The organism is Polynucleobacter paludilacus, assembly GCF_018687595.1.
Lineage (GTDB): Bacteria > Pseudomonadota > Gammaproteobacteria > Burkholderiales > Burkholderiaceae > Polynucleobacter > Polynucleobacter paludilacus.
Window position 1 is genome coordinate 567,442 of sequence record NZ_CP061298.1, and the last position, 111,999, is coordinate 679,440.

General features: G+C 47.3%; 120 protein-coding genes, 1 other RNA gene and 1 pseudogene (1 of these 122 only partly in view). 84 read left to right on the forward strand and 38 right to left on the reverse strand.

Annotated elements, in window-relative coordinates:
• Window positions 1-679, reverse strand: the 5' portion of a protein-coding gene (ppsR, locus tag AOC06_RS03060) for a posphoenolpyruvate synthetase regulatory kinase/phosphorylase PpsR (protein WP_215381138.1). It extends 149 nt beyond the left edge of the window; only the first 679 of its 828 coding nucleotides appear in the window; its start codon is at window positions 677-679; its stop codon lies beyond the left edge, outside the window.
• Between the two features lie 107 nt (window positions 680-786).
• Here ppsR and ppsA point away from each other — a divergent pair, with 107 nt between their 5' ends.
• A complete protein-coding gene (gene ppsA, locus AOC06_RS03065; RefSeq protein WP_215381140.1) occupies window positions 787-3,183 on the forward strand; it encodes a phosphoenolpyruvate synthase in 2,397 nt (798 codons plus the stop codon).
• 30 nt (window positions 3,184-3,213) lie between these two features.
• Here the strand turns inward: ppsA and AOC06_RS03070 are convergent, their stop codons facing one another.
• The 5 genes from AOC06_RS03070 to smpB form a co-directional block, all read right to left on the reverse strand.
• Window positions 3,214-4,104 (reverse strand): proteasome-type protease, encoded by an 891-nt coding sequence (locus AOC06_RS03070; protein WP_215381142.1) that lies wholly within the window; start codon window positions 4,102-4,104, stop codon window positions 3,214-3,216.
• 36 nt (window positions 4,105-4,140) lie between these two features.
• Window positions 4,141-4,959 carry a transglutaminase family protein gene (locus tag AOC06_RS03075; RefSeq protein ID WP_215278989.1) on the reverse strand — a complete coding sequence of 273 codons (819 nt, stop codon included), beginning with the start codon at window positions 4,957-4,959 and terminating at the stop codon, window positions 4,141-4,143.
• Between the two features lie 8 nt (window positions 4,960-4,967).
• Window positions 4,968-5,948 (reverse strand): alpha-E domain-containing protein, encoded by a 981-nt coding sequence (locus tag AOC06_RS03080; protein WP_215381144.1) that lies wholly within the window; start codon window positions 5,946-5,948, stop codon window positions 4,968-4,970.
• 13 nt (window positions 5,949-5,961) lie between these two features.
• The gene (locus AOC06_RS03085) at window positions 5,962-7,374 is read right to left on the reverse strand and encodes a circularly permuted type 2 ATP-grasp protein (protein WP_215381145.1); all 1,413 of its coding nucleotides are present in this window, start codon (window positions 7,372-7,374) and stop codon (window positions 5,962-5,964) included.
• Window positions 7,375-7,485: 111 nt separating this feature from the next.
• The gene (gene smpB, locus AOC06_RS03090; protein WP_215306293.1) at window positions 7,486-7,938 is read right to left on the reverse strand and encodes an SsrA-binding protein SmpB; all 453 of its coding nucleotides are present in this window, start codon (window positions 7,936-7,938) and stop codon (window positions 7,486-7,488) included.
• A 24-nt stretch (window positions 7,939-7,962) separates the two neighbouring features.
• Between smpB and AOC06_RS03095 the strand changes: the two genes are divergently transcribed.
• From AOC06_RS03095 to AOC06_RS03145, 11 genes are read left to right on the forward strand one after another with little or no spacing between them, the layout of a single operon-like run.
• Window positions 7,963-8,394 (forward strand): type II toxin-antitoxin system RatA family toxin, encoded by a 432-nt coding sequence (locus AOC06_RS03095; protein ID WP_215381147.1) that lies wholly within the window; start codon window positions 7,963-7,965, stop codon window positions 8,392-8,394.
• The gene (locus tag AOC06_RS03100; protein WP_215381149.1) at window positions 8,387-8,725 is read left to right on the forward strand and encodes an RnfH family protein; all 339 of its coding nucleotides are present in this window, start codon (window positions 8,387-8,389) and stop codon (window positions 8,723-8,725) included. Before AOC06_RS03095 ends, AOC06_RS03100 begins: the two co-directional genes overlap by 8 nt.
• A gap of 26 nt (window positions 8,726-8,751) precedes the next feature.
• Window positions 8,752-10,218: an IMP dehydrogenase gene (gene guaB / locus AOC06_RS03105; RefSeq protein ID WP_215381151.1), complete on the forward strand. Its 1,467-nt coding sequence runs from the start codon at window positions 8,752-8,754 to the stop codon at window positions 10,216-10,218.
• Window positions 10,219-10,241: 23 nt separating this feature from the next.
• The gene (gene guaA / locus AOC06_RS03110) at window positions 10,242-11,849 is read left to right on the forward strand and encodes a glutamine-hydrolyzing GMP synthase (protein ID WP_215381153.1); all 1,608 of its coding nucleotides are present in this window, start codon (window positions 10,242-10,244) and stop codon (window positions 11,847-11,849) included.
• A 5-nt stretch (window positions 11,850-11,854) separates the two neighbouring features.
• On the forward strand, window positions 11,855-12,556 hold the full coding sequence (locus AOC06_RS03115) for a hypothetical protein (RefSeq protein ID WP_215381155.1): 702 nt from the start codon (window positions 11,855-11,857) through the stop codon (window positions 12,554-12,556).
• Window positions 12,532-13,257, forward strand: coding sequence for a hypothetical protein (locus AOC06_RS03120; protein ID WP_215381156.1), 726 nt, complete (start codon window positions 12,532-12,534; stop codon window positions 13,255-13,257). The genes AOC06_RS03115 and AOC06_RS03120 overlap by 25 nt, the downstream gene beginning before the upstream one ends.
• A gap of 20 nt (window positions 13,258-13,277) precedes the next feature.
• On the forward strand, window positions 13,278-13,931 hold the full coding sequence (gene queE / locus AOC06_RS03125) for a 7-carboxy-7-deazaguanine synthase (protein WP_215381158.1): 654 nt from the start codon (window positions 13,278-13,280) through the stop codon (window positions 13,929-13,931).
• A gap of 24 nt (window positions 13,932-13,955) precedes the next feature.
• The gene (gene queD, locus AOC06_RS03130; protein ID WP_215381161.1) at window positions 13,956-14,414 is read left to right on the forward strand and encodes a 6-carboxytetrahydropterin synthase QueD; all 459 of its coding nucleotides are present in this window, start codon (window positions 13,956-13,958) and stop codon (window positions 14,412-14,414) included.
• Entirely contained in the window at window positions 14,414-14,872 is a 459-nt protein-coding gene (gene tadA, locus AOC06_RS03135; RefSeq protein ID WP_215381163.1) for a tRNA adenosine(34) deaminase TadA, read from the forward strand. The genes queD and tadA overlap by 1 nt, the downstream gene beginning before the upstream one ends.
• Window positions 14,869-15,810 (forward strand): LD-carboxypeptidase, encoded by a 942-nt coding sequence (locus tag AOC06_RS03140; RefSeq protein ID WP_215381165.1) that lies wholly within the window; start codon window positions 14,869-14,871, stop codon window positions 15,808-15,810. Before tadA ends, AOC06_RS03140 begins: the two co-directional genes overlap by 4 nt.
• A gap of 23 nt (window positions 15,811-15,833) precedes the next feature.
• Entirely contained in the window at window positions 15,834-16,454 is a 621-nt protein-coding gene (locus tag AOC06_RS03145) for an SOUL family heme-binding protein (protein WP_255880017.1), read from the forward strand.
• Window positions 16,455-16,481: 27 nt separating this feature from the next.
• Here the strand turns inward: AOC06_RS03145 and AOC06_RS03150 are convergent, their stop codons facing one another.
• From AOC06_RS03150 to AOC06_RS03170, 5 genes are read right to left on the reverse strand one after another with little or no spacing between them, the layout of a single operon-like run.
• Window positions 16,482-17,357, reverse strand: coding sequence for a 23S rRNA (adenine(2030)-N(6))-methyltransferase RlmJ (locus AOC06_RS03150; RefSeq protein WP_215381167.1), 876 nt, complete (start codon window positions 17,355-17,357; stop codon window positions 16,482-16,484).
• A 3-nt stretch (window positions 17,358-17,360) separates the two neighbouring features.
• Complete coding sequence (locus AOC06_RS03155) at window positions 17,361-18,143, reverse strand: phosphatase PAP2 family protein (protein ID WP_215381168.1); 783 nt, start codon at window positions 18,141-18,143, stop codon at window positions 17,361-17,363.
• 4 nt (window positions 18,144-18,147) lie between these two features.
• Window positions 18,148-19,407, reverse strand: a complete 1,260-nt coding sequence (locus AOC06_RS03160; protein WP_215381170.1) for a glycosyltransferase family 9 protein — start codon at window positions 19,405-19,407, stop codon at window positions 18,148-18,150.
• A 9-nt stretch (window positions 19,408-19,416) separates the two neighbouring features.
• Entirely contained in the window at window positions 19,417-20,469 is a 1,053-nt protein-coding gene (locus AOC06_RS03165; protein ID WP_215381172.1) for a lysylphosphatidylglycerol synthase transmembrane domain-containing protein, read from the reverse strand.
• Window positions 20,470-20,517: 48 nt separating this feature from the next.
• Window positions 20,518-22,041 (reverse strand): glycosyltransferase family 39 protein, encoded by a 1,524-nt coding sequence (locus AOC06_RS03170; RefSeq protein WP_215381175.1) that lies wholly within the window; start codon window positions 22,039-22,041, stop codon window positions 20,518-20,520.
• A 70-nt stretch (window positions 22,042-22,111) separates the two neighbouring features.
• On the opposite strand from AOC06_RS03170, the gene AOC06_RS03175 reads away from it, so the two are divergent.
• Complete coding sequence (locus AOC06_RS03175; RefSeq protein WP_215381177.1) at window positions 22,112-22,891, forward strand: DUF3047 domain-containing protein; 780 nt, start codon at window positions 22,112-22,114, stop codon at window positions 22,889-22,891.
• A 68-nt stretch (window positions 22,892-22,959) separates the two neighbouring features.
• The gene (gene apbC, locus AOC06_RS03180) at window positions 22,960-24,048 is read left to right on the forward strand and encodes an iron-sulfur cluster carrier protein ApbC (RefSeq protein WP_215381179.1); all 1,089 of its coding nucleotides are present in this window, start codon (window positions 22,960-22,962) and stop codon (window positions 24,046-24,048) included.
• 10 nt (window positions 24,049-24,058) lie between these two features.
• On the opposite strand, the gene AOC06_RS03185 is transcribed toward apbC, so the two are convergent.
• On the reverse strand, window positions 24,059-24,769 hold the full coding sequence (locus tag AOC06_RS03185) for an ATP-binding cassette domain-containing protein (protein WP_215381181.1): 711 nt from the start codon (window positions 24,767-24,769) through the stop codon (window positions 24,059-24,061).
• Window positions 24,762-25,457, reverse strand: a complete 696-nt coding sequence (locus AOC06_RS03190; RefSeq protein ID WP_215381183.1) for an ABC transporter permease — start codon at window positions 25,455-25,457, stop codon at window positions 24,762-24,764. Before AOC06_RS03190 ends, AOC06_RS03185 begins: the two co-directional genes overlap by 8 nt.
• A 64-nt stretch (window positions 25,458-25,521) precedes the next feature.
• Between AOC06_RS03190 and AOC06_RS03195 the strand changes: the two genes are divergently transcribed.
• The 7 genes from AOC06_RS03195 (at window position 25,522) to AOC06_RS03225 (ending at window position 31,263) form a co-directional block, all read left to right on the forward strand.
• Window positions 25,522-25,725: a (2Fe-2S)-binding protein gene (locus AOC06_RS03195; RefSeq protein WP_215335458.1), complete on the forward strand. Its 204-nt coding sequence runs from the start codon at window positions 25,522-25,524 to the stop codon at window positions 25,723-25,725.
• Window positions 25,722-26,468, forward strand: coding sequence for an endonuclease/exonuclease/phosphatase family protein (locus AOC06_RS03200; RefSeq protein WP_255880021.1), 747 nt, complete (start codon window positions 25,722-25,724; stop codon window positions 26,466-26,468). Before AOC06_RS03195 ends, AOC06_RS03200 begins: the two co-directional genes overlap by 4 nt.
• Entirely contained in the window at window positions 26,465-27,943 is a 1,479-nt protein-coding gene (gene cls / locus AOC06_RS03205) for a cardiolipin synthase (RefSeq protein ID WP_215381186.1), read from the forward strand. Before AOC06_RS03200 ends, cls begins: the two co-directional genes overlap by 4 nt.
• On the forward strand, window positions 27,943-28,446 hold the full coding sequence (locus AOC06_RS03210) for a YqaA family protein (protein ID WP_215338067.1): 504 nt from the start codon (window positions 27,943-27,945) through the stop codon (window positions 28,444-28,446). The genes cls and AOC06_RS03210 overlap by 1 nt, the downstream gene beginning before the upstream one ends.
• 58 nt (window positions 28,447-28,504) lie before the next feature.
• Complete coding sequence (locus AOC06_RS03215; protein ID WP_215381189.1) at window positions 28,505-29,281, forward strand: 3-hydroxybutyrate dehydrogenase; 777 nt, start codon at window positions 28,505-28,507, stop codon at window positions 29,279-29,281.
• A gap of 141 nt (window positions 29,282-29,422) precedes the next feature.
• A complete protein-coding gene (locus AOC06_RS03220) occupies window positions 29,423-30,016 on the forward strand; it encodes a urate hydroxylase PuuD (RefSeq protein ID WP_215381191.1) in 594 nt (197 codons plus the stop codon).
• Between the two features lie 146 nt (window positions 30,017-30,162).
• Window positions 30,163-31,263: an alkene reductase gene (locus AOC06_RS03225; protein WP_215381193.1), complete on the forward strand. Its 1,101-nt coding sequence runs from the start codon at window positions 30,163-30,165 to the stop codon at window positions 31,261-31,263.
• Between the two features lie 41 nt (window positions 31,264-31,304).
• Here AOC06_RS03225 and AOC06_RS03230 read toward each other — a convergent pair whose 3' ends face one another.
• Genes AOC06_RS03230 through AOC06_RS03250 form a run of 5 tightly spaced genes read right to left on the reverse strand, consistent with a single transcriptional unit; the run spans window position 31,305 to window position 34,306 of the window.
• Window positions 31,305-31,487: a hypothetical protein gene (locus tag AOC06_RS03230; RefSeq protein WP_215335465.1), complete on the reverse strand. Its 183-nt coding sequence runs from the start codon at window positions 31,485-31,487 to the stop codon at window positions 31,305-31,307.
• The gene (locus AOC06_RS03235) at window positions 31,484-32,080 is read right to left on the reverse strand and encodes a cytochrome b (RefSeq protein ID WP_215381195.1); all 597 of its coding nucleotides are present in this window, start codon (window positions 32,078-32,080) and stop codon (window positions 31,484-31,486) included. The genes AOC06_RS03230 and AOC06_RS03235 overlap by 4 nt, the downstream gene beginning before the upstream one ends.
• A gap of 60 nt (window positions 32,081-32,140) precedes the next feature.
• Window positions 32,141-32,329 carry a hypothetical protein gene (locus AOC06_RS03240; protein WP_215381196.1) on the reverse strand — a complete coding sequence of 63 codons (189 nt, stop codon included), beginning with the start codon at window positions 32,327-32,329 and terminating at the stop codon, window positions 32,141-32,143.
• Between the two features lie 33 nt (window positions 32,330-32,362).
• Window positions 32,363-33,160, reverse strand: coding sequence for a bestrophin-like domain (locus AOC06_RS03245; RefSeq protein ID WP_215381198.1), 798 nt, complete (start codon window positions 33,158-33,160; stop codon window positions 32,363-32,365).
• A complete protein-coding gene (locus AOC06_RS03250) occupies window positions 33,161-34,306 on the reverse strand; it encodes an alpha-hydroxy acid oxidase (protein WP_215381200.1) in 1,146 nt (381 codons plus the stop codon). It abuts the gene before it with no gap.
• 100 nt (window positions 34,307-34,406) lie between these two features.
• Between AOC06_RS03250 and AOC06_RS03255 the strand changes: the two genes are divergently transcribed.
• The 3 genes from AOC06_RS03255 to AOC06_RS03265 all read left to right on the forward strand — a co-directional run bounded on the left by AOC06_RS03255 (window position 34,407) and on the right by AOC06_RS03265 (window position 36,983).
• Window positions 34,407-35,318, forward strand: coding sequence for a DMT family transporter (locus tag AOC06_RS03255; RefSeq protein WP_215381202.1), 912 nt, complete (start codon window positions 34,407-34,409; stop codon window positions 35,316-35,318).
• A gap of 94 nt (window positions 35,319-35,412) precedes the next feature.
• Complete coding sequence (locus AOC06_RS03260; RefSeq protein ID WP_215381205.1) at window positions 35,413-36,561, forward strand: aminotransferase class V-fold PLP-dependent enzyme; 1,149 nt, start codon at window positions 35,413-35,415, stop codon at window positions 36,559-36,561.
• A 158-nt stretch (window positions 36,562-36,719) separates the two neighbouring features.
• The gene (locus AOC06_RS03265; RefSeq protein ID WP_215381208.1) at window positions 36,720-36,983 is read left to right on the forward strand and encodes a hypothetical protein; all 264 of its coding nucleotides are present in this window, start codon (window positions 36,720-36,722) and stop codon (window positions 36,981-36,983) included.
• Here the strand turns inward: AOC06_RS03265 and AOC06_RS03270 are convergent.
• Window positions 36,977-37,867 carry an NAD(P)H-hydrate dehydratase gene (locus tag AOC06_RS03270; RefSeq protein WP_215381210.1) on the reverse strand — a complete coding sequence of 297 codons (891 nt, stop codon included), beginning with the start codon at window positions 37,865-37,867 and terminating at the stop codon, window positions 36,977-36,979. The genes AOC06_RS03265 and AOC06_RS03270 overlap by 7 nt on opposite strands.
• Before the next feature lie 92 nt (window positions 37,868-37,959).
• On the opposite strand from AOC06_RS03270, the gene AOC06_RS03275 reads away from it, so the two are divergent.
• The 3 genes from AOC06_RS03275 to AOC06_RS03285 are packed head-to-tail and all read left to right on the forward strand — an operon-like array spanning window position 37,960 to window position 40,570.
• Complete coding sequence (locus AOC06_RS03275; RefSeq protein ID WP_215381211.1) at window positions 37,960-38,817, forward strand: LOG family protein; 858 nt, start codon at window positions 37,960-37,962, stop codon at window positions 38,815-38,817.
• A 19-nt stretch (window positions 38,818-38,836) separates the two neighbouring features.
• Window positions 38,837-39,349, forward strand: a complete 513-nt coding sequence (locus AOC06_RS03280) for an ion channel (protein WP_215381212.1) — start codon at window positions 38,837-38,839, stop codon at window positions 39,347-39,349.
• Between the two features lie 3 nt (window positions 39,350-39,352).
• Window positions 39,353-40,570 (forward strand): BaiN/RdsA family NAD(P)/FAD-dependent oxidoreductase, encoded by a 1,218-nt coding sequence (locus AOC06_RS03285; RefSeq protein WP_215381214.1) that lies wholly within the window; start codon window positions 39,353-39,355, stop codon window positions 40,568-40,570.
• Here the strand turns inward: AOC06_RS03285 and AOC06_RS03290 are convergent.
• Entirely contained in the window at window positions 40,539-41,297 is a 759-nt protein-coding gene (locus tag AOC06_RS03290) for a TerC family protein (RefSeq protein WP_215381216.1), read from the reverse strand. The genes AOC06_RS03285 and AOC06_RS03290 overlap by 32 nt on opposite strands.
• Before the next feature lie 162 nt (window positions 41,298-41,459).
• Here AOC06_RS03290 and AOC06_RS03295 point away from each other — a divergent pair, with 162 nt between their 5' ends.
• A complete protein-coding gene (locus tag AOC06_RS03295) occupies window positions 41,460-42,008 on the forward strand; it encodes a phasin family protein (RefSeq protein ID WP_215381219.1) in 549 nt (182 codons plus the stop codon).
• Between the two features lie 42 nt (window positions 42,009-42,050).
• Here the strand turns inward: AOC06_RS03295 and AOC06_RS03300 are convergent, their stop codons facing one another.
• Both AOC06_RS03300 and AOC06_RS03305 read right to left on the reverse strand, forming a co-directional pair.
• A complete protein-coding gene (locus tag AOC06_RS03300) occupies window positions 42,051-42,275 on the reverse strand; it encodes a TIGR02450 family Trp-rich protein (protein ID WP_215381222.1) in 225 nt (74 codons plus the stop codon).
• 14 nt (window positions 42,276-42,289) lie between these two features.
• Window positions 42,290-42,592: a hypothetical protein gene (locus AOC06_RS03305; RefSeq protein ID WP_215381224.1), complete on the reverse strand. Its 303-nt coding sequence runs from the start codon at window positions 42,590-42,592 to the stop codon at window positions 42,290-42,292.
• Window positions 42,593-42,686: 94 nt separating this feature from the next.
• Here AOC06_RS03305 and AOC06_RS03310 point away from each other — a divergent pair, with 94 nt between their 5' ends.
• Window positions 42,687-43,736, forward strand: coding sequence for a fumarylacetoacetate hydrolase family protein (locus AOC06_RS03310; protein ID WP_215381230.1), 1,050 nt, complete (start codon window positions 42,687-42,689; stop codon window positions 43,734-43,736).
• A 170-nt stretch (window positions 43,737-43,906) separates the two neighbouring features.
• On the forward strand, window positions 43,907-44,095 hold the full coding sequence (locus AOC06_RS03315; RefSeq protein WP_112203691.1) for an Hc1-related histone H1-like protein: 189 nt from the start codon (window positions 43,907-43,909) through the stop codon (window positions 44,093-44,095).
• Window positions 44,096-44,140: 45 nt separating this feature from the next.
• Here the strand turns inward: AOC06_RS03315 and AOC06_RS03320 are convergent, their stop codons facing one another.
• The gene (locus AOC06_RS03320; protein ID WP_215272291.1) at window positions 44,141-44,587 is read right to left on the reverse strand and encodes a hotdog domain-containing protein; all 447 of its coding nucleotides are present in this window, start codon (window positions 44,585-44,587) and stop codon (window positions 44,141-44,143) included.
• Window positions 44,588-45,025, reverse strand: coding sequence for a GNAT family N-acetyltransferase (locus AOC06_RS03325; RefSeq protein WP_255880023.1), 438 nt, complete (start codon window positions 45,023-45,025; stop codon window positions 44,588-44,590).
• 152 nt (window positions 45,026-45,177) lie between these two features.
• Between AOC06_RS03325 and AOC06_RS03330 the strand changes: the two genes are divergently transcribed.
• Window positions 45,178-45,756, forward strand: a complete 579-nt coding sequence (locus AOC06_RS03330; RefSeq protein WP_255880024.1) for a hypothetical protein — start codon at window positions 45,178-45,180, stop codon at window positions 45,754-45,756.
• A 73-nt stretch (window positions 45,757-45,829) separates the two neighbouring features.
• Here AOC06_RS03330 and AOC06_RS03335 read toward each other — a convergent pair whose 3' ends face one another.
• Window positions 45,830-46,648: an ABC transporter substrate-binding protein gene (locus AOC06_RS03335; protein ID WP_215381232.1), complete on the reverse strand. Its 819-nt coding sequence runs from the start codon at window positions 46,646-46,648 to the stop codon at window positions 45,830-45,832.
• A 103-nt stretch (window positions 46,649-46,751) separates the two neighbouring features.
• Between AOC06_RS03335 and AOC06_RS03340 the strand changes: the two genes are divergently transcribed.
• Complete coding sequence (locus AOC06_RS03340) at window positions 46,752-48,389, forward strand: OFA family MFS transporter (RefSeq protein ID WP_215337058.1); 1,638 nt, start codon at window positions 46,752-46,754, stop codon at window positions 48,387-48,389.
• A gap of 59 nt (window positions 48,390-48,448) precedes the next feature.
• On the opposite strand, the gene AOC06_RS03345 is transcribed toward AOC06_RS03340, so the two are convergent.
• Window positions 48,449-49,072 carry an FMN-binding negative transcriptional regulator gene (locus AOC06_RS03345; RefSeq protein WP_215381234.1) on the reverse strand — a complete coding sequence of 208 codons (624 nt, stop codon included), beginning with the start codon at window positions 49,070-49,072 and terminating at the stop codon, window positions 48,449-48,451.
• 142 nt (window positions 49,073-49,214) lie between these two features.
• On the opposite strand from AOC06_RS03345, the gene AOC06_RS03350 reads away from it, so the two are divergent.
• The 10 genes from AOC06_RS03350 (at window position 49,215) to AOC06_RS03395 (ending at window position 56,472) form a co-directional block, all read left to right on the forward strand.
• Window positions 49,215-49,457 carry a FeoA family protein gene (locus tag AOC06_RS03350; protein ID WP_215272294.1) on the forward strand — a complete coding sequence of 81 codons (243 nt, stop codon included), beginning with the start codon at window positions 49,215-49,217 and terminating at the stop codon, window positions 49,455-49,457.
• The gene (gene feoB / locus AOC06_RS03355) at window positions 49,454-51,367 is read left to right on the forward strand and encodes a ferrous iron transporter B (RefSeq protein ID WP_215381235.1); all 1,914 of its coding nucleotides are present in this window, start codon (window positions 49,454-49,456) and stop codon (window positions 51,365-51,367) included. Before AOC06_RS03350 ends, feoB begins: the two co-directional genes overlap by 4 nt.
• 101 nt (window positions 51,368-51,468) lie before the next feature.
• Window positions 51,469-52,512 (forward strand): fumarylacetoacetate hydrolase family protein, encoded by a 1,044-nt coding sequence (locus tag AOC06_RS03360; protein ID WP_255880028.1) that lies wholly within the window; start codon window positions 51,469-51,471, stop codon window positions 52,510-52,512.
• Window positions 52,513-52,609: 97 nt separating this feature from the next.
• Complete coding sequence (locus AOC06_RS03365; protein WP_215381236.1) at window positions 52,610-53,395, forward strand: hypothetical protein; 786 nt, start codon at window positions 52,610-52,612, stop codon at window positions 53,393-53,395.
• A 2-nt stretch (window positions 53,396-53,397) separates the two neighbouring features.
• On the forward strand, window positions 53,398-53,670 hold the full coding sequence (locus AOC06_RS03370) for a SemiSWEET transporter (protein WP_215279018.1): 273 nt from the start codon (window positions 53,398-53,400) through the stop codon (window positions 53,668-53,670).
• A gap of 53 nt (window positions 53,671-53,723) precedes the next feature.
• Entirely contained in the window at window positions 53,724-53,882 is a 159-nt protein-coding gene (locus tag AOC06_RS03375) for a DUF5993 family protein (RefSeq protein ID WP_215272298.1), read from the forward strand.
• Window positions 53,879-54,442 carry a disulfide bond formation protein B gene (locus tag AOC06_RS03380; RefSeq protein ID WP_215279019.1) on the forward strand — a complete coding sequence of 188 codons (564 nt, stop codon included), beginning with the start codon at window positions 53,879-53,881 and terminating at the stop codon, window positions 54,440-54,442. The genes AOC06_RS03375 and AOC06_RS03380 overlap by 4 nt, the downstream gene beginning before the upstream one ends.
• Window positions 54,443-54,560: 118 nt before the next feature.
• Entirely contained in the window at window positions 54,561-55,433 is an 873-nt protein-coding gene (locus AOC06_RS03385) for a Bug family tripartite tricarboxylate transporter substrate binding protein (RefSeq protein WP_255880029.1), read from the forward strand.
• 136 nt (window positions 55,434-55,569) lie between these two features.
• Entirely contained in the window at window positions 55,570-56,004 is a 435-nt protein-coding gene (locus AOC06_RS03390) for a hypothetical protein (RefSeq protein WP_215381239.1), read from the forward strand.
• Window positions 56,005-56,043: 39 nt separating this feature from the next.
• A complete protein-coding gene (locus tag AOC06_RS03395; protein ID WP_215381241.1) occupies window positions 56,044-56,472 on the forward strand; it encodes a glycine zipper family protein in 429 nt (142 codons plus the stop codon).
• 20 nt (window positions 56,473-56,492) lie between these two features.
• Here the strand turns inward: AOC06_RS03395 and AOC06_RS03400 are convergent, their stop codons facing one another.
• From AOC06_RS03400 to trxA, 5 genes are all read right to left on the reverse strand, one after another.
• On the reverse strand, window positions 56,493-57,884 hold the full coding sequence (locus tag AOC06_RS03400) for an MATE family efflux transporter (RefSeq protein WP_215381243.1): 1,392 nt from the start codon (window positions 57,882-57,884) through the stop codon (window positions 56,493-56,495).
• Window positions 57,885-57,887: 3 nt separating this feature from the next.
• The gene (locus AOC06_RS03405; protein WP_215381246.1) at window positions 57,888-59,606 is read right to left on the reverse strand and encodes an ArnT family glycosyltransferase; all 1,719 of its coding nucleotides are present in this window, start codon (window positions 59,604-59,606) and stop codon (window positions 57,888-57,890) included.
• A gap of 98 nt (window positions 59,607-59,704) precedes the next feature.
• A complete protein-coding gene (locus AOC06_RS03410; protein WP_215352818.1) occupies window positions 59,705-60,064 on the reverse strand; it encodes a type B 50S ribosomal protein L31 in 360 nt (119 codons plus the stop codon).
• A gap of 155 nt (window positions 60,065-60,219) precedes the next feature.
• The gene (gene rho, locus AOC06_RS03415) at window positions 60,220-61,482 is read right to left on the reverse strand and encodes a transcription termination factor Rho (RefSeq protein WP_112294740.1); all 1,263 of its coding nucleotides are present in this window, start codon (window positions 61,480-61,482) and stop codon (window positions 60,220-60,222) included.
• A gap of 286 nt (window positions 61,483-61,768) precedes the next feature.
• Entirely contained in the window at window positions 61,769-62,095 is a 327-nt protein-coding gene (gene trxA, locus AOC06_RS03420; RefSeq protein WP_215275892.1) for a thioredoxin TrxA, read from the reverse strand.
• Window positions 62,096-62,215: 120 nt separating this feature from the next.
• On the opposite strand from trxA, the gene AOC06_RS03425 reads away from it, so the two are divergent.
• From AOC06_RS03425 to AOC06_RS03435, 3 genes are all read left to right on the forward strand, one after another.
• Window positions 62,216-65,185, forward strand: a complete 2,970-nt coding sequence (locus tag AOC06_RS03425; protein WP_215381248.1) for a PD-(D/E)XK nuclease family protein — start codon at window positions 62,216-62,218, stop codon at window positions 65,183-65,185.
• Window positions 65,179-68,742, forward strand: coding sequence for a UvrD-helicase domain-containing protein (locus AOC06_RS03430; protein WP_215381781.1), 3,564 nt, complete (start codon window positions 65,179-65,181; stop codon window positions 68,740-68,742). The genes AOC06_RS03425 and AOC06_RS03430 overlap by 7 nt, the downstream gene beginning before the upstream one ends.
• A 71-nt stretch (window positions 68,743-68,813) precedes the next feature.
• Entirely contained in the window at window positions 68,814-69,317 is a 504-nt protein-coding gene (locus tag AOC06_RS03435; protein WP_215343537.1) for a DUF1993 domain-containing protein, read from the forward strand.
• Between the two features lie 20 nt (window positions 69,318-69,337).
• On the opposite strand, the gene AOC06_RS03440 is transcribed toward AOC06_RS03435, so the two are convergent.
• The 4 genes from AOC06_RS03440 to AOC06_RS03455 all read right to left on the reverse strand — a co-directional run bounded on the left by AOC06_RS03440 (window position 69,338) and on the right by AOC06_RS03455 (window position 71,985).
• Window positions 69,338-70,294 (reverse strand): tripartite tricarboxylate transporter substrate binding protein, encoded by a 957-nt coding sequence (locus AOC06_RS03440; protein ID WP_215337359.1) that lies wholly within the window; start codon window positions 70,292-70,294, stop codon window positions 69,338-69,340.
• Entirely contained in the window at window positions 70,291-71,358 is a 1,068-nt protein-coding gene (locus AOC06_RS03445; RefSeq protein ID WP_215344735.1) for a tartrate dehydrogenase, read from the reverse strand. The genes AOC06_RS03440 and AOC06_RS03445 overlap by 4 nt, the downstream gene beginning before the upstream one ends.
• Before the next feature lie 95 nt (window positions 71,359-71,453).
• Entirely contained in the window at window positions 71,454-71,735 is a 282-nt protein-coding gene (locus AOC06_RS03450; protein ID WP_215292264.1) for a type II toxin-antitoxin system YafQ family toxin, read from the reverse strand.
• On the reverse strand, window positions 71,722-71,985 hold the full coding sequence (locus tag AOC06_RS03455; protein ID WP_112313890.1) for a type II toxin-antitoxin system RelB/DinJ family antitoxin: 264 nt from the start codon (window positions 71,983-71,985) through the stop codon (window positions 71,722-71,724). The genes AOC06_RS03450 and AOC06_RS03455 overlap by 14 nt, the downstream gene beginning before the upstream one ends.
• A gap of 114 nt (window positions 71,986-72,099) precedes the next feature.
• Between AOC06_RS03455 and AOC06_RS03460 the strand changes: the two genes are divergently transcribed.
• The 7 genes from AOC06_RS03460 to AOC06_RS03480 all read left to right on the forward strand — a co-directional run bounded on the left by AOC06_RS03460 (window position 72,100) and on the right by AOC06_RS03480 (window position 75,507).
• A complete protein-coding gene (locus AOC06_RS03460; protein WP_215337355.1) occupies window positions 72,100-72,585 on the forward strand; it encodes a LexA family protein in 486 nt (161 codons plus the stop codon).
• Window positions 72,582-73,871 carry a Y-family DNA polymerase gene (locus AOC06_RS03465; RefSeq protein ID WP_215381250.1) on the forward strand — a complete coding sequence of 430 codons (1,290 nt, stop codon included), beginning with the start codon at window positions 72,582-72,584 and terminating at the stop codon, window positions 73,869-73,871. Before AOC06_RS03460 ends, AOC06_RS03465 begins: the two co-directional genes overlap by 4 nt.
• 26 nt (window positions 73,872-73,897) lie before the next feature.
• A complete protein-coding gene (locus AOC06_RS08805) occupies window positions 73,898-74,032 on the forward strand; it encodes a hypothetical protein (protein WP_255880031.1) in 135 nt (44 codons plus the stop codon).
• 134 nt (window positions 74,033-74,166) lie between these two features.
• Window positions 74,167-74,619: a Smr/MutS family protein gene (locus AOC06_RS03470; RefSeq protein ID WP_112203748.1), complete on the forward strand. Its 453-nt coding sequence runs from the start codon at window positions 74,167-74,169 to the stop codon at window positions 74,617-74,619.
• Window positions 74,620-74,773: 154 nt separating this feature from the next.
• Window positions 74,774-74,905, forward strand: coding sequence for a hypothetical protein (locus AOC06_RS08810; protein WP_255880032.1), 132 nt, complete (start codon window positions 74,774-74,776; stop codon window positions 74,903-74,905).
• A gap of 112 nt (window positions 74,906-75,017) precedes the next feature.
• Window positions 75,018-75,236: a BrnT family toxin gene (locus AOC06_RS03475; protein ID WP_264080457.1), complete on the forward strand. Its 219-nt coding sequence runs from the start codon at window positions 75,018-75,020 to the stop codon at window positions 75,234-75,236.
• Window positions 75,196-75,507 carry a BrnA antitoxin family protein gene (locus tag AOC06_RS03480; RefSeq protein WP_215381251.1) on the forward strand — a complete coding sequence of 104 codons (312 nt, stop codon included), beginning with the start codon at window positions 75,196-75,198 and terminating at the stop codon, window positions 75,505-75,507. The genes AOC06_RS03475 and AOC06_RS03480 overlap by 41 nt, the downstream gene beginning before the upstream one ends.
• 16 nt (window positions 75,508-75,523) lie before the next feature.
• On the opposite strand, the gene ffs is transcribed toward AOC06_RS03480, so the two are convergent.
• An RNA gene (gene ffs / locus AOC06_RS03485) (signal recognition particle sRNA small type) lies at window positions 75,524-75,622 on the reverse strand.
• A gap of 32 nt (window positions 75,623-75,654) precedes the next feature.
• Here ffs and dnaX point away from each other — a divergent pair.
• From dnaX to rlmD, 12 genes and pseudogenes are all read left to right on the forward strand, one after another.
• Entirely contained in the window at window positions 75,655-77,286 is a 1,632-nt protein-coding gene (gene dnaX / locus AOC06_RS03490; RefSeq protein ID WP_215381252.1) for a DNA polymerase III subunit gamma/tau, read from the forward strand.
• A gap of 36 nt (window positions 77,287-77,322) precedes the next feature.
• Entirely contained in the window at window positions 77,323-77,643 is a 321-nt protein-coding gene (locus AOC06_RS03495; protein ID WP_215352831.1) for a YbaB/EbfC family nucleoid-associated protein, read from the forward strand.
• A 20-nt stretch (window positions 77,644-77,663) separates the two neighbouring features.
• On the forward strand, window positions 77,664-78,287 hold the full coding sequence (gene recR, locus AOC06_RS03500; RefSeq protein ID WP_215381253.1) for a recombination mediator RecR: 624 nt from the start codon (window positions 77,664-77,666) through the stop codon (window positions 78,285-78,287).
• Between the two features lie 173 nt (window positions 78,288-78,460).
• Window positions 78,461-79,864: a carbohydrate porin gene (locus tag AOC06_RS03505; RefSeq protein WP_215381254.1), complete on the forward strand. Its 1,404-nt coding sequence runs from the start codon at window positions 78,461-78,463 to the stop codon at window positions 79,862-79,864.
• A 155-nt stretch (window positions 79,865-80,019) separates the two neighbouring features.
• Window positions 80,020-81,471, forward strand: coding sequence for a TolC family protein (locus tag AOC06_RS03510; RefSeq protein ID WP_255880033.1), 1,452 nt, complete (start codon window positions 80,020-80,022; stop codon window positions 81,469-81,471).
• A 10-nt stretch (window positions 81,472-81,481) separates the two neighbouring features.
• A complete protein-coding gene (locus AOC06_RS03515; RefSeq protein ID WP_215381255.1) occupies window positions 81,482-82,750 on the forward strand; it encodes an efflux RND transporter periplasmic adaptor subunit in 1,269 nt (422 codons plus the stop codon).
• A gap of 9 nt (window positions 82,751-82,759) precedes the next feature.
• On the forward strand, window positions 82,760-85,822 hold the full coding sequence (locus AOC06_RS03520; protein ID WP_215381256.1) for an efflux RND transporter permease subunit: 3,063 nt from the start codon (window positions 82,760-82,762) through the stop codon (window positions 85,820-85,822).
• Window positions 85,823-85,876: 54 nt separating this feature from the next.
• Window positions 85,877-86,650, forward strand: a complete 774-nt coding sequence (gene surE, locus AOC06_RS03525) for a 5'/3'-nucleotidase SurE (RefSeq protein ID WP_215381257.1) — start codon at window positions 85,877-85,879, stop codon at window positions 86,648-86,650.
• Window positions 86,651-86,679: 29 nt separating this feature from the next.
• Window positions 86,680-87,303: pseudogene (locus tag AOC06_RS03530) on the forward strand (protein-L-isoaspartate(D-aspartate) O-methyltransferase); the annotation flags it as partial.
• 26 nt (window positions 87,304-87,329) lie between these two features.
• Entirely contained in the window at window positions 87,330-88,094 is a 765-nt protein-coding gene (locus AOC06_RS03535; RefSeq protein ID WP_255880034.1) for a peptidoglycan DD-metalloendopeptidase family protein, read from the forward strand.
• Between the two features lie 13 nt (window positions 88,095-88,107).
• On the forward strand, window positions 88,108-88,929 hold the full coding sequence (locus AOC06_RS03540; protein WP_215381265.1) for a 3'-5' exonuclease: 822 nt from the start codon (window positions 88,108-88,110) through the stop codon (window positions 88,927-88,929).
• Window positions 88,880-90,289 carry a 23S rRNA (uracil(1939)-C(5))-methyltransferase RlmD gene (rlmD, locus tag AOC06_RS03545; RefSeq protein ID WP_255880042.1) on the forward strand — a complete coding sequence of 470 codons (1,410 nt, stop codon included), beginning with the start codon at window positions 88,880-88,882 and terminating at the stop codon, window positions 90,287-90,289. Before AOC06_RS03540 ends, rlmD begins: the two co-directional genes overlap by 50 nt.
• Window positions 90,290-90,368: 79 nt before the next feature.
• On the opposite strand, the gene AOC06_RS03550 is transcribed toward rlmD, so the two are convergent.
• Window positions 90,369-91,070, reverse strand: a complete 702-nt coding sequence (locus AOC06_RS03550; protein ID WP_215381267.1) for a Bax inhibitor-1 family protein — start codon at window positions 91,068-91,070, stop codon at window positions 90,369-90,371.
• 268 nt (window positions 91,071-91,338) lie between these two features.
• Here AOC06_RS03550 and ndk point away from each other — a divergent pair, with 268 nt between their 5' ends.
• The 14 genes from ndk to AOC06_RS03620 all read left to right on the forward strand — a co-directional run bounded on the left by ndk (window position 91,339) and on the right by AOC06_RS03620 (window position 106,377).
• On the forward strand, window positions 91,339-91,764 hold the full coding sequence (ndk, locus tag AOC06_RS03555) for a nucleoside-diphosphate kinase (protein WP_215381269.1): 426 nt from the start codon (window positions 91,339-91,341) through the stop codon (window positions 91,762-91,764).
• Between the two features lie 77 nt (window positions 91,765-91,841).
• The gene (rlmN, locus tag AOC06_RS03560) at window positions 91,842-92,987 is read left to right on the forward strand and encodes a dual-specificity RNA methyltransferase RlmN (RefSeq protein ID WP_500797039.1); all 1,146 of its coding nucleotides are present in this window, start codon (window positions 91,842-91,844) and stop codon (window positions 92,985-92,987) included.
• Between the two features lie 2 nt (window positions 92,988-92,989).
• Window positions 92,990-94,261: a flavodoxin-dependent (E)-4-hydroxy-3-methylbut-2-enyl-diphosphate synthase gene (gene ispG / locus AOC06_RS03565; protein WP_215381273.1), complete on the forward strand. Its 1,272-nt coding sequence runs from the start codon at window positions 92,990-92,992 to the stop codon at window positions 94,259-94,261.
• Window positions 94,262-94,275: 14 nt separating this feature from the next.
• Window positions 94,276-95,592 (forward strand): histidine--tRNA ligase, encoded by a 1,317-nt coding sequence (gene hisS / locus AOC06_RS03570; protein ID WP_215381274.1) that lies wholly within the window; start codon window positions 94,276-94,278, stop codon window positions 95,590-95,592.
• A 59-nt stretch (window positions 95,593-95,651) separates the two neighbouring features.
• Window positions 95,652-96,311: a YfgM family protein gene (locus tag AOC06_RS03575; RefSeq protein WP_215381277.1), complete on the forward strand. Its 660-nt coding sequence runs from the start codon at window positions 95,652-95,654 to the stop codon at window positions 96,309-96,311.
• The gene (gene bamB, locus AOC06_RS03580) at window positions 96,308-97,462 is read left to right on the forward strand and encodes an outer membrane protein assembly factor BamB (RefSeq protein ID WP_255880043.1); all 1,155 of its coding nucleotides are present in this window, start codon (window positions 96,308-96,310) and stop codon (window positions 97,460-97,462) included. Before AOC06_RS03575 ends, bamB begins: the two co-directional genes overlap by 4 nt.
• Window positions 97,459-98,823 carry a ribosome biogenesis GTPase Der gene (gene der / locus AOC06_RS03585; RefSeq protein WP_215381280.1) on the forward strand — a complete coding sequence of 455 codons (1,365 nt, stop codon included), beginning with the start codon at window positions 97,459-97,461 and terminating at the stop codon, window positions 98,821-98,823. The genes bamB and der overlap by 4 nt, the downstream gene beginning before the upstream one ends.
• 136 nt (window positions 98,824-98,959) lie before the next feature.
• Window positions 98,960-99,202: an RNA chaperone Hfq gene (gene hfq / locus AOC06_RS03590; RefSeq protein WP_112203785.1), complete on the forward strand. Its 243-nt coding sequence runs from the start codon at window positions 98,960-98,962 to the stop codon at window positions 99,200-99,202.
• Window positions 99,203-99,272: 70 nt separating this feature from the next.
• Window positions 99,273-100,436: a GTPase HflX gene (gene hflX, locus AOC06_RS03595; protein WP_439650693.1), complete on the forward strand. Its 1,164-nt coding sequence runs from the start codon at window positions 99,273-99,275 to the stop codon at window positions 100,434-100,436.
• A complete protein-coding gene (locus AOC06_RS03600; RefSeq protein WP_215381282.1) occupies window positions 100,426-101,010 on the forward strand; it encodes a protease modulator HflK in 585 nt (194 codons plus the stop codon). The genes hflX and AOC06_RS03600 overlap by 11 nt, the downstream gene beginning before the upstream one ends.
• Before the next feature lie 39 nt (window positions 101,011-101,049).
• Entirely contained in the window at window positions 101,050-102,213 is a 1,164-nt protein-coding gene (locus tag AOC06_RS03605; RefSeq protein ID WP_215381284.1) for an ATP phosphoribosyltransferase regulatory subunit, read from the forward strand.
• A 33-nt stretch (window positions 102,214-102,246) separates the two neighbouring features.
• The gene (locus AOC06_RS03610; protein WP_215381286.1) at window positions 102,247-103,587 is read left to right on the forward strand and encodes an adenylosuccinate synthase; all 1,341 of its coding nucleotides are present in this window, start codon (window positions 102,247-102,249) and stop codon (window positions 103,585-103,587) included.
• A 60-nt stretch (window positions 103,588-103,647) separates the two neighbouring features.
• Window positions 103,648-105,861, forward strand: a complete 2,214-nt coding sequence (locus tag AOC06_RS03615) for a malate synthase G (RefSeq protein WP_215381288.1) — start codon at window positions 103,648-103,650, stop codon at window positions 105,859-105,861.
• A gap of 24 nt (window positions 105,862-105,885) precedes the next feature.
• On the forward strand, window positions 105,886-106,377 hold the full coding sequence (locus AOC06_RS03620) for a hypothetical protein (protein WP_215381291.1): 492 nt from the start codon (window positions 105,886-105,888) through the stop codon (window positions 106,375-106,377).
• Between the two features lie 4 nt (window positions 106,378-106,381).
• Here the strand turns inward: AOC06_RS03620 and AOC06_RS03625 are convergent, their stop codons facing one another.
• Complete coding sequence (locus tag AOC06_RS03625; RefSeq protein ID WP_215278445.1) at window positions 106,382-106,888, reverse strand: hypothetical protein; 507 nt, start codon at window positions 106,886-106,888, stop codon at window positions 106,382-106,384.
• A gap of 87 nt (window positions 106,889-106,975) precedes the next feature.
• Here AOC06_RS03625 and AOC06_RS03630 point away from each other — a divergent pair, with 87 nt between their 5' ends.
• The 6 genes from AOC06_RS03630 to AOC06_RS03655 all read left to right on the forward strand — a co-directional run bounded on the left by AOC06_RS03630 (window position 106,976) and on the right by AOC06_RS03655 (window position 111,997).
• A complete protein-coding gene (locus AOC06_RS03630; protein WP_255880048.1) occupies window positions 106,976-108,220 on the forward strand; it encodes an MFS transporter in 1,245 nt (414 codons plus the stop codon).
• A 28-nt stretch (window positions 108,221-108,248) separates the two neighbouring features.
• Window positions 108,249-108,935 carry a dienelactone hydrolase family protein gene (locus AOC06_RS03635; protein WP_215381293.1) on the forward strand — a complete coding sequence of 229 codons (687 nt, stop codon included), beginning with the start codon at window positions 108,249-108,251 and terminating at the stop codon, window positions 108,933-108,935.
• Window positions 108,936-108,950: 15 nt separating this feature from the next.
• Window positions 108,951-109,448, forward strand: a complete 498-nt coding sequence (locus AOC06_RS03640; RefSeq protein WP_215381296.1) for a hypothetical protein — start codon at window positions 108,951-108,953, stop codon at window positions 109,446-109,448.
• A gap of 83 nt (window positions 109,449-109,531) precedes the next feature.
• Window positions 109,532-110,350: a peptidylprolyl isomerase gene (locus AOC06_RS03645; protein WP_215381298.1), complete on the forward strand. Its 819-nt coding sequence runs from the start codon at window positions 109,532-109,534 to the stop codon at window positions 110,348-110,350.
• A gap of 38 nt (window positions 110,351-110,388) precedes the next feature.
• On the forward strand, window positions 110,389-110,748 hold the full coding sequence (locus AOC06_RS03650) for a DUF1622 domain-containing protein (RefSeq protein WP_215381301.1): 360 nt from the start codon (window positions 110,389-110,391) through the stop codon (window positions 110,746-110,748).
• A 412-nt stretch (window positions 110,749-111,160) separates the two neighbouring features.
• Window positions 111,161-111,997, forward strand: a complete 837-nt coding sequence (locus AOC06_RS03655) for a hypothetical protein (RefSeq protein WP_215381303.1) — start codon at window positions 111,161-111,163, stop codon at window positions 111,995-111,997.
• Window positions 111,998-111,999: the final 2 nt, after the last annotated feature.

The following is a 111,999-nucleotide window of genomic DNA, read 5'->3' on the forward strand; positions in this document are numbered from 1 at the left end:
GCTTGGCATAGTTGCTACCTGGACGCCGTTCATTGCGGATTTCTGAAAGACGCTCAGCATCAATCATGAGTCCAAAAATTTTCTGGCGATAAGGGAGCAAGTCCTTTGGTAATTGCCCTCGCTCAAAATCCTCTGGAATGAGGGGATAGTTTGCGGCTTTCAGGCCATATTGCATAGCCAAATAGAGACTGGTTGGGGTCTTGCCCACGCGAGAGATGCCGACCAAGATGACATCAGCCTCGGTGAGTTTGAGATTGGACTGTCCGTCATCGTGCGCTAATGAATAATTAATCGCCTCAATCCGGTTTTTATAAGCCGCTGTGTCCGCATTGTGGTGTAGTCGGTTCATGGCATGGGTGGACTTGATGCCTAAGGCTTGTTCAAGGGGCGCCACAAAGGTCTGAAACATATCCAAAATCAGGCCATTGGCTTTTCCGACAATTGCATTGAGCTCTGGGTTAACTAAGGTAGTAAAAACAATGGGTTGCACACCATACTTAGACGCCGCCTGATTAATGCTGCTAACCGCCTCATGGGCTTTTTCAATGTTATCCACAAAAGGGACGCGAACTTGTCTAAAAGTGGCCTCAAATTGAGCCAAAATCGATTGACTGAAGTTCTCGGCGGTAATGCCGGTACCGTCTGAAACAATGAAAACGATGCGGGATTCGGTGGACATGATTTTGGGTCTTTGGGTCGGTGTCAGCACTACAATAATACGTTAGTGAAGTATGCCGTACTTTATGCGGCCGCTCGACCAGTTTCCTTATCCTTAGAGAGTATTTTATGTCCAACCAACAGCATGAAAATAGCAGTTTGGCGCAAGCCTACGTTTTACCTTTTGAGCAACTCCGCATGACCGACGTTGAATCTGTCGGCGGTAAGAATGCCTCCTTAGGGGAAATGATTTCACAATTGGCAAGTACCGGGGTACGTGTACCCACCGGTTTTGCCACTACTGCATTGGCCTTTCGTGATTTCTTGCAGCATAACAATCTCACCGAGAGAATTCAGCAGCGTTTAGAGCATCTGAATATTGATGATGTTCGTGCTTTAGCTGAAGCGGGCGCAGAGATTCGTCACTGGATTGAGACTGCCCCTTTTCAGCCCCGTCTAGATGAAGAAATTCGGGTCGCCTTTAAGAAGCTTGATGAATCCGGGAAGGGCTCTTTTGCAGTCCGCTCTTCAGCGACTGCAGAGGATCTGCCAGATGCTTCATTTGCTGGTCAACAAGAAACTTTCTTGAACGTCGAAGGGATTGACGATGTTTTAAAGAAGATTCGTGAAGTCTTCGCTTCGCTTTATAACGATCGTGCGATTTCCTATCGGGTTCACAAGGGATTTGCCCATGCTGAAGTTGCTTTATCTGCTGGTATTCAGCGGATGGTGCGATCAGACTTAGGTGCGGCCGGCGTGATGTTTACCTTGGATACCGAATCGGGTTTTGAAGATGTGGTCTTCATTACTTCAAGTTATGGCTTGGGTGAGACCGTTGTTCAAGGCGCTGTAAACCCGGATGAGTTCTATGTCTTCAAGACCACACTGGCTAAAGATAAAAAAGCAATTATCCGTCGCTCATTAGGATCAAAGCTGATCCAGATGCAATTTGCTCCCGCCGGTTCAGCAGAAAAAGTAGTTACTGTCGATGTCTCTCCAGAGAAGCGCAATCGTTTTTCTTTGGAAGATTCCGATATCACCGAGTTGGCCAAGTATGCTGTCATCATTGAAAAACACTACGGTCGTCCAATGGATATCGAGTGGGGCAAAGATGGTCAAGATGGCCGAATATATATTCTGCAGGCTCGTCCTGAGACAGTGAAGAGCCAAGCTGCTGGCCAAGTAGAAATGCGTTACAAGCTCAAAGGTAGCTCAAAGGTGTTGGCTAAGGGCCGTGCGATCGGTCAAAAGATTGGTGCCGGTCCAGTCCGCATCATTCGTGATCCTAGTGAAATGGATCGTGTTCAGCCTGGCGATGTATTGGTTGCCGATATGACCGATCCCAATTGGGAGCCAGTCATGAAGCGCGCTTCTGCGATTGTGACCAATCGTGGCGGTCGTACTTGTCACGCCGCGATTATTGCGCGTGAGTTAGGTGTTCCCGCAGTGGTGGGTTGCGGCGATGCTACTGATCAACTCCAAGATGGCATGGTGGTGACGGTATCTTGTGCTGAAGGTGACGAGGGTCATATTTATGATGGTCTGATTGAAACTGAAGTAACTGAAGTTTCTCGTGGCGCTTTGCCTGAGATCCCAGTCAAGATCACGATGAATATCGGCAACCCCCAGCTGGCATTTGATTTCTGCCAAATCCCGAATGCGGGTGTCGGACTCGCGCGTCTTGAGTTCATTATTAATAACTACATTGGCGTTCATCCCCGCGCAGTCTTGGAATATCCTAATGTCGATCCTGACCTCAAGCGTGCAGTTGAAAGTGTGGCACGGGGTTATGCAAGTCCAAGAGCGTTCTATGAGGACAAACTTGTCGAGGGTGTAGCCACTATTGCTGCTGCTTTCTATCCCAAGCCTGTCATCGTGCGTTTGTCCGACTTCAAATCCAATGAGTACAAGAAGCTGATTGGCGGATCACGTTATGAGCCTGATGAAGAAAACCCAATGCTCGGTTTCCGAGGCGCCTCACGTTACGTCTCAGAAGATTTCGGTGAAGCATTTGCCTTAGAGTGCGCCGCCATGAAACGGGTCCGTGAAGATATGGGCTTGGATAACGTTGAGATCATGGTGCCATTCGTAAGAACGATCAAGCAAGCACAACGCGTGATTAGCATGATGGAGAAGTTTGGTCTCAAGCGCGGCGTCAATGGCTTGCGCCTCATCATGATGTGCGAGATTCCTTCCAATGCGATTTTGGCTGATGAGTTCCTCGAGTATTTCGATGGCTTCTCCATTGGTTCAAATGATATGACTCAGCTCACACTCGGTTTGGATCGAGATTCTGGCATGGAGTTATTGGCGATTGACTTTGATGAACGCGATCCTGCGGTTGAGTTCATGATTGCGCGCTCCATTGACGCCTGCCGTAAGCAAAACAAATACGTCGGTATTTGTGGTCAAGGACCTTCTGATCACCCAGACTTTGCTCGGTGGTTGGTTGCTAAAGGCATTACTTCTATTTCCCTCAATCCAGATAGCGTTGTAGCTACATGGGAGATGTTGGGCAAGCAGTAAGTCTTACCTTAGAGCCAACAGGCGACTATCTTAGGCTTTTGCCTTGGTGGTCGCCTTTTTTGCTACATTCTTCTTTACTGGCGGCTTTGACTTCTGGATTGGCTTGGCAGGTGACACACTTTTTTGTAGGCGCTTATGCACTGGCACCGGTCCCATTTTTTTGGTTGGGGCGGTAATGGATGGTCCACGACCTGAATTATTCCAGCTAGGCTCAACAATGGCATTAAAGGCGGCGCGAAGTTTTTCGCCCCAGAGCTTATGAATCATCTCGAAATAGGGATTGGCATCATCGATGGTTACAAGCTTGCTGGCCTTCAAGGCATTCTTTTCGTATACCAATAAATCCAGCGGTAGACCAACCGAGATATTACTTTTCAGGGTGGAGTCCATCGAGATGAGGGCGCACTTCGTCGCCAGATTCAGCGGGGTATCAAATGTAATCACGCGATCCAGAATGGGTTTGCCATACTTGGATTCACCAATTTGGAAGTAAGGTGTCTCAGGTGTTGCCTCGATGAAATTGCCTGCGGAGTAAACATTAAAAAGACGAGGACGCTCACCTTTAACTTGTCCACCAAAGATGAAGTTGCAATTAAATTCAATTCCAGCCTTTGTCAGGGCTTCGTTGTCCCTCTCATATACTTGTTTGACAGCCTCTCCAACTACCACAGCTGCGTCATGACAGCTTTGTGCATTCCATAAATTGATACCATCAAATAACTGGCCTTGGAGCAAAATTTCTTTTACTGCTTGGCTAATTGCGAGGTTACCTGCGCTCATCAATGCAAAAAAACGATTTTGGTCTTTTTGAAAGAGGGCCATTTTGCGAAAGGTGCCAATTTGATCGACACCAGCATTGGTTCTCGTATCAGACAAAAATACTAGACCATCTTTTAAACATAGCCCCACGCAATACGTCATAGCAAAATTCCTAAAATGATTTTTGAGGATTATCGCCTAAGATAGAGAGAGGGGCTCGTAGGTGATCTGCTGTATCGAAATACTGGCACTGAGCTCTTCTCCGCCACCACCAGAACGCACCCCTTTCACGGGGGCAGCAGAGTAATAGTCGCGCCCGATAGCTAAGCGGATATGCCTAGCATCAACTAAACAGGCATGCGTGATATCAACGCTTTGCCAGATGCCATGTTCGATATCACTACAAAAATCGATCCAGGCATGGCTGGCAAGATTAGGGGATTCCTCGGCAAAGAAATAGCCACTGACATAGCGGGCAGGAATGCCGGAAGCCCTACAAAGACCCAACATGACATGGGCGTGATCCTGACAAACTCCAGATTTCAAGGCAAAGGATTGGGCCGCAGTGGTAGCAAAATTGGTTTCACCAGGACGATATGCAATCGTATCTTGTACAGCACTCGCCAGTTTAAGAACTGCTTCAGTTGTATTTTTCTTTGGCAGATGCTTCTCGAAGAAAGACAGCATTTCGGGAGTGGGCTCTGTCAAATGGGTCTGCTGAAGCAAGTAGAAAGGGGATACGGCTTTTGGAGCATCAATGAATTCGTAGGCATCCTGGGTATAGATCTCACCCTCGGCCTCAATCATCATTGAGGTATAGGGACTTTCCTGGACAAAGATATTGCAGAGGTTGCCAAAAGCATCTAGTGAATTGCTCGCCTTAATTGGCGTACCAAGCTTCCAGCGCTCAATCTTCTGCCCCGCAGTTTGCGGAGGGGTCAGACGGAGTTCCTGAATGGAGTAGCGTACAGGTGTTTCGTAGCGATACTCAGTGCGATGGCGGATCTTTAAATGCATAGTTTTGTTTAATTCGAGGCCAATGGAATCAAGTATGCAGTACTGAACTCATCGGCAATATGGTTAATTTTTTCGAGGAAGGATTCAATAAACTCCTCCAGGCCTTGTGAAAACACCTCATCAATATCAGAATAATCCATGCTTGCCTTAAGCTTTCCAAGCAGCCGCTCAATTTCTTTGGATTGCTGATTTTTAACTTCAGAAATTAAGGGAATTAATTCATTGACGCAGCTGACTAGTGAGCGCGGCATTTGTTTATTGAAGATCAATAATTGAGCCACTTGTTTTGGCACTACTTGGTCAGAGTAAATCTGACGATAGATTTCAAAAGCGGAGACAGAGCGTAATAGAGCTGCCCAGTGGTAGAAATCAAAAAAGCTTCCATTATCTTCATTATCGTCACCCGCTTTTTGAGCCTTCAACTCTTTTAAGCTGACCTGATATTCATATTTTGTTTCTAGGATACGGGCGGTATTATCGGCACGCTCCAAGAGGGTGCCGATATTAATAAAGTAAAAGGCCTCATTTTTCAGCATCGTGCCATACATGACTCCACGAAAAAGGTGGCAGCGGTGCTTAACCCAATCGAGTAGACGACTCGGGTCTGCTTGGTCTCTGGCCTCAAGGATGTGTTGAAGCTCAAGCCAGGTCGTGTTTTGAGTTTCCCAAACCTCAGAGGTGATTTTTCCTCGGATCACTCGAGCATTCTCACGCGCAGCATACAGACAAGAAACGATGCTGGAGGGATTGCTGGTTTCATAAATCATGAAATCCAGCACATTCTCGCGATTAACGACATCGTATTTACTCAAGAAGTCTGTTTCTAATTTAGAAATCGTGAGTAACTTTTTCCAGCTCTGCTCTAAAAATTCTGCTGGTTGCGGAAGTAAAGAGGTTTGATGATTGACATCCAGCATACGGGCAGTATTTTCTGCACGCTCGGTGTAACGAGCCATCCAATATAGGCAATCGGCTGTGCGGCTTAACATGGATGACTCTCCCTCATTCTTCCAGGACCCAAGTATCTTTAGTGCCGCCACCTTGAGACGAGTTCACCACTAACGAACCTTCTTTTAATGCCACTCTCGTCAGGCCGCCTGGAACCATCTTGATGGTTTTTCCGGACAGAACAAAGGGCCTCAAATCAATATGGCGAGGTGCTACGCCTGACTCAACAAAGGTCGGGCAAGTTGAGAGAGCAAGCGTGGGCTGGGCAATATATTGATCCGGATTGGCCACTAGGTGAGCTTTAAATGCTTCAATCTCTGCTTTAGTAGACGCAGGCCCAACCAACATTCCATAACCGCCGGCACCATGCGTTAACTTCACCACCAACTTATCAAGGTTGGCTAAGGTGTAGGCCAGATCATCCGGTTTGCGACACTGAAAAGTTGGCACATTATTGAGGATTGGCTTTTCACCAAGATAGAACTCAATCATGTCGGGCACATACGGGTAGATGGATTTGTCATCTGCGATACCCGTGCCAATCGCATTAGCTAAAGTGACATTGCCAGCTCGATAGGCGGATAAGAGTCCAGCAACACCGAGCGTGGAATCTGAGCGGAACGATAGTGGGTCTAGGAAATCATCATCAACCCGACGATAGATCACATCGACTCGTTCTGGACCCTGGGTGGTGCGCATAAAGACCTGCTCGTTCTTCACAAATAAATCTTTACCTTCTACTAACTCAACACCCATTTGTTGAGCTAAGTAGCTGTGCTCAAAATAGGCTGAGTTATACATACCTGGGGTCAACACAACCACGTTGGGTTTTTTAACATCGTCAGGTTTCACTGATTTGAGGCACTCTAACAAGAGGTCGGGGTAATGTTCAACTGGAGCGACACGATATTTCTGGAACAGATCGGGAAAGAGGCGCATCATCATCTTGCGATCTTCGACCATGTATGAGACCCCCGACGGAACGCGCAAGTTGTCTTCTAAGACGTAGAACTCACCTTCACCTGCGCGCACAATATCGATCCCGGCAATTTGCGCATAGATATCTCTGGGGATATCCACATTACGCATTTCAGGGCGGTACTGCGCATTGTTGAAGATTTGTTCAGCAGGAATGATTCCGGCTTTGATGATTTCTTCATCGTGATAGACATCATAGATAAATCGATTGAGTGCCTTGACGCGTTGACGCAAACCTTTTTCTAATTGCTCCCATTCCTTAGCAGCAAAGATTCGAGGCACTTGATCAAACGGAATGGTTCTCTCAGAACCCAAGTCGTCGCCATAGACGGCGAAGGTGATGCCGACTCGACGGAAAATGAGGTCAGCCTCAGCTCGCTTGAGACCCATGAGGGTATCGCTTTGCTGTTTTAGCCAGCTATGGAATATCTGGTAGTGGGGCCGCGCTTTACCTGCAGCATCGAGCATCTCATCAAAAGGCAATTTCATAGTGACAAACTAACGCCTTCGAGATGACAACAATGTAAAGAGTGGAGCGGCTTGGTGCCTTAATGCACCAATATGGTGAAAATTGCTCTAATTCCCTAGTCTAAGCGATTTCTAGCCATTTAGGTCGCCCCGAGCAATACGACCCTTTTGGACTTCCCATTCACGCTCTTTGGTGGCTGCGCGCTTGTCATGCTGTTTCTTGCCCCTGGCTAATCCAATCTCGCATTTCACATTCCCTTTGGAGAAGTGCAGATTGATTGGCACTAAGGTGTAACCCTTTTGCTCGACTTTCCCTATGAGTTTGCGGATTTCAATGGCGTTGAGAAGTAACTTTCGAGTCCGGGTGTTATCGGGGACGATGTGAGTCGATGCTGAAAGGAGGGGGGCAATATGCGCACCAATCAGAAAAAGCTCCGCCTGGCGAATGACCACATACGCTTCTTTAATTTGGGCACGACCTGCACGAATAGCCTTGACTTCCCAGCCTTCCAGAACCAGACCTGCCTCAAACCGTTCCTCGATAAAATAATCGAAGAAGGCTTTTTTGTTATCGACGATACTCATATTTTTACCTTCTCACGATCGATTATGGCAGACGTCCACAAGACCGTTTTAATTGGCCAATCTGCTGAGCGCATGTATGGCTTAGTCACTGATGTTTCAAGCTACCCCGAGTTTTTGCCTTGGTGTGGCGGAGTGGAGATTTTTGAGCAAACCGACACTGTCTTGGATGCCAAAATCCATATTCAATTTAAAGGGATTTCCCAGTATTTCCACACCCGTAATACCAATCATCGCCCAGACTCCATTGATATGGTGTTTGTAGATGGTCCCTTCAAGCGTTTTTCTGGTCAATGGAAATTCATTTCCCTGCGGGAGGATGCCTGCAAGGTGGAATTCACCCTGGAGTGGGAATTTAAGAATGTTCTCCTAGACAAAGTCATTGGCCCTGTTTTTGGTTATATTGCTGGGACCTTTGTGGAATGTTTTGTGAAGCGCGCCGAGGATCTGGATGCTTGAAATCTGGATTTGTGATGCCCGAGGAGAGGCACCCAAGACCATCCTATTTCAATTGGTATTAGCCGCAAATGAAGTCGCTACTGTGGGCTTGGCCTTGCAAAAGGCAGGAATTGCTACTGGGCCCAATGACCCCGTTTTAAGCCGAAAGGGCTGTTTTGGGGTGTTTGGTAAGCGCAAGGATTGGGATAGCCCAATTTATGCGGGTGATCGCCTAGAGCTCTATTCCCCCTTGTTAATTGATCCCAAAACCGTCCGTCGAAAAAAGGCCAATCAGAACCAAGATGCCAAATTTAAGGCTGCAGCCGCTAGAAGAAAGGCAAGAAGGCTATAATCTGTTTTTGCGACTAGGGGTTTTGCATGCGACTCATTCAAAAAGCACTCACTTTTGACGATGTGCTCCTCGTGCCGGCTTATTCATCGGTACTCCCACGTGACGCCAGCTTGGCGACTCAACTTACACGAGACATCTCACTGAACACGCCTTTAGTATCCGCAGCAATGGATACGGTTACAGAAGGTCGATTGGCGATTGCTATGGCCAGCGAAGGCGGTATTGGCATTGTTCACAAAAATCTTAGTCCTATTGATCAGGCTCGCGAGGTGGCTAAAGTCAAACGCTATGAATCCGGTGTCTTACGTGATCCGATTACGATTGCGCCAACAGTGACCGTGCGCCAAGTAATGCAGCTATCTCGTGAGCATGGCTTTTCTGGTTTCCCAGTGCTTGAAGGCAAAACCGTGGTTGGCATTATCACTAACCGTGACCTCCGCTTCGAGGAAGATTTAGATGCTCCCGTTAAATCAAAGATGACTCCTCGCGAGCGCTTAATTACGGTCAAAGAAGGCGCTAGCTTAGAAGAAGCTAAACGCTTGATGAGTAAACATCGTTTAGAGCGCGTACTGGTTGTGAATGATGCTTTTGAGTTGCGCGGTTTGATTACCGTTAAAGATATTCTCAAAGCTACCGAACATCCTAATGCCTGCAAAGACAGTGAAGGTAAGTTGCGCGTTGGCGCCGCAGTGGGTGTCGGTCCTGATAACGATGAGCGAGTTGAGCTTTTGGTGCGTGCAGGCGTCGATGTGATCGTAGTAGATACCGCTCACGGTCATAGTCAAGGTGTACTCGATCGTGTGAAGTGGGTGAAGCAGCATTACCCTCAAGTCCAAGTGATTGGCGGCAATATAGCAACTGGTGATGCCGCTAAAGCATTGGCTGATCATGGTGCCGACGGCGTCAAGGTTGGTATTGGGCCTGGCTCCATTTGTACAACGCGCATCGTTGCCGGTGTTGGTGTTCCCCAAATTACGGCCATTGTGAATGTATCGAATGCCCTAAAAGGCACGGGCATTCCCCTGATTGCCGATGGTGGCATTCGTTACTCTGGTGATGTTTCTAAGGCATTAGCCGCTGGCGCGAATTCAGTGATGATGGGTGGTATGTTTGCGGGTACTGAAGAAGCGCCTGGCGAAGTATTCCTCTATCAAGGGCGCTCTTATAAGAGTTATCGTGGCATGGGCTCATTGGGCGCCATGACTGATGGTTCTGCAGACCGGTATTTCCAAGGTGACATTAGTGCAGCAAATGCTGACAAACTCGTTCCTGAGGGAATTGAAGGTCAAGTTCCATACAAGGGTAGCGTGCTCACGATCTTGCATCAACTTACTGGCGGTATACGTTCTTCCATGGGCTATCTGGGTTGCAAAACCATTGCAGAGCTACATGAGAAAGCCAACTTTGTGGAAATCACCAGTGCAGGAGTACGTGAGTCGCATGTCCATGATGTGAAGATCACGAAGGAAGCACCGAATTACCACATTGACTAAGACTTCATAAGGCTGTTTTCTCCGTGCACGACAAGATACTGATTCTCGACTTTGGTTCACAAGTTACCCAACTCATTGCTAGGCGTGTTCGTGACGGAAAAGTCTATTCTGAGATCCATCCTTACGATTGCGATCCTGAATTCATTCGCCGCTTCGTTCAAGAAGAGGGCTGTAAAGGCATCATCCTCTCGGGTGGTCCAAGCTCTGTAACTGAGCCAGGTAGTCCAAGAGCGCCAAAGATTGTTTTTGAATTAGGAATTCCTGTCCTGGGTATTTGCTATGGCATGCAAACCATGGCGACGCAATTGGGTGGCGCAGTAGCGTCCGCAGAGTCCTTAGGCAAAGCCCGTGAATTTGGTTACTCGGAAGTTCGAGCTCACGGCCATACCGCTTTACTGAATGGTATTCAAGACCTCTCGACGAGTGAAGGCCATGGCATTCTGAAAGTGTGGATGAGTCATGGTGATTCCGTTACCAGCTTGCCAAAGTCTTTCAAGCTCATGGCTTCTACAGATTCCTGCCCGATTGCCGGTATGGCGGATGAAGAGCGTCAGTTCTATGCCTTTCAGTTTCATCCCGAGGTTACTCATACGCTGCAAGGCGCCGCAATCATTAACCGCTTTGTGCATGAGATTTGTGGCTGCAAACCAGATTGGGTGATGGGTGATTACATCAGCGAAGCCGTTGAAAAAATCCAGAAACAAGTTGGTAAAGAAGAAGTCATTCTTGGTTTATCCGGCGGCGTAGACTCCAGTGTTGCTGCTGCTTTAATCCATAGAGCGATTGGCGACCAGTTGACTTGTGTATTTGTGGATCACGGTTTGCTTCGCCTCAACGAAGGCGATATGGTGATGGAGATGTTTGCCCGAAATCTGGGTGTTAAAGTCATACGGGTCGATGCAGCTCCAAAGTTTATGTCTGAGCTTGCTGGAGTAGCTGACCCAGAGGCGAAACGCAAAATCATTGGTAAAGAATTTGTGGAAATCTTCCAAAATGAATCAGCTAAAGTTAAGAACGCGAAGTGGTTGGCTCAGGGAACGATTTACCCAGACGTCATTGAGTCTGCAGGTAAGGGCAAGAAGGGCGCGCATACGATTAAGAGCCACCATAATGTGGGCGGTTTACCAGAAGATATGCATCTCAAATTATTAGAACCCTTACGAGAATTATTTAAGGATGAAGTGAGAGAGCTTGGTGTTGCACTTGGCTTACCCAGAGAGATGGTCTATCGCCATCCCTTCCCAGGTCCTGGCCTTGGTGTTCGTATCTTGGGCGAAGTGAAAGAAGAATTTGCCAAATTGTTACAACGTGCTGATGCGATCTTTATTGAAGAGTTGCGTAATACAGTGGATGAAGTTAGTGGCAAAAATTGGTATGACTTGACCAGTCAGGCTTTTGCTGTATTTCTCCCGGTAAAGTCTGTTGGCGTAATGGGTGATGGTAGAACCTATGAGTATGTTGTTGCCCTAAGAGCTGTACAAACCCAAGACTTTATGACTGCACATTGGGCTCACTTACCGCACGAACTCTTGGGTAAGGTTTCCAATCGCATCATTAATGAAGTGCGTGGCATCAATCGAGTCGTCTATGACATTAGCGGTAAACCACCAGCAACCATAGAGTGGGAATAAAGCATATGAATCTATTAAAGCGCATCTCTATCATCACTTTGGTTTTAGCTATTACTGCTTGTGGAGCTCCACTAGGTTACGAGATAGGCAGTTCAATATCTGCTCCAAACCCTTTACCAGCTGTGCGTGCACCTCAAGTTGGACAAGAGTGGGTTTACTCTAAAAAGAATGTTTTTAATGGCAAAGAGTTAGGCATTATTACTGAGCGGGTCTCTAGTGTTGGCGATCAAATCACGATCTCTAGAACAACTGCTGACGGTGGTCAATTGCCATCCGAGATTCAAGGCCCATGGGGAATGATTTCAACAGATCCTCATTGGTCCAGAGTCATTAGCTATAGCCCAGCCATTCCTTTATGGCCACAAAATCTTTCAGGCAATTGGAGTAAGCAAGTTAATACTAATTATCAAATTGCAGGTTACTCTGGCAACTTCTATAACTGGACTTTGTACATGAGCTCTAGTGGTTGGGAGCAGATTACCGTTCCAGCTGGTACATTCACTGCACTACGTTTCCAGAACCTCATTAATTTTGAAAATGCTGACCCGAATAAAGTCGATTGCATTCGTAAAGAAACTATTTGGTTTGCCCCACAAATCGGTCGCTGGGTAGCCCGCGAGTCTACAGGTTCTTGCAGAATTCAAGGGCAGATTAACAATGAGTCACTTGAGGACACTACCCAGTGGCAGCTCCAGAGTTACAAGTAAATCTGGGGCGTAGGGCATTGCTGCTCACTGCAGCAAGCCTTCCTGTGGCTTGTATTTCTTCGCTGCCTTTTCCGCAAGGGGTGACTGAGCCTCAGCCCTTTAACGTTCAGATGAGGCCTCCGCAGGTCGGTCAACAATGGGTTTATAACGTTAGGAATGTGTTTAACAGCTTACCTGTCGATACCATCACTGAAACTGTAGTTTCGGTTGGCAATCAGATTCGCATATCCCGAGTTGGGAACAAACTGGGCACCTTGCAAGATGAAATTCAGAGTCCTTGGGGATTTGTTTTGCAGGATCCTCATTGGAATCCACCCCAACAATTGCAGAGGGCAATCCCACTTTGGCCAGAGGAATTGAGGGCGGGATGGTCTGGCTCCTATCAAACACGCTATGAGGTGCTTGGCTATCCTGATAGCTCATATTACTGGGGCTTAAATATCGATGCTCAGACTTGGGAAAGTGTGCAAGCACCTGCTGGCGATTTTCTGACTCTGAAATACCATAGTAGCGCGCCTGCATTCCAAAGTAATGATTTTTCTCGTTTAGCTAACTGGCGGGATGAAGATGTGTGGTTGTCCCCCAAAATTGGACGCTGGGTCATCAGAAGAAGTTCGGGCCGTTATATCTTGGCTGGTATGAATATCGCAGGCGCTCTCTGGGAAGATTATCTCGAGAGCGAGCTTGTTTCTTGGAAATAAGCTCTTTTTAATAAAACAATATGTATACCGTTAAAGAACTTTTCCCAACCCTACAAGGTGAGGGCGCGCATACAGGCCGGGCTGCGATCTTTTGTCGCTTTACTGGATGTAATTTATGGAGTGGGCGCGAAGAAGATCGTGCCACATCCCAATGTCAATTTTGCGATACTGATTTTGTGGGTTTTGATGGTGATGGTGGCGGAAAGTTTGAGACTTCCGAGAGTCTTGCCCATGCAATTGAGCTCGCATGGCTCTCAACCAATGCTGGACCTCAGCAACGTTATGTTGTCTTTACCGGTGGCGAGCCTTTACTTCAGTTGGACAGAGATCTAATTGATGTGCTTCACCACAAAGGTTTTGAGGTGGCGATTGAGACGAACGGAACACTTAAAGTTCCTGCAGGTGTTGATTGGGTTTGTGTCAGCCCCAAAGCCGGAACCGATTTAGTGGTGTTGCAAGCAGATGAGATTAAGCTGGTCATTCCTCAGTTTGGGCATGAAAACTTAGAAAATCTACTCGCCCGCTTTGAGAAGATGGATTACCGCAACCGCTATCTGCAGCCGATGGATGGTCCTCAATTAAGAGAAAATACCCAATTGGCGATTCAGCTGTGTCAAAAACGCCCTTTATGGCGCCTGAGTGTGCAAACTCATAAGATAATTGGCATTCGGTAATTATTTCAAGAAAAGTATCTCCCCATGAAGCCAGCGCCTATTTCCATTACCCGTCGTCTAGAGTTTGATGCAGGTCATCGTATCCCGAATCATGACGGCCAGTGCAAACATCTTCATGGGCATCGCTATGCAATTGAGATTACATTGTCTGGTGAGATTGCTAATCATCCAGGTCAAGCTGATGACGGCATGGTCTTAGACTTCTCTGATATCAAGCGTTTGAGCAATCAGCATGTGGTTGAGCCATGGGATCATGCATTCTTAGTGGCCAAAGAAGATACAGGCCTAGTAGATTTTCTGAACACTCTACCTAATCACAAAACAGTGGTGATGGACCATGTCCCGACAGTTGAAAACTTAGCGCAAGCGGCTTTCAATATCATGTCGCCTTTATTTGATCAAGCCTTTGCTGGGCGCTTGCATCTGACGGCAATTCGGCTTTATGAGACCCCTAATTGTTGGGCAGACGTCCATCGCCCTTAATGATGTCCACCGAGCTTGATCACCAGTTCATGATGCAAGCTTTAGAGCAGGCTAAGTTGGCTGCTCAGGCTGGAGAAGTTCCGGTGGGGGCCGTCTTAGTCCATGATGGGGTGGTTATCTCTAAGGCATTTAATCGCCCAATCGGAACTCATGATCCTAGCGCCCATGCTGAAATACTGGCCCTCAGATCTGCCGCTGGAGCGCTGAAAAACTACCGTTTGCCTGGTAGCACTCTGTACGTAACCCTAGAGCCCTGTGCGATGTGTGCTGGAGCAATGCTCCATGCTAGAGTAGATAGAGTCGTTTATGGCGCGCGCGACCCAAAAACGGGCGCTGCTGGGAGTGTGGTGGATATTTTCTCAATCAATCAATTGAATCATCAAACCACCGTTGACGGCGGCATATTAGAGTCAGAGTGTGGGCAGGTGCTGAGGGATTTCTTTAGGGAGCGGCGTTGAAAAAAATTCATGTAATTGCTCCTTCTGGCGCAAATCCTGATCAAAAAAGTCCCCTTGGAGCTATTGAGTGGTTCAAGCGACAAGGTTTTGAGGTTCAGAATACCGATTGCATTGAGCGTAGGCATCAACGTTTTTCTGGAGTGGATGCAGAACGTTTAGCTGAAATCAATCAGATTAGTAAACTTTCAGGCGATCACTTAGTGCTAGCGATGCGCGGTGGATATGGTTTGCATCGTTTACTACCCGATATTGAATGGCAGCAAATTGCAAACGCCATTCAAAATGGACTTCAGGTATGTGGTCATAGCGACTTTACTGTCTTCCAGTTGGGTTTACTGGCAAAAACTGGCGCAGTCTCTTTGGCTGGCCCAATGCTGAACTATGATTTCGGCTCCAAAGAAGACCAGTTAGATGCTAATCCTGATGGCTTTATGTGGCAGCACTTTCAGGTGGCCATTCATGAGCGTGAATTGGATTGCACGGTAGAGGCGCAGCAAGCTTATCTTGGTAGATCTACCGCAGGAGAGCTGACTGGAACCCTCTGGGGTGGCAATTTAACGATTTTGTGTAGCCTGGTGGGAACTCCGTATTTCCCAGCGCAAAAGCAAATACAGAGTGGCATTCTGTTTCTGGAGGATGTGAATGAACATCCTTATCGAATCGAGCGCAATCTGATGCAATTGCTCGACGCGGGTATTTTGAGCTCGCAAAGCGCGATCTTAATGGGTGGATTTTCTGCGTATCGCCTTTTTGACCATGATCAGGGTTATGATCTCAATACGGTCTACGAACATCTGCGCAAGCGTCTGCCAGAAAATATTCCGCTCTTAACGGATTTACCGTTTGGACATCAAGCAAACAAAATTACTTTACCCGTTGGAGCCAGCGGTAAATTAAGTTACAAGCCCTCTGGCTTTATCTTGCGGTCCAAATGGTAAACGAGTCCAAAATGAGTCAAACCATGAAATTACTCCAAACCTGTTTAGTCGGCATGATTTTCTTCTCAGGAGTTGCTATGGCAATTGAAGAACCAAAATATACCGTGCTTGAGCAGTCAGGCTCTTTTGAGCTTCGAGCCTATGAGCCGAAGATCATCGCTGAAGTCAAAGTGAAGGGCGATATGAGTGAGGCTTCTAGCGCCGGTTTTAGGCTCATTGCAGCTTATATCTTTGGTAAGAATCAGTCCAAAGAAAAGATTGAGATGACCGCTCCGGTAACAGTGCTACCCCAAGCCGAATCCCCCACAATGAGTTCACCCGTTTTAATTAATGAGGGCACCAATGAATGGTTGGTAAGCTTTGTGATGCCAAGTTCTTTTGAACTCAATACTTTGCCAACTCCTGTTGATGAGCAGGTGCATCTCAAAAAGATCCCTGCAGAGAACAAGGCAGTGATCACTTTTTCCGGCTTTAATACTTATAGCAAGGTGGAGACCAAGACCAGTGAGCTCAAAGAATGGATGGCAAGCAAGCATCTGACACCCATAGGGCCAGCGCAATTTGCGCGTTACAACCCACCATGGACTCTGCCTTTCTTGCGCCGTAGTGAGATCATGTTTGACTATCGACCAGAGTCGAAGTGAATCTAGACTGATTTAAATGGCAGCGCTTTAGGCTTCAACGCTTTTTAAGACAAACTCAGCCCCTGAGTGATGACCCAAGACTTTAACAAGAGCGGGTAGCGCCTCCTTGAGCTTGCCTTCAAGGGTCCAGGGCGGGTTCAGAACAAACATCCCGCTGGCTTGCAGACGTCTCTCGCCCGGCGAGCTCTCGACTCTAAGCTCGGCTTGCAGCCAAGATCGTTTGTGGGCAGCAGCGATTTTCTGCAATCTATCCGGTAGCGCCGCTGATTCTCTTCTCGATAATATGGGATACCAAATGGCATAGCAGCCCGTAGCAAAGCGGCTTAGGGCTTCCTCAAGAGTAGATTCAAGATAGCGATAGTCTTGCTTATCTTCATAAGAGGGATCAATCAAGACCAGCCCACGCCGACTAGGAGGAGGCACCAAGCCTTTTAAGCGACTAAAACTATCTGCATGGTAAAGATCAATCTGCTTGTTTTGCGGCAGCTGTTGAACATTGTGTCGGAGCAAGTCAATCTCTTTAGGGTGAAGTTCAAACAGCTTTAAGCGATCTTGTGGCCGCAACATTTTTGCGATGATAAAAGGAGATCCAGGATAAAAAGCAAGCTCTTCGCTGGGATTTTCGGCAGTAATCGCTGCCATATATTCGCTAATACTGTCAGTGATTTCTGTCTGTTGATTATTGTGTAAATAGCGACTTAAGCGAAAGATGCCGCCCTCAGCCTCTTTGCTCACGGCAGCAAAGCCATCACTCAGGCTATAGATACCTGCCCCAGCATGAGTATCAATGATCGTTAAGGCGCCTTCTTTTTCTTGAAGATAGCGAATGAGCTGAATGAGCACAATGTGCTTCAGAATATCTGCATGACTCCCGGCATGAAAGGCGTGTCGATAGCTAAACATGGATTAGTGGCTGGATTTAGTATGCTGAGTTTGCACAAAGAGTGCTAGCGTGAGGGTAATCAGTAGGGCAGAGGCATATTGCAAAGGTTGATTTAAATCGGAATCCATCGTTTGTGTAAGCAATGGGTAGATCGTCAATAAACCGCAAAGTGCAACAAAGCGAGGCCACCACTTATCCAGAGCCAATTGATCATCAGGGATAAAGCTAGCCAGTAATGAACCCAGCATTCCGCACCATAGACCAATGGCTGCTGCTACAAATTCATCGCTTAACCAGTGGGCACCCACAGCGCTTCGCGATAAGCCAACCAGTCCGGCTAAAACAAATAAGCTAAGCAAGGACTTCTGCTTGTTCATACCCACTGCAAAATAAAGCCCGCTTGCTACAGCAAAAGCAGTTAAGGTATGACCTGAGGGCATGGAGTTGTAGAGCAATGCCTCGCCAATTTGATGAAAGTCTCCGCTAGTTAGAATGCTTGCGGGCCTAGGCAAATTCATGAGCGGTTTCAGAATCGCAATGACTATGCCGCCCAGTAGCGCAGAAAAGATTCCAGCACTGAGTAATCGCGGGGCCAACAAGAGCAAAGGAAAGGCAAGCGCAAATGTGCCCCAACCATTACCTAAAAAAGTGAGGCCAGTCCAAATACGGTCTGGAACATTCTGAGCGAGTTGATTAATGAATAAAAAACTGCTACTTTGCATTCCACCAAAGTAAATGAATAAACCCAAAGCTAATGGCAGAATGGGTACGCAATATTGCAATAAAGAAGGGCGTTGATATCCCATGAAATTAAGCTTGTTTGGCGAGATCAGCGCCCTGCAGTTGCAGCTCAACCTTCTCCATCACATGAGCAACGCTAATAGATTGCATGCAGACGTTATTTTGACAAGGGGTCTTGCGATGGTTGGCTGCACTGACGCAGGGTGAGCAAGCTAAGTTGGCTGTAATGGAGATAGAGTTTCCTAAGGAGCCATACAGGGCAGGGGTTTCAGGGCCAAACAAGACAATCGTTCTCAATGGTGTCACTGCAGAAAAGTGGCCTGGACCAGAATCGTTCGTTACCATCACATCCGATAGCGTATAGAGAGCAGGTAGCTCTGAGAAGCTAACTTGCCCTGCAAAGTTCAATGCATGCGCAACATTGGCAACAGAACGTACAGTCTCGACATAGGCGATTTCAGCTGGCGAACCAGTAATCAGAATCAAATCATGAGGATAGTGTTGAGCGATACGCTGAATTAGTTCGGAGAAACGTGCCTGAGCCCAGCGACGCTGTGGCAGCAAATCGCTCGCATTAGGATTAATCAGAATCAGTCGTTGTTTACCATGAATAAAAGGAATGCCAGCAACGCGTGCGAGCTTCTCAATTCGTTCAATGACTTGATATTTAACTTCAGGATCAATGACGGCCTGAGCAAGCTGTACTTCAGAATCGGCAATATGAATTTTGCTAAAAGGAACTTCAATTTCTTTAGCAAAAGCCGCATGGATCAAAGACAGAAAATTCTTAGTAATATGAATGTGCGGGTTGTAATGTACTTTGCGAGTCAACATTGTGCCGCGCCATAGGCCTTCGCCATGGAAGATGTGATAGCCGACTCGGCGCCGTGCACCACACAGGCCTGTTAATAGAGCAGTAAAACGGGAGAACAGTTCGAGGTCAATAACGGTATCGATTTTATGGCAGCGGGCGAGCCATAAAAAACGAAGAGTGTCTTTAATCAACCCACCGAGACTAGAGGAATCGATTGTAAAAATATTCTCCGGCTTGACGGTATTGAGTAAAGATAGGCTGGCGCGATTACTCTTGAAGATCAAGAAAAATAATTCTGCTCCACGAGCTTGCGCATTACGCATCGCTGGATCAACCAAAATAGCACTACCCATTTCTGATAATTCAATAAAGAGTAATTTTTTTGGAGCCTCGAGTTGAGGCGCGAAGATGCTTTTAATGCGATCCACTAATGCGATGATGGGGCTGACTATGGCGCATAAAGGAACTCCAACCCAATGGTCGATGGCACGCATGGTATTAACGCTGATACTCATAATGGGGCTCTAGAGAGAAGACTTTCGTTTTAATAGAATAAATGCACCAGGCAGCACACATAAAACTGTAAGTGCGCCATAGCTAATCGAGGCGAGTACGGTGATAGATGGGTTGACCGCCCAAAGGGTCAGAACGGAAGAGAGGGTAGCTTCTCTTAGCCCCCAACCAGAAATGCTGATGGGTAGCATTAGCAATAAGCTTAGTGCTGGCAAGCCGATCATCAAGCCGGCTAGCGGTGCTGAAGCGCCGTATGCTTTAAGACAAAAACCGAGCGCCAAGATGGTAAAGAAATGAATGCTCATGGCGACAAGCGCTTGCACAACATTGATGGGCCAAGAAAAAGCAAAATGGATACTAGGAAGGGCATCACCCATATTGAATTTCACGAGAAACTTTTGCAAAAGACTGCGCGATGGCGCCCAGGCCAAAATAGAAGCAACCAATAAGCCCGAGACGAGCATGATGGCCATCAGGCCATAGCCCAAGGCGGTCCCCCAGCTGGCTAGGGTTGCGCCACCCATCATTAAACCTAGAGCGCCCAGTAGATTGTTGCCAGCAAGACCTAAGAGTCTATCGACAAAGACCATCGCAAAGCTCAAGCGCAATTTGGGTTTAGCGTGTTGTAGGTCCACTGCATGGTGCAGCTCTTCATCTAAGACTTTCTGCTCAGTAAAGTGCCCTTGAGCATCTAGATGACTTGCTGTAATGGCTCTGTAGCTATCCCCGCCTAAGGTGCTAGGCAAGCCTTGATTGATGAGCCCACCTGCAAAATAGAGTGCAACATAATCTTTGAGGCTGGCCCGAAAGCCAGAGCGTCTCATTAAAAGACCCCAACGTAAACCGCCGGAAATAAACGCCAATACGATAGCTACACCAGCCGCTACAAACCATAAAGGCTGCATTTGAATCTCGGAATGAATCAAGGCATCCCAGTTAATTCCGCTAGTGGCCTTCCAAAGCAAGGCGACCGAAAGCAAAATTCGGATCGTAGGCCAGGCTTTCTTCAGCAGGGATTTCCACCCAGCAGGAGGATTGGGGGTGGCCACAGATTGAGGATTCATAGGCCTAAGGATAATGCTTTAGACAGCTTAACCCTTGAATTTAAAGAATTACTGCTCCAAACCCGTTTTCTGCCAATGAGTACATAGGCTAAATTCAAAACTGGATAAATTTTGGCCAAAACGCTCAATGGCAATCTGATCTAAGGGTGTGCATTCCCCAAAGGCAAATTGTTCGCCTGCCGGACCGCTGATGGGTTTATCCCTGGTTGGCTGATGAAATGACATGCCAGTCCAGTTCACTAATAGAACCGAGCTTCCCAGTGGGAGTTGCCCAAACCAAAGATCAAACTGATCTTGACGTTGATCGAGGATGAATACAGGTAGGGGATAGGCATACCAAGCAATGCGGCTACCTAAGGTCCAATTCTGAACGGCAATGCCTTGAACTTGATTAGCTCGCGCCAGCTCTGTTGCTTTTTGACCGGCTAATTTCCAGCCATAAAGGTCGGCAATCGGATTGCTCTTAATAGCAGTTGTATTCATACCGCCCGAGAGGACATAAGCAAAGCCTAGTAGACATAGTGTGATCTGCAATATCCATAGCAGCTTAATCCAAAAACGGTGCCGCATGGACCAGGTTTTTGCTAAACCAATACCGGCAAAAGGCGCCAGACAAAACCATGCAGGACTCGTCCAATGCGGTAAGCCCCCGCCACCAGAGAGTGCAGCAAAAATCCCAAAAGGAATGACAAAGAAGCCCAAGAGCGCCAGTATTGAGCGGCGACCAGTATGTAAACAATCTTTACAAAATAAAAAAGCCCCGATGATGATGAGGGGACCAAAGCAGAGCACCTGCAGACCCAAGAATGCGGCAACCCGGCGCCATGCCCAGGAAGATCCACCACCATGAGCGATTTGGTATCTGAAAGAAATCCAGTCATGGGTCCCGTTCCAATAGATCACTGGGCTGATAAGGAGTAGAGCAAGGACTAAAGCGAACCAAAATCCGCGCTGACCAATCCAAACTTTTCTGGGGTGAACGAGAAAGACGATCAATAGGGCTAATGCAGTGAAGCAGGCCGTGTATTTGCTAAGGCCTGCTAATCCCAAAAGGATGCCCAACGCAATCCAATCTCCAGTGCTGAAAGTGCCCTTTCGAATCCAGCGTAATGCCATCAACATAATGCCAACACTCAACGGGATTAATAAAGTATCGGGCAGTAAGCCAATCGCTAAAACATGGGGCAGTGGCGCAGCGATGATGCAGAGCACAGCCATCAAGCCGCAGGAATTGGCAGAGGGTAATGCGCTAGTGAGATAGCCAGCATTGCGACCTTGGATGAGGCGATGGAGTGCTTTGCTTACCAAGAAAACACCGTAGCAAGATAGTACCCACAACAATTCTGGCACCAAGCGGATGACTCCTTCATTCGAGCTCAGGCTAATTAAGGGCCACTGAATCCAGCCAACCAAAGGAGGGTGATCAAAATAGCTCAGCGCTAGGTGTCGCGCATACAGGGCGTAATGCGCTTCATCTACTGAAAATTCAACCGCAAATCCCAAGCCAAAATGAATTAGCGCAGCAATAAAGACGCTGATGATGACCCAGACAGTAGGGGGGTATTGACGCATGAAGTTCGATCCAGATTTAGCTTCATCGATTTTAGACTCACTCAGTGCAATTTTTGGGACAATTCATCTGATGTTGATCACTGCTACCTTCCGGACTGCATTTGCAATTGCCGCAGTGCTATTGATTCTGGCTTGCTCAACCGTAAATCAGGATTCCTCGGGCTCGGCTCCAGCGGAGGCTTTGCCGGTTCATGAGAGCTTACCTAAATTTTCTAATCAAGGTGGTGGTGGGATTGCAGAATCTGGCTGGAGCTTTTACCGAATCGCACCGTTTAAAAAGAATACGGTTTATCGCTTAGAGAAATATCAAGGTAAAACCGTTTTGAGTGCGAGTGCAAAAACAGCTGCATCGGGTTTGGTAGTCAAGCTTGTTCCAAGGTCAGCTCAAAACTTATGGCTGCGTTGGGAGTGGAAAGCGACCGGGACTATTCCTACAGCTGATAATGCTGATCAACAGAGTGACGACGCCCCATTGCGCATCATGGTGGCCTTTGATGGCAATAAATCAAAACTCTCTTTAAAAGAAAAAATGAACTTTGAGCTAGCTAACTTAATTAGTGGTCAAGAAATGCCCTATGCCACTCTGATGTATATTTGGTCAGGCAAGACTCCGCTCGACACCATACTTGATAATTCCCGTACTTCACGGATCAAGATGATCGTGGTGGATTCTGGGCAGGAGCATATTGGGGAATGGCGCTTGCATGAACGCGATTTATCGGCTGATTACCAAAAGGCTTACGGAGAGGCCCCAGGCAAAATCATTGGCGTAGCTTTACTAACGGATACAGACAATACCCACTCTGAAACCCGCGCCTACTATGGCGACATTGAGTTAATACGCAAATAGTGCGCAAGGATTAAGATATCCCCAACAAACTAGTTTGCTCACTCGAGCAAGACCCTCAGGAGAGTATTTTGGCAGTTACAGTAGAAAACGTTCAGACAGTATTAAGCAGCATCATGAATCCGGATACTCAAAGCGATTTAATGGCTTGTGCCTCCATTAAAAACCTGAGTGTCAGCGATAACAACATCCATGTTGATGTAGTGCTGGGTTATCCCGCTAAAAGTCAGTTTCAAACGATCAAGGATTCGGTAGTTTCGCAATTAAAAAAGATTGCGGACGTAAAAAACATTGAGGTAAATGTCAGTAGCGATATCGTTGCCCACACGGTTCAGCGCGGCGTCAAATTATTACCTGGCGTGAAAAATATCATTGCAGTCGCTAGCGGTAAAGGCGGTGTTGGGAAATCCACAACTGCAGTCAATTTGGCCTTAGCCCTTTCTGCCGAGGGTGCCAGCGTTGGAATTTTGGATGCAGACATCTATGGCCCAAGTCTACCCATGATGCTCGGCATTAGCGGGCGACCAGAAAGCAAAGCAGAAAATACTATCGAGCCCATGGAAGGTCACGGCTTGCAAGCCAGTTCTATTGGTTTCTTAATTAATGAAGATAGTCCGATGGTATGGCGTGGCCCGATGGTCACTTCTGCCCTTGAACAATTACTGCGTCAAACCCGTTGGCGCGACCTAGACTATTTAATTGTGGACATGCCACCGGGTACGGGAGATATTCAGTTAACGCTCAGTCAAAAAGTTCCCGTTACAGGTGCTGTGATTGTGACGACCCCTCAGGATATTGCCCTATTGGATGCGCGCAAGGGGCTCAAAATGTTTGAGAAGGTCGGTGTGCCGATTATTGGCATTGTGGAAAACATGAGCACCTATATTTGCCCAAGCTGTGGACATGAAGAGCATGTCTTTGGTTCGGGTGGTGGACAAAAAATGTGCAGCGACTACGGCGTTGATTTTCTTGGATCCTTACCCTTGAACATCTCGATTCGTGAGCAATCGGATGCGGGTCGCCCAACCGTCGTTGCTGAGCCAGATGGCCCAATCAGTATGGTCTATCAGCAGATCGCCCGACAAATTGCGATTCGCATTGCAGGACTCGCTAAGGATATGAGCAGTAAGTTCCCGAATATCGTGATCCAGAATACTTAAGATGAATATCTCAAGTGCGCACTAGCTCTTGAGACAAGAATCGTTGGGCCGCTGGTGTTTTAGGATTCAGAAAAAACTCACTAGTCTTTGCTACCTCTTGAATTTGACCATCAGCAATAAAAATAACCTGTTCTGCCAGTCTTTTCACTTGGGCGAGTTGGTGGGAAGAAAAAATGACCTCAAGACCATCTTGCTGATATTGCCGCATCATCGTTTCCACTTGCTCAGTAGCATGAGGATCGAGATTGGCTGTAGGCTCATCTAGTAATATCAGACTGGGCGACTGTAAAAGTGCGCGAGCCAAACAGAGCCTCTGCCTTTCACCTGCAGATAATTTTTGGGCTGGCGTATCAGCCAAGTGCTTCAGTCCTGCACGCCCCAGAGCTTGTTCGATATCAGCATCCGAGATCTTGGAATCAGTATCTCGAACCAGGGCCAGATTGGTTCTCGCAGATGCCTTAATCATGGCGGTGTGATGCAAGACTAAAGCTTTGCTCAGAGCAGAGTCAGAAAAGCGCAGGCTCCCGCTATCAGGTGCGATCAAGCCATGCAGTAGTTTTAGCAGGGTGGTCTTGCCTGCGCCATTTGGACCAATCACGGCAGTCATCTGATCAAGATGAAGGATTGCATGTGGAATGTTGAGGATGACTTTATCTCGATCTTTGACCAGAATATGATCAAACTCAACCCACTGCTGCGTATGAGTAGATGGATTAAGCATAACGACGCTCTGCAATTTGGCGGACCATCAATGTGAGGAGGTTTGCCAATAAGACGACGCCCATCAGCACCATGCCCAGAGCAATAGCTAAAGGCAAATCTCCCTTACTGGTCTCTAGTGCAATAGCAGTTGTCATCGTGCGAGTAGCGTGATCGATGTTGCCGCCGACAATCATGACAGCGCCCACTTCTGAAATCGCTCTTGCTAAACCAGCCAAGATGACAATAGTGAGAGAGAAACGGCAGTCCCAGCAAAGCCATTTTAGAGTCGATTGATAAGGTAGTCTCAGCGCCATAAAAGAATCACGATGAGAGCGCCACGCATCTTCCAAAATTTGACGACTGAGAGCGGCAATCAGCGGGGTTGTGAGCAGAATCTGTGCCACGATCATGCCAGGCACAGTAAACAGCCACCCTAAAACACCTAGTGGGCCAGAGCGCGATAGCAGAAGGTAGACTAGGACACCTACGATGACAGTGGGTACCCCCATCAGGGTATTTAACAAGACCACGACGATTTTTTTACCCTTGAATTCTTCCACTGCAAGAATGGCTCCTAAGGGCAGACCAAGCAGCGCCCCCACCAAAAGGGCGATCAGACTCACTTGCAGGGAAACCCATACGATCCCCAGTAGGGCTTGATCCTGGTGGGCGAGAAGGGCGAAAGCCCCTTGAAATGCAGTGAACATGACTCGATTCTATCAAGGGGGTGGCAAAATGGCTTTAATGCGATTGATTTCACAATTCCGGTAAATGGCCCAAATCATTTGTCTATGCAATGAGATCTTGGATCTGGATCTCCGAGACTATCTCGATAGCCACAGCATCAATTCGATTGATGAGTTGCGAGAGGCTGCCTCAATTTGTAATAAATGCATGCAATGCCAGGAATTGGTTGAGTCAGAAATCTATTCTGCTCGCATCCGCCGTCAAAATGCAGAGGCTTCCAAAACGTGAGCTCACCCCAGCGATTTAGCGTACTCAGCATCAACATGCATAAAGGAGTTTCTCCACTGCACCGTCACGCGACGGTACATCAATTACGACAGAAAATTCGGATCCAGCATCCTGACCTATTATTTCTCCAAGAATTACAGCAAGAGCATCGCACTCGTGCGAATCGATATCGCCATTGGCCTGAAAACGAATTAACCCATTTTTTGTCTGAAGATTTTTGGCACGATTGGCATTACGGCAAGAATGCAGAATATGCTAACGGTCATCATGGCAACGCCATCCTTTCGAAACATCCTTTGCAAAAGGGTAAGAATTACGATATTTCTGCTTACCGCTTTGAGAAGCGCGGCCTATTGCATAGCGCGATCAAGCTACCTGGGTATCAACAAGCGATTCATTGCTTCTGCGTTCATCTTGCGCTCTTTCAGAAAGGCCGAGAGCGGCAATTGGAGGAAATTATTCATTACATCAGTCAACTGACCCATCATGAGCCTACGATCGTGGCGGGAGACTTTAATGATTGGCGCAAAAGGGTCAGCGCCCCAATGCTAGATGCCGGATTTAGCGAGGTTTTTGAGGTTCTTACTGGATCGCCAGCCAAAACATTCCCGAGTTTTAAGCCCATGTTGGCCATGGATCGAATTTACGTGCGCGGTATCAAAATTCATTCAGCACAAATCTTGCATGATTGGTTGCGTTTGTCCGATCACTTGGGCATTACCGCTGAATTGGAGTGTCTATGAATCATCCCTGGAATTACGTGCTGCAATCCATGCTGGGTGTCACCTCGCTTTGGATTACTTTACTTCATGTATTGGTGGTAGGTGTCTTTGCGATCCAATTACTGTTAGTGAGAAGACCGGTTGCCGTTGCTTTTGCTTGGCTCTTTATTGTGGCGACTTTACCGCTGCTCGGAATTCTCTTGTTTTTCATGATTGGTGAGCGCCCAGTAGGCCGTAAGCTGCGCAGAAAAATCACGCGCATGGAAGAGCACTATGCGCAGATTACCCAAACCATGCGGGAGCGTTATGCAGGAGACAAGCAGTTTCTGCCTCAGGAAGCAAAAGCCTTAAGTCTTCTCGTCGAGGCGAATAACGGCACTCCAGCTGTTGCCGGCAATCGGGTGACATTGCACACCGACTCCTTGGTGATTTTGCAAGCAATGATCGAGGATATTGAGAACGCCAAAAAATCACTGCATCTTGAGTTTTATATCTGGGCCGTGGGCGGTCAGGCAGATCGTGTCTGCGAAGCCCTCATTACTGCCGCAAAACGCGGGGTTGCTTGCCGTGTTTTGCTTGATTCACTGGGTAGCAAGGATTGGTTTAAGTCTGGTTGGCCAGCAAGATTTAAAGCTGCAGGTATTGAATTGACTGAGGCACTCCCGATTCAATTGGGACGCTTTCAATTTCGTCGGGCTGATTTACGTCTACATCGCAAGATCTTCGTGATTGATGGTGCAGTAGTGTGGACCGGTAGTATGAATTTAGTTGACCCCCGTACCTTTAAACAAAATGCGGGAGTGGGTGAGTGGGTTGATGCCATGGTACGAGTAGAAGGCCCTATCGCTTCGCAGTTCGAGTTAACCTTTTTGTTCGACTGGAGTGTGGATAACACTGCCATCTACCAATTTTCTGATCCTGAGCCACTGGGATCACCAGATGCGGGGCATGTATTAGCACAGTGCTGCGCCTCAGGCCCCGTTTATCGCGATGACATCCTGTATCAAATGCTGCTTTCCACCATCATGGATGCACGCGAAGAGTTGACTATTACTACGCCGTATTTTGGGCCCGATGAAGGCTTGATTCAGGCGCTTATTGCTGCAGCAAGACGGGGCGTCAATGTCACCTTAATTGTTCCCAAGCAAAATGATTCAACGCTCGTTGCATTCAGTAGCAGAAGTTTTTATGGGGACCTCATGAATGGTGGCGTCAATATTGCTGAGTTTCATGGAGGCCTTTTGCATACCAAGTCGATGTTAGTAGATCGCCGTATTGCGGTTTTTGGATCGGTCAATTTAGACCAACGCAGCTTGCGCCTCAATTTCGAAATCAGTCTCATTGTTTATAACGAGCCCTTCTGTGCCAATCTCCAAAAACTCACCGAGAGCTATTTGCGGCAGTCGAATTTGGTTAATCCCGTCATCTGGGCCAAGCGTTCACGCTGGCACCTCATTCTGGAAAACGTAGTGCAGCTGATGTCACCCTTACTCTAATGGAAGATCTTCTTCACTCTTTTTTCCATTGGTTTGGTATGCCTGCAGTTGGACTACCCATGGTCTTTGTTACGGCTTTCGTTTCAGCAACACTCTTGCCGATCGGCTCTGAGCCAGTACTATTTGGTTACATTGCAGTGAACCCTGAATGGTATTGGATTGCTATCGGAGTAGCTACTTTGGGGAACTCCTTAGGGGGCTTATTTGACTGGTGGCTTGGGTTAATCAGTCGTAATGGTTTTGAGTCTTTAAAGGGGCCAACCAATAGCCGCGTCCAAAGCTGGCTTGAGGCTCGTGGACCCAAAATGCTCTTGCTGTCTTGGCTGCCAGGGCTTGGTGACCCTCTTTGCATAGCCGCGGGATGGTTGCGCCTACCTTGGTTATCTTGCTTGGTATACATGGCAATTGGTAAATTTTTGCGTTATGTGACTATCACTTGGCTCCTGACATTAATCCCGCACGCATTTTGGGAACATTTAGGGCATTTCATTTACCGTATTTAAATGCAATTCCTGTATCCTCGAATTTCCTTCCAGTACATTATTTATTGCGAAAAATAACATGTCCCAATTAAAAGGTAAAACTGCATTAGTAACCGGTTCAACTAGCGGAATTGGTTTGGCAATGGCTATCGGCCTAGCAAAGCAGGGCGCTAACATCATGGTCAATGGCTTTGGTGAAAAAGATGATGCGATTGCCCAAATTCAAGCTTGCGGTGTTGAGGTGGACTACCACGGCGCTGATATGAGTAAGCCCGATGAAATTGCCGATTTAATCCGCCAGACCGAGAAGCGCTTTGGCTCCCTGGATATCTTGGTTAATAACGCCGGCATCCAACATACTGCTAATGTTGAAGACTTTCCTGCGGACAAATGGGATGCCATTATCGCGATCAATCTCAGCTCGGCATTCCATACCACGCATCACGCTCTTCCTGGAATGAAAAAACGCAACTGGGGCAGAATTATTAACATCGCCTCAGTACATGGTTTAGTGGGCTCCGCCCAAAAGTCGGCTTATGTTGCAGCTAAACATGGCATTGTGGGCTTAACTAAAGTAGTTGCGCTCGAGAATGCACATACGGGAATTACATGCAATGCGATTTGCCCAGGTTGGGTTTTGACGCCCCTAGTTCAAAAACAAGTCGATGCGAGGGCGGAGCGCGAAAAGATTTCGAATGAGCAGGCCAAGCATGATTTGGTGGCCGAGAAACAGCCCTCGGGTAATTTTGTTGCCCCCGAGCAGCTAGCTGCACTAGCGGTATTCCTATCTGGCCCAGATGCTTCAGAAGTGCGTGGGGTGGCCTGGAATATGGATGGTGGCTGGACTGCCCAGTAAGCTGAGCGCATAGATAAGGCATAAGTACTTGTTTTACATCATAAAAAATGTATGACGAGATGATGACGGCAAGCGCTAATTCCGGGACCATAGAATGGTTTATAGTTAGCACGCATTCAGATTAATAAAGGAGATCCTGACATGGCTTCAATTTTGACTTCTCTTGGGCGCACTGTATTTGCAGGCTTTGTGCTCCTCGTTTTGATCCTCTTGGCACTAGGCGCAAACTTTAGCGCACCCGAGTTGCCATTTGTATTCCGCTGGTTACATGTGATGTGCGGAATCATGTGGATTGGTTTGCTCTGGTACTTTAACTTTGTACAAATTCCATCCATGCCAAAGATTCCTGATGAGCAAAAGCCAGCGATTGGTAAAGTGATTGCCCCTGCGGCTTTGTTTTGGTTCCGTTGGGCAGCACTCTTCACAGTGGTGACCGGCATCATCCTGGCTGCTTTGAATGGCTACATTCATCAAGCGTTTACTTTGCAGGCTCCATTCCGTGCGATTGGTTTGGGCATGTGGATTGCTTTGGTAATGGCCTTTAACGTTTGGTTCATCATTTGGCCAAATCAGAAACGCGCCCTCGGCATCGTTGCCGTGGAAGCTGATGTCAAAGCAAAATCGGCTCGCGTAGCGATGTTGACATCCCGCATCAACACTTTGCTTTCGATCCCAATGTTGTTCTTGATGGTTGCACAGTCATGGAGCAGGGTTTGGTTAGTAGTAATTTCCTAATCAATAATGATTTTTAGAAGAGGCCCGCATTGCGGGCCTTTTTATTTATATCGAGACAATCAACCCCTCAGCCAAATCACCTCAGCAAAATTCACCAAAGTTTGCTACATTCATAGAGTCAGTTCAACCCCATTAGAAAGAGCGCAATGTCCGGAAAAGAAATCATGTTCACCCCAACTCAACTCGGTGCTATTGGCATCAAAAATCGTTTGGTGATGGCACCCCTCACCAGAATGCGTGCCGTTGCTGGTGATGTTCCTAACCCCTTAGCAAAGACCTATTACAGCCAAAGAGCAAGCGCAGGACTCATCATTACCGAAGCAACTCAAATCTCTCCCTTGGGTATGGGTTATCCAGCGACTCCTGGTATCTATTCCCCAGAACAAACTGCTGCATGGAAAGAGATTGTGGATGCGGTCCACGCCAAGGGAGGTGCCATTGTGGCGCAACTATGGCACGTAGGACGAATTTCTCACTCCTCCTTGCATCCTCAAGAAGGGCTGCCAGAAGCGCCTTCAGCAATTGCTCCTGCAGGCCAAACCTATGGCGCTGATTGGAAGCTGCACGACTATGAGACCCCAAAAGCGATGACCGAGGCAGATATTGCTCGCCTCTTACAAGAGTTCAAACAAGCGGCACAGAATGCAAAGGCTGCTGGTTTTGATGGGATTGAAATTCACTCTGCTAATGGCTACTTGTTAGACCAATTCTTGCAAGATAAAACCAATCATCGTTCCGACCAATATGGCGGCTCAATTGAAAATCGGATACGTTTGCTTGGTGAGGTAATCGAAGCGGTAGCGACAGTCTATCCAAGTGATCGCATTGGTGTGCGTCTCTCACCTTATGGCAGCTTTAACGATATTGCAGATAGCGATCCAGTAGCCTTATTCACAGAAGTAATTCATAAGCTGAATACCTATGGACTAGCTTATCTTCATATGATCGAGCCTCGCTCAACCTCTGCTGGTGGCAATGACCAACACGATGAGGCTGCTCCAGTCACCTCTGAGTTATTCAGGGCTTTATTCAAAGGCAAGTTCATTACTGCTGGTGGATATGACCAGGCCTTGGGTGAAAAAGTATTGGAAGAGGGTTTGGCAGATGCGGTTGCCTATGGCCGAATTTATATTGCCAACCCGGATTTGGTGGAGCGCTTCAAACAGAATGCCCCACTCAATCCTTATGACCGTAAGACTTTCTACGGCGGTGGTGAAGCAGGGTATACCGATTACCCCAGTCTGTAATTAGCTAAACATGAAACGATAAGGCCCAGTTTTTCTGGGTCTTATTTTTTGGTTTGATCGGTATTGTCTTTGATTAGGCCGTACTGATTGGCAGCAATGATGAGCGCAATAGATGCGCATCCCAGTGCAAAAAATTGCCACTGGTGCAGAATGGCTGTGCCGATGACGGTCATCAAAATTGTCCAGCCCATGACGAGCTTGGCTTTGGTATTGAAAGGCTTCATTTTGATCCTTGAGGAGATTGCTCAGACAGTGAAGAACGACGATACAACATGCGCTGAAGTGTATCGTTTTTTAAGACAAAGTGCTGCCAGATGGCACTGAAAGCGTGCAAACCAATCAAATAGTAGAGTGCATTACCCAGCCATTCGTGAGCTGCTTTGAAGCTCTTCTTCACAGCGGGGTTATTTTGAATCAGGTTGGGCAGCTCCCATCCCAGCCAATCAACTGACTTATTACCCGCTTGTAAAAAGATTACCCCAAGTATCGGCAGGAGGAGCAGCAGGCAATACAGCAGGGTATGCATGACTTTTCGTAGCACGGTCACTACACGGTTGACTGTAATCGATGAGGGATTGCCAAAATAGGATTTAGCAAAGAGTCTGAGGACGACGCTGATCAAAATGAGTTGCCCTAAATAGCCATGTATGGTTTTGCAAAGCTCGCGGGGAGGGCTACCTTTAATAAATTGGCCTTTTAATTCGATCGAGGCCAGGGCTAGAACTACTAAAAGAAAAATAAACCAGTGAAAGAAAATCAGAACGGGGTGATAGCGTTGAATAGTCATGTGAACACAAAAAAGATAATGTGTGTTCATGATAGTAAAACTCATTGACTATGATTCTTGCATGGTCAATTTACGAACCAGAAACAATCACTAAATAGGCATTCTCATTTTGGCGCTTAAATTACTGAGTAGACCAAGCTTGTCTAGTTGCGATAAGCGCAAGGCTTCTACTTCAAAGTCGAGTTGTGCTGGGTGAAACTCAGTATTCCCCAGATGAATGACGTAGGTCCAGACAAGATCTCGACCTCGGTTCTTAAAAATATCAACAACTCGCTTCATGTCTACCGCCTATTAGATACGGGGATACAGCAATTAATGGCTTGCGCTCAAGGGCTTGTTGCTTAGTTGAGATTGAAGGGTGGTTTGGAGAGAAAGCAAGTTGCGAGGCTTAATCAGAATAATGCCCCGTGTTGGGCTATCGATATCAGCAATCAGAAAAAATGCGACTGAGACAATCAAAGGAAAGATGATGAATAGTCCACGATTTTTCATGTAATTGCGAGCCCCATAACCGACTAAGGCGTTAGCAAATACCGCAATGGCAATCATCAAGGTCCACGCTGCAATAGGAATGCGATTCCACCAAGCCGCTTGGGTATAGCCTTCAGAATTCAAGACCTCATTCATGCCAGATGCAATCAGCGCAGGGGTAGCCCCATTTTGGCTTTTGACATAGGGCAAGATGTTATTCCAGAGCGCCATTTGGGTTTTTTCAGTTTGGGCTCGGAGAGCTTGCTTCTCCTCATCTAATCTCAAACTATAAAAAGTAATGCGTTGATCCAAATACTCCACTAGTAATGCCTTAGTTTTATCTGCGGAACTGGCAGGCAACAAATCTGCACGTAAATATTCGGTGCCGATGGCATTAGCCTCAGCTTCCTCCAAGGTGTGCCTCAAGTCATAACGAGTGATCGCCATAGAGAAAGTAAAGCCAATAATGAGACCCAGAAGCGTCAAGGTGGCAGTTTGAATGACTCCTAAATCAAATTCCGATTCGGTATCTGCATTGCGATATCGACTAAAAAAGCACGAGCCCATCCAGGCTGAAAGAGTCAGCAAGATCAAGCTACAGACAAAGATGATGGCTGGCCAGTCGAATATGTAGAACATTTAAAAAGTCCCTGGATACAAAATGTCTTTAGTCACATTCTGAATGTCGCGATGTCCTGTAAACGCCATCGTGATATCCAATTCGTTACGAATAATTTCTAAACATTTGGTGACACCAGCCTCGCCCATCGCGCCTAAGCCGTAAAGGAAGGGGCGACCAATCATCGTGCCTCGTGCACCAAGGGCCCAAGCTTTGAGTACATCTTGTCCAGAGCGTATGCCGCCATCCATCCACACTTCAATATCCTGACCAACTGCGTCCACAATACCGGGCAGAGCTTTGATGCTGGAGATAGCGCCATCGAGTTGACGGCCACCATGATTAGAAACAATTAAGGCATCTGCGCCAGAGTCGGCAGCAAGGCGTGCGTCTTGCTCATCCAAAATGCCTTTGATGATGAGTTTGCCACCCCATAATTTTTTAATCCATTGCACATCATCCCAATTGAGACCTGGATCGAATTGCTCAGCAGTCCAAGACGAAAGGGAAGACATATTGCCCACCCCTGTGGCATGCCCAACGATATTGCGGAAAGTCCGACGCGGTGTCATCGCCATACCCAAGCACCAATGAGGTTTGGTGGCCATGTCAATCATATTGGCGATTGTGAGTTTGGGAGGGGCTGATAAGCCATTCTTCAGGTCTTTATGGCGTTGTCCTAAGATCTGTAGATCTAAGGTGAGCACTAAGGCAGAACATTTAGCTGCCTTCGCCCTTTCAATCAGTCGTTCAATAAAGCCACGGTCTTTCATGACATAGAGCTGAAACCAAAATGGCTTAGTGGTTCTCTCGGCAACATCTTCAATGGAGCAGATGCTCATGGTAGACAAGCAGAAGGGCACACCAAACTTTTCAGCAGCTTTGGCAGCCAATATTTCTCCGTCGGCGTGCTGCATGCCGGTGAGTCCAGTGGGAGCTAGCGCTACAGGCATCGTTACCTTTTCGCCAACCATGGTGGTTTCCAGAGTGCGGTTAGTCATATTGACGGCGACTCTTTGACGTAACTTGATTTTCTGGAAATCAGACTCGTTTGCGCGATAGGTTGATTCGGTCCAAGAGCCAGAATCGGCGTAGTCGTAAAACATCTTGGGGGTACGTTTTTGATGAAGAACCCGCAGGTCTTCGATATTGGTAATGATTGCCACTGGGCTTCCTCTTGCTAAATTTGGCTCTATCTTAGCAATACCCCAGCTTTCTTTCTACAATCGAGCTTTTCAACGGATTTTCCTGCTTCTAGACCCAGTGATGTCACAGATTCCCTTATCCACCATCTTCTATCTGGTAAGCGCTACCGCACTTTGGGCTGGAAATGCTATAGCGGGCCGTTTATTGGTTGGTAGTGTTTCACCGATTACGCTCAGCGCAGTGCGTTGGTCACTTGCGGCACTCATCTTGTTGCCGCTGGGTTGGAGAGTCTTTAAGCCGGGCAGTGCCTTGTGGCTCAGCAAAAAACGTTTTCTGCTTTTGGGATTATTTGGAGTCGGCAGTTATAACGTTCTACTGTATTTGGCTTTACAGACCTCAACCCCAATTAATGTGACTTTGATTGGGGCCAGTATGCCGATTTGGATGTTAATTATTGGCGCACTCTGGTATCAAACGCGACCCAATCCATTACAACTCTTCGGCGCTTTGGTTTCGCTCTTAGGCGTTGCGCTGGTTCTCTCGCGGGGAGAGATGGCTATCTTGCTCAATCTTCAGGTGGTAATTGGCGATGTATTGATCATGCTTGCGACGATCTTATGGGCGCTTTACAGCTGGATGCTCAGTCGCCCAGGTAAAAGTACGGAGCGACAGTGGCCCTGGGCTGAGTTTCTGATGGCGCAGGTTTTCTCTGGTCTGTTATGGACTGCTTTATTCGATAGTGTTGAGGTGATGGCTGGACACGCTTTTATTCACTTCACGCCTTTGAGTGTTTTGCTGATCCTTTTTGTTGCAATCGGCCCATCGTTGATTGCTTATCGTTGTTGGGGGCTTGGTGTGAATGGGGCAGGGCCGACGGTCGCCGCTTTCTTTGCAAATCTGATCCCTTTATTTACTGCACTATTTTCTGCCGCTATGCTGGGTGAACCCCCGCACCTCTATCATGGGTTTGCCTTTATCTTGATTGCTTTGGGGATTGCCGTTTCCTCTGCAAAGCCTAGGGACCGGTCCTAGCGGGCTCTAAACCACTCAATTGCTCTTGTGCAATGCAAAAATAGTCAATATCGGTATCATTTAAGGCTATTTACAGAATTGCTAGGAAAAGAAAATGCCAGGTTTATTGCCCAATGTTGATCCTGATGGTCTATTAGAGTTTTCAGTGGTTTACACCGATCGCTCTTTGAACCACATGTCAAATGAGTTCAAGAAGGTCATTGTTGATATTTCGAGTATCTTGAAAGATGCCTACAACGCAAGCTCTGCAGTGATCGTTCCTGGTAGTGGTACCTATGGCATGGAAGCTGTAGCTCGCCAGTTTGCTACCAATCAAAAATGTGTGGTTTTACGAAATGGCTACTTTAGCTATCGCTGGACGCAAATTTTTGATTTGGCCAACATCACTAATGACATCACCGTGATTAAAGGTAGACAGCTAGACAATTCCACTCAAGGTGTATTTGCTCCAGCGCCTATTGAAGAGGTTGTGGCGCAGATTAAAGCGCACAAGCCAGCAGTGGTATTTGCTCCCCATGTAGAAACTTCTGCTGGAATCATTCTTCCGGATGACTACTTAAAAGCAGTGGGTGAAGCGGTGAGATCGGTGGGCGGTTTGTTTGTATTGGATTGCATCGCCTCTGGTGCAATGTGGGTTGATATGAAAGCCTGCCATGTTGATCTCTTGATTACTGCACCACAAAAAGGGTGGAGTAGTTCACCTTGTTGCGCAATGGTTGCGATGAGTGATCGTGCCCGTGAAAAAATTGAGAGTACCCAGAGCAGTAGTTTTTCGATGGATCTCAAAAAATGGTTGCAGATCATGGAGACCTATGAAAAGGGTGCTCACGTTTATCACACCACCATGCCAACTGACGCGCTCAAAATTCTGCGCAATGTCATGAAAGAAACCCAAGACCTTGGCTTTGATTCGTTAAAAGCTAAACAGGTTGAACTCGGGAGTAAAGTGCGTGCTTTACTCGAGTCAAAAGGTTATCCATCAGTTGCAGCCAAAGGTTTCCAGGCTCCTGGCGTAGTGGTTAGCTACACCAAGGATCCAGAGATTCAATCGGGCAAGAAATTTATTGCGCTCGGTTTGCAAACTGCTGCTGGTGTTCCCCTTCAATGTGACGAGCGTCCCGATTTCAAAACCTTCCGTATCGGCTTGTTTGGTATTGAGAAGTTAGAGCATGTTGATCGTACGGTTCAACACCTTGAAGCCGCTTTAGAGAAGATCGTCGAGACTGAGGCAATACCTGCTTAAGTCCAGTTACTAGAAGAAAAAGGGTCATCTTAGGATGACCCTTTTTCTTTCTGGGACTTTCATTGTCGAAGCCAAACCCTATCCAAAACCCTTAAATTGGCATATTTGTTGATTTATTAGGTATGATTCATTCATCACTGAATGTTTTGGAGATATAAATGACTCGTACTTCCCGCCTTGCTTTAGCCGCTTTGGTTTCCGCCTCAATTGGTTTAAGCCCAATGATGGTCTTGGCTGCAGATCCTGCCCCTGCACCTGTAGCTGCTCCAGCAGCAGCGCCTGCAGCAATGCCAGCAGCAACAACAGCTGCGCAAGATAAGGCTGCCGCTAAAGCAGAAAAGAAAGCCAAGAAAAAGGCAGAAAAGAAAGCCAAGAAAAAAGCTAAGAAAAAAGCGAAAGCTGCAGAAGCCGCTGCTCAGTAATGTTGATTTAGGAGTGATCTCATTTCTAAAATGAGTTCGGAGGGTGTTAGGCCAAGCGGCCCGACACCCTGAGCAACTAAAGCATCAGCAGCGCTCGCATGCAACTCTACTGCTAGGCAGCTTGCATCCCATAAGTCCAAAGCATGACGCACGCCTTGTGCTGCTAAGGCAGCAATGCTCCCTGTCAAGACATCCCCCATCCCGCCTGTCGCCATACCTGCGTTGCCTTGTAAGCACTGCACGGGCGCATCAATAGGTGAGGCAATCAGTGTATGTTGACCCTTGAGAATCACAATTGACTGAGTTAGCTCTACCAAGGCATGAATAGATCCAAGCCGATCCGCTTGGACTTGCGCGCTAGTAGAGTTTAGTAGTCGAGCAGCTTCACCTGGATGAGGTGTTAATACTGTTGACAGCGGAAAAGTTTGATTGCGATGACGCAAGAGAGTTAACAAAGATTCATCTTGACCGATGAGGTTAAGGGCATCCGCATCAATGATGAGAGGAACGGCAGGGTAGCTTAGTGCTGCACTGAGCCACGCCTGTGCAATTGAAGTATTTCCAAGACCTGGACCAATCGCAATGCAGTCTGGTTTTAACTCTGTAAGTTGCATCGCTGCATCAGGCTTGGCTAAGCGAACCATCAGCTCAGCTTGCTCAGGCACGCAATGGGCTGAAGCAGGATCTAGCATTTCTAATATAGTCCAGCCTGCACCCAAATGGAGACAGGCTTTTCCGGCTAAGACAATTGCCCCAGCCATACCGGGGGCGCCACCAATCAGCACCACTTTTCCAGCATCAGATTTGCTTTCTGCTGGATCGCGCTGGAGTCGCTTAATCAGTGCAAAGTAATTTAAAGGCTCGGGGGCTGTAGTGTTAGGCATGAATAGAAATAGATGGCTCTCAATAGATGTTACTACCAAGCCGTCAAATAAAGGTATTAAGATGGAAGCACTGAATATTTTGAAGGCAATCGATGAGCCCTAAGCTCCCCGTTAACAATTCTCAGACCATTACCGAGTTCTTCAATCTTCATAAAGAGGATATTCATGAAGAAACTACTGAGGAATCTTACAAGTTTGCTTTTGCAGACGAAGCCTTCTTGGCTCGCAAAGAAACGATGGGAATTCGGTTTGAGTTGGAGTTGCTAAAGCCCGACATCCTATTACGTGAACATGGTATTGAACATACCATCACGGTCTTTGGCTCAACGCGCTTTATTAGTCATGATGAAGCAGAAAAACGAGTGGCAGAAGCCAAGACTCCTGAAGAGCAGTTTGAGGCCAAACGGGCAATCGACAATAGTCACTTTTATGAGGAAGCCAGAAAGTTCGGTACTTTAGTGGCCCAATACAATGCGACCCAAACGAGCGCTAATAACAAGTTGCATATTTGTACTGGTGGTGGTCCCGGCATTATGGAAGCAGCTAGCAGAGGCGCTTTTGAGAGTGGCGACCAAACCATTGGTTTTAACATTAGCCTGCCGCGTGAGCAAAGACCCAATCCCTATCTCACTGAAGGCCTCAGTTTTCGCTTTCATTACTTTGCACTCCGCAAGATGCACTTCATGCTGCGTGCGAGAGCTATTGTGGCCTTTCCTGGAGGATTTGGTTCCATGGATGAACTGTTTGAGGTGTTGACCTTAATGCAAACCCATAAGGTGGCCCTACTACCGATCATCCTGGTTGGTAAAACTTTTTGGGAGAATTCGATAAACTTCAATTTAATGATGGAGTACGGAGTGATCGAACGAACCGATATGAAGCTCATTCATTGCACCGAAACCGCAGAAGAGACTTGGCGAATTATCCAGCAGTGGTATCAACTGGCCTGAACCTTCAGATATTGAGACGATGCAAATACCAGATAACTCCCTCGTAGTACAGCTCGATATACCTGCCTATACCTTTGGCATCGCCATATTGATGATTGTCATGGTTCTTCATGGGGTTTGCCTCCTCCAGATCGCTAAGCGTTATGAGGTCAAAGCCTATCTCTATTTAGAAGAGAAAAAATATACCGCAGTCACTACAGTTTTTTATCTATCTATCTTTCTACTCCTCATGACTCATCTCTTTGAGATTTTGATTTGGGGTCTATTCATTTACAGCTTTGGGCTAATAGCGCATTGGTCACAAAGTGTTTTATTTAGTGGCAGCGCATATACGGCAATCGGTTTTATGGATGACACCTTGCCTGAAGGCTGGCGCATGCTTGCTGTGATCATCGCATTTTCTGGCTTATTTGCTTTTGCTTGGACAGCCTCAGTCATGATCTCAATGACGAGGAGTTTTCGGAAAGCATATACGCGGATTCATATGCATAAACTCAATCTGTCCCAAGAGATTATCGATCGGTTTGAATAATCTATGAGTACACAATGGGACGCCATCATTATTGGCGGAGGTGCAGCTGGCCTTTTTTGCGCAGGAGTCGCAGGGCAACTCAATAAGAGGGTACTGGTACTGGATCATGCCGAGGTCTTGGGGGAAAAGATTCGGATTAGCGGGGGTGGCCGCTGTAATTTCACAAACCAGCATAGTGGCCCAGCCAATTTCTTATCACTCAATCCCCATTTTGTGAAGAGTGCTCTTGCACGTTACCCTGCAAAAGCCTTTATCAAATTAGTAGAGTCCTATGGCATTGACTATCACGAGAAACATCAGGGTCAACTGTTTTGCGACCACTCTGCGCAAGACATTATTCAAATGCTGTTTGCTGAGTGCGCTAAAGGGAAGGTGGTGATACGCAATCCCGTGTCTGTACTCAATATTGCGCAAGAGTCAGGAAGCTGGGTGGTCAATACCAGCGCAGGATCAGAAAAAACAAAGTCTGTTGTCATGGCAACCGGCGGCTTACCAGTGCCCGCGATTGGTGCCACTGCTTACGCACTGGATATTGCCAAACAATTTAATCTGAGTGTGGTTGAACCTCGCCCAGGTTTAGTCCCTCTGTCCTTTACTGCAGACTCATTTCATCATCTCAATGAATTAGCAGGTCTGAGCTTGCCAGTCCGAATTAGTTCAGGATCTAAAGGTGATCGCTATGGTGTCTGCCGCTTTCAGGAAGACTTATTACTGACGCACAAGGGCTTATCTGGGCCAGCTGTTTTACAGGCCAGCAGTTATTGGACTGAAGGTGAGGGTATCCATATTGATTGGCTTGGCTCAGTTGAAGTGGCTGGTGGCTTTCATTGCGATACTTTGTTTAATGATGAGGACAATCGCTTAAAAACTGCTGAGACAATTTTGGCTTCTGTGCTTCCGCAGCGTTTGGCAAAAGCCTTTGCGGAACAGAAAAATCTTGCAGGTCGCAAGTGGGCAGAAGTCTCTAAAAAAGATCGCCAGGCACTTAAAGAATTGATAACCAACTGGTCGGTGAAGCCTGCAGGTACCCTGGGCTGGAAAAAGGCTGAAGTGATGCTGGGAGGAGTAGATACCAACGATCTAGATGGTCAAACGATGATGGCTAAATCCCATCCTGGTTTGTATTTCATTGGCGAGTGTGTTGATGTTACTGGCCACTTAGGCGGCCATAATTTTCAGTGGGCTTGGGCTAGTGGCTTTGCTTGCGCGCAAGCTGTTTAGCTCGAGCGCGAATATTGAGTAACTCAACCCCCAGAGAAAAAGCCATCGCAACATAGATGTAACCCTTAGGGATATGCAATCCCATCCCTTCGGCAATTAAGACTACACCCACGACGGTCAGAAAAGAGAGCGCCAACACTTTGATGGAAGCATGGCGGCCGACAAAGTCTCCGATCGGTTTAGCAGCAAGTAGCATGATCAAAACCGAAGCGATCACAGCGGCAATCATGATCGCAATCTCATCCACCATACCTACTGCAGTAATGACACTATCCAAAGAGAAGATCATATCGAGTAGCGCAATTTGCCCTACTGAAGCAATGAATAATTTCTGGATAGATTCTTTGGGGCTGATCTGCTCAGCTTCTGAAGGGGTATTGGAGTCATGATGGAGCTCCACTTCAGAATAGATTTCCTTTGAGGCTTTCCAGATCAGGAAGAAGCCGCCGAGTAATAAGATCAGATCTCGACCAGAGACCGCATGCTCAAAAAAGCTAAAAAGGGGTTCTGTTAAACCCATCACCCATGACAAACTCAGTAACAGTAGGATGCGGGTGACGAGTGCAAAAAGGAGGCCAATCCGCCTAACCTGTTCGCGGATGCTGACCGGTAAGCGACCTGCAATCACACTAATAAAAATAATGTTATCGATGCCCAGAATAATTTCGAGTGCGGCCAAGGTGAAGAAGGCTACCCAAGCATTAGGGTTTACAAGTAGATCGAGCATGAATGGGGTTTCTTCTAATGAATTTAAAAGGACGATCTCCATTTTAACGATTCAAGGAGTGCTTATTGGCAAGTGTCGAATTTGGGTATAGAGTAGGGTTTATCAGGCAAGCATTCTTAAATTCCGAATTTTCTACCGCACAATTGATTAAAGGAAGGCACCATGAATCCAAAAGATTTTCAGGACTGGCAAAGAGAAAAAGCGAAAGAGCTGTTCACTTTCTCACACAAATTACTTGAAACCGCTAAAGAGATTGGCGATCATCATCTGGCTGAAGTTGAGTACAGCATGAAAAATGCCATGGCTACTGCCAAGTCAGCCGCCAAGAATGACCTTGGTAAATTAAAAGATCTACAAGAAGAAGCAACAAAAGAAGCTGCTAAGCGTGCAGCAACTTACCAAAAGAAGGTTAAATCCTTGCTGAAGGATTTGGGTGAGAATGCTGCTGATGAAACAGAGAAACATTTAGAGAAGGTGCGCCATTCATTGGTCAGCTGGCTTGAGGATGCAGAAAGCAAAATGCCAGCCCATGCAGACAAGTTATCGAAAGTGGTTCATGAAATGTCGACCACTGGTCAGCAGATGTTTCAGGAGGGCCGTCGCATTGTGAATCAAGTGGCCGATACTGCCGAAAAGAACCTGGATGAGTTGGTCAAGAAAACCTCGGCCGGTAAAGGCAAAGCAAAAGCAAAAGAAGCCGGTTCGGAATAAGATCGCTTTACTTTGATAAAAGCCACCCTAGCGGTGGCTTTTTTATTTCCAACCCTGTAACCAGCAATCACTGTCAGTCAATTCTCGCCAAGGAATGACTCGCACCTTTTTGCTGAAGACTGCCTCAAGCTCAACCGACTCTGCTATCAATTCCTGTTCGGGATCTGAGTAGATCACTTTAGATACTAAAAAATGTTTCTCTTTATTCTGTGGCTGCACCGCAGTCCATTTAGTTAATAGCAGTTTCTTGGGGCTGAGGGGATTCATCTACAGGGACCCCTTTAAAGTGCTGTGCATTGATATGCTTTATCGGCAATGGTGAGCTTGCCCTGACTAGGAATAAATTGCACTTCAGCATCTTGGGTGAGTGCGGGACATTGATTGGCAAAATAAGTCACCTCTCCCAGAGCGCCACAATGGGTATAAGTGGTATTGGGCAGGATCATTTGCGCCTGCTTGAGAATTATTGAGAGCTTCTGCCCATCGACATCTTGGCACTTCCAGGTCGTGTAGTCGACCCTGCCACAGGCAGAGAGCATGGTGTTGCCCAAAAGGAGGATGAGAGACTTTAATAGGGTTCGCACACCCGAAGCATAGCGAAATTTTGGGCATTTTGCGTTTGGTATTAAGATTTATCTAGAGTGGTATAAAAAAGATAAAAATCTTAAAGGAGACAATATGGATACAAATCGTCGCGATATTCTCAAGATGGGTAGCAGTGCTGCCTTAAGTAGCTTGCTGCTCTCTGGCACTGCAGAGGCTGCTAGTAGTAATTCTCCAGTGGCAGTTGAGCCATTGACTGGAAAAGCGGGTTACCGAGTAGCAAACTACTTGCCACGCATGGGCGCTACATCCCGTCTAGGATTGGTTACTAATGATGGCATGGTGATTGATATCCCCGCTGAGGCGGCTCGTCAAAAACTGACCCTATCTTTCGACCCTACTTCCATGATCTCCTTAGCGGGCTCTGGCAATCAAGGGCTCCTGGATTTGGCCAAGCTTTTTAAGAGCCGGGGTCAAGCCACTCAAAACGTGAACCAAATTATCTTGCTCTCACCAATCCCTAAACCTCAGAGCAATATTTACTGTGTTGGTTGGAACTATCTGGATCACTTCGAAGAAGGTTTAAAAAATCGCGAAGATAAAAGCATCAAAGAGTATCCAAAGGTGCCCGTAATTTTCACTAAGGGCACTCAGACCATGAATGGCCCCTTTGACAAGATTCCTTACGATGGCGGTATTTCCACCATGATTGATTGGGAAGCTGAGCTTGCCGTCGTGATTGGCAAGAAGGGTAAAAATATTTCCGAAGAAAATGCAATGGAATATGTTTTTGGCTACTCTGCCTATAACGACACGACTGCCCGCGACATTCAGCAGAAGCGACAATCTGGCCAGTGGTTTAAGGGGAAGAGTCTAGACGGTCATGGACCAATGGGTCCTTGGGTAGTTACTGCTGGTGGCGTAGACCTTAAAGACGTGCGAGTGATTTGTCGGGTCAATGGAGTTGAAAAACAAAATGCCAGTTACGCGCAAATGTATTTCAAAATTCCGGCGATCATTGCAGAGTTATCGCGCGGCCTCACTTTGCTACCAGGTGACATTATTGCCACTGGTACACCTTCAGGAGTGGGCTATAGCAGAAATCCCCCTGAGTTTTTAAAGCCCGGTGATGTCATGGAGTCTGAGGTGACAGGTATCGGAATTATCCGAAATACGATTGCGTAATAGCCTCACTAGTATAAAAAATGGTTATTTTTCAATAAGTTATGAGGATTTAGGGGTATGACTCTGTAAGAGTTTTCCCCTATTTAGACTGTCAATAACTCTACTTTTTATAGAGATATACTTGCTTTCGTAGTGGTTAGGGAACCATTTTTTAAATATTAGGAGACAAGATGTCACAACACGATACATTGCTAGCCGCTTTTGAGAATTACATCGCTGAAAACGAAAAATTCATTGGTAAGGGCGTTAAGGCATCCGCAGCTCGTGCTCGTAAAGCTTTGCAAGAAATTGCTGGTGCATGCAAAGAGCGCCGTAAAGAAATTACTGCTCATAAAGAAGCAATGGAAGCGAAGAAATAATCTTCTTGGGCTAACTCTGATTGATTAAAAACCTAGCTCATGAGGCTAGGTTTTTTGCTTTTGGGAATCTACTGAATCCACTAAAGGAAATAGCCACTCTGGTAGACCCTTTGGCTTGTGTGTTTTGGTATCGACTGCCACCAAATGAATCAGTGCACTGGCCAGTAAAGTAGGCTCTTCAGATGGGTTGGCTTCATTGATCTTCTTGGCAGTTTGTTTAATCGCGATTTGAGTGCGACCGCGATGCTCAATCATTTGATCAATCACTAAGAGGTCATCCAATCGTCCGGGACGATGAAAGTTCATGGTGAGCTCGCGCACGGGGAAAAGAATTTCGAATTCCTCTACTAACCTCAAGGGGCCGATGCCTAGACCATGAAGCCAAGCAGCTCTGCTACGCTCAAAGATTTCTAGATAACGGGCATGGTAGACAAAGCCTGCAGTATCGGTATCGGAATAGCAAACACGAAAGGTATAGGGAGTTGTAGTCATTTATGGCGCAGTAGGGTTCAATACCAACATCATAGAGCGATGTGGAATTCCTGCTTCATCATAAACAGGCCCATGGGCTTGAAATCCCAATTTCTCATAAAAAGGAATGGCAACCATTTGGGCGTTGAGAACAAAACGCGCAATGCCTTGTGACTTCCCAAAACCAATTAAAGCCCCCAGCAGCTGTCCACCAAAACCCTGTCTTCGGTAGGGGCTCAATACTGCCATCCGACCAATCTTTCCGGCGCCGTCACTTTGTACAACCAGTCGTGCAGTGCCAATGCATTGTGAGTTTTGATATAGCAGGGCGTGTTGGGCTTGCGCATCATAGAGGTCAAGCTCCATTTCTTCTGGAACAGCTTGTTCTTCAATGAAGACTGTTTTCCGAATTTGATAGGCATCCGGCTCTGCTTCAGCCCAACTCTTTATCAGTATCACTAGATATTCTCCAAAAACTCCACTTACCCTAGTACTACTACCAATATAGAGCATCAATTAAGACTTTTTTGTCTTAAAACTGATAATGATCATGGTTACAATCAAAAAGCGGTTTACACCTGCATCTAAAAACCTCATTACTAGGAGTTATCTTGAAGAAATCAGTCTACGCTTTATTCGCCTCAATTGGCCTTGCTTTATCTGCTTCTGCATCAGCTCAAATGCCAGCTAAGATGGTTCCTTTGGCAGCTGACGTCATGGTGTTGACTGCAACGATTGACTCGGTTGATATGAAAACCCGTGTTGTAACTTTAAAAGATGCGAATGGTAATTTGGCTCAGATGAACGTTGCTAAATCAGTAAATGATTTGGGTAAGGTAAAGAAGGGTGATGTTTTCGTGGTTGAGCATGCTCAAGCACTTGCAGTTGGATTGACTGCAGCAGGAAAAGATCAGAAGCCCGGCGCCTCAGGCGTTCACTCTGTTGTGATGGCCGGCAAAGGTGCTGCTAAACCTTTTGAAGAAACTCAAGATACCGTTTATGCAACGGTGAAGATTTCTACTATTGATTACAACAGCCGTGTTGTGACTTTTACACTCCCATCTGGTGAGAAGCAAAAAGTGAAAGTGGCTCCAAGTGTTTTAGGTCTTGAGAAATTCAAGGCAGGTGACGATGTGATGGTTGAGTTTGTTGATGACACCATCATCACCTTTGAAACCCCAAAGAAATAATTCAGTTCAGACTGAAGTCATTAGTACCTAGCAAAAGCCCATCAATTGATGGGCTTTTTCTTTATTCGCTCGCTTACCTACCGCTAGATTTAGCATTCGGAAAGAAGACCTGTTGCCCATCAATCTTGTAGGAAGCAATCGTAGACTGTCCGTCTTTAGAGATTAGCCAAGCAATAAAAGTTTGACCTAATACTTTCTTCACCTGAGGAAACTTCTCGGGGTTGACTAGCATCACACCATATTGATTAAAGAGTTTTCGGTCCCCTTCAACGACGATGATGAGATCACCGCGATTTTTAAAGCTGAGCCATGTGCCCCTATCAGCAAGAATGTAGGCATTCATAGCTGAGGCAGTATTGAGGGCAGGGCCCATGCCTGATCCGGTGTCTTTGTACCAAGCTTCACCAGTAGGATTGATGCCAGCACTCTTCCAATAGCGAAGCTCTGCTGCGTTTGTGCCACTCTTATCGCCCCGAGAAACAAACGGTGACTGAGAAGCGGCAATTTTCTGAAAGGCGTCATTAATGTCTTTGCCGCCTGCAATCTTGGCTGGATCACTTTTAGGCCCAATCAGAATGAAATCGTTGTACATCACCTCATATCGCTTAGTAGCAAAACCCTCAGCTACAAATTGTTCTTCTGCCGATTTGTCATGAACAAAGACCACATCGGCATCACCTCGGCGACCAATATCTAAGGCCTGGCCCGTACCAACCGCAATGACTTTGACATCAATGCCACTCTTACTTTTAAAGATCGGTAATAGATAACTAAATAGACCCGACTGCTCTGTAGAAGTTGTGGAGGAGACCACGATACTTTTCTCTTGAGTGAAGCCACAACTGGCAAAACTTATTAGAACAACGAGAAAAAATGTTTTGATGATGTTCATGTGCGGGAAAACCCTTATATTTAATGACAAGGATGTAACTACTAAATGCAAAGTTTTTGTTGATGCAGTATAAACAGGAGATGCTGCATAACAAGGAGACAAAATGTTCCATCTATTAGATAAAGAAAGAACCATTGCGGGTTCTGGTTTTAATCGCTGGCTGGTGCCACCAGCTGCATTGGCTATTCACCTGTGTATCGGTATGGCTTACGGCTTCTCCGTTTTCTGGTTACCTCTTTCAAAAGCATTGGGTGTTTCTCAGGGCGGAACAGAAGCAATTAAATGTCCAGCAGATGTAGGCTTTATTGGACAACTCTTTACTACCACCTGCGATTGGCAAATTTCCACGCTGGGTTGGATGTACACCTTGTTCTTTGTATTCCTTGGTATCTCAGCTGCAATTTGGGGTGGTTGGTTAGAGCGCGCTGGTCCTCGTAAAGCAGGCGTCGTTGCTGCTTTCTGTTGGGGTGGCGGCATGCTCATCTCTGCTCTCGGCGTTCATCTGCATCAGTTTTGGATGATGATCATCGGTTCTGGTGTTATCGGTGGTATCGGCTTGGGATTGGGTTACATCTCTCCTGTATCCACCTTGATTAAGTGGTTCCCAGATCGTCGCGGTATGGCAACCGGCATGGCCATCATGGGCTTTGGTGGTGGCGCCATGATTGGCTCACCCTTAGCAGCGATGTTGATGAAAAACTTTGCCTCTCCAACGAGTGTTGGTGTGGCACAAACCTTCGTAGTGATGGGGCTTGGCTATTTTGTGTACATGATGTGTGGCGCTTTTGGCTATCGCATCCCAGCAAGCGATTGGAAACCTGTAGGCTGGACTCCGCCCGTTTCGCAGGGCAGCAACGCCATGATTACCAACCGCAGCGTTAGTGTTAAAAAAGTGTGGGGCATTCCTCAGTTCTGGTTGGTGTGGATGGTGCTGTGTATGAACGTCTCGGCAGGTATTGGTGTGATTGGTATGGCATCACCAATGCTGCAAGAAGTATTTGCTGGTAGTTTGATTGGTGTTCAACAAACCTTTACCGAACTCGATAAAACACAGCTCACTGCAATTGCTGGAATCGCTGCTGGCTTTACAGCGCTGATTAGCTTATTTAACATTGGTGGTCGTTTTTTCTGGGCTAGCTTGTCTGATAAGTTAGGTCGCAAGATGACCTACATTGTCTTCTTCGTCTTAGGTGGCGCAATGTACTTTAGCGTGCCAAGTAGTGCTCAGGCAGGCAATCTGGCCTTATTCGTCGGCGCCTTCTGCATCATCTTGAGTATGTATGGTGGTGGCTTCGCGACGGTGCCTGCTTACCTGGCGGATTTGTTTGGTACACAGAACGTGGGTGCGATTCATGGCCGTTTATTAACCGCTTGGTCTACTGCCGGTATCTTGGGCCCAGTCGTTGTGAACTATATGCGCGACTATCAGTTAGGTTTAGGCTTGCCACGTGCTCAGGTTTATAACCAAACCATGTACATCCTCACAGGCATGTTGGCAATTGGTTTGATCTGTAACTTATTGATTCGTCCAGTAGCTGATAAGTGGTTCATGACTGATGCTGAGTTGGCTGAAGAGAAGCGCTTAGCACATGAAAAAGCCTTAAGCTCGGTTGTAACTGGCTCTGGCGGTAATGAACAAACTTCATCGTTGACAGTCTTGTTAGCATGGATTGCTGTAGGTATTCCATTGGCTTGGGGTATTTATAAAACAGTCTTAAGTGCAATGAAGCTCTTTGCGTAAGCTTTACTGCTCTCAGAAAAACGGCTCCTCGTGAGCCGTTTTTTTATTTCCAAACTGTTTTAATCTTGCTTCATCAACTTGAGCATCGCCTGCAGATCTTCTAGGGAAGATTGTTTGAGGTTCTGAATCACCCCGTCGTATTCTGAAGGCGTACGATTCTGACTCAGTTTAAATTTACCAACCAGACTCGAAATCTTGATTTCAATTCCAACAATGGCTTTGAGCATCATTTGGACATAGTCTTCTGGCGCATCATCGAGCTTCCAGTCAGATTGATAGATAGGCTCATGAGTGTCGGTGAGTTGCGATACATGTTGACGAATCCATTGCGGATCTTCTTTAAGATTCAGAACACCTTGCACATGAACTACGGCGTAATTCCAGGTGGGAACGACTTTGCCAGTCTCATATTTTGATGGATACCAGGCAGGGGTGATGTAAGCATGTGGCCCATGAAAAATTGCCGTCACTTTAACCTCGCCTGCTTGGGCTAATTTGGTTAAGGGATTCATTCTGGCAATGTGACCATGTAAATATTGGCCATCTTTACTTACCACCAGTGGGATGTGATTGATTTCGAGTTCACCGTCTGTATTGCCAATCAGAGTGGCAAGGGGGTATTCACCCATGATCTTCAATAAGATCCCGCGGTCCTCGACTAAGAAATGCTTGGGTAGGTACATAAGTATCTCGGCTTAATCAGTATTTCTGACAGTGTATTACTACAACTCGGCGTAGGTCGGGTACTTGCTACAGATGAGAATTATTCTCACTTTATCGCTATAATGAGAACCATTCCCATTAAATGCCAAAAGTGCCATATTCATGCTTTTAGACCAGGCTTCCTTAGATACCCTTTTTAGGGTTAAAGGCGTTCTTCCTTCGACAAGCACCCCGGAAGTGAAGGGGCAATTGGAAGACATTGGTTTTTTGACTGGCGAGCAGGTCACCGTCTTACGCAAAGGTCTTTTTGGTAAAGGGCCAATTCTGGTGCGGGTGGGCTCTTCCACTTTTGCCTTGCGTGAGAACGAAGCCAAGCTGATTGAGTTAGAGGCGATTGCATCATGACAGAGTCACGGATTCATTTCTTCGCCAAAGAACCTTTAGTTGCGTTATTGGGTAATCCCAATTGCGGCAAGACCGCACTTTTCAATTTATTGACCGGTAGTCGACAAAAGGTCGCTAATTATTCTGGTGTGACAGTGGAGCGCAAAGAAGGTAATTTAACGCTTAGCTCAGGCAAGGTGATTCGGATCTTGGATTTGCCAGGCGCTTACAGTCTCTATCCCCGTTCACTGGATGAGCGTGTGACTTGCGATGTGTTGCATGGCAGGGCTGCTGGAGAAAAAAGACCCGACTTAGTTCTGTGCGTACTCAATGCCATGAACTTGCGTGCCAATCTGCGTTTGGTCTTGGCGGCTAAGCGCTTGGGTTTGCCTTGTGTGGTTGTGCTCAATATGGTTGATATTGCCAAACGTCACGGTTTGCTAATTGATGAGCAGGCCTTAGCAAAAGAGTTGGGTATGCCAGTAATCTCTACGATTGGTATTCAGGCTAGAGGGGCTGATGATCTCAAGGCCTACTTAGCTAATCTGGATTGGCGCAATTTAGCAGGACTTGCGCAAGCCTCTATTGATGAGGGTGATGAAACGGTCATTGCACACTCTGAGCATATCGAGTCAGACAATATCCAAGTTCATCGCATTCTCAAAAAACTCAATCTAGATCATGTGATTCCAGACCACTTCAGCGATCGTCTGGATTCTGTCTTGTTGCACCCGATCGTCGGCCCGATTATTTTGACGGTCTTACTGTTCTTTATCTTTCAGGCAGTCTTCTCTTGGGCAGTCTATCCAATGGAGCTCATTAAGCTTGGCCTTGAATACTTGGGCGGCTTGCTTACTCAGTTCCTGCCAGACAATTGGTTCAGAAGTTTATTGATCGATGGCATCCTAGCAGGGGTAGGGGGTGTATTGACCTTCCTGCCACAGATTCTGATTCTGTTCTTTTTCATCCTCGCTTTAGAGGAGTCCGGCTATTTACCTAGAGCTGCTTATTTATTAGATCGTTTAATGGGTCGAGCTGGCTTATCAGGCCGATCCTTTATTCCCTTGCTATCAAGTTTTGCCTGCGCGATCCCAGGCATTATGGCGACGCGTAGCATCTCTAATGCCCGCGATCGTTTAATTACCATTCTGATTGCACCAATGATGACCTGTTCAGCGCGTTTGCCGGTTTATGCATTGCTGATCTCTGCATTTATTCCGCATACCAAGTTATGGTTTGATCTCGACTTGCAAGGCCTAGTCTTATTTGCCCTTTACCTTGCCGGTATTCTTGGGGCAATGGGCGTAGCTTGGTTGCTTAAGCACTTCACCAGCAAGCAATTCAAAGTGAATGCACTAATGATGGAGTTACCCAGCTATCACTTGCCTAGAGTGAGCAATCTGGCAATTAGTCTATGGCAACGCGCTGAGATTTTTCTGAGACGCGTTGGCGGAATCATCTTGCTAATGACCGTTGCCTTGTGGGCGCTGTCGAGTTTTCCATTACCGCCTGAGGGTGCAACAGGAGCGCCGATTCAATACAGCATCGCGGGCATGTTAGGCCATGCTTTATCGGTTGTGTTTGCGCCGATTGGCTTTAACTGGCAAATCAGTATTGCCTTGGTTCCTGGTATGGCAGCGCGTGAAGTCGTTGTCAGCTCATTGGCAACGGTATACGCCTTATCCAGCACTGGCGCTGATGCAGCCAGTGCGCTCGTGCCTTTAATATCTTCTACGTGGAGCTTGGCTACGGCATTGTCATTATTGGCCTGGTTTGTTTTTGCTCCTCAGTGCCTATCGACGATTGCGACTGTCAAACGGGAGACTGGCGGCTGGAAGATTCCCATCATTATGCTCAGCTACCTTTTCTTTCTAGCTTATCTGGCTTCTTTTATTACCTACCGAATTGCATTGTTCTTCGGTCTAGGTTAAACCCTGATCTACCCGTTTTAAGCCACTTTTTCCTCTAGTGTGCGGTAAGATATTTGCAGATGTATCGCAGCAAATAATAAAAATACATTACAGGAGATAGTATGAGTTCACGTCGTCAATTTATGAAGACGGTTTCTGCATCGGGTGCAGGAATCGTAGCGGCTTCTACAATGGGTTTAATGCAAGAAGCCTCAGCACATCCAACTTCCCAGTGGGGCGGAGAGATCTATAACGGACCCCACGAAATGGTGAAGAATTGCAAGATTCTCACCATGATGAATGCCGATGGTACTGAGAGTATGGGTGTCGTTACGCCCAAGGGCATCATCGATGTGCGTGCGGTTGCTAAGAAACTCAAGATTGCAGCCCCCATTACCCTCGATCAATTATTACAAGAAGGGAATGCCGCTGGCTTTAATAAAGTGGTCGCGGGCGCAGATAAGTCTGGCGTCCCTTATTTAGATGAATCCAAGATTACTTATGGCAGACTGTTTGTTAATCCCGGCAAGATCGTTTGCGTAGGGTTGAATTATCGAACCCACGCCGACGAAGTTGGTATGGCGCATCCTCGTGTGCCACCACTCTTTAATAAATACAACAATAGCCTGACCTCACACAATTGCATCCTCAGAATTCCGCCACCAGAAGTCTCTTATAAGCTCGACTACGAGACAGAGCTCTTGATCGTGGTTGGTAAGCGCATGCGCAATGTTCCTGAAGCGGAGACGCTCAATTACGTTGCTGGTTATTGCACTTCGAATGATTTCTCTTCACGCGATCTGCAACTAGAAACCCCCAGTGTTCAATGGATGATTGGTAAGACCTTAGATCAATATGCGCCGATTGGACCTTATTTTGTGAGTGCTGACCGGGTAGGGGATCCTAATAAGCTGCAAGTGCAAACTTATGTGAATGGTCAGATTCGTCAAAACTCGAATACCTCTGACTTTATTCACAATACCCAAAAGATGTTGTCCTATATCAGCACCTATTGGGCGCTGGAGCCAGGTGATATTGTCTTCACAGGCACCCCTCAGGGTGTGATCTTGGGCTATCCAAAAGATAAACAAGTGTGGCTCAAGAAGGGCGACGTGGTAGTCAGCGTCGTCGAGAAACTGGGTGAATTGAAGTTCACCTTGGGCTAACTCATCAGCCCTCTAGAAAAGCCACCTTAGGGTGGCTTTTTTATTGCGTCTGGGCTGCTTAAACACACAAATCGATTCATTGCTAAACTCTCGCATCATGATGAAATTTAGCCGTTTTCTTCCTCAATGTGTAGTTTGCTTGATGGCTTTGCTGCCATTAGTCAGCTATGCCGTATTACAAGATGAGATTCAGGTCTATGACGATGAGATTAATGCCAAGGGCGAGCAAAGTCTCGAGCTACATGTCAACAATACCCCCAATGGTTTAGTAACGCAGAGTTACCCAGGTGAGGTAATGAATAATCACAATACTCGCATTACTCCTGAATATGCTTATGGCTTAGGCCATGATTTAGAGGCAGGCTTTTATATCAACTCTGTCGTGAGTGGCGGTACATGGAACTATGCTGGCTCCAAAGTCAGAATGAAATACCTGCCCATCATGGAAGACAAAGGCTATCCCTTTTTTGCTGGCGTTAACGTAGAGCTCTCGAATACTCTGCCGCAGTATGAACAGTCGCGCTATAACGGTGAAGCCCGTTTCATCTTAGGTAAGCATGTCGATAAATGGCTATTTGTGATTAACCCGATATTTGATCAACAGCTCTCACAGCCTTATGTTCATCAAGCGCCCGACTTCAATACAGCGATTCGGGTCTCGCGAGAGGTGGCGCCGGATTGGGCGGTGGGTACCGAGTTTTATTCCAATTACAACCAAATTGGTAGCGGTCCAATTGCTAATCCCAATACCCAGCAGTTAGTATTTCTCAAAGTCTATTGTGATGCTGGACCTTTACCTTTTCAGGCGGGGGTTGGTAGAGGCTTTACCAACAGTAGCGATACTTGGACTGTTATGACGATTCTGTCGATTCCACTGCCATAAACATGCAATTAGCAGCCTACCAAATAGAATGGATTGGCTACTTAGCTGCTTTTTTAACCACCTGTGCCTTTATTCCACAAGCGGTTCAGTCCTGGAGGACGCGCGACCTTTCTGGGATTTCTTTGGGGATGTATTCCTTATTTACCCTGGGAGTGGGGCTTTGGCTCGTTTATGGTCTGATTATTGAGAAGTGGCCCTTGATTCTGGCTAATGCGATTACATTAGTCTTGGCGCTCAGTATTTTGGTTTTAAAGCTAGGTTATTTGCGTAAATGAGCCCAAAAAGCGCATTTCACAATCCCGTCAATTATCTGCGCTAGAATAATCTCATGTATATGTTTCTGCCATTTCTCACAGCTTTCTTGGGCCTGCTACTGGCCTGGTTTGAGAAACGTTTTGCTGCTTTGATTTTCCTGGCAATTACCGTCCTCATACTCATGTACTGGTTCCACTATCACGCAACTGACGCTCTGAATATTAGCCTGTGAGTAAATCGAACTTACCTTCGCTCTCTTTATTAGGCAATCAGCTTTCGCTGCTGGCGATCGTTGGCATTCTGTCTTATGCCTTTGTAGACCAGCTCTACTTTGGTGAATTGCCTTGCCCACTCTGTCTGATGCAGCGTATGGGCTTTGTGTTGATGGGATTTGCAATTGTGCTGAATCTGCGCTTTGGTGCGCATTCCTCTCATTACGGTTGGGCCATCTTTAGCGGCTTAGTTGGCATGATGATTTCATTGCGCCAAATTTTCTTACACATTGCGCCAGGTGACCCTGGTTATGGCAGTCCTTTCCTGGGCCTGCATTTTTACACCTGGGCTTTCGTTGGTGCCTTAGGCTTATTAGGTGGGCAAGCTATTTTGCTCATGTTGCCCAATGGAGAAGTGCGCTCCCGTTCATGGTTTAGCAATCTCCTGGTTGCCCTCTTTATCCTGCTCGTTTTTGCTAATCTCACTTCCACTTTAGCTGAGTGCGGTTTTGGTCCTTGCGCAGATAATCCAGTCAACTATGACGGTTTGACTTTGCTGCGTTTCCGCTTCGGTTTCTAAATCCCCGATGCATTACCTGATCAGGGCTTTCAAAAGCCTGTGTATCCTTTTCTGTTTTTCGTTTCTGATTACCAACGCACACGCGGCAAGTTGGCCTAAAAATCCCATCCGCATCATAGTGACCTTCACCCCAGGTGGCGCGCCCGATATCTTGGCAAGGGTGCTGGCGCAAAGTTGGCAAAAATCCTTAGATGTCCCAGTGTTGGTTGAGAACAAGCCGGGCTATGGCGGTAATATCGGCGCAGAGTTGGTCGCTAAAAGCGAGGCTGATGGCTATACCTTGCTGATTGGTACGGTGGGCATTCATGCGATTAATGGCGCTCTATACGAGAAGATGGCTTTTGATCCCATTAAAGACTTCACGCCGATTAGTTTTCTGGCCAGCACTCCAAATGTGTTGATTGTGAATAAACGGCTTGGCATCACTAATCTGCACCAACTGATTGAGTACGCCAAAGCCAATCCCAATCAACTCACTTATGGTTCTTCAGGAACCGGTACTTCATTGCATATGTCCGGAGAGCTCTTGCAAGAGATGGCAGGTATACAGATTCGACATATCCCATACAAGGGTAGAGCGCAATCCTTGCCTGATTTAGTCAGCGGCAGAATATCGCTGCTCTTTGATAATTTGTCCTCTTCTTTGCCCTTAATCCAATCGGGGGATGTTGTAGCTCTGGGCGTCACTACCTTAAAGCGCTCGCCCGCCGCACCTGAAATTCCCACGCTAGCTGAACAGGGCTTGCCAGGTTTTGAGGCAACTTCTTGGTTTTGCCTCATGGCCCCAGCCAATCTTCCACCAGCTTTAGTAAAGCGCCTTAATACTCTGACGCGCAATACCCTAAATCAACCTGAAGTCAGGCAAAAGCTCCTTGCGAGCGCATTAGAGCCTGCGCCGAGCAGCCCCCAAGATTTAACAAAATTGATTCAGTCCGAGTCGGCTAAATGGGGAAGGCTGGTGCAAAAGGCGGGCCTTAAATCAGAGCCCTAAGGACCTACAAAATAATTCCAAAAAGACCTTTTTTCTTGTCAGCTTGAATGGATTTGAGGCGTTAATAGGGTAAGGGCTTAAAAAGCCCAGGGGTAGTAAGATAATGATACAGAGACCAAAAAATAAGGGGTCCATCATGAAACAGATTCAACCATTTCTTGCGCTAGGCGCATCCATCGCTTTGCTTGTTATATCTCCGCTATCCCTTGCTCATGGCGGTTCTTATGTGGGCTGGAATGTCTCAGTCGGCAGTGGCTATCGTCCGGCAGCCTATGGCCCCGGTTGGGGTGGATGGGGTCCAGGTTGGCGAGGTAATTGGGCATATGGCGGACCGTATTATGGCTACCCATATGGTGGCTACTATGGGCCACCAGTAGTCTATGCTCCGCCTGCAGTAGCTTATGCTCAGCCTGCTGAACCGATGGTGCTCGCAGCTCAACCTCAGCCTCCGGTTTGGTATTTCTGCCCAAGTAGTGGCAAGTATTTTCCTTACGCACAAGAGTGTGCAACGGGTTGGCAGACTCATCCCGCAATGCCACCCACTGGCAAAGTGACTACACAGCAAAACTAAATAGCAAACCCATTCAGCATATTGTTAGAAAGATTTAGCATGAAACGCATTATCTTATCGCTTGCGATGACGAGCATTTTGGCTGCATGTACTTCAGCGCCTACCGGGCCAACCGTAGCAATCATGCCCCGCGAGGGCAAGCCATTTGAAGTATTTCAGGCTGAAGATCAGCAGTGTCGTCTGTATGCCACCAATTCTGTAAAGGATACTTCAGACGCTGCCCTTAAAGAGGGTGTGACTAGTGCGGCTGTCGGCGCAGCTTTGGGTGCTGCGGCGGGTCTGGTGATCGGCGGCGGAAGTCATACTAACGTTGGAACTGGTGCTGGTGTCGGCATGCTCGGCGGCGCTGGTCTAGGTGCGATGAACGCCTCGGGTAAACAGAACCAAGCCCAAGAGCAATACAACATTGCTTATCAACAGTGCATGTACGCTAAGGGCAATCAAGTGCCTAGCTATAAATCACACTAATTGAGTTTCAAACCTCAGCACTAGACTTCAAGCTGCGGATGCGTTCTTTCATAGCGCGCTGCCGTTTTTCTGAAGAGGTAGAGCAAGAGACAGGCAGCTAAGCCCAGGCTCATGCTATTAGCGGCCCAAAAGCCATTCGCACCCTGTAAGAAGTAGGGGATGTTGCCGAAGATATTAAAGCCCATCATGTAACCGCCACCCAAGCCGACTCCCCATAGTGAGCCTGCATAAATCAGCATGGGCCAGAAAGCAATCCGGTAAGCACGCAGGATAAATGCAGCAGTCACCTGCAAAGCATCAAACATTTGATAGAAAGCAATAAATAAAAAGAGTGGGATGGAGAAAACCTTCACTGCTTCAGGAGGGTTATATAAGTCTAGTAACTCAAGCTGGAAAGCCCATACCGCAATACCAATCGTGATGCATAGGGTGCTGGTAAAAAAGACCGATGACCAACCAATCTCCTCGGCACGTTCTGGTCGATTGGCGCCGATTGATTGAGATACCAGAGTCATGGTCGCAATCGAGAGCGAGAGGGGAACCATATACATCACGGTACCCATATTGGCGATGATTTGGTGACCTGCCAATGCGGTGGTTCCAAGACGCGCAATAAACAATGACATAAAAGTAAATGAAGTTACCTCAATGAGGTAGCTAAAACCAATTGGGGCACCTAATTTAAGTAGGGTCCAGATGCGGTGAAGGTCAGGCTTGCTAAAGCGACTAAAGATTGCAAAGGGGCGATAAAAGCGATTGAACAGAACATAGCTCAAGGTCAGTAGTACCCAAAACCAATTGACGATTACAGTCGCAATCGCACAACCTGGGCCACCCATCGCAGCAATGCCTAAGCCACCGTAGATAAAGAGGAGGTTCAGGGGAAGCTTCAGTCCCAAGCCAATAATCTGAATGACGGTAATCACGGCCGGCCTGGAGATGGCATTATGCAAAGCCATCAAGACTCGCATGCCCATGCTGGCCGGTAAACCCAGCGCCAGAATACTGAGATAGAGGCGGGCTTTATCTTCAATCTCAGGGTTAATATGCGAAATGCTCAAGAGGGCATCAGCATGAGTCAGAATGAGGCAGCCCACAATCGATAAGACGATTGCAAGCCAGGTCGCCTGTCTTACTTCCTCACCAATTTCACTGAATCGTTTAGCGCCAAAGAGTTGTCCTGCAATAGGGGCCAAGGCAGATACAACCCCAGTCAGACCAACATAGATGCTGATAAAAATGGCTGAGGCCATGGCTAAGGCAGCAAGGTCAGCAGCAGAGTAGCGCGCTGTCATTGCAGTATCTAAGACACCAAAGGCAATGACTGCCAACTGTCCCAGCAAAATGGGGCCAGCAAGTTTGAGTAGGGCGGGGATATCCTCGCGTAAACGCGATAACTTAAAGTGAATCACGGATTATTTCGGGCTAACTTCGTAAAGGCGCAGACGCTCGTCGCGGTCAGCAGCACGACGATCTTCCCAAATTAAGATTAATTTCTTGTCATTCAGGTTAGCAAAAGCCTGGGCCTCGGATTGGCTGTGGGTCAGCATCCAAGGGCAATTGGGATCATCACGTAAATTGAGTTTTGTGAAGTAATCAAATGAAGCCAGTTGTGAGAGACCGAGGCTACTGGTATTGACGCAACCAGAATGCAATGAAACCACTTGAGAAAGGCGCGCAGCTACATAGCGATAGGTTTTAGCGTAATCAATCGTGGGCAACCACAAGGTCATCAACAAAACCCACATCAAAGTCGTGCCAGAAGCCGAGATGATGAGGCAGCGCCAAATTTCCTTGGGAGCGCGTGAAGTTCTCCAGCGCACAATCGCCAGCCAAAGACCCGTAATCACAACCGCAATCACAAAGGCCAGCCAATTCAATTGAGCCTGAAAGCCGGGCAATAAGCGCGCGAAATTGGCAGCAGTGCTCTCTGGGTAGCCAGTCACCTTAGCAAACCAAATTACCCAAACCGCAATCGCAATCACTGTGAAACTCAGCATCGCAAACCAATCAATAAAACTGATTAAGTTGCGCTTGAGAATCGGCAGGCTAAAGGCAGCAATGATTGCAAGACTCGGAGTCAGAATCATCAAGTCGTGCTCATTGGCTTCAACTCGAAATAAGACATAAATGAGAGAGCCGATAAACAAACTCAGTGGAATGGCCAGATGGGGTGCACGCCAAGCGCCTGCTGATTTATTGCTACCCCAATGCGCAAGAGAGATTGCAGCTAGAGGCCACAATGGCCACGCATAGACCCAAAAGTTCACACTCAAAAAACCAATTGAGTCGAGAGAGACAGTCGAGCGCATCACTGGCATATTGCGCCAACCGACTTCAGCGACATGGCGCAGCTCTGGTGAGAGATCAAACCCATACCAAAGGGCGGGCCAAATCGCAAACCCAATGAGTCCCATTACAGTACTGGTGAGGGTCCAGCGCAAACGCAACTTGGCATTGCTAGCTGAAACAGCAATGATGGTGGAGCTGACCATGATGAGGCTGAGGGTTAAATTGCTCGACAAAATCACAATCATTAAGCCTAGGCCAGTCCACAAACCTCCTTGCCATGGTTTATCGAGACCGCGCACAGTACCGTAGAGGACTAGGCCAATACCCATCAGTTGCGCCATCATCGGCGTGGTTTCATGAGCGTTCTGCGCTAGACCAATACAGGCTAAGAAGATAAGTAATGCACCATCAGCCAAGGTCATGCCATAGCTCTTGCGATCGGGTTGACCACCAACTGCTAAAGCCATCGGTTGTACTTCGGGGCGACGACCTAAAAGATAAGTGGCATACCAAATGGCAACTGCAGTTGCAAAGAAGCAAATCGCTGAATACAGACGGGCGGCATTAGCAGCGCCAATCCAAGGGCCAAAAAGATGAATGAGTGTGCCGCCTAACCAATACGGAAAAGGTGCACCCAGTGAAAGCTCACGGCCAGCTAAGTGGGGAACAATCCAGTCGAGCGTATTGCCCCTGAATAAGGTCCACATTCCACCAAAGCCAATGGCATCTTCGTTCTTCCAAGGGTCCCGAAAGAATAGACCAGCAAAACCATAGACCAAGGTCAGCGCAAAAATCACGATGCGCGGAATGGAGCGGGTGGCGGCGGCGGTAAGTTTAACCATGCGTTAGTGGATAGAGGTGCGCTAAATACACAAAAAGCAAATAAAAAAGGCAGCAAACGCTGCCTTGATTATCTCGCAAGTATTGAGTACTTGAAGAATTAAGCCTTCTTAGCAGCTGGCTTCTTCGCTGGCTTTTCAGCAGCTTTGGCTTCTGCAGCAGCCGCTTTCTTCTCAGCAGTCTTTGCGGCGCCATCACCAGATGCTTTAGCAACGGCTTTGGTACCAAACTTCTGACGGAATTTCTCAACACGACCTGCGGTATCCATGATTTTCTGGGTGCCGGTGTAGAAAGGATGTGATTCAGAGGAAATCTCGATCTTGGCCAAAGGATATTCCTTGCCATCTTCCCACTTGATTGTCTCTTTAGTAGACATAGTGGAGCGAGTCTTAAAACTGAAATTGTTTGAAACGTCAACGAAGACGATTTCACGATATTCTGGGTGGATGCCTGGTTTCATAATGATTCCTATTAGCGGGTAGCCGTTTGAGTTAAACAACCCAAATACTTGCCCAAGTTAAAAGCGCTTCTGACAGCAGTAAAGGCGAAATTATGCCATGAAATCAATCAGAAAGCGCTGTTCCTGAGGTGGAAAAAGGGTAAAACAAGCCCTTTTTAGCCACCACGACGCATTAAATCAAAGAATTCACCGTTGTTTTTAGTCGATTTGAGCTTATCTACGATGAAGTTCATCGCCTCAATATCGTCCATATCGGCCAACAATTTACGCAATACCCAGATCTTCTGGAGGTTCTCGGCCTTCACCAAGAGCTCTTCACGACGGGTGCCAGACTTATTCAGATTGATCGCTGGGTAAACCCGGCGCTCAGCCAAACGACGCTCAAGGTGGACTTCCATATTGCCAGTACCTTTGAACTCTTCGTAGATCAAGTCATCCATTCGGCTGCCAGTTTCAATCAGGGCAGTAGCGATGATGGTGAGTGAGCCGCCTTCTTCAATATTGCGAGCCGCACCAAAGAAACGTTTTGGACGTTGCAAAGCATTGGCATCCACACCACCGGAGAGTACCTTACCTGAGGAGGGCACGACGGTGTTGTAAGCGCGCGCTAAACGGGTAATCGAATCGAGCAAGATGATCACATCTTTGCCCATCTCTACCAGACGCTTGGCTTTTTCAATCACCATCTCGGCAACTTGAACGTGGCGCACTGCAGGCTCATCAAAAGTAGAGGCGACAACTTCACCGCGCACGGAGCGCTGCATTTCGGTCACTTCTTCAGGACGCTCATCAACGAGCAAGACGATCAAGATCGCATCAGGGTTATTAGCAGAGATCGCATGCGCAATGTGCTGCATCATCACGGTCTTACCAGACTTGGGCGAAGCGACCAAGAGGCCGCGCTGTCCATAACCGATGGGCGAGATCATATCGATGATGCGGCCAGTAAGGTTTTCTTCTGCCTTGATATCGCGCTCTAAAGAGATCACACGGTTGGGGTGGAGTGGTGTGAGGTTCTCGAACATGATGCGGTTCTTCAGAGCCTCTGGCGCTAAGCCATTGATCTTATCGACCTTCACTAAAGCAAAGTAACGCTCACCATCTTTGGGGGTGCGCACTTCGCCTTCAACGCTGTCACCAGTGTGCAAGTTAAAGCGGCGGATCTGCGCAGGCGAGATATAGATATCGTCCGGAGAAGCCATATAGGAGGCTTCTGGAGAGCGCAAGAAACCAAAGCCATCAGGCAATACCTCTAAGGTGCCATCACCAAAGACAGTCTCGCCAGACTTCGCGCGTTTCTTGAGAATGGCAAACATCAACTCTTGTTTACGCATCCGTTGGGTATTTTCAATCTCCAGGCTAGCTGCCATTTCAAGCAGGGCGGATACGTGGAGGACTTTAAGTTCAGTTAATTGCATAGCGTTCTTCGGGGGTGATAAATGGGGTATTGATAAAAGGAAAGGATTTGGCTTGGGTTTTGTCTAGATGAGATCTGACAAGAGCTTGTTACCAGAAAACCAATTTGGGGGATGTGTACTAGAAAGAGATCAAGAAAAGTGGGGGAGGTGAATCAGAAAATCGAAGCACAGATGAGTGCTGGATTTGTACTATGGAGGAATACTACACCAAAACAGACCTAAAAACACAAAAAGGGTAAAACACCACCATCACAGGCTCAGTCAGAGAGCCTGTGACCCGGGATGATTAGATATTGCTGTCAATAAAGGCGGATAACTGGGATTTAGCCAGGGCGCCTACTTTTTGAGCAGCAACTGTACCGTTTTTAAACAAAATGAGGGTAGGAATGCCGCGGATATTAAATTGGGCTGGAACACCTTGGTTCTCATCCACATTCATCTTGGCGATTTGCAATTTATCGCCGTATTCGGCTGAGAGCTCCTCAAGGATAGGGCCGATCATTTTGCAAGGACCGCACCATTCAGCCCAGAAGTCGAGCAATACAGGTTTATCGGACTTGAGGACGTCTTGCTCAAAAGAAGCGTCTGTTACGTATTTAATGCCGGCACTCATGAAAATTCCTTATCTAGACTTATTTAGTAATCGAGCTACACCGCTTATATTAGCAATAAGCCACACTTTTTGCCCAAAAAAACGATTTAGACCAAAACCTAGCCCCAAAACATCAGCCTAATGCCTCAACCCTTCCCAACCCTCAATGCTGAAAAACAGGTAAAAACTTGGGCCATCGAACCCAATGCCAAGGCATTGGAACAACTGGCAAACGGTATTTGGGAATACGCTATTAAAACCAAGCAGAGACCCTTGGTCGTCCTCAGTACCGCAGGACCACTCATCGGATTGAGAAAAGTCCTAGAGCAACAACGACCCAAAAACCTGAGCCCCCAGATTGCACTCTTGCCGCAAGTGATCAGCATGAGTGATTGGCTAGAGTCAGCACCAGGCGCATGGAAGTTTCCTAAGAAACCATCTGATCTGGAGCGCTGGCTCAGTGTCTACGCAACACTCAAAGAGCATGATGATTTACAAGTGTGGTTTAAAGCAGAAAGTGAAGCAGGGGCGTGGGGATTGGCGCAAGCCATTATTGATGCCTGCGACACTTTATCGAATGCCGTTGCACCGCAACTACAAAAACAGATTCAGGCACTACAAGATGCAGGGCAAAGTAAGTCAGAGCTTGGAGAGCAATGGATTGATCGGGTTAAGGATTTATTAGATAAAACAATCAATCAAGTCTATCCCGCCTTATCTCGTAAGATTATTGATCGTGAAGCAAAAGTGCTCTTAGCATTTTGGCGCTACCTGGCTAGTCCCAGTGATCCAGTATTCAGAAAACAACTTGCTATAGCAGCTCATCTTGAGGCTGCAAAGCAAAGCCATTTGGCTAGACCGTTGATTTGGGTTGAGACTGCGGACCCAACACCAGTCGATCAAGAATTGATTTCATCACTGTTGCAGAGCTACGCGAATTTCGCGCCAGTACTTGAAATTAAGATGGATTGGCGCAAGGTCGGTTTATGGGCAGAAGCCATTGGAGAAGAGGGTGGCCAAGCGCAAGCACTCGAAAATATTACCAATGCTCAATCAGCCCATTGGCGCTTGATTGCTGCTAAGCGCTTTGAGGAGCTCGCTTGGGTGGCTGCTAAAGTGATTGAACAACATTTGATTGATGGCAAAACCAAGATTGCACTGGTTGCGCAAGATCGCTTGGCTGCAAGACGCACTCGAGCACTTTTATCCAGGCTGGGCCCTGCATTAAATATTCGGGATGAGACGGGCTGGAAACTTTCTACTACTAGAGCTGCAGCTTCTTTAATGAGCTGGTTAGAGCTCATGAGGGCGCCAAAAGATGGGCCCAGTGCCAAAGTGCTACTTGAGTTTTTACAAAATCCGTTTGTGGATATTGAAAATCCCAACTGGTTAAATAAAGAAAAAGATACCTGTATTGGCTTGGTTGCCGAGCTTGAAGATATTTTGATTGCCAGTAAAGCAGAATCTGGATGGCAAACTTTTTATTTGGCCATTGAGGGCGCAAAAGAAAATGCGCAAAGATCTGGAAGCAGATTACCGAATCTTGCTTTATTGCAGCTATTGCAATTTTTAAGAGAGAAGCACTACGAGTGGTTAATGCTCAAGTTAGACTGTAAAAAAGCCTACGCCTTATTACAGAGCAATTTAGAAGCAACCGGAATGGTCAAGAATCTGGAAGCAGATTCTGCGGGTAAACAGCTATTAGAGACTCTCAAGTCCTTAGATCTCCAAAACACGCAGTATCAGCGCATCCCGATGTATTTCTCAGAATGGTTGAGTCTTCTCAAGACCATTTTGGAGGGCGCGAGTTATCAGGAGGAGGGTGGAGAGGCCCTCGCAACCCTGAGTATCTTGCCCTTGAGCTCAACGCGCTTAAGAGAATTTGATGCAGTAGTGATGGTTGGATGTGACGAGCAAAAGTTGCCTGCGTATTCAGAGCCGCCTTTGTTCTTCTCTGATGCACTCAATGCTTTACTTAAAACCTCCACCATTGCATTGCAATTTACACAGCAGGCACGAGATCTATCTGAGCTCTTGATGTCATGTACCCATGTTGACCTTCTGTGGCAAAGCAAGAGCCAGAAGGGAGAGCCACTGCGACCATCAGCTTGGATTCAGAGACTACAAAGTGCCATGAATTGGGAGCCAGTGGGCGCGCAATTACCAAAACGGGCATTTGATGCTCAGCCTATGCAGATGGCGGTTGCTCATTTTGAAGAAGATCTTCCAATCCCCCAATCGATGAGTCCCAGCGCATACAAAGCACTGCGAGATTGCCCTTATCGCTACTACGTCCGCAGCTTATTGGGTTTGCGCAAAGCAAAGGGCTTCGAGGAGGGATTTGACGCTTCATTAGCCGGTCAGACTTTGCATGCGTTACTGAAAAAGTTTTATCACGCTCTAAAAACCCAAGAACATACCAAGCCAGAATTGAAAATCGATTCTGAACTGCGTAGGGCTTGGATGTTGGAGCAATTAAATATCTACTCAGAGCGAGAATTCGCGCCTCTGATTGAGGGCGATGCCAGAATCACTGGCACTTTGAGAGATTGGCAAAAGCAAATCCCCAGTTTTGTTCAGTGGCAATTAGAGCGAGAGCAACAGGGCTGGCAATATCTTGATGGGGAAGTAAAGGTGGGCTTTGATTTGCCTTATCAAACCCCTGATGGAGAACTTGCCTCTATTCGCATTGAAGGTTTCGCTGACCGATTTGATGTTCAGGCTAATCATCAGCAGAGCGCGAGTGTGTTGGACTATAAACATCAGCGTTTTGAAAAGGTCAAACTGCGTGCCGAACATGTATTGGATGATCCACAGTTATTGATCTATGCACGTGCTGGTTATGAAAAGCAGGAAACCCATAGGATGGCAGGTCATCAGGTGGTGCAAGCAGAATGGGTCTCACTCAAAGCAGAGATTGGCAAAAACGATCAATACGCTGAACGTGCCAAAGCAGTCGCAGAGCTACCAGAGATGATGATTCAATTTAATACGCAGATTACTCAAGATGTTGAACAACTACGCGCTAAGAAGCCAATGCAGGCATTTGCTCCAGATGGGGTCTGTCAATACTGTGAAGCGCGTGGTATTTGCCGCAAGGGGATATGGTGAGTGATTTAGTGAATCAAAATCAAAGCCCCGCGCTGGATGCGGTGCCAAAGCTGCCTTACTCTGAAAAGCTAGCCTGCGATCCTCAACGTTCGGTCATTGTTTCAGCATGTGCCGGTAGTGGCAAAACCTGGTTATTGGTCGCACGGATGATTCGCTTGTTATTAGATGGCGTTAAGCCACAAGAAATCCTTGCGCTCACCTTCACACGCAAAGCTGCGCAAGAGATGCGCGATCGTTTATATGGGTTGCTGGAAGAGTTTTCCAAAGCAAGTCCCGAAGTCTTGCTAGGCGAGTTAAAGGCTCGCGGTATGGATGAGGCTCAAGCGAAAGCTTATTTGCCCAAAGCCAAAGCGCTTTATGCCCAAGTGTTAGCCAATCCACAGCCGATCGTGATCGATACTTTTCATGGATGGTTCGGCAGACTGCTGGGCGCGGCGCCGGTTTCTCTTGGGATTCAGCCAGGCTTCACACTGCGTGAAGATGCTAAGCGACTTCAAGAAGAATGCTTGCGAGATTGGTGGGGCGATCTGAAGCCAGAACACAAAGCGCATTACGACGTATTGCTCAAGCAATTGGGCGCTCATGAAGCCCAAAAACTCTTAATAGGTAAGGCCAGTCTCTTTAAGCAACGTGGTGCATGGACATTTTTTAGCAAGGATTGTGAGAGCAAGGGAATTACCCCAAGCAGTCGCTTAAAACAGTTATTGCCTAAACTCAATGTACCTAATCCATTGTTAGCCTTATGGGATGCACCAAATGCATTGGCTGATCTGGAATTCATGGCCAACTGTTTAAACAATAGCAGTACTAATGATCAAAAATTACTACCTCATCTTTTACCGGCCCTAGCCTGTAAGAAGCGAGGTGGCGGCGTTATGGAAGTCGTGAATACTTTCCAAAATGCTTTTTTAACCAAAGACCCAGTGAAATATCGTACTGGTAATGACTCTATTCTGGGTGCACTCAAGACCTATCTAGAGGATGCAGGGAAGGCCGACCGTATTCCAGACCATATTGCTTACAAGCAGGCTTGGGGTCATGCATTTGAGGATTATTTGCTATGGCAGTCAGAGCAAGACGTCTTTACGATCAATCAAGCTTGGTTTGCTCTCAATGAATCCATGATGGCTTATGCCGAAGCGCAAAAAGATAATATGCGTGTACGCGATTTTGATGATTTAGAAATCGATGTCAGTAAGCTCATGGCGGATTCAGGTAATGCGGCTTATTTACAGGTTCGCTTAGATGCTAAATACAAACAAATCCTAGTAGATGAGTTTCAAGATACCAATCCACTGCAGTGGCAGATTTTGCGATCATGGCTAGCAGGCTACAGCGTTGATGATGACAAACCCAAAGTCTTTATCGTGGGTGACCCCAAGCAATCCATTTATCGTTTTCGTCGTGCTGATCCAAGATTATTTGTGAGTGCTAAGGTCTTTCTTCATCAAGAATGGCAAGCAGCCTACATGGAGCAAGACAAGACTCGGCGTAATGCTGATCAAATTAATGAAGCCGTTAATGCCATATTCAAAAGCGATTTGTTACCACCGGCTTATCCTTACTCTCGCCAAGAGACGCTGTGGACTAGCCCAGAAGCAGATAGACCCTCAGAAGCCTATGCCCTAAAGGGCGAGGCATACCGCTTACCCTTAATACCTTATGCTGAGAAAAACGCAGAGCCCCGCGCGGGTAGTGCGTTCGATGATGCGATCATGGATCCAAGCGAGACAGTCGGTGTGATTCAGCGTTATCGTGAAGGCGAGATGGTCGGTTGTCTCATTCAAGATTTGCTGTCGACTCGCAAGGTCGCCGACAAGGATGGAAGTAGATTGATTTGGCGAGATGCTAGGGCAAGTGATTTCTTATTACTCGTTAAACGTCGACAATTCTTGCCTCAATATGAGCGGGCTTTGCGCGATGCAGGCCTGGCTTATGACAGTTCGCGTTTAGGCGGACTCTTAAATACCTTAGAGATCGATGACCTAATTGCTTTATTGACAGTCCTAGTTACACCCCGTCATGACTTGCCCTTAGCGCAAGTGCTACGAAGCCCCATCTTTGGTTTTACTGAACACCAAATGCAAAAGTTAGCAATGGCAATGGCGTCGATGCAATATCGCTCTTGGTGGGACGCCTTGCAAGATAGCCCTGATGCGCAATTGCAAAAAGCAGCGCGTTATCTTCAGCACTGGCATGTTTTGGGTGAGCGTTTGCCAGTTCATGATCTATTAGACCGCATTTATCAAGAGGGCGATTTGCGAATCAAATACGCTCGGGTCTGTAAAGAACTCAACCGACCTCAAGTACTCGCTAATCTGGATGCCTTCTTAGAAGTGGCTTTACAGCAGGATGGTGGTCAGTACCCCAGTCTGAGTCATTTCATTAATGAGATTAATACCAAGCGTCGCGGTGATGATGATGAGACCCCCGATGAAGGGGATGTAGACGCTGCCAGCGATGACAATTTGGCTGAGGTGGACACCGATAGCGAAATGTCAGAAGAAGATAAACACAAGCGTGTTCGTCTAATGACCATTCACGGTGCAAAAGGATTAGAAGCGCCATTTGTGATCATGCTGGATTCAAACAATACCGATGCTCACGTTGACTACAGCGGTGTTTTGATGGAGTGGGCACCAGAGGAGCAAAGTCCCTCCCATCTATCCTTGTTTACCTCTCAAACGCTGACTAGCCCTCGTACAGAAATCAATGATGCCGAAAAGCGCATTGGTGAGAACGAGAACTGGAACTTACTCTATGTCGCTATGACTCGCGCACGTCAGGGTTTGTGGATGAGCGGTGATGCGCAAAAACCAAGCAAAAATAATCCTTCTGGCCTTGACAACACTTCTTGGTATGGCAAGGCAGAAAGTGTAGGCCTGCCAATGTACCAATTACCAGAGAACATTCCCGCTCAACCATCCAACAAAGCGCCGAAAGAAGAGGCCAAGACAAGCAGCGTAGAAGATTTTGTTATCAACTGGAAACCAGCTATCGCTAGTGAAAAGCAATTACGACAAGATATTGAAGCTGGGCTAACCATTCAAGTATTCGCAGGTGAAAACGATCAAGTCAGTGGCCCTGACCCCGAGTTACTCGATGAAGGAACCCATTTTCATAAACTCCTCGAGTTCTTAACAGCCCAGACCGGTACAGAAATAAAACTCGAGATACCGAGTGATCTAGAGATCATGGCTTGGCTCGACACTGATCAAGCCATGGCGAAAAAACTGCATGCCCATGTCCAAGCCGTGCTCAATGCTAATGAACTTAAACCTTATCTGACAGAAAGTAAGTGGCTGCAGGCCTGGAATGAGCTCGACATTGTGAGTGAGGAAGGTAAGAGCTATCGTATGGACCGCTTAGTGGAGTTTGAGGATCACTTTGCCATCTTGGATTACAAGCTGAGCATTCCAGAAGCAGGTAGTGAGAAGTACAACAAATACCAAGCACAGTTGCAGAATTATCAAAAGGAGCTAGAGCGTATTCGGAAAGATAAGCCCAGCAAAGCCTATCTCATCTCAGCTACTGGCCAGATCACACAAGTGGCGTAATCAAGGCGTAGTCAATTCGGATTACACTCAAAAATCCAGTATTCATGTAACAACCACCAGGAGTAATACAAATGGCTTTATCAATGTACCAAGCATCAGTCCCTCAATTCAAGAAGATGTTGACTAATCTGTCGGCGATTCTCAAAAAAGCAGAAGAGCATGCTACTGCCCACAAGATTGATCCTAAAGTTTTCTTAGAGGCCAGACTCTATCCCAATATGTTTCCGCTCACCAAGCAGATCCAAATTGCTTGTGATCAGCCTAAGAATGGCTTTGCCCGTTTAGCCGGAATCGAGCCGCCCAAGTTTGAAGATAAAGAAGCAAGCTTTGCAGAGCTTTATGAGCGCATCGCCAAGACTATTGCATTCATTGACACCATCAAGCCAGAGCAAATCGATGGCAGCGAAGGTAAAGAGATCAAGTTCTCCATTCTCGAGTGGAACTTTGAGTTCGTTGGCGATCAATACCTCTTAACCTGGATCATCCCTAATTTCTACTTCCATATCACCACGGCATACAACATCCTGCGCCACAACGGAGTCGATATTGGTAAGAGCGATTACTTGGGGAGATAAGTAAGGCAGTAGTGGCTGCCTTACTTAATCATTCCCGCGTTTTTCGCATCATCCATTGCCTGCGCCGTCTTCTCTTTCATGAAGGCGGGCATTTTGCTCAGAGGAATGTCGACTAAAACAAAGCCGGCATCCTCTAGCTTCTTCTTGATCTCCGGATCTGAGTTCAATAAAGCAAAGTAGTCAGAGAGCTTTTGCTGAATCAGCTTTGGAGTCGATTTAGGAACCCCGACACCACGATAAGCACCATCTACCCAGTTGATACCTAATTCTTTAAAGGTGGGCACATCGGGTAGTGCAGGGTGGCGTTTCTCAGCAGCAATCGCTAAGGTGCGTACTTTCCCTTTTTGCTGAATGGCTAAAGGTAGATAACCCATCGCGCCATCGACGTGCATGCCAATTAAAGAAGTGATGAGATCACCAGTTCCTTTAAAAGCGATGTATTCAGTTTTAATGCCAACGGCTTTATTCAAGCGCTCAACTGCCATGTGGTTCGCTGAGTAGAGGGCTGAGCCCGCCAGACTGACCTTACCTGGATCTTTCTTGGCTGCAGCAACCAAATCTTGAAAGGTCTTGTAGGGACTATCGGCTGAGACCATCAAAGCATCTGGAGTGAAGTGATAGAAATAGATCGAATTAATATCTTCCGTCTTGAACTGAATTCCTTCTTGTAACGGCTGCAAGATGATGTGCGGAATATTCACACCCACTACCGTAAGCCCATCAGCAGGATAGCTATTGAGCTGGCTCCAAGCTAAAGCACCGCCCGCACCAGCACGATTAATCACGACCATCTGCTGGTTGTATTTCTTGGCAGAGAGTTCAGCCTGATAACGTGCAACCAAGTCAGACTCACCTGCAGCCGGAAAAGGGATGATGTACTGAATGGTTTTACCAGGGAAGGGCTGGGCATGAACCAGGCCAACCGCCAACAAACCCAAGCTCAAGAAGATCAAGCGTAAGCCAGAGATGATTCTCATTTGGAAACCTCCTCAATGACAGCATTAGTCACATCAGCCATCTTGGCAGTACCGCCGAGATCGCCAGTATGGAGTTTAGGATTAGCGGTAACTTTCTCAATCGCTTGCATGAGCTTGCCGGCTAAGACTTTCTCACCCAAGAAGTCGAGCATCATCACCGCCGACCAGAAAGTACCAATTGGATTGGCTAAGCCTTTACCCATGATGTCAAAAGCCGAACCATGAATGGGTTCAAACATCGAAGGGTAACGACGCTCCGGATCTAAGTTAGCTGTGGGTGCAATGCCCAAGCTACCAGCAAGCGCTGCAGCTAAATCACTTAAGACGTCGGCATGCAGATTGGTTGCCACGATGGTATCTAAAGACTCAGGACGATTGACCATGCGTGCAGTAGCAGCATCGACCAATTCTTTATCCCAAGTAACATCTGGAAAGTCTTTCGCAACATGGCGAGCAATTTCATCCCACATCACCATGCCATGACGCTGAGCATTCGATTTAGTAATCACGGTGAGATGTTTACGAGGACGCGATTGCGCTAACTTAAAGGCAAAGCGCTGAATGCGCTCAACACCCACCCGCGTCAGAATACTCATATCGGAAGCGACTTCAATGGGGTGGCCTTGATGAGCTCTGCCGCCTAAGCCAGCGTATTCACCTTCGGAGTTCTCGCGCACGATCACCCAATCGAGTTGCTCAGGCTTGCAATTACGCAGCGGTGTCTGAATACCCGGCAAGATCCGAGTAGGGCGTACGTTCGCATATTGATCAAAGCCTTGGCAGATCTTGAGGCGTAGACCCCACAAGGTAATGTGATCTGGAATATCGGGATCACCAGCAGAACCAAACAAGATGGCATCTTTAGAGCGCAATGGATCAAGACCATTGTCGGGCATCATCACGCCATGCTTGCGGTAGTAATCACCGCCCCAATCAAAGTGCTCAAACTCAAAAGCCACTTCAGGATGTTTCTTGCTCAGGGCGTTGAGCACCTTCTCGCATTCGGGAATAACTTCTTTACCAATTCCGTCACCTGGAACGGAAGCAATCTTGTACGTCTTCATTGGTCTCCTACTGTTCTATTTGTATAAGGCAATCTGCATTATGCGGATCCTAGAAGACAAAAGAACTTAGGGTTTATGGCTAGAAACCCTTAAGCCTATAAGCTTAATTCGCTATGTGATCCTAGTCGAACCAATTGAAGGATGCGCTGATCCGGTTTTCTGTAGATGAGGACTAAATCGGGTTTGATATGACAGTCTCTATGGTCCACCCAGTCCCCCGCTAAGGGGTGGTCGTGGTATCGATAGGGAAGATCCCAGTCATTAATTAAGTAATCTAAAGTTTCTTGAAAATCTCTAGCTAGCGTAAGTCGGTACCTACCTTTTAATTCTCTTTTGTAATCTTTTCTAAATTTTTTGGTGTATTCAGTCGTCCGCATTCAGGTCAGCCATTAAGTCATTAACAGAAGTAAAGGATTTGAGATTTCCTTTTCTAGCTTCTTTCATCGCAGCAATCGTTTCTGCGTTGGGACTTAATGGTTCAAAGGGCAGAGTCTTTTCTCTGGCTATGCGGGTCATCAGAATTCGAAAGGCATCAGACGGCGTTAGACCCATGGCAGCCAATATGGCGCTAGCTTCCTCTTTGATATCGCCGTTAATTCTGGCGCGAACTACTGCGTTTGCGGTCATAAACCCCTCCTTAATGAGCTACATTGTAGCTCAAAATAAGCAGATTAAGCCAATTTGGGTGCTTAAAAACCACTGTATTTGCATACTGTATAAACATACAGTATATTGGCACTTATGGAACTTCAGTCACCCACCACAAAAAGCACTCTAAGCCAAGCCCCACAGGGCTTAGCAGTCCATTTTGACGACTATGAGCTCAAGCTCCTGAGCCATCGGATTTCAGCAGGATTCCCTAGTCCAGCGGCCGATTACGCTGAAGATGGCCTGGATTTGAACCGCTATCTGGTCCAAAACAAACCAGCCACCTTCATGTTCACCGTGAAGGGGGATTCGATGATGGGGGCTGGCATTTGTGACGGCGATAAGGTCGTCGTCGATAAGGCCCTCAAACCGAAACATAAAGACATCGTGGTCGCTGTAGTCGATGGGGAGTACACCATCAAACGCCTCTACCAACTCAGAGGTCGAATTGAGCTCCAACCAGAAAACCCCCAATACGAAGCGATTACCTTCAACGAAGGCAGTGAGTTACAGATCTGGGGTGTAGTGGTAGGCGTAGTACGCAAGTACAGCCACGCTAGTAGCAGAGGCAAGCTATGAGCAGCAAACAACTCTTTGCTCTTGTCGACGTGAATAACTTCTATGTTTCATGCGAGAGGGTCTTTCAGCCCAAGTTAGAAGATGTACCCATGGTGGTGCTCTCGAACAATGATGGTTGCGCTGTAGCGAGAAGTGCCGAAGTCAAAGCGCTTGGCGTCAAGATGGGAACCCCTTGGTTCAAGATGAAAGATCTTGCAAAGGAGCACGGCATCCAAGCCTTCTCCTCAAACTACACCCTCTATGGCGATATGAGCGAGCGGGTAGTACAAACACTCAAACGCTATACGCCTAATTTTGAGGTCTACAGCATTGATGAGAGCTTTCTGAGAATTGAATCCGTACTGCAGAGTTATCCAGATGCAACACACCTAGGTCAAACGATTAAACAAGATGTGAAAGACACCACCGGCTTACCAGTCTGTGTTGGGATTGGTGCTAGCAAGACCTTGGCCAAGTTTGCGAATCACTTGGCCAAGAAGCAATCCCAGTTTGCCGGTGTATGTGATGTCGACAGCATGCCCAAAGAAAGCCTCTATCAATGGATGAGTGAGACCCCTGCAGCAGAAGTGTGGGGCATTGGCAGACAGCTGGCTAAAAAACTCCAGGTCATGAAGATCAATACCGTCTTTGATCTCTTGCAAGTCTCGCCGCAAACCATGCGCCAACAGTTTGGCGTAGTGATGGAAAGACTGTGCTATGAGCTGCGCGGTGTATCTTGCCTTAAGCTTGAAGAAGTCGCACCTGCCAAACAACAAATCATTGCCTCACGTAGCTTTGGTAAGTTAGTCACCAGCTTAGAAGAGCTTGCTGAATCCGTTGCTACCCATACCGCCAGAGCAGCCGAGAAACTCCGCAGCCAACAATCGGTCACAGGCGCGATCAGTGTCTTCATTAGAACCAACCCACACAAGCAGAACGAGCCCCAATACGCACAGAGCATCACCATCGCTCTAGAGAACCCTAGCGATAACACGCTCAAGCTCACCGAAGCCGCAATCGATGGACTCAAGCAAATCTATCAAAAAGGATTTCGGTATAAGAAAGCAGGCATCGTACTCAATCTGCTCTCAGACAAACCCACTACCCAACAATCTCTATTTGAAGATATGGAAACCAGAGGCAAGTCTGCTGATCTCATGAAAGCGATGGACGCAATTAACAGCCGATTTGGGAGCGGTGTGATTCGCAGCGCAACCACCGGCACGAAACAACAGTGGCAAATGAAGTCTGGCAATAAATCACCTAACTACACCACCCAGTGGGATGAATTACCTGTAGCACGATAAATCAACGACATAAAAAGGAGTATCAAATGGAACTACTCAATAACATTAACGGCCTATCACTAGTCATTGTGATGATCCTGTCCTACTTTGCTGTAGCAAAGAACACAAAGCACGATGCCTATGAAAAGAAACAAGTCGCAATGAATCGTCACTACCAGTAAGAGTCAGCAGGAAGGGAAATCAGGAAATCACGGATTCCTGATTTCCTCAATTAATAGAGTGCAAGTCAATACTTGATGTAGGTCTACTTCTTAAATCCTTTGTATGATGAAGGGAAGAGCTTAAGAAAAAAGTAATGCCCAAAGAAAAAACCTATCTGTGCTTGTGTCTTGATTGCGGGGGGCAACGCCAATTAATTGGTAACTGTCGTCTATGCGACAGCGCGCAAACTCCAGAGGCAATAACCGAAACCCTGATTTTCAATATGGAGCTTGGTTATCCAACCATAGAAGAGGCCATTGATAAGTTCGAGAGCTATCTCGATGCAGCATATGACGCAGGCTTTAAATCCATGGTCGTGATTCACGGATATGGATCTAGTGGATCAGGCGGTGGCATTAAGCAAACCATGCGACGCCATCTGGAAGGAAATTACTACCTACCTAAGGTAGGTAGCTATTACTTTGGCGAAGACCTCAAAGTAGGTAATGAAGCCTTTGAAGAATTACTCAAGGCCAGAAGCAGCATCAAAAAACACCAGTCTCACTTTTTAGGAAACGCCGGAACGAGTGTTTTGCTCTTGGGTTAAAAAACCAGAAATAAAGAATGAGGCCTGCAAGAACACCTTAAGTAACAGAGAAGAGTGGAGGGGAGAGAACTTTCCTACATTCTTTTCATCCATTCACTCTACCAATACCTAATCCAAGCTAATACGCTGAACCCTTCTTAATAGAGGAGGGTTCATGCAAGTTGCATTGGAATGTACTCACAAGCAAGCGCGGTACTTTAGGGTTGTTCTCGACGGTCGAACCGTCCTGGTCTTAGTTCTCATCTGGATGGTCTGGCAAATCTTAGCCATTCTGCACATCATTTAATTGTTTGTTACTACAAATAAATACTTGATTGCTGAATAATTTGTTACTACAATTAAATAGATTAATTGAGTTTGACCCTATAAAGAGGGCTCAAACATTGGAGTTGCGTGGCTTGGACTTTGCTCGAGCATGGGAAGTCTTAAGTCACACCACTCATACTATTGAAGATCTGCGAAAGAGTTATGGCGAGAGAAGATTTATTGCTATTGGATTTTTGGATGATCGATTAACGGTAGTGGTTTGGACTCCGAGAGGTCGAAAGAGAAGAATCATTTCAATGAGGTATGCAAATGAACGTGAAATTAAAGAATACGCAAAAGGAGTGGATTGATTCTGATGATGCTCCAGAAATTAGTGCTGCAGATTTACAGCGTGGTGTGTGGAGTGTTGAGGGAAGGGTCGTTTCAGAAAAAGAGGGTCGCAAAGCCTTTGCTAAAAGATTGCGTGGAAGACCGGTTGGTAGTGTGAGTAAGTCACCCAAAACACTGACAACCATTCGATTGTCTGCTGAAGTCATTGAACAATTTAAAGCTGCTGGTGCAGGATGGCAGACAAAAATTGATTTAGCACTTAAAGACTGGCTGCTAACCCATCGGCCATAAGTTCTTGAAAAGAAGGGTGGATGAGCCAAACCCCCGGCACTGACAGAAATTGGGTTTGGCTGCTTCGTTCCCGACCTGACCAGGTTATCCAACCCACCATGCGGGGAGGCCCATCCAATTCCATTTTAGCTTGTTAGAATGTAAAGCATGACTGCATTGGCACTAGCCCGTTCGTGGCGCCCTAAAACTTTTTCCCAATTGGTAGGACAAGACCATGTGGTCAAGGCTTTGACCCATGCTTTGGATCAGGGGCGCCTACATCACGCTTGGCTCTTTACCGGTACCCGCGGCGTGGGTAAAACCACGATTGCCCGCATTATGGCCAAAGCCCTCAATTGCATCGGCGAAGATGGTCAAGGAAAAATGACCTCAACACCATGCGGCAAATGCTCTGCCTGTACCGCAATCGATCAAGGTCGCTTTGTTGACTATATTGAGATGGACGCCGCCAGTAATCGTGGTGTGGATGAGATGGCTGCTCTATTAGAGAAAGCCGCCTACGCACCCAGCAATGCGAGATACAAGGTCTACATGATTGACGAGGTGCACATGCTCACCAATCATGCCTTTAATGCCATGCTCAAGACTCTGGAAGAACCTCCTGAGCACGTCAAGTTCATTCTGGCCACAACCGATCCCCAAAAGATCCCCGTCACCATTCTGTCGCGCTGCTTGCAGTTCAATCTCAAGCAAATGCCAGTACCTCTCATCGTTGAGCATTTGGAAAAAGTGCTTGCTGCAGAAAAAGTCGATTACGAAACCAATGCACTGCGCGTGATCGCTAAAGCAGGCCAAGGCTCAATGCGCGATGCTTTATCGCTGACCGATCAAGCGATTGCGTATGCCGCTGGCAAAGTCACTGAAGAATCTGTCCGCGGCATGCTTGGCACATTAGACGATGCGTACCTCATTCGTATTCTGGATGCACTAGCCAGTAAAGATGGCGCAACTTTACTCAATATCAGTAATGAGATGGGTGAGCGCAGCATGTCTTTCTCATTAGCCTTACAAGATCTATCGAGTTTGATTCAGAAGATTGCTGCTGCGCAAATTGTTCCAGAATCAGTTCTAGAAGATTGGCCGGAAGCAGCAGAAGTGCGACGCCTAGCAACAGTCTTTACCAAAGAAGAGATTCAGCTCTTTTATCAAATCAGCATCACTAGCCGTTCTGACTTATCGCTCGCACCAGATGAGCAAACGGGCTTTGCCATGACCTTGCTGCGCATGCTCGCATTTAGACCTGCCGGCTCAGAGCCTCAAGCTCTTAAAGCCAATGTAGCTAATACCACGCCTTCACGGCCTGCAGCGCCACCAGCCAGAACAGCGATGCCAAGTAATCGCTCTGAACCCAGAGCTGCCGCCCCAGCTAGCCCAAAGTCTCCAGCCGCATCTAGCGAGCGCCCTGATTGGCATACCCTGATGCGCGCTTTACCGATTAAAGGATTAGTGCAGCAGTTGGCTTTCCAGACTGAGTTGCAAGACTGGGCCGATTCCGCAACAGGGATTAAAGCCACGATTGTCACTCCCACACCATCATTGGCATCCGACGCTTCTGTAGCCCGCTTAACGGAAGTGTTGACTGCGCACTTTGGTAAACCCATCAAGCTCACGATTGAGAAGGGTGAAGTCGAAGGCAAGAGCGTTGCCAAAATTGATGCAGCGATACATCAAGAGAAAAGACAAACTGCCGAACAAATGATTGCAGCCGATCCGTTTATCCAAGCGCTTGAAAAAGAGTTTGGCGCGAAGGTGGTTGGTGGTTCTGTGAAGCCGCTATAAATCAATTACTACTGATACGTACTAAGGAAATACAAGATGATGAAGGGTGGAATTGCCGGCTTGATGAAACAAGCCCAGCAGATGCAAGAGAAGATGAAAAAAGCGCAAGATCAACTTGCTGCTTTAGAAGTAACAGGTCAAGCTGCTGGTTTAGTCAAAGTGACGGTCTCGGGTAAGAATGAGCTTAAGCGGGTGCAGATCGAACCCGGCGCAATGGATGATCGCGAGATGCTTGAAGATCTCATCGTGACTGCCTATGCCGATGCCTTCAAACAAGTAGAAGCAGCCAGTAGTCAATTGATGTCCGGTGCAACGGCAGGGATGCCAATGCCACCAGGCTTTAAGTTGCCGTTTTAATTGCTCATTCATCAACACTGATGGCTCGCCCCGAAGTTCCTCAAGACGCATTGCATCGATTAATCGAGGCACTGCGCGTTTTGCCTGGAGTAGGACCCAAGTCTGCGCAGCGCATGGCCTTCTATCTATTGCAGCATGATCGCAATGGTGCAGCAGTACTGGCTCAATCTTTGGGTGAAGCAGTCGAGACCGTTGGTCACTGCGCCCGCTGCAACACCTTTTCTGAAGATCAGATCTGCTCTACCTGCTCGGATGGACGGCGTGATCCCTCTTTGCTCTGCATTGTGGAGACACCCGCCGATCAGATCATGGTCGAGCAAACCTTGAGCTTTAAAGGCAATTATTTTGTGCTGATGGGCCGCATCTCACCTTTGGATGGCATGGGTCCTAATGAAATTCATTTTGATCGCTTGATGATCCGAATTGAAAACCCGGATACCGGAGTGCCTGTCAGAGAAGTGGTGCTGGCCACCAATTTCACGAGCGAAGGGGAGGCCACTGCCCATTACATCGGCGAGGTTCTCAAGGCTAAAGGCATTAAGGTCACCCGCATTGCCAGAGGTATACCAGTGGGCGGTGAACTCGAGTACGTAGATGCTGGAACGCTCGCCCGTGCCATGATGGATCGCAGGACTGTAGGTTAATGCGGGGCGGCCTACTGCGTCACTAAAGTGACATAAATCACCGTTAGATTGTCTGATTAGCGATAATACGGGCTATTTTTGGGGTTTTGGCCCCGTCCCCATTGAATGAATTGCTTGTTGCATTGCGGAGCAGGAAAAGGTCTTTGACCTGTAATGACCTTTAGTAACAGACCATGACCCGCAAATTCCTCCTTTATCTGCTGCTGAGTTTGATGAGCATATCGGCTTTTGCCCAAAAAGCAGGGACTGGCGCCGATCAAATATCGAGTATCGAACAGCCAATCAGTTGGTTTCCGACCGAGTATTCCATCGGCAGCATGCCGGTGAATGTTCACGGTCAAACAACCTATATCAACCAGCGCTATAACAATTTCACGGCATCCTATTCCGGACTGAACAGTATGTCAGCCCAAAAGTCGATGAGCTATACCTGGTCTGGCACATTGTTCTTTGGCGCTCGAATCTTGCCTGATACCGATGTCTATTTCAACCCAGAGGTCTTTTCAGGGGTGCCATTTTCAGGATTGGTTGGTTTAGCTGGCTTCACAAACGGTGAAGCCAATAAAGCGGCTGGCTCTCAAGCGAAGTTTTACTCAGCGCGCGCCTTTGTGCGACACACTATTAATCAAGAGGGTGACAAAGTCGAGCTGGCAGATGAGGCTAACCAAATCTCTCAAATTGTCAGTAGCAATCGCGTAGTGCTGACGGGCGGACAGTTTTCTGTTCTCGATATTTTTGATGACAGCACTTATGCCAAGGATCCCCGCGTTCAATTCATGAACTGGGGTAATTTGACTTACCTAGCTTATGACTATGCCGCGGATGCCCGAGGCTATAGCTGGGGCTTAGCGGGTGAATGGTATCGAGAGAACTGGGTATTTCGTGCGGCACGCATGTTGGCGCCTAAAGATCCGAATGGACGCGATTTGAACTGGCAAATCTTCCAATCGTATGGAGATCAGGTGGAGGTCGAGCGTCAGCACAATATTGGCGGTTTGCCCGGCAAGGTGAGTGTGCTGGCCTATCGCAACAAAATGGTCTTAGCCCGCTTTCAGGATGCAACGAATTACGTCCTGCAAAACAACGCCCAAGGTACCCAAGCGATCAACAATGTCCGCACCAATGAGCAATTCAAAACCGGTATCGGTATAAATGGTGAGCAGGCTTTAAGCAATACCGTTGGTATCTTTGGGCGCGCCTTTACCTCGGATGGCCATACGGAAACCATGTCGTTTACAGAAGCTGACAATTCTCTATCAGTTGGGGTCAGTATCAACGGTCTCAATTGGAATCGAGAGAAAGATACGATTGGTATCTCAATGATGCAAAACGGCTTATCAAGCTACCGACGTCAATATCTGCAAGCAGGCGGGGTCTCTTATTTCATTGGCGATTACGCCAGCCCAAGCCAGACCATTACTTATAAGCCTGAGCAAATTGCCGAGCTGTATTACAACGCCTTATTGGTTAAGAACGTCCTGCTTGGGGTGAACTACCAACACGTGAATAACCCTGCCTACAACTCGGCTCGAGGCCCAGTGCAGATCTATTCCTTTCGGGTCCACGCAGAGTTTTAATTATTGTGTTTAGAATCAATAAGTTAAGAATTTACTATTAATCGGAAATACATATTTCTACCTTATAATCCGTGCACTATAGGCCTTAATTGCTGGATTTGATCACTATTACGCAGCTAGAGAGACCATTGAGCTATTTATTAAATAAACAAAACTTGCAAAGTTCGCTAACACTGCGCGCTGGCTTTGTCCTTGCTCTCACCTTTATCTCACTTACTGCTTTTGCTCAAACCGATCCCTTCGCTATCACCACGCCGAGTCCATCGACCAATAATGTCGGCAAGGCATCTGTAGAGGTTCGCTCTGGTACAAATCTTGCTGCCCCAGCGCAAGAACCTGAGCGCAGAGTATTGGCTGATTCGAAATCGCTCGATGCCAATCGCAAGCCATACGAAATGGATTTGCGTCAACTGTGGAATGAGTTGCGAGCCAACAATCCGCAATTAATCGCTGCGCGTGAATCCTACTTTGCTGCCAAAGCGACCGTACCTCAAATTGCTGCGCCAGCAAATCCGCAAGTGGGTTTGATCTGGTCAGGCATGCCAGCCGGTTCCCCTTTAGCATTAGGAACCGCAGGTACCAACCCGAACGGACAGAACGGATACTCCTTTGCACAGCCCTTTCAGTTTCCAGGCAAGAAGAGCTTAGCGTCTGAGATTGCCGACAAAGGTGCTGAATCGATTCAGGCACAAAACGATAATTTGTATTTACAACTCGGCTCACAGTTAGCCACGATGTATTACAGCACCTTAGCTGCTCAACAACAACTCAAAGTCTTAAGTGATACCGTCATTCGGACTGAATTGATTAAGAATATTGCTAAGGCGCGTTATAGCAATCATGCCGCTGCTTACGTGGAGTATCTCAATGCGCAAGTAGCGCAGAGCTCTGCCGAGTCTGACAAGTTCAATCTTGAGCGTCAATTGAGCGTAGCTTATAAGAGTATCAACGTCATGATCGGGCGTGATCCTCGTCAAAAGATTGCTTTACGAGGTGATGCCGGTGCAGCAATGGGCAAGATTCCTTCGCTGCTGGAGCTAGAGTCTTACGCAGAAGGCTTTCATCCCATATTGAAAAGTACCAATTTACAGCTCGAGGCAGCAAAGAAGGGCGTTACCCTAGCTAAAGCAGCCTACTTGCCCGACTTTCAGGTTGTTGCTTCTCAGTACACCCCGAATCGCGGTCCGTTTACTTCCAATAATGGTCAAATGTATTACCAGATGGAATTTGATATTGTGATTCCACTCTATTTCTTTACTAAAGAGAAGTATGGAGTTGAGCAAGCCTTACGTAATCAAGGCGCTGCAGAAGCGAATGATGTAGCCGCCAAACAGCAAGTGGTCTTGGGTGTCGATTCTGCATTTGCTACCTATGAGCAAGCTAAAAAATACATGGAGTTCTTGAGAGATCGTCAAGTGCCCCAAGCGGATGCTGCATATCGCGTTGCCATTACTCAGTACGCCAATAATGGTCAAGGATTCAGTGATTTGCTCACAGCCCAAACTCAGTTAAGAACCTTAGAAATTCAATTAGCCCTTGCAAAAAGCAATTTACTGCAAGCTCAGGCAGCTTTATTGGCCTCAGCTGGTAAAGACCCCATCGAATAGGTGAACGCCCATGTTGAAAAAATACCTAGAGAAATTACAACCCTATCTCGATAAGCTCAAGCCTTATTGGGAAAAGCTTCGCCCTCAAGCTCAAGTTGCAATAGCCAAAGGCAAACACTTTTATAAACATGCCGAAGTAATCGCTCAACAAAAATGGGCGCAACCCCGTTTCAGATTAATCAGCTCTTTGCTTGGTGCTTTGGTTCTGGGCGTCGTCATCGGCATGATCTTTGCTCCTAGCAAAAACGATACAGAAAATACTCATAAAACCATTTCGGTAGATAAGACCGGCATCATTAATCTTTCATTGCCAGGTGTAACGCTCTCACCGGATGTATTTGAGTTTTATCAGACCGGCGAGTCGACTGCCCCCATCATGCTGTCTGTACCAGGACGTTTGGCCTATAACGCCGAGCGGGTTAAAGTCATCTCAGCCCGTGCTCCAGGAAGAGTAGAGCGCATTTACGCCTTTGATGGTGCCGTTGTAAAAGAGGGCGATGCTGTAGCGGACTTCTACAGCCCAGATTACGTATCTGCCCAAACGGAATACATTCTGTCGTCCAAGATGGTGGCAGCACTCAATAAAGCAGATGTGGGCACTTTGTATCAGGATGCTAAAGATACCCAAGAGGCCGCTGCTAATCATCTCCGGATTCTGGGAGGCAGCAATCAAGATATTCAAAGACTAAGAACAACTGGCCTTGCTAGTCCTACATTCCCGATTCGGGCACCTATTCAAGGTGTAGTGATTAAGCGTGCTGTCGATCCTGGTGCTTATCTTAATACAGGCGATGTTCTGGCAACGATTGCTGATCCTAAAAACCTATGGTTTGTTGGTAATGTTTATGAGCAGGACATCAGCAAGATCCATGTGGGCGATATTTTCCATCTGAAAGTTGAAGCATTTCCTGAGCGGGACTTTGTTGCTAAAGCCAATTATGTGGGCGCATCGATTGACCCAACAACCCATGCCCTAGTGATCCGTTGCGAAATCGAAAATGCGGATGGCTTACTCAAGCCTGAGATGTTCGCAACCGGCACTTTGGAGGTGGGCACAACGTCTGCCGTTGTCATTCCGACTTCTGCTTTGATTCAAGCTCGTAATGCCCGCTATGTGATCATCCAGACTGGCCCTGAGTCATATAGTCGTCTGCCGGTATATGGCTTTGAATTAAATGATCATGAGTTTGCAGTGACCGATGGCTTAACAGCGCACCAAACGCTCTTGATCAAAGGCGCCACTTTGCTTAACCAACGCTTTGCTCGAGAAGAAGATTAAGGCTGAGTCATGAACATCAATAACGTCCTCAAGCGACGCTTACTGATTCTGCTTCTTGCCGTAGGTTTGCTTGCGGCAGGTATCTCGAGCTTTCTGAAGCTCCCGCTGCAGGCTTACCCTGGCGTTGCGCCGTTAACGGTGCAATCGATTGCCCAATGGCCTGGTGCCAGTACTGCGCAAATCGAGCAACAAATTACGATCCCGGTTGAGAACAGCCTTGCTGGTATTGCTGGCGTCCAAGTCTTCCGCTCAGTTTCTTTATTTGGCTTATCGGTAGTGACTGTCAAATTTAAAGACGGCGAAGATAGCTTTAAAGCCCGTCAACTGGTCAATAGTGCCATCAATAATTTGACTCTGCCGGCGGGAGCATCGATTGCGATTAGTCCGGATTCTGATGCCACTGGTGAAATCATGCGTTATGTGGTCGAGAGCACCTATGCCTCACCAATGGCACTCAAGACCTTTCAGGATTACGAGATTTACAAAGAGCTCAAGCACGTGCAGGGCGTGCCTGATATTTCCTCGTTTGGTGGCAAGACTCGTCAGTATCAAATTATCATTACCCCCGGAGCATTGCTAGCGAAAAATGTGACGCTACAACAGTTGGTGACTGCAGTGACTAACTCCAACGTGAACGTTGGCGGTGGCTTATTGCCAGTAGGTGAGCAGCAGCTCGTGGTGCGTGGGGTTGGTTTGCTGCAATCGATTGATGATATGAAGCGTATTGTGATTGCGGTGAATAACGGAGTAGCAGTGCGGGTTGGTGATGTGGCTGATGTGGTGGTCGGTAACGCATTGCGCCAAGGCATGTTCCAGTACCAAGATAATCCGGATGCCGTAGAGGGTGTGGTGTTGCTCAAGCGCGGTGAAAATGCCTCCGAAGTCCTCAAGCGGGTGAAGGAAAAAATTCAGGAGCTCAATACCTCCTTATTGCCACCTGGTATCGATATTTTCCCATTCTATGATCGCCAAGTTCTGTTAGACATTACTTTGAACACGGTAAAACACACCTTGTTCTTTGGTATCTCATTGGTTTTGATCATTCTGTATATCTTCTTAGGTAACTTCAAGGCAGCTGGAGTAGTTGCTGCAGTGATTCCGCTAGCGTTATGCGTTTCTTTCTTCAATATGGATCAATTCCATGTGCCTGCCAACTTAATTTCATTAGGCGCGATTGACTTCGGCGTGATTGTGGATGCGGCAGTGATCGTGATGGAAAACGTCATGCGTCACTTGGAGGAGCGCCACACCAAGCTCAATCAAAGTATTGTGCTGGGTACCAGCGAAGTGCAGCGCGCGATGGTCTTCTCTACCGGCATCATTATTACCGCGTATTCACCATTGTTCCTCATGGGTGGAGTAGAAGGCATCATCTTCCGTCCAATGGCATTCACGATGGGCTTCGCACTCTTGGCCTCGATCATCTTGAGCTTGACCTTCGTGCCAGCGATGATCTCTTACATCTTTAAGGAAGGCGAAGAGCATCATCCACCTCAGTTTGTGGAAAAGATGTTGGGCGTTTATAAACCCTTGCTGCGCCATCTAGTAGATCGCCCTAAGCAGGTTTTAATGGCTGCAGTCGGCTTGCTCCTGTTTACGATCATCAGCGCTACCCAATTAGGTACCGAGTTTTTACCTACTTTGGAAGAGAATAATCTCTGGGTACGTGTCACCTTACCCAACACGGTTGATCTGAAATACTCAGTTGAGCTAGCCAATCAAATTCGTGAAGAGTTTAAGAATCAGCCTGAAGTGAAGTATGTTTCAGTGCAGATTGGTCGTCCAGACGACGGTACAGATCCAACGGGTGTGTTTAACCAAGAATTCGGCGTTTACTTTAAGGCTCCTCAAGATATGCCAGCAGGCGCCGGTAAGAAACAGTTGGTCAAGAGATTGGAAAAATATCTCAATGGTTTACCTGGCGTGGACTACACCTTCTCGCAATACATTCAAGATAACGTCAACGAGGCTCTCTCAGGCGTGAAGGGGGAGAACTCCGTCAAGATTTTCGGTAATGATCTCGAAGTCTTGGATCAACAAGCTCGCGATGTGATTAAGCAATTGCGCAGGGTGAACGGCATTGTTGATGAAGGCATCTTCTCAGAACTGGGTCAACCCACACTGAACGTTGAGATCGATCGTGCTAAATGCGCTCGCTTTGGTATTAATGTCAGTGATATTCAAAATCTCGTTGCCTATTCCATCGGTGGTACACCCATCACCAATGTTCTGGAAAACGAGAAAACCTTTGGTTTGGCGGTTCGTCTCAATGTCGATAGTCGCAATACTGTTGACTCAATTCGTTCTCTATTAATTGATACTGCTGATGGTAGTCGGGTTCCTTTAACGATGGTGGCTAATGTTGCTGTCTCAGATGGCCCCTTCTATATCTATCGTGAATCTGGCCGTCGTTATATTGCGATTAAGTTCAGTGTGCGCGGTCGCGACTTGGGTAGTGCTGTAAAAGAAGCCCAACGTCTTGTTGATGAAAATGTCAGCGTACCGAATGGCTATAGAATTACTTGGGATGGCCAATTTAATCAGATGAAGATTGCTCAGAAAAAGTTAATGATGATTGTTCCATTAACACTGCTTGCGATTGCCTTATTGCTCTATAGCGCCTTCGGTAATTTCCGTGATGCACTCGTTGTGCTCTTGAACGTGCCATTTGCAGCGATTGGCGGTATTTTGATTCTCTTGATTACGGGTGAGACTTTCAGTATTTCAGCGGGCATTGGCTTCTTATCACTCTTCGGGATTGCGATTCAGGATGGTGTGATCTTGATTTCTTACATTAATAAGCTGTCGCGTTCAGACAGCCATGACATCAAAGATACGATCGTGGAGGGTGCCTCTTTGCGGATGCGCCCCGTCGTCATGACGGCCTTACTTGCTGGCTTGGGTCTCTTGCCTGCAGCGATTTCTCATGCGATTGGTTCAGAGGCGCAGCGCCCACTGGCCTTGGTGATTGTGGGTGGTATGGTGACTACCACCTTGCTGACTTTGCTGGTTCTGCCGGTTCTGTATGCCTGGATCCGTTCCCGCGAGCTCGATAAGCGCCGCCTTGCCTAAGCTTGGCTGGGCTCTTCCCCTAGAGCCCAGCTAAATACTTGGCATAATTGACCGATGCATATCTTGATCTCCAACGATGATGGCTATTTGGCCCCAGGCCTATTAGCCCTCGTCAACGCTATTCGCCCTTTGGGCAAAGTTACCGTGATTGCTCCTGAGCAAAATCATAGCGGTGCCTCCAACTCCTTAACCCTGTCTAGACCACTCTCGATTCATCGGGTAGCCGGTGGTGAGCGTGATGGCTTTATCTTCATCAACGGCACTCCAACCGATTGCGTGCATATTGCGATGACCGGTTTCTTAGATGAAAAGCCTGACCTCGTTGTTTCCGGAATTAATCAGGGCGAGAACATGGGTGAAGACGTTTTATATTCTGGAACGGTTGCCGCTGCAGTGGAAGGTGTGATGTTTGGTGTGCCTGGCATTGCCTTCTCGCAAATTGATCGTGGCTGGGCTCGGATTGATGATGCTGCCAAAGCGGCGCATGATATCGTGGCGCAAATGATTGCCAATCCCTTGAGCAAAGAAGAGGGCAATGCCACTTTACTTAACGTCAACATTCCCAATCGTTCCTATGCTGATCTCAATCGCTGGCGCGTGACCCGTTTGGGTAATCGTCACCATTCTCAACCGGTGGTGGTGCAACAAAACCCCCGTGGTGAACCGATCTATTGGATTGGCGCAGCTGGTGATGCCAAAGACAGCTCGAGTGGGACAGACTTTCATGCGATTGACGAGGGCTGTATTTCGATCACTCCAATGCAGCTCGACTTAACCCATCATGCCCGTTTGGCAGCAATGCGATCCAATGGCTGGGATCGCGGTTGAAATCAGCGGCTGAACGTTTTGCCGGGCATCGCCAAGCCCTAGCGGCTAAGGTACACGCAGCAGGTGTCAAGCACGGCAAAACCCTTGAAGCCATTGCCACTGTGCCACGCCATGCTTTTATGGATGCCGGCTTGCATCCCCAGGCCTATGAAGACTCTGCATTACCGATTGGCCATCAGCAAACGATTTCAAAGCCATCGGTCGTCGCCCGCATGATTGAGATTCTGCATAAGCCTAAACACCCGCTAGGTAAAGTGCTTGAGATTGGTACCGGCTGTGGCTACCAAGCTGCGGTCTTAAGTCTGCTTGCACAAGAGGTCTATTCCATTGAGCGCATTCGGCCTTTGCATGATATGGCCCGAGAAAAACTGCGTCCCTTTCGGATTAAAAACTTGCGACTCATCTATGGTGACGGCATTTTGGGCTTGCCCCAAGCGGCACCATTTGACGGAATTATTCTGGCTGCTGCCGGCTTGGGTATCCCGGATGCCTTACTGGATCAACTCGCAATCGGAGGCCGTTTAGTTGCCCCCGTAGCCAGGAATGAGAAAGAGCAGCAATTGGTGATGGTGGAGAGAATGAGTTCCCACCGCTATCAAAGGACTGTGCTGGACGAGGTCTTTTTTGTCCCCTTACAATCAGGGGTAGTATGAAAATATTCCTATTAAGGCCTTCTTTCATGTCCAAATCAGTCCTAGCGCTATTGCTCTCATCTGCCATGGTTTTGATGGTTGGTTGTTCTGTGCCTCGGACTAAGCCTGCTAATGTGGTCGATCGTTCTGGTGGGGCGAGTGAGCCTGCGCCTCCGGGCTATTACCGCGTGAAAAAAGGCGACACCCTAGCGCGTATTGCATTGGATAACGGCCAAGCGCCTCGTGATGTAGCGCAGTGGAATATTGCAGAAAATCCCAAGTTCAATCCCAATCTGATTGAGGTGGGTGATTTGGTGCGGGTAAAAGCGCCTACAGGATCAAAAATGGCTGCTAAGCCAGTGGAGAAGAAAGCCCCAGTCGATAGCTCGAAAGCGGATGCCAGCAAAACCGATACTAAGGCTGAAGACAGTAAAACCGAAATGGTTGCTGAGCCTGGCATTCGTTTAGCTTGGCCAGCCAAGGGCAAGGTGACACAGGACTTTAGCGAAAGTAATAAAGGGATCAATATCGCTGGTAAGCTCGGTGAGCCAGTGACAGCCGCTGCCGATGGCAAAGTAGTCTACGCTGGGAATAGTTTGCGTGGTTACGGCAACCTCGTGATTGTGAAGCACGACAACACCTATTTAACTGCCTATGCTTACAACAAAACCCTCTTAGTTAAAGAAGGGGATATTGTTAAAAAAGGACAAAAGATTGCCGAGATGGGTGATACCGATACCAATGCAGTGCAGCTGCACTTTGAGCTGCGCGTCAATGGCAAGCCAGTAAACCCCACTCCTTATTTGCAATAAGTCTTGCTGATTCATGGCAACCGTTCTCGTCTTTGATATTGAAACCATTCCGGATGTAGCAGGCTTACGTCGCCTAGATGATTTACCAGCCTCACTATCGGATGCTGAAGTGGCTCAAAAAGCCATGGCGGATCGCTTGGCAAAGACGGGTAGTGATTTTCTACCCTTGTACTTGCAGAAAATCATCGCCATTTCTTGTGTGATTCGTCGCACAACTAAAGAGGGTCTGCCACAAATGAAGGTTGGCACCCTAGGTACACCCCAAGATGATGAGAAGGTATTGGTGCAGGCCTTCTTTGATCTGATTGAAAAGTACACCCCACAACTCGTGTCTTGGAATGGTAGCGGTTTTGATTTGCCAGTACTTCACTATCGTGCTTTAGTAAATCATATTCAAGCGTCTCGTTATTGGGAGATGGGTGAGAGCCAAGAAAACGATAGCCGCGACTTTAAGTGGAATAACTACATCAGTCGTTATCACATGCGCCATCTCGACATGATGGATCTCTTGGCTAAATTTAATGGTAGAGCCAATGCACCGCTCGATGGTCTAGCCAAGCTGTGCGGCTTTCCTGGCAAGATGGGGATGGATGGCAGCCAAGTCTGGCCTGCTTATCAAGATGGTAAGATTGATGAGATCCGCGCCTATTGCGAAACTGATGTGGTCAATACCTATTTGATGTACTGCCGCTTTCAACTGATGCGCGGTGGTTTCTCATTGGCTGAGTATCAAGAGGAGATCGCGTTTGTGAAGGCCTATCTCGAAACCCAGTCCAAAGAGCCTCATGGTTCGCAATGGCAAGAATATCTCCAAGGTTTTGCTGGGGATGCCTGATCCAGTTTGGGTTGAGTCGCTCGATCTCGAAGCTCAAGGCATTGCTCGCCTTGCTCCCACTGAGGAGCAGCTAGCCGAAGGGCAGAGTGGCAAAGTGCTATTTATTCAAGGGGCACTCCCTACCGAGCGAGTCACCTACACCGTCACTCGAGAAAAGGCCCGCTTTAGCAAAGCCAAGGTCGACCAAATACTCAAGCCAGCTGTATTTAGAGCCCAGCCTCAATGTAAAGCTTTTGGGGTTTGTGGCGGTTGCACGATGCAACACCTAGACATTCAAGCACAGATCGCCATAAAGCAACGGGTGCTTGAAGATGATCTGAAGCACATTGCCAAAACCCAGCCTGAAGAAATTCTGCGACCTCTAGGTGGTCCGACTTGGGAGTATCGCCATCGCGCCCGATTCAGTGTCGTGAACCGCTCCATCAAAAAAGGCACAGTGCTGGTAGGCTTTCATGAGAACAAGAGTGGCTATGTTGCTGACATGACTGCGTGCGAGATTCTGCCCAAGCGAGTCTCTGATTTACTCATCCCACTGCGCAAGCTCGTGATGGAACTATCGATCGTTGATGATGTGCCACAAATTGAGTTAGCAGTTGGGGAGGACGACATGGTGGCCTTGGTCTTCCGCATTCTTAAGCCACTTACCAAGGCGGACGAACAGGTTTTGAAAATCTTCGCAGATGAAAAAAAAGTTTGGATCTGGCTGCAACCCAAAGGCATTGACACCGTAGCCCCGTTCTATCCCGAAACGGGCAAGCTGTGCTACCGATTGCCGGAGTTTGAGATCGAGATGCCATTTAAGCCAGCAGATTTCACCCAAGTCAATCACTTAATGAATCGTGCATTGGTCAGTAAAGCCATCAAACTGCTGGAGCCACAACAGGATGAGCGGATTTTGGATCTCTTCTGTGGCATTGGCAATTTCACACTCGCATTGGCTAGAAGAGCCAAGAGTGTGATGGGTATTGAAGGACTAGCGAGCTTGACTGAAAGAGCTAAAGCGAATGCCATCCACAACGGCCTAGAGCATCAAGTCAGCTTCATGCAAAGCAATTTATTTGAAGTCACGCCAGAGATAATCCAATCTTGGGGCAAAGCAGATCGCTGGTTAATCGATCCACCCCGAGAGGGCGCCATGGAGATCTGCCAAGCATTAGCGAGTATTCATGAGCAGCAGGGCGAAGATATCAAGCTCTTGCCACGGCGGATTGTCTATGTCTCCTGCAATCCCAAAACCTTAGCAAGAGACATCGATATTTTGTGCAATCAAGCTGGCTACACACTCAAAAGTGCGGGCATCGTCAATATGTTCCCCCATACATCTCACGTGGAATCGATTGCTGTATTTGATAGGAAATAAAAGCAAGAGAAAAGATAGTAAAAAAGGCACCGCAAGGTGCCTTTCTGTTAAATCACTCAATCAAGAGCAATCTCAAAGATTACTTTCGATCACCACCAAAGATACCAAGCAAAGCAAGCAAGTTAGTAAAGACGTTGTAGACGTCTAGGTAGATCGCTAAAGTCGCCATGATGTAATTGGTCTCACCACCATTAATCACCCGCTGGACATCCACCAAGATGAAAGCAGAGAAGATGGCAATAGCCAGAACCATGACGGTCAACATCAGAGCAGGCAATTGCAACCAGATATTTGCTAGGGAGGCCACAATCAAGAGCAGTACGCCAACCATCAACCATTTACCCATACCAGCAAAATCACTCTTGCTGACAGTAGCAATCGTTGCCATCGTGGCAAAAATAGCAGCAGTGCCGCCAAAGGCCAACATGATCAGTGCAGCGCCATTGCTATAGCTGTTGAGCGTAAAGCCCACTAAGCGGGACAGCATGACACCCATGAAGAAGGTAAAGCCCAAGAGCAATAGAACGCCTAAGCCAGTGTCTTTATTTTTCTCAATCGCCCAGAAGAAACCAAAGGCAATCGCCATAAAGATGATGAAGCCCATAAATGGACTACCAGCAAAGAGACTGAGGTTGAGGGTAATACCGAGCCATGCGCCAATCACTGTTGGGATCATGGACAGCGCCAAGAGGGCATAGGTATTGCGCAGGACGCGGTTGCGAACTGCGGGGGTGCTAATCGAGCTGGATTGCCCAAAGCCGTAAGAGTTCAGATCACTCATATTGACTCCTTCTTTGTAATAAACACACAAGTTCATCAAGAACTATTGACATTAAGTATAGACAAAGGAGATGAATTTCAAGCCCTAGAGTAGGAGTACCCCACTAGCCAGTGAGGAATAGGCCCTGATACCCAGTAAATTCAATGGCTTAGCCCTACTAGACTAAGGGTAAATACCCCTTTGGGATGTATAATTTGGGGGTCGTTGAAGCGTCCCTAGCGGAATCTCGCTTCAACCCCAATTTATAAAATTACAAATGGAGTTTTGCATGGCAATTGAGCGCACCCTTTCTATTATCAAACCGGATGCAGTAGCAAAAAACGTGATCGGTAAGATCTATGACCGTTTTGAGCAAGCGGGTTTGAAAATCATCGCTTCCAAAATGGCGCATCTTTCACAGTCTGAAGCTGAGCAGTTTTACTCAGTTCACAAAGAGCGTCCTTTCTTCAAAGATCTCGTGAGCTTCATGATTTCAGGTCCTGTGATGATTCAAGTGTTGCAAGGTGAAGGCGCGATTGCGAAGAACCGTGACTTGATGGGTGCTACCGATCCTAAGAAAGCAGACAAAGGGACTATTCGTGCTGACTTTGCAGACAGTATTGATGCCAATGCCGTACACGGATCAGACGCTCCTGAAACAGCTGCTGTGGAAGTAGCATTTTTCTTCCCTGGTATGCAAGTGTTCAATCGTTAATCCGATTGCATTATTGATATAAAGTTTTTGCATTGACCTCCCCGCGCGTAAATCTCTTGGATTTTGACGCCGACCAAATGGCGGCGTATGTCGCGGGGTTGAATGAAAAGCCCTTTCGGGCGAAACAACTGATGCAGTGGATACACCAGCGCGGTATATCCGACATCAATGAGATGAGTGATCTGGCTAAAAGCTTCAGAGCGACACTCCTAGACAAGGCCGAAGTCCTTTCATTACCCGTTATTAAAGACGAGCACGCGCATGACGGCACCCGTAAGTGGTTGCTGGATGTGGGCGCTGGGAATGCCGTGGAATCTGTTTTCATTCCGGAAGATGACCGCGGAACGCTTTGCATCTCTTCACAAGCAGGTTGTGCAGTCAATTGCCGTTTTTGCTCCACTGGTCATCAAGGCTTCTCTCGTAACCTTACTTCAGGCGAGATCATTGGCCAACTCTGGTTTGCAGAGCACTTACTGCGTAATGACCCTGAAGCGATTCGTCGCATTGAACTCTACCCAACCCCAGGCTATGAGCATACGGGTAGGGTGATCTCGAATGTCGTCATGATGGGTATGGGCGAGCCTTTACTCAATTACGACAACGTCGTGAGTGCCTTGCACCTGATGCTCGATGATCGTGCTTATGGTTTATCTCGTCGCCGTGTCACCGTATCAACTTCTGGCGTAGTACCGATGATTGATCGACTGGCGCAAGATTGCCCAGTAGCCTTGGCAGTTTCCTTGCACGCACCCAACGATGCCTTGCGTGATCAGCTCGTACCCTTGAACCAAAAGTATCCGCTCAAAGAGCTGCTTGATGCCTGTGAGCGTTATCTGCCTTTTGCTCCCAGAGACTTCTTGACCTTTGAGTACTGCATGCTCGATGGTATTAACGATTCGGATATTCAGGCAAAAGAACTCGTACGCTTGCTGAAAAATATTAAGTGCAAAGTGAACCTCATTCCATTTAATCCTTTTCCGGAATCTGGACTAAAGCGTTCCACTAATCAACGTATTCATGCCTTTGCCAATATCTTGCTAGAGGCTGGGATGGTCGCTACTGTGCGTAAGACCCGTGGTGATGATATTGCTGCGGCTTGCGGTCAATTGGCTGGTGATGTAGTCGACCGCACCAGAGTGCGTGAACGCGGTGTGCACGATAGTGAAATTGTTCCGTCCAAGGAGCACAAAATTGAATGGCTTGATCGTTTGGATTCTGAGTAATCATGACTGATCCCAATATGCATTGCCTACCCCCATTACCGCTTGGACCTAGCCCCAAGAGGGCGACCCGCCAAGCAACAGTAGCTTGGAAAACCAACCTCATCACCGTCGGTGGCGATGCTCCCGTGCGCGTGCAGTCAATGACCAATACGGATACTGCAGATGCAGTAGGTACGGCCATCCAAGTGAAGGAATTGGCGCGCGCTGGCTCTGAGATGGTACGGATTACTGTCAATACTCCTGAAGCAGCAGCAGCAGTACCCTATATTCGGGAGCAGTTAGACAAGATGGATGTCTTGGTCCCATTAATTGGCGACTTTCATTACAACGGTCACACCCTATTAAAAGATTTTCCGGAGTGCGCCAAAGCCTTATCGAAGTACCGCATTAATCCCGGTAACGTTGGTAAGGGCGCTAAGCGCGATCCGCAATTTGCCCAAATGATTGAAGCGGCTTGCCAATATGACAAGCCGATTCGGATTGGTGTGAACTGGGGCAGCTTAGATCAAGAACTCTTGGCCAGCATTATGGATAGCAATGCCGCACTAGCCAATCCGAAGTCGGCGCAAGAGGTGATGATTGAAGCATTGATTCAGTCCGCATTGCAATCGGCTGAAAAAGCAGTTGAGCTTGGCATGAACCCCAATCAAATTATGCTGTCTTGCAAAGTCAGTAATGTGCAAGACCTCGTTGCCGTCTATCGTGATCTCTCACGCCGTTCTGACTATCCTTTGCATCTCGGTTTAACTGAGGCTGGCATGGGTAGCAAGGGGATTGTGTCTTCTACTGCGGCCATGGCCATTCTCTTGCAAGAGGGCATTGGCGATACGATTCGTGTTTCCTTAACTCCGGACCCAGGCGCGCCGCGTGAGAATGAAGTCATCGTAGCTCAAGAGATCTTGCAAACCATGGGATTGCGCAATTTCACACCCATGGTGATTGCTTGCCCCGGTTGTGGCCGCACTACCAGTACCACTTTCCAAGAGCTGGCTGCCGATATTCAGTCCTACTTGCGTCAACAAATGCCGGTGTGGAAAAAGACCCACCCTGGCGTTGAGAATATGAACGTAGCGGTAATGGGTTGCATCGTGAATGGTCCTGGCGAGAGTAAGCACGCCAATATCGGTATCTCATTGCCGGGTACTGGCGAAACCCCTGCAGCCCCTGTATTTGTGGATGGCGTTAAAGTGAAGACGCTCAGGGGCGACAATATCGCTCAGGACTTCCAAGTGATCGTAGAAGAATATGTGGCGCAAAACTACGCTACTAAATAGAACATCCACAGAACATGACAGAACAAAAGACCAACAAGCTGACTAAGATCAATGCCGTACGCGGTATGAATGATTTATTGCCTGCAGATGCTCAGGCTTGGCAACATCTTGACCATGTCTTGCAAGATCTGACCCGTGCCTACGGTTATGAATACCTACGCACTCCTATTGTAGAAATGACGGCCGTCTTTCAACGAGGCGTAGGCGCGGCAACCGATATTGTTGAAAAAGAAATGTATTCCTTTGAGGATCGCCTCAATGGTGAGCAATTGACATTGCGTCCCGAAGGTACTGCCGCAATTGTGCGCGCCGTGATTGAGAACAATCTCATTTACGAAGGCCCTAAACGGCTTTGGTATACCGGCCCCATGTTCCGTCATGAGCGCCCACAACGAGGCCGCTATCGTCAGTTCCATCAATTCGGGATTGAAGCGCTGGGTTTTGCCGGACCCGATATCGACGCCGAAATCATTCTCATGGGTCAACGCCTCTGGGATGAGTTGGGTCTCAAAGGCGTCCGCTTGGAAATCAACTCACTTGGTCAGGCTGACGAGAGAGCGCAACATCGGGCTGCACTGGTCACGTATTTTGAGCAGCACAAAGACACATTAGATGAAGATTCACAGCGTCGTCTATCGACTAATCCCTTACGCATTTTGGATTCGAAGAATCCAGAGATGCAGAGTTTGGTTGAGGGCGCTCCTAGATTATTGGATTTCTTAGGTGAGCAATCCTTAAAACATTTTTCATCAGTACAAGACTTGCTTAAAGCAAACAACATCCCTTGCAAAATTAATCCTCGCTTAGTGCGCGGCTTGGATTATTACAACCTGACCGTATTTGAGTGGGTGACCGATGAGTTGGGTGCGCAGGGCACGATCGCTGGTGGTGGGCGTTATGATCCCCTCATCGAGCGCATGGGTGGTAAAGCGGCTCCCGCTTGTGGTTGGGCAATGGGTATGGAACGGGTCTTGGAATTAATGAAGGTCTCAGGCTCATTACCAGAATCCACCCCTCAATGTGATGTCTATCTATTGCATCAAGGTGGAGAAACCCTGAAAGCAGCGTTGGTGATTGCCGAGCGTCTGCGCAATGCAGGCATTGATACGATTTTATTCTGCCCCCCAGATGGTGAATCGGCCAGCTTTAAATCGCAGATGAAGAAGGCAGATACCAGCGGAGCAGCCTATGCCCTGATTATTGGTCCTGATGAGCTCGAGAAAAATGAAGCCCAGTTGAAGGATTTACGCGGTAGTGGTGAGCAACAAGCCGTAGGGCTTGAGCAGGCCGTTGAGGCCGTGATTGATGCCTTAGTAGGCTCCACAGAATAGAATAGCTCTTGTACAGAGTATCTTTCTCTTTATTAATGAAATAAATAGTCCGGATTGTTATGCCTTTAGACCTAGAAGAACAAGAACAAGTTGACCAGCTCAAAGCATTCTGGGCCAAATACCGCAATATCATTACGAGCGTATTGACTGCCGTCTTAGTGATCTACGCAGGCTATACCGCTTATGAATGGTGGCGCAATAATCAAGCTGCAGAGGCTTCAATGCTCTACAACACCCTCGTGACTTCGATTGGCAAGGGTGATAAGGAGCAGATCCTGCGTGCAGCTGATGATCTCGAGAAGCAATATTCTAGAACGACCTATGCCTCGATGGCCAGTTTGGTTGCGGCCAAGGTATCTGCAGATAACGGCAATACGGATAAAGCCATCGACTATTTGCGCTGGACGGCAGACCATGCTTCGAGTGATGCTTATGAAGCGCTCGGTAAATTGCGTCTCGTTACCCAGTTGATTGAGCGCGGTACTGAAAAAGATTTTGCAGAAGCAGATAGCCTCTTGAAAGATAAGCCTGTCAAAGGGTTTGAAGCGCTTTGGTTGGAGCGTCGCGGTGATTGGTATTTAGCTCAGCAGAAAATGACCGATGCAAAACAATCCTATGAAGCCGCGTGGAAACAGTTGGATCAAACGAAAGAGTTTCCGGAAGAGGGGCGTCGCCTCCTCAAGGTCAAATTAGATGCTGTTGGAGGAGTAACTCAGTGAGTGCCTTAATGAGATCCACTACGAAGTGCCTTGCCAGTGCATTGATGCTGGCATTGGCTGTCAGTCTAGTAGCCTGTTCGGGAAATAATCGGGTTCGTAAGCCGGCCGAATTAACTGAAGTCAAGAATCAATTTGAGCTCACTCCAGTGTGGACCGCTAAGGTCAGCTCTTCAGACCCGTTTAACTTTCATTTAGCAGTAGCGGGTGATGGTGTTTATGCAGCATCGCACAATGGGGATCTGACCAAACTGGATGTGATGACCGGTAAGAAGGTCTGGTCTGCCGATGTTCCTGAAAAACTCTCCATCGGCCCTGGTTCGGATGGCAACACGACTGTGGTGGTTAGCGGTAAAGGCACGGTTTACGCATTTGATGAGACTGGTAAGCGGATCTGGGATGTCAATATCGGCAGCGAAGTCCTCACTGAGCCAGTGGTTGCAGCAGGTGTCGTTGTTATTCGGGCTTTGGATAATCGCTTCATCGGTTTGGATGCAAAGACTGGTAAACAGAGATGGATTTATCAACGTCAACAATCTTCATTGTCATTGCGCGTTGGCTATGGCATGTTGGTGATTAGCGACCAAGTGATCGTGACTGGCTTTGCAGGTGGACGTTTTGGCATGATTGCTTTGGCGAACGGCGGTCTGATTTGGGAAACCCCGATTTCCTTTCCGAAGGGATTCTCAGAGATCGAGCGCCTAAATGATGTGACTGCGAAGCCCAGCATGGAAGGTGATGTGCTCTGTGCAGTCTCTTATCAAGGCCGCATTGGCTGTGGCCAAGCACGCGGCGGAAATTTACTGTGGTTTAAAGATTTCTCGAGCTTTACTGGTACCGCCCAAAGCCCTGATATGGTTTTCTCTGCCAATGAAAAATCGATCGTGACTGCATTTGCATCTAAGGATGGCAGTCAAATTTGGGAAAACACCAAACTACAAAACCGCGATGTGGGTGAACCACTAGCAATTGGTAGGGTGTTATTAATGGGTGATGCACAAGGCTACTTACACGCTTTTGACCAAAGCAATGGCGAGGTGGTCTCGCGTATTCGTCATGACAGTAGCCCCATTACCGCTGCGCCAATTGCAGTGGGTGGTTTGATTCTGGTGCAATCCCAGAGCGGAAAAATCGCAGCGTATAGCCCTAAATGAACCCAGTCATCACGATCGTCGGTCGCCCTAATGTGGGAAAGTCCACTCTTTTTAATCGCCTCACTCGCTCGCGCGATGCGCTCGTTGCGGATTTTTCGGGTTTAACCCGTGACCGCCACTACGGCAAAGGTCGAATTGGTGAGCGCGCATTTATCTGCGTCGACACTGGTGGTTTTGAGCCTGTTGCTAAGACCGGCATTGTGGCCGAAATGGCCAAGCAGACCAAACAAGCCGTTGCAGAATCGGACATCGTGATCTTCCTAGTCGATGGTCGCTTGGGTATGGCGCCACAAGATCGGGTGATTGCTGATTTCTTGCGCAAGACAGGTCGCCCCATCATTCTGGCAGTGAACAAAACAGAGGGAATGCAGGCTGGTGTCGTTACCGCCGACTTTCATGAGCTTGGATTGGGTGAGCCGTTTCCAATTTCATCGGCACATGGCGACGGCGTCAAGGGCTTGATTGATGATGCACTGGACTCTCTCGGCATTGCAGAGCCTGAGCCAGAAGCAGAGGGTGATGCAGCTAATCGCCCAGTGAAGATTGCGGTTGTAGGTCGTCCTAACGTTGGCAAGTCAACCCTCATCAATAAACTGATTGGTGAAGAGCGCGTGATCGCGTTTGATATGCCGGGCACTACGCGTGATGCGATTGAAGTGCCGTTTGAGCGCAATGGTAAGCCCTTCATCTTGGTCGATACCGCAGGTCTGCGTCGTCGCGGCAAAGTGTTCGAAGCGATTGAAAAGTTCTCTGTGGTGAAAACTTTGCAAGCCATTGCGGATTGCAACGTCGTGATTTTGATGCTCGATGCACAACAAGATATTTCTGAGCAAGATGCCCATATCGCCGGCTTTATTGTGGAAGCGGGCAGAGCTTTAGTGGTGGCAGTAAACAAGTGGGATGGGATTGACAGCTATGTCAAAGAACGTGCCCGACTTGAAATTGCCCAAAAATTACGTTTTTTGGATTTCGCAAATGTCCATCCAATTTCCGCCAAAAAAGGGACTGGACTCAAGGAGCTATTCAAAGATATCGATGCCGCTTATGCAGCAGCGATGGCCAAATTACCAACCCCGCGTTTGACCCGCATCTTGCAAGAAGCGGTCGAACACCAACAGCCCAAACGGGTAGGCATGGGCCGTCCTAAGTTGCGTTATGCACACCAAGGGGGCATGAATCCTCCGATTGTGGTGATTCATGGCAGCTCATTGAGCGGTGTGACCGATAGCTATAAGCGCTATCTCGAGGGTCGCTTTAGGGACGTCTTCAAATTGCGGGGCACTCCACTCCGAATTCAGATGAATACAGCCAAAAACCCCTACGTTGATGAGGATAAAGGCAAAAAGGGTAAAAAACGGTGATGTGAAAAATGCCCAGATAGGCGTAAGATAGATACTCCCGCCGTAGGAAGCTAGCAGGAAAACAGCAGGAAAAAGCAGTCAATAAAAAAGCAAGACTCCCAAACTAAAAGCAAATCAATAATCGGTAAGGAGCAGTATGAGCACTAAACCCATTCAGTTATTACAAGACCCATTCTTAAATACCTTGCGTAAAGAGCATGTACCGGTCTCGATTTATCTCGTGAACGGCATCAAACTCCAGGGCAATATCGAATCATTTGATCAGTATGTTGTCCTATTGCGTAATACTGTGACTCAGATGGTTTACAAGCATGCCATCTCAACCATTGTTCCTGCCCGTGCCGTGGAATTTCGTTTAGAAGAAGGTGGCTCTGTATAACACCGGAGTCGATGCGGCACGCGCCGTTCTGGTTGGAGTCGATACCGGACGCGAAGATTTTGCAGACAGCATGGCCGAGCTCAGTCTTCTGGCTGATAGTGCGGGCTCCATTCCGACCGCAAGTGTCATCGCTCGTAAAGGCAAAACCGATCCTGCTTTATTTATTGGTTCGGGTAAAGTCAATGAGCTCAAGCGAGTCATGGAAGAGCATGATGCCGAGCTGGCCATCTTCAATCATCCTTTATCACCCACTCAGCAACGCAATCTTGAGCGTCACTTAGGTCGCCATGTAATGGACCGCACGGGTCTCATTCTGGATATCTTTAGTCAACGTGCGCAAAGTCATATTGGTAAGACCCAAGTTGAGTTAGCGCAAGTGCGTTATCGCATGTCACGCCTTGTGCGCGCTTGGAGTCACCTAGAGCGACAGCGTGGTGGTATTGGTGTGCGAGGTGGTCCTGGTGAGACCCAGATGGAGTTGGACCGCCGGATGCTGGCAACCAAAGCCAAGCGACTGGAGAACGAGCTCGAAAAGCTCCAGCGTCAGCAAAGAACCCAAAGACGCGCGCGTAATCGCCAAGCGGTCTTTTCAGTCTCCTTAGTGGGATATACCAATGCGGGTAAATCCACTCTATTTAACGCACTCACGAAGGCAGGGACATACGCTGCCGACCAACTTTTTGCGACTTTGGATACCACCTCCCGTCGAGTTCACCTCGATGGGGTTGGATCGATTGTGGTCTCCGATACTGTTGGATTTATCCGTGAACTACCGCACCAACTGGTGGAGGCCTTTCGGGCCACTTTGGACGAGACCATTCATGCAGATCTGATTCTGCATGTCATAGATGCCTGCAGCCCAGTGATGAAAGAGCAAATTGCCGAAGTGGAGGCCGTTTTAGCTGAAATTGGGGCTGATGAGACCCCCCGCATTGAGATCATGAACAAAATCGATTTAATGCCTCAAACCTTCACGAAAGGCCCTGTTTTGGTGAGAGATGGGCAGGGTATCCCAAGACAGATTTTCCTGTCTGCCCAGTCAGGCTTGGGCCTCGATTTGCTGAGGTCTGCGCTGGCGGAGTGCTCAGAAATGACTGATAAAATGAGGGCAGAACAGAACCGTGCCAAGCAGCAGATGGCTTCGGACGAGTTTTTAGCCCCTTTGCCAGAACGACCAGAAACTGCTGAATTTAATCCTATTCCGAGCATTATTTATTCACCGAATGACGCGTAAATTTCTTAACCTCTTTGCAGTAAACGATTCGGGCGATAGCCAAGGATCAAAAGAAGCTAAAGATGAGCAGGGGAATGAACAAGCTCTAAAAACTAATCTGCCACCCAGTTCGCCCAATCGGCAACCAGAAAAACCAGATGGCCCTCCAGATTTAGACGAGCTATGGCGTGATTTTAATAACCGCCTCAGTAGTTATTTTGGCGCTAAAGACAATGCCAACCCATTAAGTCGTTATGCAGGCTATGTTGTGATCCTGCTAGCTGTGATCATGCTGTGGCTTGGTAGTGGTTTCTATGTCGTCCCAGAGGGACGAACTGGCGTTATCAAAACTTTCGGCAAGGATGCATCTCCAGCGAGTGTCGGATTTCATTGGCATCAGCCATGGCCGATTCAGAGCATGGAGCTAGATCCCTTGCCTGCAAGTGCTAGCCAGGCTGAGTCGGCTGAGCAAGCAGTGACTGAGGCTACTCCAAACGAGAATGTACCCAAAGTAATGACACCAAACAGCACAACAACAGCAAGTCCTGATGTGAAGCGTGATCTTCTCAGAAGTCGAGATCGTGATTCCCGTTAAGCGCTCGATACAAAATAGTAAAAGAACAGAATACACATTATGAATCGTTGGTTACTTCCTGAAGATATTGCTGATGTATTGCCAGCTGAGGCTCGCAAGGTCGAGACTTTGCGCCGAAATATTTTGGATCTATACCAATCCTATGGTTATGAATTGGTTGCGCCACCAATTTTAGAGTTTCTAGATTCCTTATTGACCGGCACAGGCTCTGATCTCAATCTGCAGACCTTCAAATTGGTTGATCAGTTATCTGGCCGAACGCTTGGCCTGCGTGCCGACATCACTCCACAAGTCGCACGCATTGACGCCCACTTACTCAATCGCGATGGCGTAACGCGGCTTTGCTATGCAGGCTCAGTTGCGCACGCGCGCACCCCGGTGGGGAGCACTGCTAGAGAAGAGTTGCAGCTCGGTGCGGAGATCTATGGCTGCGCAACCTGGCAGGCTGACTTAGAGGCGATTACCTTATTGCTCAAGACCTTGAGTTTGGCGGGCTTGGATAAGGTTCATTTAGACCTCTCACACGCCGGCATTCTGAATGGCATTCTCGCTAAAGAGAATCTCCCAATTGCTGAGATGGAAACTCTGTATGGCTTTCTCCAGAGTAAAGATCGTCCTCGCTTAAGTGTTTGGGCCAAATCGCTGCCAGAGCAGACAGCTAAAGCGCTACTTGCTTTAACTGAGCTCAATGGACCCTGTACAGAAGTCCTCAACAAAGCGAAGAATGCCTTGCCCCAAACCCCAGAGGTTAAAGATGCGCTTGCCGAGTTAGCCCATTTAATTGACTCTGCGAGTGATTTATCGAAAGGGCTAGATCTCAGTATTGATCTCGCGGATTTACGCGGTTACCAATATCACAGTGGTGTAATGTTCGCCGCCTATGTCGAGAAACTTCCTCAGCCCATCGCCAGAGGCGGGCGCTATGATCAGGTCGGCAAAGCCTTTGGTCGCGCACGTCCAGCAACGGGTTTCTCATTAGATCTATTAACACTTGCTAGTCTTTCGCCCAATCACAAGCCCAAGAATGCGATTCTGGCGCCTTGGGATAACGATGCCCAACTGAAACAAAGCATCGATGCTTTACGTCAGGCAGGTGAGGTAGTCATTCAGTTGAATGCTAGTGAGCCAATGCAGTCTGCTGAATATGTCTGTGACCGCGAGTTAGTGAAGCAAGGCGGCAAGTGGACAGTGAATCAAAAGTAAACCCTATTTTATTAATCTCGATTTGGAATGGTTATGTCTGTAAAGCAAGAAGCACATGGTCGTAATGTCGTTGTCATTGGCACACAGTGGGGTGATGAGGGCAAAGGCAAAGTCGTTGATTGGTTGACCGATCATGCTCAAGCAGTGGTGCGCTTTCAGGGTGGGCATAACGCTGGCCATACCCTGATCATTGGCGATAAGAAAACCATTCTTCGTCTGATCCCTTCCGGGATTATGCATAAAGACGTCATTTGCTATATCGGCAATGGCGTAGTGCTTTCACCAGAGGCTTTGTTTAAAGAGATTGGTGAGCTCGAGGCTGCTGGTCTAGATGTGCAATCTCGTTTGAAGATCTCTGAAGCTGCTACTTTAATTCTGCCGTATCACGTTGCCATTGATCAAGCCCGTGAGAAAAAACGCGGTGAAGCCAAAATTGGGACAACTGGTCGCGGCATTGGTCCTGCTTATGAAGATAAAGTAGCGCGTCGTGCACTGCGCGTGCAAGACTTGTTCTACCCAGAAAAATTTGCTGAGCAACTGCGTGAGAACCTTGAGTTCCATAACTTCATGTTGACTAACTACTATAGCGCTGAGCCCGTAGACTTTCAGAAGACCCTGGATGAGGCAATGACTTATGCCAAGCGCATTGCACCGATGGTAGTAGATGTCTCCAGCGCTTTATATGCTGCTGAACAAGCCGGCAAGAATCTGTTATTCGAAGGTGCGCAAGGTACTTTGCTCGATATCGATCACGGTACCTATCCTTATGTCACCTCAAGCAACTGCGTAGCGGGTAATGCTGCTGCAGGCTCAGGCGTTGGTCCAGAGTCCTTGCATTACATCCTTGGTATTACTAAAGCCTATTGCACCCGCGTCGGTGCAGGCCCATTCCCGAGTGAGCTGTATGACCATGACAATCCTGCCAAACAAGATCCGATCGGCATTCGTCTGGCAGAGGTTGGTAAAGAATTTGGCTCGGTGACCGGTCGCCCTCGCAGAACCGGCTGGCTTGATGCTGCTGCACTCAAGCGCTCAATTCAGATTAACGGTTTGACTGGCCTTTGCATTACCAAGTTAGACGTTCTTGACGGCTTAGAGACCATTCGGTTGTGCGTAGGTTACAACTTAGATGGCAAGCAACTCGATGTGCTTCCTCGTGGTGCTGAGTCTGTTGCCCGTTGCGAACCGATTTATGAGGACTTTACGGGTTGGAAGGGCAGCACTTTCGGCATTCGGGAGTGGAAGAATCTTCCTTCTGAAGCCCAAGCATTCTTAAGCCGGATTGAAGCGGTTGCTGGTAAGCCAATTGCGATGGTCTCAACCGGACCAGAGCGCGATGAAACGATTTTGCTCCAGCATCCATTTGAGGATTAATAGAGATTCCTAAAACCATTTTTTTCAATTTCACATTTACTTAGATACATAGGTTTAATCATGACAGCACGTACCACCTGCAATAGCTTACAAGTTGCTACCCCTTTATATCGTTTCATTGAAGATCAGGTGTTGCCTGAAACTGGCATTCAGAGCGCCGATTTCTGGAAGGGCTTTGATGAGATCGTGAAAGACCTCACCCCCAAAAATGCAGCCTTACTGGCTAAGCGTGATCGCATTCAGGTGGATTTAGATAAATGGCACCAAGCCAATCGCGGCCCGATTAAAGATATGCCAGCCTATCGCAAGTTTCTCAAAGAGATTGGTTACCTTGACGATGTACCTGGCAAAGTGGCTGGCACAACCCAAAACGTGGATGATGAGTTAGCCCTTCAAGCTGGCCCCCAACTCGTAGTGCCTGTCCTGAACGCCCGTTATGCCTTAAATGCAGCTAATGCCCGTTGGGGTTCTTTATATGACGCCCTCTATGGCACTGATGTCATCTCCGAGGAAGATGGCGCGACCAAAGCGGGTGGATACAACCCGATTCGTGGTGCTAAGGTCGTGGCTTATGCTCGTAATTTTCTGGATCAAGCCGCACCTTTAGCTAAAGGCTCGCATCGGGATGTGACAGCCTATACAGTCAACGGTAATCAGCTTGCAATTAAGCTCAAAGACGGTAGCACTACTGCGCTTGCAGATCAAAAGCAGTTTGTCGGCTATCAAGGTGATGCTGCAAGTCCATCTTCAATCCTCTTGCGCAATAACGGTATTCACATTGATATCGAAATTGATAAGAGCAAAACGATTGGTTCTGGCGATCCTGCCGGTGTCAATGATGTGGTTCTCGAAGCCGCGTTATCCACCATTTTGGACCTGGAAGATTCCATTGCAGCAGTGGATGCAGACGATAAAGTGCTTGCCTATGAAAACTGGTTAGGTATTCTCAAAGGTACCTTGGTTGAGGAAGTCAGCAAGGGCGGCAAGACCTTTACTCGTGCGCTCAATCCAGACCGTCAATATAAAGCAGGCATTGGGGCAACGAATGCCAAAGATGGCATTGTGACTTTGCACGGTCGTTCACTTTTATTCCTGCGTAACGTGGGCCATTTGATGACCAATCCAGCGATTTTGACTGCTGATGGCAGAGAGATTTATGAAGGTATCTTGGATGCGGTAGTGACTGTCTTGATTGCTTTATATGACATCAAACGTCCTGCCTCCCAAAAAATCGGTAATACCCGTAAGGGCTCGGTCTACATCGTTAAACCCAAAATGCATAGCCCTGAAGAAGTTGCTTTTGCTGGCGAACTCTTTGCACGAGTAGAAAAACTTCTCGGCTTGCCAGAAAATACTGTGAAGCTGGGAATCATGGATGAAGAGCGCCGCATGAGTGCCAATATCAAAGCAGCGATTGCTGCTGCCGGTGCCCGCGTTGCCTTTATTAATACTGGTTTCTTAGACCGTACAGGCGATGAAATGCACACCTCTATGCATGCTGGTCCAATGATGCGTAAGGGCGATATGAAAACCAGTAAATGGTTATCTGCCTATGAGCGACGCAATGTCTTTGCTGGCTTGGATTGCGGTCTACGCGGCCGTGCTCAAATTGGTAAAGGGATGTGGGCGATGCCCGATCTCATGAAAGCCATGGTGGAACAAAAGATTGTGCATCCTAAGGCCGGTGCCAATACGGCTTGGGTGCCATCACCTACAGCAGCAACCTTGCACGCCTTGCATTATCACCAAGTTAATGTGGCGCAGATTCAGCAAGAGATGGAAAAACTTGATACTGCCGCTGAAGCCGAAGCACTTCTAGATGATTTATTAGCGATTCCAGTAGACCCTAAGGCGAATTGGTCTAAGGAAGAAATTCAGCAAGAGTTGGATAACAACTGCCAAGGCATTCTGGGCTATGTCGTGCGTTGGATCGATCAAGGCGTAGGTTGTTCCAAAGTGCCTGATATTCACAACGTGGGCTTGATGGAAGACCGCGCCACCTTGCGTATTTCGAGTCAGCATATTGCCAACTGGTTATTGCATGGCATCGTGACCGAAGCGCAGGTTAATGAAACTCTACAAAGAATGGCCAAGGTGGTAGATGGTCAAAATGCTGGCGATCCACTCTACAAACCGATGATGCCGAACTATCAAGACTCCTATGCTTACAAAGCGGCGAGTGATTTGATCTTCAAAGGTCTCGAGCAACCTAACGGCTATACTGAGCCATTGCTGCATGCTTGGCGTTTGGTTGTGAAGAAAGCGCAGGCTTAAGTTACTCCTGAGCCCCAGCATTCTTTGTTTGGATTCTTAAAACAGTTTCTGTCGCCACTCCATTCCACTCGCTTTGAGTGGAATGATGGCGGTAGGCTAGCTGCAGGATTTCAGGGAGGGGCAGGGGATTGTGTTGTTAGGGCAATTGCGATAGCGGCCAATAAAACTTACCTAGAAGTATATGAAGATCTGCGTGAGGCTAATGCATCTTATGCAGCCAATAAAAAGAATCGTCTAGCCAGAAGTCTTCATGCTAGAGGTTCATCACCGCGCAATGGTAATCATCGTGATGTATTTCATGATTACATCCTCAAGCAGGGATTTACTTGGGTACCTACTATGCAGGTTGGTGGTGGTTGTCAGATGCATTTGAGGGCAGATGAATTGCCACATGGCAAACTGATTGTGAGATTATCAAAGCACCTCACGGCAGTGATTGATGGTGTGATTCACGATACGCATGATCCTTCAAGGGGTGGCAAGCGTTGCGTTTATGGTTACTACATCAAGCAATAAAAAATTACAGCAAGAAGAACTTCTTGCCTTCATATTTCTTGCGCCATGCTGCTTTATAGGTTTGAGTCATATCAATCATGGCGGAGGTGGTCCAAGCTAAGCAAAAGAAGCCCGATAGAGCGATATAAAACGCGAGACTCTTTCTGCCATAGGGCAAAACATCCTCAACAAATCCGATCGTGGTGTAGCAGCTGCCAGCAAATAAAACCGCTTTGACTAAATTGGGTAAAAATCCCAAGATAGCAAGATAAACCCCCCAAACATAAATTTCAAACACATGAACTAGGGCGATACGGATAAAGGAAAGATAAAACTGGACAAAGACCCAGTTATATTTTTTGTCTTCTATGTGCGCAATAGAATAGTGATCAAAACGCATCAATAAGCGATTGACAACAGTGCCATGGATCATCAGAGTGCCAATTACGCCCAGTACGCCAATCAATAGGTCGGTGAATATATAACCCGGCGAGAAGTCGCTAATATCAATAGGCAGATTGAAAAAGGGCATTTTGTTTGTCTCAGTAAATGAATGGCTTACAGCATTTTTAGCGCTAAAGCCTGATAATAGGGTATTCCATTAGTAGAGTAGCTTATTGTGACCAATCATTCGCATCCTGGCGCTGCCAATAATAAAGAACGCTTCTTCCTTCTGGCCCTAGCTGGAATCCAGTTCACCCATATTCTGGATTTTATGATCATGATGCCCCTCGGGCCGATTTTCATCAAAGTCCTCAATATCAATACCCATCAATTTGGCTTATTGCTCTCTTCCTATACCTTTGCTGCAGCCGCCTCCGGGATTTTTGCCACTTACTATATTGACCGTTTTGAGCGGCGCCAGTTGCTACTCAGTCTCTATGCCTGCTTCATTGTGGCTACGGTCATTTGTGGCCTAGCCCCGAGCTATCCCATCCTATTTATTGCCCGAGCATTTGCTGGTGCCTTTGGCGGCATTTTGGGGTCTTTAGTGCAAACCATCATTGCGGATGCCATTCCATTTGAGCGCAGAGGTAAGGCCTTGGGCACAGTGATGGCCTCATTCTCTGTATCGACTGTTGCAGGGGTGCCGCTCAGCTTGTTCTTGGCTAACCATATTCCTTCATTGGGCTGGCGCGCACCATTCTTTTTTATCGCCATCGTCTCCTGCATCATTCTATATTTGGCTTATCGTAATATTCCGAAGATCGAAGGGCATCTAGCTCATGTTCACGTCGGTAGCCGCTTCCAGCAGATCTATCAAATTGCCTTTGCTCCCAAGCACCTCAAGGCCTTTGGCTTCATGTTCCTCATCATGATGACGGGCTTTACAGTCATTCCTTACATTGCGCTCTATCTCACCACGAATGTGGGAATCGCTAATGACTATATTTCTCTGGTGTATCTGTGCGGGGGAGTGGCAACGCTCATTACCTCACGTTATATTGGCCATCTGGCTGACAAATATGGCAAGGTATCCGTATTCAAAGTTTTGGCAATTGTGAGTTTGGTGCCCCTACTGGTGACAACGAATTTAGTCCCAGTTCCACTGTGGTTAGTGCTCATTAATTCCACTTCATTCTTTATTCTGATTTCTGGCCGCATGATTCCAGCGATGGCCATTATTAGCCAAGTAGTGGATGCCAAGATTAGAGGAACTTTCATGAGTCTGATTGGTTCAGTTCAAATGTTTGCATCCGGAGTTGCGTCAGTTGTTGCCGGAGCGGTTGTAACGATAGGAGCGGACGGGAATATGCAACATTACAATTTGGTTGGATTCGGGGCAGCGGCCTGTGGTTTGTTAACCTATTACTTAGTCGGTCGTATTCACTCAGATCAAAAACCTGCTCCATCCAGTCATTAAGATTATTTTTTTATAGAAAAGTGAAGTCATGATTCAATATTCAAGACCCGATGGTCAAATCGTTAATGCTTACTTAGCTGAGCCAGCCAATCCAAGCAATGCGCCTGGAATCGTGGTGATTCAAGAATGGTGGGGCTTAAATGAGCAGATTAAAGGAGTGGCGGATCGGCTAGCTCAGGCAGGCTATCGAGCCTTAGTTCCCGATCTTTACCGTGGACAACTCGCGCTAGAGGCCAATGAGGCAGAGCACTTGATGCAAGGGCTCAATTTCGGTGATGCGGCGGGGCAGGATATTCGTGGGGCGGTGCAATACCTAAAATCTACTGCTAGCCCCAAAGTGGCTGTCACCGGTTTTTGTATGGGTGGAGCGCTAACTGTATTATCTGCATGCAATGTTCCTGAGCTAGACGCAACAGTAGTTTGGTACGGCTATCCACCGCTCGAGTTTGTCAACCCCATCGCCATTACAAAACCGATGCTTGCCCACTGGGCTCTGCACGATGATGCTTTTGCGATTAGCGGAGTGGATCAACTCGAAAATATGCTCAATGATGCAGGATCACCCATTGAGTTTTATCGCTACGATGCCAAACATGCATTTGCTAATGAAGAAGCAGACGCTCGTAACTTGCCGTATCTGAAATATCAAGGCGAAGCAGCTACGCTCGCTTGGGAAAGAACCATGTCTTTTCTCAAGGCTCAATTAAGCGTTTAAAACACCCAATACCTTATGCATCTCTATTCTGAAAACCTCGCCATTGAAATCGCGGACTATTACCGTAACCTGAGTTTAGGTCATGGCGTCATTCCCAAGGTATTTACATTAGTAAACGGCGAGGGTGATCAATACCTCTTTTTCATTGATGATCTGCGGATGGAAAAGCAGGAAGAGACCCAATTCTTATCCTATATTGTTCAGGCGCATGATGCAGTCTCTTATGCACGCGGTACATTAATTATTCTAGATAAAAAACAAGAGCTGATTGAGTTTGCTGTGATCGACCGAGATAGCCCAGAAGCAATTGTCTGTTCAGCAGAACTCACCCGCGATATGGACGAAAAGCCCATTGGCCTGACTGAGTTTGAGAAAACTCTGGCGCCTAAAGAGAGCATTGTTTTCAATGGGCTCTTTGATCCCCTCAAACTGCCCGATCAGACAATTGAAGACTTTGAAAGCCTTTGGGGTGAGATGCAGTCCAAGATCTTGCACCGCTCAATGGCAATTTAAGAGCATCCATTTTGCTCTTGTATCATGGGGTCATTAATAGACTCAAACCACAAACCGAATCCAAACACCGAAACGACAGCCCAATGAAACATATCAATACAATCCTGCTCCTTATTCTTTTGAGCTTTGCTGCGAACTTTGCAAATGCACAAACTGGCAGCAATACTGTTCTGGTGGTTGTGAATGGTGCCAAAATTACCTCAGGTCAGCTCAATGACTGGGTCAACGTGGCCGTTTCTGAAGGGGCAAAAGATAGTCCTGAACTGCGCCAATCGATTATGAACGATTTGATCTTGCGTGAGGCTGTTTCACAGGACGCTAAAAAAACTGGTCTACTCACTTCTGGGAACAATGCCTTCAAGCTTAAGCTAGCTGAACAAAACGCTGTCTTAGAGCTCTGGTTTGCACAATACTTCAAAGCACATCCTCTATCAGAGGCTGATGTCAAAGCAGACTATGACAAACAAGTGGCCTTAAGCAAAGAGCCGCAGAACGCCAAAGAATACAAACTCTCTCAGATCGTAGTCAGTAGCGAGTCAGAGGCGAATCAGATTATTGCTCAGCTTAATAAAGGCACTTCCTTTGCCACTTTGGCTCAAGAAAAGTCCTTAGATAAAAATTCAGGATCACGAGGCGGGGTAATGGGCTGGGTGTTGCCAAGCCAGCTAGTGCCGCCCATTAATGATGTCGTACTCAATATGACTAAGGGTCAGTTCACACTCAAGCCGATTCAAACCAGCAATGGTTGGCATATTGTGATGGTCGATGATGTGAAGCCATTTGTTCTGCCGAGCTTTGATGAGTCTAAAGCCGGCATTGCTCAAGCCTTGGTGCAACAAAGACGTCAAGAGGCAGTGGGTGCGCTGATGAAAACCATTAAAATTAGCCAACCCGGCAAGTAACTCTATAAGACAAGGCGAGATAAGGCGGGGCAAGAACTATGTTGGAGACTACCTTAGGTTTAGCGCAAATTATTCGCTATGTCAGCGATGTGATGGATGCTTTAGGTGTTGCCGTTGTTTCCCTGGGTGTTCTATGGGGCTTATTGGGCTTCATTAGAAACATCGCTCAACGACCCACCGATGATTCCTATAAAGCCTTCCGGGAACAGATCATTCGTGCCTTATTGCTTGGCTTAGAAATTCTGGTAGCCAGCGATATTATTCGTACCGTTGCGATTAACCCGACCTTGATGAGCGTTGCCATCCTGGGCGCCATTATTACTCTGCGGTGTTTCTTGAGCTGGTCTCTGACTCTCGAAATGACTGGCAGGTGGCCCTGGCAGACTACTGATAAATAGAAGTTTGGTGCCCAGAAAGGGACTTCTTACACCTGATTTTATATGGCTTGTAGGGTAGAGTGTGCGATTATTGTGTCGCGCAAAATAGTGATTTGATATAAAACAGAATCATTTAGGCTTTTTTAAGAATATTAAGCCTACGCTTACTTTTCTTCAAATCTGTAGTTTGATGCTTTAGCTCGATTGCAATGTATTAAAACTAAGTTCCCCGAGGTTGACTCTACTACTAACTGTGTGGAAAAACAGTTTTTAAAGCTCTTATCTACTTATTCTCCAGAGTGACTCCTTGACTCAAAGCGTCTAATTAGCCTTTAGACTCTAATTTTCAACTAATTAAGCTATTTAATTAAATATTAGCCATTTTGATGTAAATTATATATAACTTTCATAGACAATATTAAGGAGAGCAGAGATGAAATTAACCAAAATCGCAGTGGTGGCAATGGGCTTGTTATCAAGTGCTGCATTTGCACAATCATCCGCAGTAAATTTAAAGACACAAACTGGAAATGAGATTGGGGCAACCTTATCCTCTTACTCTTACAGCGAGCCAAGTTTGAGCGTCTCTATGAAAGCCACCAATTGGGGTATTGACTACACTGGCACTTATGCTTTTGGAAATGACTGGTTCGTTCTTGGTAATGCTAACTACAACAATGGACCCGTAACCTACAGTGGTACTGGCACCCAAAGCGGTATTCCGCAGTATTACTACGACTTTAAGGGTGTCGTTGGTTACGATTTTGCATTCGATGGATATAACCTATCCCCATACGCTGGATTTGGTTATCGTTTCTTGAGTCAGCAATGGGGCGGCACATCAACCTCCACTGGTGCATTGGGGTATGACAGACAGAGCACTTACAACTATTTGCCCATTGGCTTAATTCACAGATTTGCAGTGAATAATAATCAGGCGAAGATTGAAACTACGCTTGAATATGACTACCTTTTATCAGGAAATCAATACAGTGGCCTCGCCTCGCTAAATGGGACGCATAGTGGCACTACTTACTCCGGCATTCCGAACGTTAATAATTCTCAAAACTCAGGATATGGATTAAATCTTACCGTCATGTACAAAGAGGAGAGCTGGGGCGTTGGACCATACTTCAAGTATTGGAATATTCAGCAATCTAATACTAATTACGCCACAATCACGAAGAATGGCTCAGCCGTTAATTACTACGAATACGAGCCAGCAAACAATACCAAAGAATATGGTATCAAAGCAATTTATCGCTTTTAATC

What these genes read in the sequence shown, in the direction of transcription:
- ppsA (WP_215381140.1), top strand. Translation starts at nt 787, where the DNA reads ATGTCCAACCAACAGCATGAAAATAGCAGTTTGGCGCAAGCCTACGTT.
- AOC06_RS03070 (WP_215381142.1), bottom strand. Translation starts at nt 4,104, where the DNA reads ATGACGTATTGCGTGGGGCTATGTTTAAAAGATGGTCTAGTATTTTTG.
- AOC06_RS03075 (WP_215278989.1), bottom strand. Translation starts at nt 4,959, where the DNA reads ATGCATTTAAAGATCCGCCATCGCACTGAGTATCGCTACGAAACACCT.
- AOC06_RS03080 (WP_215381144.1), bottom strand. Translation starts at nt 5,948, where the DNA reads ATGTTAAGCCGCACAGCCGATTGCCTATATTGGATGGCTCGTTACACC.
- AOC06_RS03085 (WP_215381145.1), bottom strand. Translation starts at nt 7,374, where the DNA reads ATGAAATTGCCTTTTGATGAGATGCTCGATGCTGCAGGTAAAGCGCGG.
- smpB (WP_215306293.1), bottom strand. Translation starts at nt 7,938, where the DNA reads ATGAGTATCGTCGATAACAAAAAAGCCTTCTTCGATTATTTTATCGAG.
- AOC06_RS03095 (WP_215381147.1), top strand. Translation starts at nt 7,963, where the DNA reads ATGGCAGACGTCCACAAGACCGTTTTAATTGGCCAATCTGCTGAGCGC.
- AOC06_RS03100 (WP_215381149.1), top strand. Translation starts at nt 8,387, where the DNA reads ATGCTTGAAATCTGGATTTGTGATGCCCGAGGAGAGGCACCCAAGACC.
- guaB (WP_215381151.1), top strand. Translation starts at nt 8,752, where the DNA reads ATGCGACTCATTCAAAAAGCACTCACTTTTGACGATGTGCTCCTCGTG.
- AOC06_RS03115 (WP_215381155.1), top strand. Translation starts at nt 11,855, where the DNA reads ATGAATCTATTAAAGCGCATCTCTATCATCACTTTGGTTTTAGCTATT.
- queE (WP_215381158.1), top strand. Translation starts at nt 13,278, where the DNA reads ATGTATACCGTTAAAGAACTTTTCCCAACCCTACAAGGTGAGGGCGCG.
- queD (WP_215381161.1), top strand. Translation starts at nt 13,956, where the DNA reads ATGAAGCCAGCGCCTATTTCCATTACCCGTCGTCTAGAGTTTGATGCA.
- tadA (WP_215381163.1), top strand. Translation starts at nt 14,414, where the DNA reads ATGATGTCCACCGAGCTTGATCACCAGTTCATGATGCAAGCTTTAGAG.
- AOC06_RS03145 (WP_255880017.1), top strand. Translation starts at nt 15,834, where the DNA reads ATGAAATTACTCCAAACCTGTTTAGTCGGCATGATTTTCTTCTCAGGA.
- AOC06_RS03150 (WP_215381167.1), bottom strand. Translation starts at nt 17,357, where the DNA reads ATGTTTAGCTATCGACACGCCTTTCATGCCGGGAGTCATGCAGATATT.
- AOC06_RS03155 (WP_215381168.1), bottom strand. Translation starts at nt 18,143, where the DNA reads ATGGGATATCAACGCCCTTCTTTATTGCAATATTGCGTACCCATTCTG.
- AOC06_RS03160 (WP_215381170.1), bottom strand. Translation starts at nt 19,407, where the DNA reads ATGAGTATCAGCGTTAATACCATGCGTGCCATCGACCATTGGGTTGGA.
- AOC06_RS03165 (WP_215381172.1), bottom strand. Translation starts at nt 20,469, where the DNA reads ATGAATCCTCAATCTGTGGCCACCCCCAATCCTCCTGCTGGGTGGAAA.
- AOC06_RS03170 (WP_215381175.1), bottom strand. Translation starts at nt 22,041, where the DNA reads ATGCGTCAATACCCCCCTACTGTCTGGGTCATCATCAGCGTCTTTATT.
- AOC06_RS03175 (WP_215381177.1), top strand. Translation starts at nt 22,112, where the DNA reads ATGTTGATCACTGCTACCTTCCGGACTGCATTTGCAATTGCCGCAGTG.
- AOC06_RS03185 (WP_215381181.1), bottom strand. Translation starts at nt 24,769, where the DNA reads ATGCTTAATCCATCTACTCATACGCAGCAGTGGGTTGAGTTTGATCAT.
- AOC06_RS03190 (WP_215381183.1), bottom strand. Translation starts at nt 25,457, where the DNA reads ATGTTCACTGCATTTCAAGGGGCTTTCGCCCTTCTCGCCCACCAGGAT.
- AOC06_RS03195 (WP_215335458.1), top strand. Translation starts at nt 25,522, where the DNA reads ATGGCCCAAATCATTTGTCTATGCAATGAGATCTTGGATCTGGATCTC.
- cls (WP_215381186.1), top strand. Translation starts at nt 26,465, where the DNA reads ATGAATCATCCCTGGAATTACGTGCTGCAATCCATGCTGGGTGTCACC.
- AOC06_RS03210 (WP_215338067.1), top strand. Translation starts at nt 27,943, where the DNA reads ATGGAAGATCTTCTTCACTCTTTTTTCCATTGGTTTGGTATGCCTGCA.
- AOC06_RS03215 (WP_215381189.1), top strand. Translation starts at nt 28,505, where the DNA reads ATGTCCCAATTAAAAGGTAAAACTGCATTAGTAACCGGTTCAACTAGC.
- AOC06_RS03220 (WP_215381191.1), top strand. Translation starts at nt 29,423, where the DNA reads ATGGCTTCAATTTTGACTTCTCTTGGGCGCACTGTATTTGCAGGCTTT.
- AOC06_RS03225 (WP_215381193.1), top strand. Translation starts at nt 30,163, where the DNA reads ATGTCCGGAAAAGAAATCATGTTCACCCCAACTCAACTCGGTGCTATT.
- AOC06_RS03230 (WP_215335465.1), bottom strand. Translation starts at nt 31,487, where the DNA reads ATGAAGCCTTTCAATACCAAAGCCAAGCTCGTCATGGGCTGGACAATT.
- AOC06_RS03235 (WP_215381195.1), bottom strand. Translation starts at nt 32,080, where the DNA reads ATGAACACACATTATCTTTTTTGTGTTCACATGACTATTCAACGCTAT.
- AOC06_RS03240 (WP_215381196.1), bottom strand. Translation starts at nt 32,329, where the DNA reads ATGAAGCGAGTTGTTGATATTTTTAAGAACCGAGGTCGAGATCTTGTC.
- AOC06_RS03245 (WP_215381198.1), bottom strand. Translation starts at nt 33,160, where the DNA reads ATGTTCTACATATTCGACTGGCCAGCCATCATCTTTGTCTGTAGCTTG.
- AOC06_RS03255 (WP_215381202.1), top strand. Translation starts at nt 34,407, where the DNA reads ATGTCACAGATTCCCTTATCCACCATCTTCTATCTGGTAAGCGCTACC.
- AOC06_RS03260 (WP_215381205.1), top strand. Translation starts at nt 35,413, where the DNA reads ATGCCAGGTTTATTGCCCAATGTTGATCCTGATGGTCTATTAGAGTTT.
- AOC06_RS03265 (WP_215381208.1), top strand. Translation starts at nt 36,720, where the DNA reads ATGACTCGTACTTCCCGCCTTGCTTTAGCCGCTTTGGTTTCCGCCTCA.
- AOC06_RS03270 (WP_215381210.1), bottom strand. Translation starts at nt 37,867, where the DNA reads ATGCCTAACACTACAGCCCCCGAGCCTTTAAATTACTTTGCACTGATT.
- AOC06_RS03275 (WP_215381211.1), top strand. Translation starts at nt 37,960, where the DNA reads ATGAGCCCTAAGCTCCCCGTTAACAATTCTCAGACCATTACCGAGTTC.
- AOC06_RS03280 (WP_215381212.1), top strand. Translation starts at nt 38,837, where the DNA reads ATGCAAATACCAGATAACTCCCTCGTAGTACAGCTCGATATACCTGCC.
- AOC06_RS03285 (WP_215381214.1), top strand. Translation starts at nt 39,353, where the DNA reads ATGAGTACACAATGGGACGCCATCATTATTGGCGGAGGTGCAGCTGGC.
- AOC06_RS03290 (WP_215381216.1), bottom strand. Translation starts at nt 41,297, where the DNA reads ATGCTCGATCTACTTGTAAACCCTAATGCTTGGGTAGCCTTCTTCACC.
- AOC06_RS03295 (WP_215381219.1), top strand. Translation starts at nt 41,460, where the DNA reads ATGAATCCAAAAGATTTTCAGGACTGGCAAAGAGAAAAAGCGAAAGAG.
- AOC06_RS03300 (WP_215381222.1), bottom strand. Translation starts at nt 42,275, where the DNA reads ATGAATCCCCTCAGCCCCAAGAAACTGCTATTAACTAAATGGACTGCG.
- AOC06_RS03310 (WP_215381230.1), top strand. Translation starts at nt 42,687, where the DNA reads ATGGATACAAATCGTCGCGATATTCTCAAGATGGGTAGCAGTGCTGCC.
- AOC06_RS03315 (WP_112203691.1), top strand. Translation starts at nt 43,907, where the DNA reads ATGTCACAACACGATACATTGCTAGCCGCTTTTGAGAATTACATCGCT.
- AOC06_RS03320 (WP_215272291.1), bottom strand. Translation starts at nt 44,587, where the DNA reads ATGACTACAACTCCCTATACCTTTCGTGTTTGCTATTCCGATACCGAT.
- AOC06_RS03335 (WP_215381232.1), bottom strand. Translation starts at nt 46,648, where the DNA reads ATGAACATCATCAAAACATTTTTTCTCGTTGTTCTAATAAGTTTTGCC.
- AOC06_RS03340 (WP_215337058.1), top strand. Translation starts at nt 46,752, where the DNA reads ATGTTCCATCTATTAGATAAAGAAAGAACCATTGCGGGTTCTGGTTTT.
- AOC06_RS03345 (WP_215381234.1), bottom strand. Translation starts at nt 49,072, where the DNA reads ATGTACCTACCCAAGCATTTCTTAGTCGAGGACCGCGGGATCTTATTG.
- AOC06_RS03350 (WP_215272294.1), top strand. Translation starts at nt 49,215, where the DNA reads ATGCTTTTAGACCAGGCTTCCTTAGATACCCTTTTTAGGGTTAAAGGC.
- feoB (WP_215381235.1), top strand. Translation starts at nt 49,454, where the DNA reads ATGACAGAGTCACGGATTCATTTCTTCGCCAAAGAACCTTTAGTTGCG.
- AOC06_RS03360 (WP_255880028.1), top strand. Translation starts at nt 51,469, where the DNA reads ATGAGTTCACGTCGTCAATTTATGAAGACGGTTTCTGCATCGGGTGCA.
- AOC06_RS03365 (WP_215381236.1), top strand. Translation starts at nt 52,610, where the DNA reads ATGATGAAATTTAGCCGTTTTCTTCCTCAATGTGTAGTTTGCTTGATG.
- AOC06_RS03370 (WP_215279018.1), top strand. Translation starts at nt 53,398, where the DNA reads ATGCAATTAGCAGCCTACCAAATAGAATGGATTGGCTACTTAGCTGCT.
- AOC06_RS03375 (WP_215272298.1), top strand. Translation starts at nt 53,724, where the DNA reads ATGTATATGTTTCTGCCATTTCTCACAGCTTTCTTGGGCCTGCTACTG.
- AOC06_RS03390 (WP_215381239.1), top strand. Translation starts at nt 55,570, where the DNA reads ATGAAACAGATTCAACCATTTCTTGCGCTAGGCGCATCCATCGCTTTG.
- AOC06_RS03395 (WP_215381241.1), top strand. Translation starts at nt 56,044, where the DNA reads ATGAAACGCATTATCTTATCGCTTGCGATGACGAGCATTTTGGCTGCA.
- AOC06_RS03405 (WP_215381246.1), bottom strand. Translation starts at nt 59,606, where the DNA reads ATGGTTAAACTTACCGCCGCCGCCACCCGCTCCATTCCGCGCATCGTG.
- AOC06_RS03410 (WP_215352818.1), bottom strand. Translation starts at nt 60,064, where the DNA reads ATGAAACCAGGCATCCACCCAGAATATCGTGAAATCGTCTTCGTTGAC.
- rho (WP_112294740.1), bottom strand. Translation starts at nt 61,482, where the DNA reads ATGCAATTAACTGAACTTAAAGTCCTCCACGTATCCGCCCTGCTTGAA.
- trxA (WP_215275892.1), bottom strand. Translation starts at nt 62,095, where the DNA reads ATGAGTGCCGGCATTAAATACGTAACAGACGCTTCTTTTGAGCAAGAC.
- AOC06_RS03425 (WP_215381248.1), top strand. Translation starts at nt 62,216, where the DNA reads ATGCCTCAACCCTTCCCAACCCTCAATGCTGAAAAACAGGTAAAAACT.
- AOC06_RS03430 (WP_215381781.1), top strand. Translation starts at nt 65,179, where the DNA reads ATGGTGAGTGATTTAGTGAATCAAAATCAAAGCCCCGCGCTGGATGCG.
- AOC06_RS03435 (WP_215343537.1), top strand. Translation starts at nt 68,814, where the DNA reads ATGGCTTTATCAATGTACCAAGCATCAGTCCCTCAATTCAAGAAGATG.
- AOC06_RS03440 (WP_215337359.1), bottom strand. Translation starts at nt 70,294, where the DNA reads ATGAGAATCATCTCTGGCTTACGCTTGATCTTCTTGAGCTTGGGTTTG.
- AOC06_RS03445 (WP_215344735.1), bottom strand. Translation starts at nt 71,358, where the DNA reads ATGAAGACGTACAAGATTGCTTCCGTTCCAGGTGACGGAATTGGTAAA.
- AOC06_RS03450 (WP_215292264.1), bottom strand. Translation starts at nt 71,735, where the DNA reads ATGCGGACGACTGAATACACCAAAAAATTTAGAAAAGATTACAAAAGA.
- AOC06_RS03455 (WP_112313890.1), bottom strand. Translation starts at nt 71,985, where the DNA reads ATGACCGCAAACGCAGTAGTTCGCGCCAGAATTAACGGCGATATCAAA.
- AOC06_RS03460 (WP_215337355.1), top strand. Translation starts at nt 72,100, where the DNA reads ATGGAACTTCAGTCACCCACCACAAAAAGCACTCTAAGCCAAGCCCCA.
- AOC06_RS03465 (WP_215381250.1), top strand. Translation starts at nt 72,582, where the DNA reads ATGAGCAGCAAACAACTCTTTGCTCTTGTCGACGTGAATAACTTCTAT.
- AOC06_RS08805 (WP_255880031.1), top strand. Translation starts at nt 73,898, where the DNA reads ATGGAACTACTCAATAACATTAACGGCCTATCACTAGTCATTGTGATG.
- AOC06_RS03470 (WP_112203748.1), top strand. Translation starts at nt 74,167, where the DNA reads ATGCCCAAAGAAAAAACCTATCTGTGCTTGTGTCTTGATTGCGGGGGG.
- AOC06_RS08810 (WP_255880032.1), top strand. Translation starts at nt 74,774, where the DNA reads ATGCAAGTTGCATTGGAATGTACTCACAAGCAAGCGCGGTACTTTAGG.
- AOC06_RS03480 (WP_215381251.1), top strand. Translation starts at nt 75,196, where the DNA reads ATGAACGTGAAATTAAAGAATACGCAAAAGGAGTGGATTGATTCTGAT.
- dnaX (WP_215381252.1), top strand. Translation starts at nt 75,655, where the DNA reads ATGACTGCATTGGCACTAGCCCGTTCGTGGCGCCCTAAAACTTTTTCC.
- AOC06_RS03495 (WP_215352831.1), top strand. Translation starts at nt 77,323, where the DNA reads ATGATGAAGGGTGGAATTGCCGGCTTGATGAAACAAGCCCAGCAGATG.
- recR (WP_215381253.1), top strand. Translation starts at nt 77,664, where the DNA reads ATGGCTCGCCCCGAAGTTCCTCAAGACGCATTGCATCGATTAATCGAG.
- AOC06_RS03505 (WP_215381254.1), top strand. Translation starts at nt 78,461, where the DNA reads ATGACCCGCAAATTCCTCCTTTATCTGCTGCTGAGTTTGATGAGCATA.
- AOC06_RS03515 (WP_215381255.1), top strand. Translation starts at nt 81,482, where the DNA reads ATGTTGAAAAAATACCTAGAGAAATTACAACCCTATCTCGATAAGCTC.
- AOC06_RS03520 (WP_215381256.1), top strand. Translation starts at nt 82,760, where the DNA reads ATGAACATCAATAACGTCCTCAAGCGACGCTTACTGATTCTGCTTCTT.
- surE (WP_215381257.1), top strand. Translation starts at nt 85,877, where the DNA reads ATGCATATCTTGATCTCCAACGATGATGGCTATTTGGCCCCAGGCCTA.
- AOC06_RS03535 (WP_255880034.1), top strand. Translation starts at nt 87,330, where the DNA reads ATGTCCAAATCAGTCCTAGCGCTATTGCTCTCATCTGCCATGGTTTTG.
- AOC06_RS03540 (WP_215381265.1), top strand. Translation starts at nt 88,108, where the DNA reads ATGGCAACCGTTCTCGTCTTTGATATTGAAACCATTCCGGATGTAGCA.
- rlmD (WP_255880042.1), top strand. Translation starts at nt 88,880, where the DNA reads ATGGTTCGCAATGGCAAGAATATCTCCAAGGTTTTGCTGGGGATGCCT.
- AOC06_RS03550 (WP_215381267.1), bottom strand. Translation starts at nt 91,070, where the DNA reads ATGAGTGATCTGAACTCTTACGGCTTTGGGCAATCCAGCTCGATTAGC.
- ndk (WP_215381269.1), top strand. Translation starts at nt 91,339, where the DNA reads ATGGCAATTGAGCGCACCCTTTCTATTATCAAACCGGATGCAGTAGCA.
- rlmN (WP_500797039.1), top strand. Translation starts at nt 91,842, where the DNA reads ATGGCGGCGTATGTCGCGGGGTTGAATGAAAAGCCCTTTCGGGCGAAA.
- ispG (WP_215381273.1), top strand. Translation starts at nt 92,990, where the DNA reads ATGACTGATCCCAATATGCATTGCCTACCCCCATTACCGCTTGGACCT.
- hisS (WP_215381274.1), top strand. Translation starts at nt 94,276, where the DNA reads ATGACAGAACAAAAGACCAACAAGCTGACTAAGATCAATGCCGTACGC.
- AOC06_RS03575 (WP_215381277.1), top strand. Translation starts at nt 95,652, where the DNA reads ATGCCTTTAGACCTAGAAGAACAAGAACAAGTTGACCAGCTCAAAGCA.
- der (WP_215381280.1), top strand. Translation starts at nt 97,459, where the DNA reads ATGAACCCAGTCATCACGATCGTCGGTCGCCCTAATGTGGGAAAGTCC.
- hfq (WP_112203785.1), top strand. Translation starts at nt 98,960, where the DNA reads ATGAGCACTAAACCCATTCAGTTATTACAAGACCCATTCTTAAATACC.
- hflX (WP_439650693.1), top strand. Translation starts at nt 99,273, where the DNA reads ATGGCCGAGCTCAGTCTTCTGGCTGATAGTGCGGGCTCCATTCCGACC.
- AOC06_RS03600 (WP_215381282.1), top strand. Translation starts at nt 100,426, where the DNA reads ATGACGCGTAAATTTCTTAACCTCTTTGCAGTAAACGATTCGGGCGAT.
- AOC06_RS03605 (WP_215381284.1), top strand. Translation starts at nt 101,050, where the DNA reads ATGAATCGTTGGTTACTTCCTGAAGATATTGCTGATGTATTGCCAGCT.
- AOC06_RS03610 (WP_215381286.1), top strand. Translation starts at nt 102,247, where the DNA reads ATGTCTGTAAAGCAAGAAGCACATGGTCGTAATGTCGTTGTCATTGGC.
- AOC06_RS03615 (WP_215381288.1), top strand. Translation starts at nt 103,648, where the DNA reads ATGACAGCACGTACCACCTGCAATAGCTTACAAGTTGCTACCCCTTTA.
- AOC06_RS03625 (WP_215278445.1), bottom strand. Translation starts at nt 106,888, where the DNA reads ATGCCCTTTTTCAATCTGCCTATTGATATTAGCGACTTCTCGCCGGGT.
- AOC06_RS03635 (WP_215381293.1), top strand. Translation starts at nt 108,249, where the DNA reads ATGATTCAATATTCAAGACCCGATGGTCAAATCGTTAATGCTTACTTA.
- AOC06_RS03640 (WP_215381296.1), top strand. Translation starts at nt 108,951, where the DNA reads ATGCATCTCTATTCTGAAAACCTCGCCATTGAAATCGCGGACTATTAC.
- AOC06_RS03645 (WP_215381298.1), top strand. Translation starts at nt 109,532, where the DNA reads ATGAAACATATCAATACAATCCTGCTCCTTATTCTTTTGAGCTTTGCT.
- AOC06_RS03650 (WP_215381301.1), top strand. Translation starts at nt 110,389, where the DNA reads ATGTTGGAGACTACCTTAGGTTTAGCGCAAATTATTCGCTATGTCAGC.
- AOC06_RS03655 (WP_215381303.1), top strand. Translation starts at nt 111,161, where the DNA reads ATGAAATTAACCAAAATCGCAGTGGTGGCAATGGGCTTGTTATCAAGT.